Consider the following 102060-nt stretch of genomic DNA (forward strand, 5'->3'; position numbering starts at 1 on the left):
AACCCCGCCGCCAAGACCGACCCGGCCTCGCCCATCTTCGGCATGCCCATCCTCGATGTCGAGAAGGCCAAGACCGTCCTCTTCATCAAGCGCGGCATGGGCTCGGGCTATGCCGGCGTCGAGAACGAACTCTTCTTCAAGGACAACACCATGATGCTCTTCGGCGATGCCAAGAAAATGGTCGAGGAAATCATCAAGGGGTTCTGAACGAGGCCTGGCACTCCGTCGCGTCTCATATGTGCCGATCATGGGGCTGCCATTGCGAGCTCCGCCAATCCCGCGAATTGGCGGAACTCGCAATGACGGCGAATCCAGCCTAACAATACAACGGCAAGTATAAGGCTCGGGAGGAGGACGCGATGCGGCAATGGCGGCACTATTGGTGTCCCGGCACCGGTTCCCTGGTGGTCGACGTCGCCTTTGCCTGGGCGGGGATCACGCCCGAGCGCATCCTGATCGATACCGACAAGGGCGAGCAGCAGGCCCCCGATTTCCTTGCTGTCAACCCCGCCGCGCAGGTCCCGGCGGTGATTCTGCCCAGCGGCACGGTGCTGACCGAAACGGCGGCGATCCTGCTCACCATCGACGAAGCCTCCGCCGGTGCCGGCCTGCTGCCGGCCGCGGGCTCGACGGCGCGCGCCATCTCGCTGCGCTGGCTGATGTTCCTGGCGACCAACGCCTATCCGGCGGCCTTGAGGACCTATTATTCCGATCGCTTCACGGCCGATGGCAGCGAGGCGGCGAAGGCCGCGGTCGCCGAAGCGGCCAAGCGGGATTCCGACCGTATCTTCACCCTGCTCGCCAATGAGATGGTCGGGCCTTTCCTGCTCGGCGATATCGTCACCATCGTCGACGTCTATGCCGCCATGATCGCCGGCTGGCATGAACAGGCGCGGGCCTTGCCGGCTTTCCGGACCTTGTACAAGACCCTGCAGGCCCATCCGGTGATCGGGCCGGCCTGGCGCCAGCACGAAGGGCGGCCGGATTGATCCGGGCTTGATCCTTCAAAGGGCTTTGACGCGAGGAAGGCAGGCGCTACATCTTGCTGCCCCGATCAAGTCGTAAAACGCCATAGGCAACAACCAAGAAGACGGATTCTCATGACAGACCTGACCTTGCTGGGCGACATCGGCGGCACCAACAGCCGGTTTGCCCTCGTCGTTCAGGGCCGCACCGATTATCGCAGCGAGCGGCATTACGAGAACAAGCGGTTTCCGACCTTCCGGGAGGCGATCGAAGCCTATATCGCCGATGTCGGCGAACGACCCAATGCCGGGGTCGTCGCCATAGCCGGGCCGGTGGCGGGCGAGATGGTCGGGCCGACCAACCGGCAGAGCTGGCTATTCAATCCGCCGACCCTGGCGGCGGAGCTGCGCTTTGCCCGCCTCGACGTGATCAATGATTTCGAGGCCGTCGCCCATGCCTTGCCGCATCTGGCGCAGGCCGACACCACGGTGATCGGCAGCGTCTCCACCGCCGTGGCCGGTGGCAATATGGCGGTGCTCGGACCGGGAACGGGGCTGGGCGTCGGCGCCCTGGTGCGCGGCGGCTCGCGCTGGATCGCGGTGCCGTCCGAGGGCGGGCATGCCGAGATCGGCGCGCCATCCGGGAACTGGGCCAAGGCGCATGAACTCATCCGCGGCAAGATCGGCCGCGTTTCGGGCGAGCATGTATTGTCGGGCCCGGGCCTGCAGCGCATCGATACCGCGCTCGCCACCCTGGCCGGCCATCCCGCCGAGCGCAGCGCCGCCGAGATCGGCACGGCGGCTGTGGCGGGGGCCGATCCGGTGGCGGTGGAAGCCACGCATCTGTTCTTCGACTATCTCGCCCGCTTTTCCGGCGATGTTGGCCTGATGTTCGCGGCCAAGGGCGGCGTCTTCCTCTATGGCGGCGTGGTGCAGAAGCTCTCGCCGCTGATGGACGAGGCCGCCTTCCGCGCCGCCTTCGAGGCCAAGAGTCCGCTGGAGAAATTCCTGCGCGAGATCCCAATCCGCCTGATCACCCATCCCACGCCCGGCTTGATCGGCTGCGCGGCGGTGGCGGCGCATTGGTAGGGATGGCAAAGTGGGGGTGCGACAAGCCTTCTCGCCTTGCGGGTGTCGTTAACTCTCTTGAGTTGACTAGAGCGTATCTTGTTTAAGTTGGTTCATAGCCCGCTGCCTGGAAGTAGTTCGCGCATTCGGCTGGGCTGAAGAGGTGGATGATCGAGCCGACTGCCTCCCATAGGGCATCGATGGTCCTTTCGGCCTTTGCCCGTAGCAGCGCCTTGAGTTTGGAGAACGCATTTTCAATTGGGTTGAAGTCGGGGCTGTAGGGCGGCAGATAGAGCAGGCTCGCACCTGCCGTCTCGATCGCATTACGCACGCCGGCGGTCTTGTGGGCCGGCAGGTTGTCCATCACGACAACGTCGCCGGGCTCAAGGGTCAGGACCAGGACCTGCTCGACATAGGCAAGGAATACGTTGCCGTTCATGGCGCCGTCATAGACGAAGGGCGCGGTCATCCCGGTCAACCGCAGGGCGCCGGTGAAAGTGGTCGTTTTCCAATGACCGTGGGGAACGCCCGCCCGGCAACGCTCACCACGGGGCGCTCTTCCACGCAAGCGCGCCATCTTCGTCGACAGCCCCGTCTCATCGATGAACACGAGCCTTGCCGGATCGAGATCGAGTTGACCGTCGAACCAAGCCTGGCGGCGTTTCAGGATGTCGGGCCGATCCTGCTCCAGTGCATGTGCGGACTTTTTTTGAACGTCCAGCCATGGCCACGAAGCCAGGCGCTCAGGGCACTGCGGCTGATCCCGACCGATTGCTCGGTCTCCAGCCGCCGCACCATCTCGTTGAGCGTGATGTCCTTACGTTCCTCGATCAGCCCGACGATGAAGGCTTCATGCACATCGAGGCTGGAGGAGCGGCTACGGCCAGGCCGCCGAGGCGCCAACTCGCCTACCTTCGCTCGTGCTATCCAGCGGATCGCACTCGAAACGCCGACACCGAACCGCGCTGCAGCCCGACGCGCCGACATGCCTTCTGCCGAGGCCTTCAGGACCCGTGACCGTAGATCTCCGCTCAGGGCTCTTCCCATCATCAACCTCTCCCACAAGGCAGATGTTGAATCAGCTCACAAGCCACCTGTCACATCACAATCGATTCATCGATCGCAGGACATGCTCTAGAGGTGGCGCGAAGCGCCGGATGAGGCGAGCCGATACACCGGCATAGGATCATGAGACCCCTCATCCGCCTGCCGGCACCTTCTCCCGCAAGGGGAGAAGGAGATCTTTGTGAGAGACCGATCAGATCGTTGTCGTGTCAGCCTTGTCCCGTCCCGGGCTCCTCAGCACCCTGAGCAGGATGAACACCGCCATGGCGGCGTGAATACCGGCATTGTGGAGATAGAGGCCGGGATCGCCGAGCCAGTGCATCACATAATAGGCCGTGATCGGGCCGAGCACGGCGCCGATGCAATAGAGGAACAGCAAGGCGGAGGCGACGCCGACGGCATTCTCGCGGCCGGTGATGTCGTTGGTATAGGCCGAGCTTGCGTAATATTGCGTGGAGATGATGCCTCCCAGCACGAAGCCGGTGATCACGAAGGGCCAGCCGACCAGGAGCTTGCCGGACCAGTAGATGCCGATCTCGACCAGGGCGGTCAGGGCGGTGAGGCCGATCAGCACCTTGCGCCGGTCGAAGGCGTCGGAGAGCCGGCCGACCGGGAACTGGAAGGCGGCCGAGCCCAGGGTAATGGCCGAGATCAGCGTGCCGGTCTGTACCCCGTCCATGCCGAGCTTGGTGGCGTAGACAGGAGTGAGTGACCAGAAGGGGCCATTGGCGAAGCCGATCAGCGTGGCGCAGACGAAGCCGACCGGCGTGGTGCGCAGGAGCCAGAGAAGACGCATGCCGGCCCGGCGTGTGCCTTTGGGCGGTGGGCCATCCTCGATCAGCAGCAGCGGAGCGAGGCAGACGATGACCACGGCCGCAGCGATGCCGAAAATGGTGAAGGCAGCCGGATCGCCCAGCCGCATGAACTGGTTGCCGATCGCCCAGCCGCCATATTGGGTGATGGAATAGAGGCCGAGCAGGCGCCCGCGGATGCGGTTCTCCGCCTTGCCCTGCAGATAGCTTTCGACGATGGCGTAGATGCCGGCCAGGAAGAAGCCGCGCAGGAAGCCGATGACCACCCAGGCATGCGGCTCGACCAGGGTGCCGGCGACCAGGATCATCACCGCCCCGCAGATCGACGACAGGCCGAAGGCCTTGATATGGCCGAAGCGCTGCACCAGGCGCGGCGTCAGGAAGGCGCCGGCGAGCATGCCGCCGAAATAGGCCGAGCCCATCAGGCTTATGGCCAGCGCCGGGAAATGTTCGAGCTCGGCGCGCACCGGCAAAAGAGTGGTGAGAACGCCATTGCCGGCCAATACGCCGGCGACGGCAACCAGCAGGGCGGCGATGGAAGCGTAGGGGGAACGCAAGGCAGCGAACTCGTGGCAGGAGAGAGGTGGAAGCGGAGAAGAGGTGTTGGAGAAGGCAGCTCAGACGGCCGGCGCCGCGCTTTCCGGAAGGAAGGGCGGGCGCGAGAAACGGCGGATCAGCCAGGAGCGGAACAGGGCGATCTCCGGGCGATCGAGGTCGTCGGGGTGGATGGAGAGGTAGTAGCCATAGCCGTCGTCGACATGGATATCGTAGGGCCGCACCAGGCGGCCAGCCCGGATCTCGTCCTCGAACAGCACGGGATCGACCAGCGCCAGGCCTTCGCCCGATAGGGCATATTGCACAGCGAGCTGGGCGGTATCGAAGACGAGGCCGCGATCGAGCGATCCCGGCGCGACATGCGCGGCTCGGGCGAAGTTCTGCCATAGGAAGGCGGGAGGGCGGCTGTCGAGCTTGACATGCAGGAGGTCGTTGGCGGCGAGGAAGCCGGCGATGTCGGTCTTGTCGCCCCGCGCGGCGACGTCGGGATGGCACAGGATGGTCAGCTTCACCATCCAGAGCAGGTCGAGTACCTGCGGTGCTACCCGCGGCGGGGTGTAGATCACGGCGACGTCGGCTTCCCGCTCGGCAGCGCCAGGCACTGGGCGGGAATCGATGTCGAGCCTGAGATCGGGGAATTCGGCCCGGAAATGGCGCAGGATCGGCACGGCGAGGCGCTGGGCGAAGGTCGTCGGCAGCAGCACCCTGAGGGAGCGTTGCGGCTCGCCGCGTTCGCGCATGATCTCCTCCAGCGTGGTGTCGATGCGCTCGAAGGCCTTCTCGACCACGGGCAGGAGGCGCCTGCCGGCCTCGGTGAGTGCCGGCTGCGGCGGCTTGCGGTCGAACAGGGGCACGCCGAGGAAGTCTTCCAGGCCGATGACATGGCGGCTGACGGCGCTTTGGGAGACCAGCAGGCTCTGGGCCGCACCGGTGAAACTGCCTTGCCGCCCCACCGCCTCGAAGGCTCGCAAAGCATTCAGCGGCAGCCAGCGCCTGTCCATGATGTCGAGCCCTGTTGATCGTGGCGATCGGGAGAAAATCGCATCCTCTTACATCATCCGGTTCGGCTGAACTCAATGTTCTACGCGCGACCTGGACGAGGGGCATGATGACGCATGGAGGTTAGTGCCACAGGAGGAGAGGCGTCTGCGGCTCACGACGTTTCGGTTCGCGAACGGCGACACCCGCTGGTTTTGGCGCAATGCGGTTCATTGAAGGGAAAAACGCTTCGATGTGTCATAGCCGGGCTTGACCGGGCTATCTTCAAGCCCCGACCGCAAGATGCTGGATTGCCGGGTCGGGCCCGGCAATGACAAGGATCGTACAAATCCGGAAGATGTTTAAGCGAACCGTCTGGGGCCTTACCGGGGGGATTCCACCGAATCGCGACATCTGAGCACAGGGCTCTCGCTCGCCTCGAGCCGGGGACGGTGCTATAGCCCCTCTATCAGCTCTGCGTTGCTGCCTCGCGTACCCCTCCATGCCCCCCCTTACTCCCCCCGATTCACGCCCTCTGACCGGCATCGCGCTGGCCTCGGTTGGCTATTGCCTGTTCGCCATCCAGGATGCCGCCGTCAAATGGCTGGTGGCGAGCTATGAGGTGCCGCAGATCCTGTTCCTGCGCTCGGTCGTCATCCTGGTCGTGGGCATGGCGATCGCCTGGCGCCAGGGCCAGCCGCCGATCTGGCAGAGCCGCAACAAATGGGCGCTGACCTCGCGTGGCCTGCTTTTGCTGATGGCCTGGCTCAGCTTCTACAATGCCTCGCGCTATCTGGGCCTGGCCGATCTCACCACCATGTATTTCGGCGCACCGGTGATGGCGGTGGTGCTCTCCATCCTGATCCTGAAGGAAAAGGTCAATATTGCCCGGTGGCTTGCTGTGATCGCCGGTTTTTTTGGCGTGATCGTCGCGGCCGATCCCTCGGGCCGGCCTGACTTCCTGCCGGCCGCGATGGTGCTGTTCGCCGCCTTCTGCTGGGCCTGGGGCACGGTACTGATCCGCCTGATCAACCGCTCCGAGAGCACGGCCAACCAGATGATCGCCACGTCGGGCCTGTTCGTGCTGGTGTGCGGGGCGGCGCTGCCCTTCATCTGGAAGACGCCGGATGCCATGGGCTGGGGCCTGATGCTTGGCCTCGGCCTCGTCTCCGGCATCGCCCAGTACCTGCTCTATGAGGGCTATCGCTACGCACCGGCCTCGGCGCTGGCGCCGGTGGAATATACCGGCCTGGTCTGGGCCTTCATCTATGGCTATCTCCTCTGGCAGGATGTGCCCAAGCCCCATGTCTTCGCCGGCGCGACCCTGATCGTCGCCGCCAGCCTCGGCCTGGTCTGGTGGGAGGCGCGCGCGGCGCGGCTGCGGACGGCCTGAGCGGCGATGGAGCCGCAGGGAAGCTGCTATCAGCCTTTCTTCTTCTTGGCTGCACCGTGCCGCCACGCCATCGCCAGCGCCTCCTGCAATTCCGCTTCGCTGGCGGCTGAGAGAGTAAGCGTGGTCCAGCCCTGCCGACCCCAGGCATTGGCAACAGGGCGGAAGACATCCGGGGCGAGCAGGCATTTGAATTCCCGCTCTTCCGGCGTGAAGAGGAGATTGGCGCCGAGGCCGTCGGGAGCGAGGGTGGCGTAGATGCGCACGGCCCTGAAGGCGGTACGCTCGAAATGCGGCGCCTCGCTGGTACCACCCAGGGACAGGGCGATCCGTCTGAAATCGTCAGCATCGGCCATGATGGGTTTTCCCCGCTATTGTGGGGCGAGCCTATCCTTTTGCGGGCCGCGTCGACACCGCCTTGCCAAGGTTGAAGGGGCTGGCTAGGCAAGGATGATGAAGTCCATGCTCCGCCTTGTCCTCCTTCTCCTGTTTGCCGCCGCGACGGTCCCGGCTGTCGCCGCCGCGCCGCCGGCCAAGCGCCATCTTGCCTGGGTCGGCACCGGCGTGCAGAGCGAGCGTGGCGCGCCGCCCAGCCGCTGGCGCATCCATCTCGTCTTCGACGGCCATGGCAACGCCCGCATCGACTATCCCAGCCTGCATTGCGGCGGGGTGCTGATCCGGCGCAGCCAGCACGGTGCCATCGTGCGCTATCGCGAACATATCCGCTATGGCCGCGGTACCTGCATCGACGGCGGCACGGTGACGGCCTGGCGGCGCGGCAACCGGCTGTTCTGGCGCTGGAGCGGGGTGAACACCCGCTTCCCCGGCATCAGGGCGCGAGCCACGCTGGTACTGTCGCGGCACCGGGGGCGCTAGGGGCGGGGGCACGCGGCAACAGGAGCTGTTTGGTCGGTGGCGTAGCCCCTCACCTCTATCCTCTCCCCGCAAGAGCGGGGCGAGGGGACGCAAATGTTGTGTATCTCCTTGCCGCACTGCGTCTCGCTCAACGGTTGGGCGAGGTAAGTCGATTTCCGCATGAAGCCCGACGCCGATGCCCTCCTCGCCCCGCTCTTGCGGGGAGAGGATACAGGTGAGGGGCAGCGCTACCCGGCGGAATCAAGGGCCGTTTTCGGCGAAAGCCTCAGCCGACCCGCGTCTTCGCCAGCATCGTCTCGTCCAGCGCGTAGCCCATGCCGGGCGCCTCACTCAGCGTGATCATGCCCTCGCCGTCGACCGCCAGGGGCTCGGCCATCATGAAGTCGCGGCGCGGCAGGCTCCATTCCGGCGGGTCGTAGGGGAACTCGATGAAGGGCGCGTCGGCGAGCCCGGCGGTGAGGTGGCAGTTGGCGGCGACGCCCATGCCATTGGTCCAGGTATGCGGCGTGAAGGTCAGGTTGTTCTCGGCCGCCATCGCGGCGATGCGGCGCAGGCCCGTGATGCCGCCGACCAGGGCGGCATCGGGCTGCAGCACGTCCAGGCAACCGTCGCGGATCAGGTCGCGGAACTCGTAGAGCTCGCGCGTCATCTCGCCGCCGGCGATGCGGATGTCGACCATTTCGCGCAGGCGCCGCATGCCTTCCCGGTCGGAGCGGTGCAGCGGCTCCTCCATCCAGTAGACGCCAAGCCGTTCGAGTTCGCGGGCGACGGGGATTGCGTCCTTGAGCGTCCAGGGCGCATAGGCGTCCCAGGACATCCGCCAGCCCTGGTTGCAATCGACCATGAGGTCGAGCCGGTTGCCGATACGGGCCCGCACGGCCTCCAGCGCCTTGATGTCGGCCCGCCAGTCGCCGCGATGGAAGCGGATCTTCAAGGCCTTGAAGCCGTGGCCGAGATAGGCCTCGGCCGCGTCGGCGAGTTCCTCGGGCTTCCTCAGCGTGCCCGAGGAGGCATAGGCGGCCACCTTGTTGGAGAGGCCGCCGAGCAGCTTCCACACCGGCTGCCCGGTGATCTTGCCGGCGAGGTCCCACAACGCCAGGTCCAGCGGCCAGCAGCGGCCGTAATGGAATTGGATGTTGGAGAGGATGCGGTAATGGCGTTCGATCGCCATCGGATCCTGGCCGATGAAGAAGCGCTCATGGCCCTCGAAGCCGGTCATGGTGTCGCCCGAGCCGTAGCCGGTGAGGCCCTCGTCGGTGGTGACCCTGACGATGGTGGCGTCGAAGGCGGTGCGTGGCTTGGAATCCCAGCTCGCATGGAAGGGCGGGTCGAGGGGCAGGCGGTGATGGGTGATCTCGATGCCGGTGATTTTCATGTTCTTCTCCGGGTGCGCGGACGTCCCGTCCGCCTCTTCCTCAATATCGAGTGCTGCGTTTCCAAGATGCGGACGGGACGTCCGCGCACCCGGAGTTAGGAATACGCCGTCCACACGGTCTTGAAGTCCATGTACTTCTCGATGGCGTGCGGAGAACGGTCACGGCCGAAGCCCGATTGCCGGAAACCGCCGAAGGGCGTGGCGAGCGAGGAACGGTCGAAGCAGTTCACCCACACCGTGCCGGCGCGGATGCCCGAGGTGAAGCGATGCGCGGCGTTCATGTTGCCGGTCCATACCGCCGCTGCGAGGCCGTAGATGGAATCATTGGCCATGCGCAGCGCCTCGTTTTCGTCTGTGAAGGTGCTGACGACCACGACCGGGCCGAAGATTTCCTCGCGCGCCACGCGGTGCTGCGGCTCGACGCCGTCGAGGATGGTGGCCTCGACATAATAGCCGCCGGTCTCCGCCATCACCCGGCTGCCGCCATGGGCAATCGTGGCGCCTTCCCTCGTGCCGATGTCGATATAGGAGAGCACGCGCTCCATATGGCCCTTCTCGACCAGGGCACCCATCTGGGCGGCGGGATCGAGCGGATGGCCGAGGGGGATCTGCTGCGCCGCGACCTTGCCGATCTTGCGGACCAGTTCGTCCTTGATCGAGGCATGGGCGATCACGCGCGAGCCGGCATGGCAGGTCTCGCCCTGATTGTAATAGATGCCCCAGGCGATGCCGGAAGCGGCGGCGTCGAGATCGGCATCGGCGAGCACCACATGCGGGCTCTTGCCGCCGCATTCGAGCGCCACGCGCTTCATGTTGCTTTCGCCGGCATAGCGCAGCATCAGCTTGCCGACCTCGGTGGAGCCGGTGAAGGAGATCATGTCGACGTCTTGATGCAAGGCGAGGGGCTTGCCGGCCTTCTCGCCGAAACCGGGCACGACATTGAGCACGCCGTCGGGCAGGCCGGCCTGCCGGGCGAGTTCGCCGAGGCGCAGCGCCGAGAGCGGCGACTGCTCTGCCGGCTTCAGCACCACGCAATTGCCGGCCACCAGGGCCGGACCGATCTTCCAGGCGGTGATGATCAGCGGATAGTTCCAGGGCACGATGGCGCCGATCACCCCGAGCGGCTCGCGCCTGACGATGGCGAGATCGTTGGGCCCGGTTGGCGCGACCTCGTCGAAGCTCTTGTCGGCGAACTCGGCGTAATACTGGATGCAATCGGCGCAGAAGGGCACGTCGACCGCGAGTGAATTGCCGATGACCTTGCCGACATCGAGGGTTTCGAGCAAGGCGAGATGCTCGAGATCGGCCCGGACAAGCTCGGCGAAGCGCAGGAGGATGCGCTTCTTCTCGGCTGGAGGCTTCAAGCGCCAACGCCCGTCCTCGAAGGCGGTGCGGGCTGCTTTTACCGCTGCCTCGATGTCCTCGGCGCCGCAATCGGCGACCTCGGCGATCACCCGGCCATCGATCGGCGAGGTCTTGGTGAAGGTCTTGCCGGAAAGAGCGGGAACGTAGCGGCCGCCGATGAAGGCACGGCCTTCCGGCTTGAGGGCTGCGGCCTTGGCTTCCCAGTCGGAGCGAGTGAAGGGGGTGGTGAGCATGATACTTCCTGGGACCGCCGGCATCCTGCCGGCTCTTGGAAACGAAAAGCGTGGGGAAAGGGAGAGCCGGCAAGATGCCGGCGGTCCCAGGATCAGGCCTGCGTCAGCACGCGTTCGGCGAAGCGGATCAGATCGGCCTCCTCGATCGTACGGCGGTTGGAAACGCGCATCGCGGCATTCTCGGGCCGGGCCATCTGCTCGGCGAGGCGCGTGGCGGTGATGCCTGCGAATTCGTCGGCAAGCGAGACCTTGATGCCGATGGCGCGCACTAGCTTCTCGAAGGCGGCGGGCAGGTCGGCTGACGATGTCAGCCCCATCGCCCGCGCCGCGGCGGCGAAGCGCCCGTCATCGCCCTCGATGTTCCAGTCGAGGGTGGCGATCATGCCGAGCGCCACCGAGCGGCCATGCTGTACCGGGCGCAGCGAGCCCAGTGCATGGCCGATATTGTGGGCGACGGCGGTACCGCAATTATCGATGGCGATGCCGGCGAGCGCGGCGGCGCGCTGCAGCCCCTCGCGGGCGGCGAGATCGCTGCCCTTGCCGACGGCGTCAGGCAGATTGCCGACGGCGAGGCGGATGGCCTCATGCGCATAGACATTGTTGGCCGGCGTGGCGTTGCCGTTGGTGGTGGCCTCCAGCGCGTGGACGAGGGCGTCGATGCCGGTCCAGGCCGTCAGCACCGGCGGCAAGGAGAGTGTGGTTTCCGGATCGAGGATCACCTCGTCCGGCTTGAGCTCCTCGCCCCAGAGCCAGACCTTGGCCTTGTCCGAGCGGGTGAGGATGGCGGTGCGGGTGCATTCCGAGCCGGTGCCGGAGGTGGTGGGAATGACCAGCGAAACCAAGCGCTTGCGCGGGAAGGGGCGCTTGCACAATTCATAGGCCTCGGCGGATCGCCGGGCCGTGGCGGCGGTGGTCGCAACCGCCGCCACTACCTTGCCGAGGTCGAGCGCGGAGCCCCCGCCCAGTGACACCACCGCCTTCGCCTTGGTCCGCCGCGCCTGTGCGGCCGCGGCATCGGCTGAGGCGATGGTGGGATCGCCGCCGAACTCGGAGAAGACTGAGACGCCGAGCCCCGCCTTGCGCAGCGAGGCCTCGACGTCGTCGATCAGGCCGGTCGCCTTCAGGCCGGGATCGGCGACCAGCAGTACCTGCGCGCCCTTGCCGAGCCTGGCGGCTGTAAGCTCCCCGGCGAGGTCCCGGGCGCCCGGCCCTCCGGTGATGCGTGGCAGATGGGAGAGCTGGTAGCGGGACATGGGAATCTCGAGAAATTGGGGTGCCGGTCTTCAGTCCGGCATGGAACACCGAACCGACCAGGTAAGGCCGGGTCCGAAGACCCGCCCCCCGGACATGTCGGCCCACCAACTCTATCTCTGCTCCCCGCGCGCCGTGTGCGCCTTTATTCGATGGCCCGATCCAAAAAAATGATAGCGCCGTTTCGCCGTGGCGATGCGTCGGAGCGCGCGCTAGGCTGATCGGACAAAAGGATCAGCCTGCCATGCAAAGCCCGATGGAACTTTCGCTCGAAACCTCGGAGCGGCCGCGCCGCCGCGGCCGGGAGGAGCGCCAGCGTGCCGGCAGCGCTGCCCCGACTTCGCGGCCCCAGCCCCGGCGGCCGTTTCCGGCGGTCAACGCCGTCTCGGAGGACCAGCTCGAGGCCATCCATCTCGCCTCGCTGCAGATCCTGGAGGAGATCGGCCTCGACGTGCTGCATGCGGAGGCCAAGGCCATTCTCAAGACCGAAGGCGCCGAGGTCGACCCCAATTCCGACAGGGTGCGTTTTCCGCGCGGGCTGGTCGAATCGAAAATCGGCCTGGCGCCGCAGAGCTTCACGCTGCATGCGCGCAATCCGGCCCGCAATGTCGTGCTCGGCGGCGACCATCTTGCCTTCTGCTCGGTGGCGAGCGCCCCCAACGTGGCCGACCGCGAGGGCGGCCGCCGGCCCGGCAACCGCAAGGATTATCAGAACCTCATCCGGCTCGGGCACACGCTCGACAGCATCCATCTGTGGGGCGGCTATCCGGTCGAGCCGGCCGATATCCATGCCTCCGTGCGCCATCTCGATGCGCTCTGGGATATGCTGACCTTGTCGGACAAGCCCATCCATGCCTATTCGCTGGGCCGCGAGCGCAATCTCGACGCCATCGAGATGGCGCGCATCGCTCGCGGTATCGACCAGGAGACATTGGAGCGCGAGCCCTCGCTCTTCACCATCATCAACTCCTCCTCGCCGCTGCGCCTGGATACGCCGATGATGGAGGGCGTGATCCAGATGGCGCGCCGCAACCAGGTCACCGTGCTCACGCCCTTCACCCTGGCGGGTGCCATGGCCCCGGTGACGATCGCCGGTGCCGTGGCCCAGCAGAATGCCGAGGCGCTGGCCGGGCTGGTGCTGGCCCAGTCGGTGCGGCCGGGCTCACCCTTCGCCTATGGCGGCTTCACCTCCAATGTCGACATGAAGACCGGCGCGCCCGCCTTCGGCACGCCCGAGCAGATGAAGGCGGCACTGGTCGGCGGGCAGCTCGCCCGCCGCTACGGACTGCCCTATCGTTCCTCCAACACCTGCGCCGCCAACACCATCGACGTGCAGGCCGCCTATGAGAGCGTGTTCTCGCTGTGGGGCGCGGTGATGGGCGGGGTCAACCTGCTGATGCATGGCGCCGGCTGGATGGAGGGGGGCCTGCATGCGAGCTTCGAGAAGATGGTGATCGACGCCGATCTCCTCGACATGATCACGCATTTCCTGATGCCGTTCCAGGTCGATGACGACGAGCTGGCGCTGGAGGCGGTGCGCGAAGTCGGGCCAGGCGGGCATTTCTTCGGTTGCGCCCATACCCAGGCACGCTACCGCAACGCCTTCTTCGCCCCGATGATCTCGGACTGGCGCAATTACGAGACCTGGCAGGAGGCGGGATCGCCTACCGGGTACGACCGCGCCAACCGGCTCTACAAGGAGCGCCTCGCTGCCTATGAGGAACCGCCGATGGATCCGGCCATCCGCGAGGAACTGGCCGCCTTCGTGGCGAAGCGCAAGGAAGAGGGCGGCGCGCCCACGGATTTCTAATCCGGGTGCGCGGACGTCTCGTCCGCTCTGCCTGTCCCGCATACGTAACGGCTCCAAGAGCGGACGAGACGTCCGCGCACCCGGAAAGAGGACTTCCCGCCCATGAAATCCCACACCCGTGTCCTCGTCATCGGCGGTGGCGTCGTCGGTTGCTCGGTGCTCTACCATCTCGCCAAGGCCGGCTGGACGGATATCACCCTGATCGAGCGCGCGGAGCTGACGGCGGGCTCGACCTGGCACGCGGCGGGCGGCTTCCACACGCTCAACGGCGATCCCAACGTTGCCAAGCTGCAGCAATATACCGTGGAGCTCTATCGGGAGATCGAGGAACTCTCGGGCCAGTCCTGCGGCCTGCATCTCACAGGTGGCGTCATGCTGGCCGGCACCAAGGAACGCATGGACTGGCTGAAGATGGCCCATGCCAAGGGCCGGTATCTGGGCATGCATACCGAGATCATCTCGGCCGCCGAAGCCAAGAAGCTGATGCCGCTGATCGACGAAAAGCAGTTCGCCGGCGCGATGTACGATCCGCTGGAGGGGCATCTCGACCCCTATGGCACCACCCATGCCTATGCCAAGTCGGCCAAGATCCTCGGCGCCGAGATCGTGCTGCGCAACCGCGTCGTCGACATGGCCCAGCGCGAGGACGGCAGCTGGGACGTCGTCACCGAGCAGGGCTCCATCCATGCCGAGCATGTGGTGAACTGCGGCGGCCTGTGGGCACGCGAATGCGGCCGCATGGTCGGGCTGGAGCTGCCCGTGCTCGCCATGGAGCACATGTATTTCCTCACCGAGGACATGCCCGAGGTCGCCGAGATCAACGCCTCCACCGGCAAGGAGGTGATCACCGCGCTCGATTTCGAGGGCGAGATCTATATGCGCCAGGAGCGCGGCGGCATGCTGCTGGGTACCTATGAGCAGGCCTGCGTGCCCTGGTCGGAGAAGGTGACGCCCTGGGATTTCGGCCAGAATCTGCTCGACCCCGATCTCGACCGCATCGCCCCTTCGCTGGAAGTCGGCTTCCGCCATTTCCCTGCCTTCGAGAATGCCGGCATCCGCCGGGTCATCAACGGCCCCTTCACCTTCGCGCCCGACGGAAACCCGCTGGTCGGCCCGATCAGGGGCCTGCGCAATTACTGGGTTGCCTGCGGCGTCATGGCCGGCTTCTCCCAGGGCGGCGGCGTCGGCCTCGCACTGTCCAACTGGATGGTGCATGGCGATCCCGGCTTCGACGTCTGGGGCATGGATGTCGCCCGCTATGGCGACTGGACCACGCTCTCCCACACCAACGCCAAGGTGCGCGAGAACTATGCCCGGCGCTTCCGCATCCGCTTTCCCAACGAGGAACTGCCGGCGGCTCGTCCCTTCCGCACCACGCCTGTCTATGACCGGCTGGAGAGCCGCAATGCCGTGTTCGGCGACATGAACGGATTGGAGCACGCGCTCTGGTTCGCGCCGTCCAAGGCAGAGGCCAGGGACGAGTTCTCGTTCCGCCGCGCCAACGATTTCCCGCATGTCGCCGCCGAATGTGCCGCGGTGCGCGAGGGCGTCGGCCTCCTGGAGATCTCGAACTTCGCCAAATACGAGATCAGCGGCAAGGGGGCGGAAGCCTGGCTCGACACCATCCTGCCGAATCGCCTGCCGGCCAGGGGGCGCATGGTGCTCACGCCCATGCTGAACGAAAACGGCATGCTGATCGGCGACTTCACCTTGGCCCGCGAGGCGGATGACCGCTTCATGATCTTCGGCTCGGGGCTTGCCGAGCAGTATCACATGCGCTGGTTCCAGGCCCATCTGCCCGAGGCCGGCGTTACCCTGCGCGCCCATGGCCTCGACCTCGTCGGCCTCCAGGTCGCCGGTCCGAAATCGCGCGAACTCCTTGCCCGTCTCGTCGATGCCGACCTGTCGAAGGAGACCTTCCCCTTCATGGCGGTCGGCCGCTTCAATGTCGGCACCGTTCCCGCCCTGATCGGGCGCGTCACCTATACGGGCGATCTCGGCTATGAGATCTGGGTCAAGTCCGAGCACCAGCGCGCGCTGTTCGATCTGCTGATGAAGGAAGGCGCCGGCCTCGGCATCAGGCTCTTCGGCGGCCGCGCCCTCAACGCGCTGCGCCTGGAAAAGAGCTTCGGTTCCTGGTCGCGCGAATACCGGCCGATCTATACGCCCTGGGAGGCCGGGCTGGAGCGCTTCGTCTCGACCCAGAAGAGCGAATTCATCGGACGCGATGCCTTGCTGCGCGCCCGCGACGAAGGCCCCAGGCGCCGCCTCGCCACCTTCGTGGTCGATGCCCTCGATGCCGACGTCATCGGCGACGAACCGATCTGGCGGGATGGCAAGGTGGTGGGCTGGGTCACCTCGGGCGGCTATGCCCATCACGCCAAGGCCTCGGTGGCGCTCGGCTATGTCGAGGCGGCGGCCTTCGACGCCACCGCGCCCTACGAGATCGAGATCATCGGCGAGCGCCGCCCGGCCAGGATAGCGCCCGAACCGCTGTTCGATCCCAAGGGGTTGAGGATGCGGGGGTAGGCAGATCGGAGCGCGGACATCCTGTCCGCTCTTCGAAGCCACACGCGTCATCGGAGACGCGTGTGCGCTGCACTTGAAAAGGCCCAGTCTTGCGCTCGCGCGCATAAGCCGGCCGCCACCGCATTCTGTTCGATGTAGTAACGAACGGTCTCAAAATGTTTCTCGTCCCTGATCCGCCGATCAAAATATTCGGGGAACCAAAGCGTTCCCTGTCGTCCCAGGGCTCGATTGATTTGGAGTGCCGTGAAAGACTTCCAGGAGTGTACGATTGCGGACAGCGCATGTCCGTCGATCGGTGTGCTCAGGACATGCACGTGGTTTGGCATGACACTCCAGGCATGGAGGCGATATCGCACTCCGTCGAAATGGAGCAGGGCGCTCTGTACGGTAGCACCTGCATCGGGATGGACTAGAAGAGCTTCGCCATGGCCCTTGTCCAGCGCCTCTTCGTAGCGCCGTCGTCGATCGGTGGAGTTCGGAGAGCGTTCCGAGCTTTCTGACTCCTGCGTCCAACGTTGAAGCAATTCGACCGGCAGAGAATCTGCAAGACGGAAGGTGATGCTTTGCGGATTCTCGCCGGCTTCCCAATGCGGAAGATAGCCTCGGGAATGCCACTCTGCTTCGGGCTGTAAGGGGCGTTTCTTATCAGCCATGTCTGCTCGCCCCTCAGATAGACTTATTCTTCTTTCCGCGCGCGGAGCGGGTGGGAAGAAGAGCGGACAGGATGTCCGCGCTCCAAACTATTGCCGCGAATAAAGCCCCGTGAAGCGCACGTTCTGCCCGCCGCAGGCGTCGTTGTCGATCACTGCGATATAGGGGCCGAGCTGGACCATGCGCGCCGCGCAGCGCCGGGGGCCGGCATTGGCCTCCTCGTAGCCCATCTGCTGGCCGCCATAATAGCCGAAGGCGAAGTCGCGCTCGTTGGCGTCACCCTCGACCTCGAACTCGCCGGTGTTGACATAGGAGCCGGTATCGTAGGTGGCGTTGCCGCGCACGAACATGCGCCCGCCCTGGCCAGTCTTGATGGTGATGACCGAGCGCCCGTCATAGGTGCTCCAGCGCCCGTCCCAGCGCGGCTGGACCTGGACCCGCGACAGGGACGACAGGGGCAGCCAGCTCGCAATGTCGGTGCCCTTGCGGTCGACATAGTTGGCGCAGGCGAAATCGCCCTCGATCTCGTTCACCACCACCTTGTCGCCCTCGACCAGGAAGGAACGCTGCCGGCAGGACGGCGAGAGGGACGGGCAGCTTTCGCGCTGGCTGGTCGGGCCCTTGATGAAGAAGGTACGCCCGCTCTCGGCGACTTCGTAGAGGCTGATGGCGGAAAGATCGTTCTGGAAATTGAAGCCGCGGCAGACGCCGTTGGCGGCGAAGGCGGAACCGGTGGCGGCGGCGAGCAGCAATACGGCGCCCAGACTGGAACGGAACATGTCTTTTTCTCTGATCATTGCCTGAAATAAAGGCCTGTAAAGGTGACGTTCAACCCGCCGCAGGCATTGTTGTCGACCACCGCGATATAGGGGCCGAGCTGCGCCATGCGCACGGTGCAGGTGCCGTCACCGCTGCGGGCGTCCTCGATGCGACCCTGCTTCTCGCCGTCATAGGCGAAGGTGAGCGTCGATTCCCGCGCCTCGCCGAAGACGTTGAATTCGCCGGTATTGACGCTCTGGCCATTGTTGTAGGAAGCCGAGCCGTTCACCGAGATATCGCCGCCCTTGATCTCCTTGATCTCGAGGATGGCGTTGCCCTTGGCGTTGCGCCAATTGCCTTCCCAATCGGGCTGGGCATTGCTCTTGCGCAGGGCCGAGAGCGGCAGCCAGAGCGCCACGTCCGATCCCTTGCGGTTGAGATAGCTCGCGCAGGCAAAGCCGCCGGCGGTGCGGTTCACCACCACGCGGTCGCCGGCGATCAGGAAGCTGCGGGCCTGGCATTCGGGCGAGGTCGAGGGGCAATCCTCGCCGTCCGAAGAGGCGCCCTTGACGAAATAGGTCCGGCCCGGCGCGGTGACTTCGTAGAGATCGACGCCGAGCGGATCATCCTCGAGATTGAAGCCGCGACAGATGCCGGCGTCTCGGGCAAGGGCGGGCGAGGCGGCAAGTAAAACGGAAAGCAATGCAAAGGACAGCGAACGGCGAATCATCATGCAACCCTGAAACCAGTATCCTGCTAGGAAGCCGATTTTCGCTGTTTCGTCCACGCCAAGCAGACACCAGTACGCAAGCATCCCAGTCTATTTGCGCTTTCGGCTGGACGACGCAGAGTTACGGTATTTCCATCGCCCATTAAGCATCCGGCCCGAAGATCGGCGACGCCGACAGGATTGTTCCGTCCTCTTCTTGTCGACGGGGAGGCTTTCTTCTAACAAGGATCGACCAAGCTCCTCCCATCCGGACCTGCCTTTGGGCCGCCTTCGCCTCGACAAGCATTATGGCGATGCCATCCTCGACGATGGGACGGTGGTGATTTTCTATTCCGCAACCCTGCGCCTGGGCCTGTTGGCGTTGCATTATGCCAGCCTTGCCACGATCCGCCCCTGCGGCACGAGAGAGCTTCGCCAGTGGTTGCGTGCGGCGCCGATGACCCATGGGAGAGCGATCACGGCCCGATGCGGCGATATCGCCCTCGCCTGGCATTCCTGCGGGGCGGCCACGCCGGATGTGGTGCTTCATGACGAACCGGCCGGCGCCTTGCACTGGCAGGCGCGCATGCCATTGGCTGAGGTGCGCATCACCAGGGCCGGTGAAAGCGAAGCGACCGGCCTTGGCTATTTCGAAACGCTCGCCATCGACCTGTGGCCGACGCGTTGGCCGATCCGTACCCTGCATTGGGGCCGCTTCACCGGCCGCCACACCAGCCTGGTCTGGATCGTCTGGGAGCATGAACAGCCGCGGCAATGGCTGTTCCTGGACGGCGTTCCCGCTTGTCTCGATCATTTCGACCTGCCGCGCTCCTTCGCCTTTACCGGGGCGGCCAGCGGCACCCTGATCTGCGGACCGGCCCGTACGCTGATCGCCCAGCCGGTATCGCAGCGCCTGCGCCTGCTCGGCCCGCTGCGCTACGGCCTGCCGGCGATGATCCGTAATTTGAAGGAAGAAAAGCACATGGCGCCGGCCAGGATCGCCTTCTCGGACGGCTCGGAGGATGAGGGATACGTGATTTTCGAAAAGGTCGCCCTGGCATGAAGCGCATCGGCCCTGTCGCCTATGGCGCCCTGTTCTGCGTCGGCCTGCCCGTCCTCCTGCTGGTGACGGCCTGGCATCTCGACGCCCGCCTCGGCATCGCCATCGAAGCCTGGCCGCTGGCCGGCGGCACCATTGCAGGGCTGGGCCTGGTTCTGGTGGTGGCGGCCATCCTCGTATTGATGCTGCGCGGCAAGGGCCTGCCGATGAATGCCTATCCCACGCGCCGGCGCGTCGAGGACGGGCTCTATGCCTGGCTGGCCCATCCCGCCTATGTCGGTTTCACGCTCATCGTGCTCGGCCTCTCTCTCTGGGGCGGCTCGTTTGCCGGCCTGTTCATCCTGACGCCCTGGACCGGTTCGGCCGCCCTTGCACTGGTTATGGGCTATGAGGCGCGGGCGACCGATCGGCGCCTGGGTGCGCGCCGGCAGGCCCCCGCGATCGGCCTGCCGGAGAATTGGCCACTGCCGGCCGATCTCCGTCGCAGGCTCGGCGCCACGCTTGCCGTCTTCCCCGCCTGGACCGTGGTCTATTGCGTCTTTGCCGCGCTGCTGCCGGCCGCCGATGCCTTCGATACCTATCTGCCGTTCGAACGGGACCTGCCCTTCTGGCCCGGCCTGGTGGCTGCCTATAGCTTCACCTATGTCTTCGCGCTGGCCGTGCCCTTCCTCGTGCCGGATCTCGCCTCGCTGCGCCGTTTTGTCCTGGCCGGCTGGAGCGGGACGGTGATCGGCGGGCTCGTCTTTGCGCTGTTGCCGGCCGTCGCACCCCTGCGCGGCGTGCCGCCGGACAATCTCATCGGCTGGTGGCTGCAGCTGGAGCGCGGCAGCGACGGCATCACCGCGGCGTTGCCGTCCTTCCATGCCTTCTGGATCGTGGTGGCCGCCTTCTTCTGGCGTGAGCGCTTCGGTGCGGCCCTCATCTATCCGCTTGCGCTGCTGCAGCTCGCCGCCTGCCATGTGACCGGCATGCATTCTCTTGCCGATCTTCTTTGCGGCATTGTCCTGGCCTTGCTCTGCCTCAACATCGAGGCGGCCTGGCATGGCCTGTTGCGCCTGGCCGAGAGGGTGGCCAATGATTGGCGGCCGCTGCGCCTCGGCTCGATGCGCTTCTTTCCGCATGGTCTTTATATCCTGGCTGCGGGAGCCCTCGCTTTCCTCGCCACGGCGAGCCTGGCGCCGCCGCACCAGCTCGGGCCGATGGCGTCGATGCTGCTGGCGGGCCTCGCCGGTGCGGTAATCTTCGGCCAGGCCGTCGAGGCGAGCAGCAAGCTTTCGCGCCCGCTCGGCTTTTTCGGCGGCCTGATCGGAGCCAGCCTGGCGGCCGGCCTGCTGATGGTGTCAGTCGCCATCGACGGTGCGATGCTGGCCGCCTGCGCGATCGGGCTCTGCATCGCCCAGATGCTGGGGCGGCTGCGCTGCCTGGCGCAAGGTTGCTGCCATGGCGCGGCGCTGGCCGTTTCGGCACCGCCCGGCGCCGGCCTGACCTATCGCCATCCCCTGTCGCGGGTCGGCCTGATTGCGGGCATGCTCGGACGGCCGATCGAGCCGGCGCCAGTGTTCTCCATGCTCGCCAATCTTCTCGCGGCGCTGCTGCTCTGGCGCGTGCTGGTGGTGAGTGGGGATGCCTGGCTGGTCGCCGGCCTCTATTGCTGGCAGCTCGGCATCGCCCGCTTTGCCGAAGAGGGGCTGCGCGGCGAACCGCAGACGCCGGTGCGCGGTGGCCTCAACCTCTATCAATGGCTGGCGCTGGCGGTGACAGCGGTGGGATTCGTCATCGTGCTGGCGGCGCCCTTCGTCCAGGCCGCCACACCGCATTGGCCGGAGCAATCGGCTCTGTTCCTGGCCTTGCCGCTCGCCTGCCTGTGGGCCCTGGCGATGAGCGTCGACTGGCCCGACAGTACCAAGCCTCTCAGCCGGCTGACGCCGGGGCAGTGAGCGGGCGCTGATGCCCGCGATAGGACCAGACCAGCAGCAGGATCCCGGCCGTCGACATCGTCCAGTAGTCCACCGGCGCCAGCCAGAACCAGTGGATGTGCCAGGGCACGAATTCGGGGCTGAAGCGGGCGAGGCCGAAGGCCGGGTTGAGCACGAACCAGAGGAAATCCTCGGTGAGCCAGAAGATCATGATGCAGGCGATCACGCGCGCTTCCAGACGCCAGGACCAGGTCCAGGCGAACACCAGGGGAAAGTGGAAGAAGATCGCCATGAAGGGAAACACCCAGGCATGGTAGCCGGTCATCGGCCGCCCGCCCCAGACAATGTCGAGCAGCCAGTGATGCTCGATGCGCCAGGTCGGCAGGCTGGTGGCCCAGCCATGGCTGCCCTCGATCTGGATCTCGACATTGGCGAAGAAGAAGGCGAGCACGAGCACCAGGGCGACGAGTGCCACGGGCTGGGCGAGGCCGCCGCGTCGCGGCGCGGCGGGGGCGTGGTTGGGAACGCTCACGCCAGGGCCTCCAGCACGATGCGCATGGCGTCCTGTCCGGCCTGCGGGCGGCCCAAGGCGCGGGCCTGGCGGCGCATGGCTTCCAGGCGCTGCGGTTCGGCCTTCAGCAGGGCGACGTGATATTCGAGGCCGATCTCGTCGATGGCCTTCATGGCGGCGCCATTCTCCATGAGATAATCGGCATTGCGTTCCTCCTGGCCCGGAATGGGGCTGCTGAGCAGCATCGGCACGCCCATGGCCAGGCATTCGGAGGTGGAGAGGCCCCCGGGCTTGGTGATGACCAGATCTGCTGCCGCCATCAGGCGCGGCACCTCATTGGTGAAGCCGAGCGGAAAGAGCCGGCCGGGCCGGCTGGCTGCCAGGGCCTGGAGTTCCGCCAGCGCTTTCTGGTTCTTGCCGGCCAGCACCACGAGCTGGAGCTCGGGATCGGCGGCAGTGAGGCGCTTGGCCACCGGCCCGACGCCGAGCCCCGCGCCACCCCCCATCAGGAGATAGGTGCGCCTCATGGGATCGAGCCCGAAGGCGGCGGCGCAGGCGGTGCGGTCGTGCTCCTGCGCGAAGGCCGGCATGATCGGAATGCCGGTGACATGGATCTGCCCGGCCTCGATGCCATGGGCGGTGAGGCGGAAGGCGACCTCCTCATTGCCGGCGAAGAAACCGGCCATGCGCGGGATCACCCACATGCGATGGAGGTCGAAATCGGTGATCTGCACGAAGACTGGCACACTGATGCGCCCCTTGCCGATCTCGCGCATCAGGAGTTCGGCCGGCAGGAAATGCGTGCAGACGATGGCATCGGGAGCGAATTCGTCGATGGCGCTGCGCAGAGGCCGGGTCGAGAGGCGTTCGACCGCGCGCCGCAATTTCTGGGAGACGGCGTCCGGCGCTGCTTCCGAGCTCGCCTGGTAAAGCATGCCCCACAGGGCCGGATGCTTGGTGACGAGTTTGATGTAATAGTCCGTATAGATCTTGCGGAAGGTCGAGGGCACATAGTCCATCACGTCCAGATGCTGCGCCTCGGCCTCGGGCGCCAGCAGGAGCGTGGCTTCCTTCAGGGCCTCGGCGGCCCGCATATGGCCGGCCCCGGCGGAGACGCTGAGGAAGAGGATGCGATATGATCTGGCCAAGGCAGTCGGCTCCCTTCGCAAGGGCGAAGACTTGGCGAAGGCGGGGCCGATTTGTCAACTGGACCGGGACCTTACAACCCGCTTTGCCAGGTCTTGATGCCGGCGATGGGATAGACCAGCATGAGGACGTTGAGGGTGAGGTTGTCGCGGATGGCGTAGAGGGCCAGAAGCTCGAAGAAGATGGCAAGCGCCACAGTGACCCAGACGGGCAGGCGCGAGGCGATAAGGAAGCCCACCAGCATGAACAGGATATCGCTCACCGAGTTCAGGATGCTGTCGCCCTCATAACCCAGCGCGATGGTACCCTCGCGATAGCGGTTGATGATCAGCGGGCTGTTTTCCAGGATCTCCCAGCCCGCCTCGACCACCAGGGCCAGGAGGGCCCGGAAGCCGAGCGGGCGATCGCGCGCCACCAGCCAGAACAGGCCGCAGAACAGGAAGCCGTGAATGATGTGCGAAAGCGTGTACCAGTCGGCGATGTGCTGGGAATTGTCGGCCGTGTTGGGATCGCCGACCCATAGTTTTACCGTGCCGCAGGTGCAGATCGGATTGCGGCCCATGGCGTAGAGAATCAGCGCCGCAAGGGCGATCAGGCCGGCGCCGGCGAGCCAGTAGCGCAGCGCCGGGGTGGCAGTGGCGCTTCTTGCGACCGTTTCGGAGGATGGGTTCATGACGCGGCCGGTTCCATTGTGACAGGCCGTGTGTCCCATCATCGGCCGGCATTGGCAAGCCGCTGGTGGTGCTGGAGAGCTTCGGGCGCCGGAGAAAGGGGCTCGGGCCGTTGATCGCGCCTTCGGAACGAAGGCTTGCTTCAATATATAACGCATTATATAACTTGTTATATATCTAGGAGGCAGGCATGGTGGATGTCGTTCGGGAGTTTGGTTATCTCACCCTCGGCACGCGGTTGAAGCGACTCGGCGAGCGGCTGCAGGCAGATACGCAGCGCTTCCTCGAAGTGTTCGACGACAGAGTGCCGGCCAGCCAATATCCCTTCCTGGCAGCGCTCGCCCGGGAGGGGCCACTCGGCGTTGGTGAATTGGCGCAGGCAGTCGGCATCACGCAGCCGGGCGCGACGCGCAGTCTCGCCCAGCTCGAGGCGCTCGGGCTGGTCGAGGCCGGCCCGGCGCCGGACGATCAGAGGCGGCGTCTGGTCACGCTGACGGGAGAAGGCCATCGCCTCGTCGACACGACCAGGCAGCAGGCCTGGCCTTTGATCGAGGCTGCCGTCGCCGATCTGTGCGGCGACCTGACGGGGCCCTTGCTCGAACAGCTCTCCGCAATCGAGGACCGTCTTGCCGTCGCCCGGCTGGATCAACGGGCCGTCCTGCCGGAAAGGAACAAGCCATGAGCCATTGTCTCGATCGTCCGGTCTGGACGGCCCTTTCCAGTGCGCATGCGACCTTGGCGGAAGGAAACCGGCACGCCCGCCGCTATCCGGCCGCGATCGTGCCGTTTGCCGCTACCGCATCGGACGACGCCGGAAGCCTGCAGGCGTTGGCCGATCTGGTGCCGGATGGCGACAGCGTCGTGCTCGCTCAGGCCGATGCTGTCGCAATCCCTCCTGGTTGGAGCGAGCTTTCCCGCGCCGCCGCCGTCCAGATGGTCGCTGAGACGACCTTTCCGCGCGTGGAGGATATCCGTGTGCGACAGCTCACCCTGGCCGATGCCCCCGAGATGCTTGCCCTGGCGACTGCGACCAACCCAGGTCCGTTCACACTGAAGGCGTTGAGCCTCGGTGACTTCTGGGGTGTGCGCATCGACGGCAGGCTGGCGGCCATGGCCGGCCAGCGCATGCGCCAGCCCGGCCATATCGAACTCAGCGGGGTGTGCTCGCATGCCGATTTTCGCGGCCGGGGCCTGGCGCGCCTGCTCTCGCTCTTCGTCGCCGGCGAAATCTGTGCAGGAGGCGATACGCCCTATCTCCATGCCTATGCCGGCAATGCGGTCGCCATTCGCCTCTATAAGAGCATCGGCTTTGCGCTGCGCTGCCGGATGCATGTCGTCAAGCTGGGCCGGGCTGGATAGCCTCAGGGGCTTGCCATTCCGGAATGAAGCCTATGCCGGCGACCTGGCTGAAGCGGGGGATCAGCGGACGTCAAACTGGGCCACGCCGTCGGCGATGTCGTAATAGTCGGATTTCGAGGCGACGAAGATGTGCCGCCGCGTGGCGAGCCCGGTCGGCCGGTCGAGCGTGCCGGCGGTGATCGAGATGCGGTCATCGCCCAGGGCGCGCCAGAACAAATTGCCGCCGCAGGTGGCGCAGAAGCCGCGCTCGGCCCGTTCGGATGAGCGATACCAGCGCAGCGTATCCTCGGCCGTCAGTGTGAGATCGGCGGCCGCGCAGTCGGTGGTGGCGACGAAATTTCCGCTGGTCTTGGCACATTGCGAACAATGGCAGGCACTGACGGGTGTCAGCGTGCCATGGATCTCGTAGCGCACGCCACCGCACAAGCATGAGCCGGTGGCGCGCAGAGACGTCGCGGACATGGATGATTCCTTCTCGATCCTGGCGTCATTGGAACCGCCGATGCTCACTGCTTGTTGAGCAGGCGCTCCAGATAGTCCGTCTCCGCCTTCGGCCGGTTGGGATCGGCGAGGCGGCGGCGCAATTCGTTCAGCACTTCGCCGGCGCGCCTGGAAGGAGACGCCTCGGTCGAGCCGTCGGCATTGAAATCGGGGCCATCGGGCAGTTGCCGGCCGAGAGGATCCTTGCCGCCCCGGTTGTTGCCCTGTTGCGGTCCCTTGCCGTTCTTGCGGGCTTGCGCCATCTGCTCGGCAAGCCCCTTGGCCGCCTTGCGCAGGGCTTCGATGGCCCGTCCCTGCGAATTGACGGCATTTTCGCCATCCTGCTCGCCAAGCTGGTTTTCGGCGTCGCGCATGGCCTGCCCGGCTTCGCCCAGGGCACCCGGGGTCTCCGCGCCGCTATCGCGCAGATTCTTCTGCATCTTCTCCAATTGCTGGCGCAGTGCCTGCTGGCGCTCCTTCAACTGGTCGAGCGAGGGCGAAGCTTCGCCCTGACCCTGACCACCTTGATCTGGGCTGCCTTGGCCGGAGCCACCCTGTCCTTGTCCGTTCTGACCTTGCTGCCCCTGGCCGGGAGGTCCCTGTCCACCTTGACCTTGGTCGCCCAAGCCCTGGTCCCCCAGCCCCTGATCGCCCGGACCTTGGCCGTCTTGTCCCTGGCCTTCCTGCCCCTGGCCCTCTTGCCCTTGACCCTCCTGTCCCTGCCCGAAAGGCTGGTTCTGGCGATAGGTCTGATCGCGCAGGCGTTGCTGGCGCAGGATCATCTTGCCCATGTCGTTGAGCGATTGCTGCATCTGCTGCATCGTGGGATCGCCCTGGCCGACGCTGTCCTCGGGATTGGCCAGGCTGTTGAGGATGTCGTCGAGCTGCGAGAGCAGCTTCTGGGCATCGTCCTTCTTGCCGTTCTTGGCCGAATTCTCGAGCTGGTCGAGCAGCTTGTTCAGCTCCTCGGGCGTGATGTTGCGGACGGGCTTGTCGCCAGGCCTCTGATTGTTCTTGAGGGCCTGCTGCTGGCGCTTGGCATAGTCCTGCAGGAAGTCGTTGAGGGCCTGGCGCAATTCCTGGGTGAGCTTCTCGATCTCCTCCGGCGAGGCGCCGCGTTCCAGTGCTTCCTTCAGCTTTTCGCGCGCGGCCCGGAGCCGGCGCTCGGCGATGCTGCCATCGCCCTCCTCGATGGCGAGCGCGATCTGCCACAGATAGTCGGCGGCATCGCGATAGGCGTCATCGGAATTGGCGCGATCGATCCGGTCACGCACGGTGCGCAGGCCGAGATAGAGGCCGGCATCCTTGGTGAAGTCCTCCGGGGCGATCATCAGCGCTTCCAGCGCGTATTTGACCTCGCGGGCTCGGTTGGCATCGACGGCCAGGTTGAGGCGCTGCTCCACCAGGGCGCGGGCCAGCGGGTTTTGGAAGTCGCGCTGGGGCAGGGTGACATCCTGCGGATCGCTGCGGCCTTCATTGCCGGCATCGTCCCGAACCACCAGCGTCATCTTGACGGTCGCTCCCGCCAGTGGATCGGCCGAAAGATTGCGCGTCGCCGTCACCGTACCGGAACGGGCATGGCCGGCGGGCGCGGAGAGGGCGATCTTCGGCGGCTGGTAGAGGGCATGGCCGTCGGTGAGCAGCGTGCCCTGGCTTTCCACCGTGGTGGCGCCGTAGTCGTCGTCGATCTTGTAGCTGAAGATCATGCCGCCCTTGCCGTCCGGCTTCACCGGCCCTTCGAAGGCGATGGTGGGCGGCCGGTCGGGGATGACGGTGAAGGCAAAGTGCGTCTGGCTGCCATCGCCGTGGCGAATGTCGATGCCGGTGTCGGCCACCAGTTTGAGGCGCTTTTCGACGACCGTGGCGTCCTGATCCGCCGCCGTGGCGGGCACGTCCTCGGTGCCGGCCTGCGCCTCGATCTCGGCACCCTTGTCGCCGGCAAGGCGCACGACCAGGACGGAGCCCTGCGGCACCGGGATCGGCGCGCCCTGATTGGCCTGCGAGAGCACCTGGGGCGCGCGGCGCGTATAGGGCGGCGGCGTCACCCAGGCATCCATGCGCATGCCTGACAGCTCGCCATCCCGGCCCGAGAACAGGGCGGCGATGTCGTGCCGGGGGGAGGCGAGGGCATCGAGGAGGCGCGGCAGGCGTTCGGCCCCGGCATAGAAGAATCCGACGAACAGGGCCAGGATGGCGCCGATGCGCAGGCCATAGCGATCGAGCTGCGGCAGGCCCGGCGAAGGCAGGCCGAGGCGCACCCGGCGGCTTGCCTCCAAAGCGAGGCGCAGGTGCCGGCGCCACAGCGCTTCGGCGAGCGGGTCGCCGCCGCCCTGCACCAGCCGGTCCTGCCGGGCGGTGGCCGGGCGATGCGGCAGGCCGATGGCCTGGTCAATACGCTGCAGCGCGGCATCCCGGCTGGGGAAGCGCAGCCGGGCGAGCGGCCAGAGCGAGGCGAGGAGCCCGCCAAGAAGGATCAGAAAGAGAATGAGACGCGGCAGGCCGGACAGGACGGCGAACAGATCGAACCAGCTCAGGGCCACGAAGAGGCCGATAATGCCCAGCGGCACGGCCAGGCGCGGCCAGGCCCGTTCCCAGAACTGGGCCAGCCTCGCACGCAGCACGAGCGTCTCGAAGGCACGCGCGTCGCGTGCCGCTTCCTCGCTCATGCCTGCCTCAGGATCAGCCATGCCATCATCCAAACATCTCGATCGGCGGCAGGATAGGCCGCCCAGCCGGGTGATTCCAGTACCCACCCATCATAAGCCTGTGCGTGGCAAATCCATGTCCATATGCGTGTTTGGCCTGAAAGCCTGTTCAGCCGGGCACAGATGTCGCTTCGAGCGCAGCGAATCGGCAGGCTTTGCGGCGCCCGATAGGGGTGATAGGCAGGCAATTCTTCGAACGAGCGAGCAGGACCGACAAGCCCGTGAACCACGACAATGCCCGCCCCGACCGGCTCTATGAAGATCCGGACATCGCCAGCTTCTATGATGTCGAGAACGAGTGGAGCGCCGATCGCGCCTGCTGCCGGTCTTTGGCGGCGGGCTGTGCCTCCGTGCTCGATCTCGGCTGCGGCACGGGCGATCTTGCGGCGGAAGTGGCGCTCGAGCCGGATTGCACCGTCTTCGGCGTCGATCCAGCCGCTGCCATGCTCGATATCGCCCGCCGCCGCCAGGGCGGCGACAGGGTGACCTTCGTGCAGGGCGACGGCCGCACCGTGCGGTTGGGCCGCCGTTTCGAGCTCATCGTGATGACCGGCCATGCCTTCCAGGTCTTCCTCACGCCGGAGGATCGCATCGCCGCTCTGCGCACGATCGCTGCGCATCTGGAGCCCGGGGGGCGTTTCATCTTCGACAGCCGCAACCCGGCCGTGGCCGAGTGGCGGGAATGGACGCCGGAGCAATCGAGCCGGCGGATCGAGCATCCGCGTTTCGGAGCGGTCGAGGCCTGGAACGATGTTTCGCATGACCCCGCCACTGACATCGTGACCTATGGCACCCATTATCGCCTCCTTGGCGATGGGCGGGTGCTCTCGTCCCATTCGCGCATCGCCTTTGCCCCGCGGTCCGAGCTGGAACAGGCGCTGAAGGAAGTGGGCCTCGAGGTGGAAGCCTGGTATGGCGATTGGGAACGCAGGCCCTGCACGCCGACGTCGCCGGACTTCATTCCCCTGGGACGGCTGCGCAGGAGCTCGTGACATCGATGACCGCCAAAATCCTCATGATCCAGGGCACGGGCTCGGATGTCGGCAAGTCGCTGCTGGTGGCGGGGCTGTGCCGCCATTTCGCCCACCAGGGCTTGAGAGTACGCCCCTTCAAGCCGCAGAACATGTCGAACAATGCTGCGGTTACCGAGGATGGCGGCGAGATCGGCCGGGCACAGGCGCTGCAGGCCCGGGCGGCGCGGGTTGCGCTCAGCGTGCACATGAACCCGGTGCTCTTGAAGCCGCAATCGGAGATCGGGGCCCAGATCATCGTGCAGGGCCGCATGCGCGGCTCGGCTAGGGCACGAGACTACCAGGCGCTCAAGCCCGCACTGATGGCCGACGTGCTCGACAGTTTCGAGCGTCTCAGAGCCGAAGCCGATCTCGTGCTCGTCGAGGGGGCCGGCTCGGCCTCGGAGGTCAATCTGCGCGCCGGCGATATCGCCAATATGGGCTTTGCCCGTGCGGTGGACGCCCCCGTGCTGCTGGCCGGCGACATCGACCGCGGCGGCGTGATCGCGCAGATCCTCGGCACCAAGGCAGCCATCGACCCCGAGGACGCCGCCTTGATCAAGGGCTTCATCGTCAACAAGATGCGCGGCGATGCCAGCCTGTTCGCCGACGGCATGGCCTTCATCGCCGAGCGCTCGGGCTGGCCGGCTCTCGGCCTGGTGCCGCATTTTCCGCAGGCCGGGCGGCTGCCGGCGGAGGATGCGCTGGCGCTCGGCTCCTATGGTTCGCGCCGTGCCGGTGCCAAGCTCACCATCGCGGTGCCGATGATGCCGCGCATCTCCAATTTCGACGATCTCGATCCGCTGGCCCAGGAGGCCGAGGTCGATCTCGTGATGGTGAAGCCCGGCCGTCCCCTGCCGGTGGCCGATCTCGTCATCCTGCCCGGCTCGAAGGCGACCATCGCCGACCTCGCCTTCCTGCGCACCGAGGGCTGGGACATCGACATAGCGGCCCATGTCCGGCGCGGCGGCCATGTCCTCGGCCTGTGCGGCGGCTATCAGATGCTCGGCACTGTTATCGCCGATCCCGACGGCATCGAGGGGCCGCCGGGCGAGGTCGAGGGCCTCGGCCTGCTCGATGTCGTCACCCGCCTCGGCGGCGACAAGCGGCTGGTGGCGGCGAGCGGGCAGAGCTGCGCGGACGAGGAGCCCTTCTCCGGCTATGAGATGCATGTCGGCGTCACCGAGGGGCCCGCGCTCGCTCGCCCGTTGCTGCGTTTCGATGACGGCAGTCTCGATGGAGCGAGTTCGGCCGACGGCCGCATAGCCGGCTGCTATGTGCATGGCCTGTTCGGCGACGACCGCCAGCGTGCGGCCTGGCTCGCTCGTCTCGGCGGACAGGGCAGCAACCTGGCCTATGACGCCGTGGTGGAGGAGACGCTGGACACCTTTGCAGCCCATCTCGTCCGCCATCTCGACATGGCGGCGATCGGGCGGATCATCGGGCTGTAGGGCGGAGGAGCTTCCGGATGGCCGTGCACCCCGAATTCCCTCACTGATATTGCTTGTAGATCAGGTAGAAGGTCAGCAGCCCGATCACGGCCGACAGGATCACGCAGGCCATATGGTAGAGGTCGAGGGCGCGGCGGATATCGGCCGCGCCGGCATCAGCCCGGCCATTGCCCATATAGGCGTCCTCGACCAGGGTCTCGCCATAGATGCGCGGACCGGCGAGGCGCAGGTCGAGCGCGCCGGCCATGGCCGCCTCGGGCCAGCCGGCATTGGGGGAACGGTGCTTGCCGGCATCGCGCCTGACGGCGGCGAGGGCGGCCCGCCCGCGGCGATGGCTGATGAAGGCGGCGGCGCTGATGACCAGGGCCGTCAGACGGGCGGGGATGAGGTTCAGCCAGTCGTCGAGGCGCGCCGCGGCCCAGCCGAAGGCCTCGTGGCGCGGGGTGCGGTGGCCGATCATCGAATCGGCCGTGTTGATGATCTTGTAGACGGCAATACCGGGCAGGCCGAACAGGGCATACCAGAACACCGGCGCCACCACGCCGTCGGAGAAGTTCTCGGCCAGGCTCTCGATCGCGGCGCGGCAGACACCGGGCTCGTCCAGGGTTTCGGGATTGCGCCCGACGATCATCGAGACCGCCTTGCGGCCGCCGGCGAGGCCGCCGACTTCCAGCCCATGCGCGACGTCCTCGACATGATCGCCCAGGCTCTTCGAAGCGATCAGCGAAGAAGCGATCAGACCGAGCGGAATGAAGCCATAGGTGAGGGAAAGGCAGAGCCGCTCGACGACATAGCCGCCGACCCCGGCAACCAGCACGAGGACGCCGGTGGTGACGATGCCGGCGCCCCGGCGGGTGGAGGGGGCATCCTCCGCGAAATTCAGGCGCCGGTCGAGCCAGCCGATGAGGGCGCCCATCCAGGTAACGGGATGGCCGATCCGCGCATAGAGCCAGCGCGGATAACCGAAGACCATTTCGAAGGCCCAGGCAATCGCCAGACTGAGAATCCTAGAGAACACATCCATCGATACGGCAAAACCAAACTTGATCGGCACCCAGCCCGTTCCGGGCCACCATGCCTCGCCAAGACTCAGAATTCGGTTAAGGATTTCCAAATTCCGCTCGGTTTCCACCCTTCCTGGAACCGCGGACGGGGACACCCACGGTCCCGGGAAGGGCACTGCGCCATTGAGGCTCGGCCATCTTCAGCCAGCGGACCTGGATATATGCCAAGTCCGCTTGACAGGAGGGAGGCACGAACACTAAATGGCGACGCTTCCGGGCAGCCGGGGCTGTAGCTCAGTTGGGAGAGCGCTGCAATCGCACTGCAGAGGTCGTGAGTTCGAATCTCATCAGCTCCACCATCCCGCTTCGCGCTTCAGGCGAGGCAGGAATGCCTGAAATACCCGGTAAAGCCTGCCTCTTTCCCCCAGTCGCGGTTGTTTTTCATTCGCCGTGCCGCCTCACATTAAGTTTACGCAATGGCATATGCCGCTGGGCGTGATCGGGCCCTGGCGGGTGGCACGGCGTGAACGATCGCGACGGGTTGAACTCTTCGCCCACAGGCATGAAGCAGAGCCGGGGCCGGACAGGCGTTTCGCGCGGAACAAGGCGCTGGGCGCTGGAGACGCCGGTCGTCTTGCCGGCAGCCATTTCCTTTATACGTCCCTTATGCACCCCAGCCGAAATAGGACGATCTCCTGATTTGAAGGCCTGCATCGGGCGACGGTATAATGGCGCGCTGGGCTGGGCTTCGAACCGATCGAGGATGAGAATGAAGGCGTCGATTGCCGAACTCGGTGAGGCGCTGGCTTTCAATCGTTCCGGCGGCACCATCGGCGATCTTCCGCTTCACCTGATTTCATCGGAACAGATGGCGGAAGACGTCCAGGATGCTGCATTCGCTGCCCTGGACGACAATAGCGTCGGCTACTACGCGACGGCGACGATCCCGGCCACCCGGCGCATCCTGCAATGCGACGGTCCTGTATTCGGGCCGCTGCCCGGTGCAAGCATGATGTCCAGCCATAGTCCTTTCCGCCTGCCGCCGGGCGTGCTGGGGGCGGAATGGAGTCTCGGCCTGCTGCTGGGGGATTCCTATCCCGATCCGCACCGCCCGGTCACGCTCTCGCTGATCGAGGAAGCCATCATTGGTTGCGTGCCGATGATCACGATCCTCGGCCGTCGGGTAAGGGGGGCCGTGCCGCTCAACTCCTGGACGGCCACGGCCGATTTCGGCCTGCACGTAGCCTCCGCCAAGGGCAGGCCCGTGTTCGACCGCCAACTGGCCGATCTCGGAGGCCTGGAGGTCGTCGCCAGTATGAATGGGGCGGTGGTCGGCCGCAGCCGGGGCGAGCAGGTGATGCGCGAGGTCAGGCAGGCGATTGCCAGCCTTTCACTCTACCTTGCGCGTCGTGGCCGGCAGGTGCCGCCGGGCAACCTCATCGCCATCGGGGGCGGGCCGCTGATCCTGCAGGCGGTCGTCGGCCAGGCTTTCGCCGCCGATTTCGGCGACCTCGGCTCGGTCGAGATGGTGTTTGCCTGACGCCACGCTTGGGGAAGCCGGGCCCGTCAGGGATTGTGGGGCAGATATCCGGTATATTTTGTCTCGTCGCCAGGCCCGTGCGTCGCCATCCCCTGCCGCTGGAGTTCGTCGATGAGCAGGCGGCTGTGCATCGACAGGCCGGCGAGGGATTTGGCGCAAACGACCAGGTGCCGGTCGGCCCAGCCGTCGCTCAGGCGCAGCGCGACCAAATGCGGGCTGCCATAGCGCTCGACGGCAGCCTGCGGCAATACGCCGACGCCGATGCCGGCCTCGACCAGGCGGGCGACGGCATCGAAGCTGCGCAGCCTGACGCGATAGGCGATGCGCCGTCCGAGGCGCGCGGCCTGGCGGGCGAGATGGTCGGTGAGGGCGCCGCCGGCCAGGCCGACGAAGGGTTCGCCGATCAGTTCCGAAAAACCGATCTCCGGCCGGGCCGCGAGGGCGCTGCTCCTCGCCGTTACGGCCACCAGGCGATCGACGCCGAGCGCGCGGGTTTCCAGTTCCGCCAGATCGGCGGTGGCGGCGATCACGCCGAATTCGGCCGTGCCGGCGCTGACAGCCTCGACGATTTCGGCGCTGGTCCTTTCCTCGATGTCGATGTCGACGCCGGGGTGGCTAGCCAGGAAGACGCGCAAGGCCGCCGGCACCAGCTCGACCAGCCCCGCGGTGTTGGAGAGCATGCGGATCTCGCCCTTGAGGCCGGAGGAGAAGGACAGCAATTCGCCCCGCATCTGCTCGACCTGCGCGGTGATGGCGCGGGCGTGGTGCAGCAGTGCCAGCCCGGCCGCAGTCGGCTCGACGCCGCGGCGGCTGCGGTTGAACAGAGCAGTACCGAGCGCGGCCTCCATGCCGCTCACCCGGGCGCTGGCGGAGGCAAGCGCCATATGCATGCGCTCGGCCCCGCCGGAAATGCTGCCCGCCCGCACCACGGCGTCGAATAGGCGCAAATCGGTGAGATCGAAACGCATGGGCTCTTCCTTCGTTTTATCCGAAGGAAAGGATCGGATCTTCCCGATTGTCAACCGGGTTGCCGAATGTCAGGAAGCCCGTATGTCCGATCTTTTCCTGCTTGCCGGTGCCGGTCTGCTTGCTGGTGCGATGAACGCCATGGCGGGTGGCGGCTCCTTCGTGACGCTGCCGGCCCTGATTGCCGCCGGTGTGCCTTCGGTTGCGGCGAATGCTTCGAGCACGGTGGCGCTTTATCCCGGCGGCGCGGCCAGTGCCTATGTCTATCGCAGCGGCTTCGATCCGATCTGCGGCGCGCCGGCCGGTTGGATGCTCGCCGTCACGCTGGCGGGCGGCCTTGCGGGCGCACTCCTCCTGCTGTGGACGCCGACGACCATGTTCGACCAGCTGCTGCCCTGGCTGCTGCTGGTTGCCACCCTCATGCTGGCAGCCGGGCCGCGGCTCGGCGCCGCGCTGCGGGCGCGCCTGGCGGCCGGGCCCCTTGTGGTGCTGGCGATCCAGGTCCTGCTCGGTCTTTATGGCGGCTATTTCGGCGGTGCCGTGGGGCTGATGATGATCGCGGCCTGGAGCCTGCTCGATGGTGCCGATTTCAAGGCGCTGAACCCGTCACGCACGCTGATGGTGACGGCGGCCAACACCGCCGCTGTGCTCTGCTTTGCGCTGGCCGGTGCCGTGCATTGGCCGCAGACACTGATCGTGGGAGGCGGGGCGCTCGCCGGTGGCTATCTCGGCGCCCAGGCCGGCCGGCGGCTGCCATCCGGCGCCGTACGCTTTGCCACGCTGGCGATTGCGGTCGGCATGACGGTGGCCTTTTTCGTCAGGGCCTATGGGCGAGGGTGAATTTGGAAATGATCGTTTCCCTTTAAGTTCGCCCTCAAGCTTTCTCTTTCCAGCTCCGTCTTCTTTTTCTATGGTCCGACCAATGGCGCGGCGGATAATACCAGCCGCCTTCGTCTTCGGAACCGACCTTCATGACATCCAAGCCGGCGAGTAGTTCCATCCTGGCCTTCCTCGTCGCCGGCGCCTATTTCATGGAGATGCTGGACGGCACGGTGGTGGTCAGCGCCCTGCCGCAGATGGCCGATTCCTTCGGCGTGCAGCCGATCGACCTCAATATCGGCATCTCCGCCTATCTGCTCACTTTGGCCGTGCTGATCCCGGCCAGCGGCTGGGTCGCCGACAAATACGGCCCGCGCGCGGTGTTCGGCTGGGCGATCGTGATCTTCACGCTCGCTTCCATCCTGTGCGGCCTCAGCACCAGCCTGCCGGTCTTCACGGCGGCGCGCATCCTGCAGGGCGTCGGCGGCGCCTTGATGGTGCCGGTCGGCCGGCTGATCGTGCTGCGCAACACGGCCAAGCAGGATTTGATGCGGGCGATCGCCACCATCACCTGGCCCGGCCTGGCGGCCCCGGTGCTCGGCCCGCCGATCGGCGGCTTCCTCGCCACCTATGCGACCTGGCACTGGATCTTCTTCCTCAACGTGCCGCTCGGTATCGTCGGCTTCATCCTCACCATGAAGCTGATTCCCGCCGGCAAGCCGGATGGCGCCAAGCCGTTCGACTGGACTGGCTTCGTCCTGATCGGCGCCGCCTGCTTCGGCCTGATGTATGGCCTGGACCTGATCTCGCGGCAGGATGGCTCCATGGCGCTGGCGGCGATCTGGCTGGCGGCGAGCGCCATGGTCACGTTGGCGGCGGTTCTCCATGCGCGGCGCGCCGCGCATCCCTTGGTCGATCCCTGGGCCCTGCGCATCCGCAGCTTCTCCATCACCATCTGGGGCGGCTCGATATTCCGCGTCGCCATCGGCGCCGTGCCCTTCCTGGCGCCGCTGATGTTCCAGCTCGCCTTCGGGCTCGACGCCTATCAGGCCGGCCTGCTGGTGTTGTGGGTGTTCGCCGGCAATATCGTGATGAAGCCCTTCACCACGCCGGTGCTGCGGCGCTTTACCTTCCGCCAGGTGCTGCTCGGCAATGGCCTCCTCAACGCCGTGCTGATCTCTTCCTATGCGCTGCTGACGCCGGCGACGCCCTTCCCGCTGATCTGCGCCTTGCTGTTCGCCAGCGGCCTGACGCGCTCGATGCAATTCACCGCGCTCAACACCATCGCCTTCGCCGAGGTGCCGGAAGCGCGGATGAGCGGGGCGAACACTCTGTTCAACGTCGCCCAGCAGATGTCGATGGGCCTCGGTGTCGGCGTGGCCGCAGCGGCGCTAAGGCTGGCGGAGCTGTGGTTTCCGGGTACGAATGGCTCGCTGCCGCTGGTCGATTTCCAGATCGCCTTTGCGGTGATCGGACTGATCGCCTTTATCGCCATCCTCGACATGATCGGCCTCGATGCCAGGGCCGGCAACGAGCTCAGGGTCCGGCGGGCGGGTGCGAAATAGCACCCCGGTACCGGTAACGCCTTGGTGTGAAGTTCGCCGATTGACAGAGCCGCTCTCTTTGGAAAGAGTCAAAGAAAGCAAAGCGTTTCGCGACGTGCCGCAACCGGCAGGAAGCGCAGGGACGCGCCGATCGGGGGAAAGCCATGTGCCATCTGTTCGCCTCCCAGCCGCCGGAGACCTATGAGACGCATACGCGTTCGGTGCGTATCGGCGGTCATGCCACCTCGATTCGCCTCGAAGCCGTCTATTGGGACATTCTGGAGCAGCTTGCCGTCGACCAGGGCATGTCGCTCGGCCGTTTCGTCACCCGCCTGCATGACGAGGTGCTGGACCTGCACGGCGACGTCCGCAACTTCACCTCGCTCCTGCGCTGCTGCTGCCTGAAATACGTCGCCGAACTGCGGCCGGCCACCTCGCGCCGGCCTGCCGCCTTCGACCTCGTCGCCGCGGAATAGGCATTCGAGAACAAGCGCTTATTCTCGAACGAATCCAAGGCCGGCAGCCATTGCTCTCGGTTCCGCCAGCTTCCTAGCTGCCTCGGCTGAAACCCGGCCTATTTTCCGAATTCTCGACGTGTAATGCAATATTACTACCCGGTGCCTGAAGCCGGCACCTAACCTCCTGGCCATAGTCGCAAACGAAGCAGGCGGTCATGATGGGTGGGACGCAGGGAGGGATGGGCAAGGCGCTTGCCGTCGTGGCGGGAGCGTTGCTGTTCAGCATCTCCACCGCCCAGGCGGACGATGATCTCGTAGCCGCCCAGAAGCAGTTCGTCACCAGCTGTGGCACCTGCCATGTCGTCGATCCCGCGGCAGGCCCGCGCCAGGGGCCGAACCTGGCCGGTCTCGTCGGCCGCAAGGCAGGAACCTATCCGGGCTACAAATATTCGGCTGCCCTCGCCAATGCCGGCTTCACCTGGGATGCCGACAATCTCGAGAAGTGGATCACCAATGCCCAGGCCTTCCGGCCGGGTTCGACCATGCCCTATCGCCAGGCCGATCCCGCCAAACGGGCGCGGATCATCGCCTATCTCAAGTCACTCAGCGTTCAAAAATAGAGGCCAGTTGCCATGGGCATGATTCACAGCATGATCCGCGTTCTCGACGAGGAGCGTTCGGTCGATTTCTACCGGAAGGCCTTTGGGCTTGATATCGCCGGCCGCTTCGCCTTCGAGAGCTTCACCCTGATCTATCTCAGCGACGAGACCGGCTTCGAGCTGGAACTGACGGTCAACAAGGGCCGTACCGAGCCCTATCAGCTCGGGGATGGCTATGGCCACCTGGCGATCTCCGTGCCGGACCTCGAGGCTGTTCATGCAAAGGTCTCGGCCCTCGGCCTCGCGCCCGGCGATCTGAAGAGCCTCTCCTTCCCGGATGGTTCGGGGGCCGCGCGCTTCTTCTTCATCCAGGATCCGGATGGCTACAAGATCGAGGTCCTGCAGCGGGGCGGGCGCTACAAATAGCCCGCCGGCCGCCTGCGCGCGGCCGCCCGGCATGACAAGAACGGCAGACCGGGGCGCCGATGGCAGCCCCGGCGCAACAAGCAGGGAGGACAACATGAAGAAAGCCAGGCAGGCAGGTGAACTGTCCCGTCGCGGTTTTATCGTCTCGGCTGCGACCGGCGTTGCGCTGGTGGTCGCCGGCGGGGCGCTTTACTGCCCGCGGGAGGCCTGGGCGCTGGACGCTACCGCGCTGAAGCCGGAGACGCTGGAAACGCTGATCCGGATGTCACGCGACATCTATCCCCACGATCGGCTGCCCGATCGCTATTACGCCATCGCCGTCAAGGATTTCGATGCCAAGGCCGGCAAGGATGCGGCCAGCAAGGCCCTGTTCGAGGATGGCGTGACCACGCTGGACGGGCTGGCCGCGGCGGCGGGCGGCAAGCGCTATGCCGACCTCGGCTGGGAAGAGGAGAGGCTGGCGATCCTGCGCAAGGTCGAGGCCTCGCCCTTCTTCGGCGCGGTGCGCTCGGGCCTGGTGGTCAGTCTCTACAACCAGAAGGAGGTCTGGCCCCTCTTTGGCTATGAGGGCTCCTCCGCCGACAAGGGCGGCTATATCAACCGCGGCTTTTCCGACATCGAGTGGCTCTGATCCCGGCCGGTAGAGACCGATTTCCAGCCCTCATTTCCTCCGGACGGGTTTTCCGCCGGCGGCACCCATTCCCTGAGCAAAGCGCGTTTCAACCAGAACGCATTTTTTCTCTCATTCTTTGGTTCGACGCGTCCTTGCGACCTGAGACGAGACCGTCTTTGCGCAGGACGCCTTGGAGGAGACGGAACCATGGCAGCTCCTTTTGATCTGAACGACGATTCCGTCGTGGTGATCGTCGGCTCCGGCGCTGGCGGCGGCACGCTGGGCACCGAACTGGCCCTCAAGGGCGTGAAGGTCGTGATCCTCGAAGCGGGCGGCCGCTACGAGATCGAGGATTTCGTCAACGACGAGTGGGAGAGCTTCGGCCAGCTTGCCTGGAAGGACATGCGCACCACCTCCGGAAGCTGGCGCGTGCACAAGGACTTCCCCAATCTGCCGGCCTGGATCGTCAAGGCGGTCGGCGGCTCCAGCGTGCATTGGGCCGGTGCCTCGCTGCGCTTCCAGGAGCACGAGTTCAAGATCCGCTCCACCTATGGCAGCCTGCCGGGCGCCAATCTCCTGGACTGGCCGATCACCCTGGCCGAACTCGAGCCTTATTACGCCAAGGCCGAGGACAAGATGGGGGTGACGCGCACCAACAACATTCCCGGCCTGCCCGGCAACAACAACTACAAGGTGCTGGAGGCCGGCGCCAAGAAGCTCGGCTACAAGGAAGTGCATACCGGCCGCATGGCGATCAACAGCCAGCCGCGCGACGGGCGCGGCTCCTGCCAGCAGATCGGCTTCTGCTTCCAGGGCTGCAAATCCGGCGCGAAATGGTCGACCCTCTACGCCGAGATCCCCAAGGGCGAGGAGACCGGCAATCTCGAGGTCCGGCCGAACAGCCAGGCCGTCAAGATCGAGCATGATGCGAAGGGCAAGGTCACCAGCGTGGTCTATCTCGACAAGGACGGCAAGACCCAGCGCCAGAAGGCGCGTGTCGTCGCGGTTGCCGGCAATTCCATCGAGAGCCCGCGCTTGCTGCTCAACTCGGCTTCGAACCTGTTCCCGGACGGCCTCGCCAACAGCTCGGGCCAGGTCGGCCGCAACTACATGCGCCACACCACCGGCTCGGTCTACGGCATTTTCGAAAAGCCGGTGCACATGTATCGCGGTACCACCATGGCCGGCATCGTCAGGGACGAGGCGCGCCACGATCCCAAGCGTGGCTTTGCCGGCGGCTATGAGTTGGAGACGCTCTCGCTCGGGCTGCCCTTCATGGCGGCGTTTCTCGATCCCGGCGCCTGGGGGCGTTCCTTCACCTCGGCGCTCGACAGCTACGACCACATGGCCGGCATGTGGATCGTCGGCGAGGACATGCCGAGCGAGGCCAACCGCATCACCCTGCATTCCTCCGTCAAGGACAAGGCGGGCATGCCGGTCGCCAATGTGCATTTCGACGACCACGAGAACGATACTGCCATGCGCAACCATGCCTATCGGCAGGGACAGGCAATCTATGAGGCGGTCGGTGCCGTCAGGACCTTCCCGACGCCGCCCTATCCTTCAACCCACAATCTCGGCACCAACCGCATGAGTGCCAAGGCCTCCGACGGCGTGGTCAACAAGCACGGCCAGACGCACGACATCAAGAACCTGTTCGTCTCGGATGGCAGCCAGTTCACCAGCGGCGGCGCCGAGAATCCCACACTGACCATCGTGGCGCTCGCCATCCGGCAGGCCGATTTCATTGCCGCCAGCCTGAAGAAGGGCGAGTTGTAGGGACGCGGCACGGGAGGCGCAGAGTGCACCTCCCGTGCCGCGAGATCCTGCTCGTGCCAATCTACTTGGCACTGCCTTTTTCTGAGACCGCAGGCATCCCTGCCCATAGGCGCTAACTTAAGTTGAGAACGCGCCGATTTCTTACCCTCCCCTGGAGGGGGAGGGGCGGCCTGTAAGGCCGGGGTGGGGTGAAATTAAGCAGGTTTTGTCAAAATGAGCGTAATCTCCGCGAGGGAGCCACCCCACCCCGACACTGCGTGTCGACCCTCCCCCTCCAGGGGACGGTAAAGGGCCCGCACCTCATCGGCAAAGTTAGCGCCTATGAGCAGGGACGCCTGCGATTCCCGAGAAGCTACACCCAGCAACCATGATTGGCAGTTGCCGAGTTGCCGGATATCGGCTGGCAGCGCTCAGCTTGCGATCCCCATCGGATTGGGCAAGTAACCGACGAAGCCGGCGATCTTCCAGCGTCCGTCGACCCGGTTGCACAGATAGAGGGTCTGCCAGTTGATGGTATCGATGCTGCTGTCGGCTTTGGCGATGGTGCCGTCGAACTTTTTGTGGGCCACTGCCCGGTCGCCGTTGATGTCGATGTCCTGGAGCGTGGTGATGCGATAGAGCGCCTCGCGGCGGGGCTCGGCATAGGCGGTGGCCGCCGAGAGCCGGGCCTGGCTCAGCCAGCGGTCGCGGTAATCGTCGAGGCGCGGGAAGATCATGCGCCATTCGTCCGGATTGGCGGATTTGAGGCCGCTGAGGCCGAAGAAGGTCTCGGCGAGGAAATCATCCGCCACCGCCGGCCAGTCCGCCTCGAGATAGGCGTCGATGTCGCGGCGGACCAGCATCTCCCACAGGGCGTGGCGTTCGGGATCGTCGGGGAAGGGATTGGTGTCGAAGGGCATGGATTCCAGCTACAGCCTCGCACCGCTCTGCGGGTCGAAGACGTGGACATTGGCCCTGTTGACATCAAGGTAGAGCGTCTCGCCCGGCTGGGGCGACAGGCGTTCGCGAAACACCGCGCGCATCTCGGTGCCGTCGATGGTGCCGAACAGATGGGTCTCCGCGCCGGTGGGCTCGACCACGCCGACCACGAAGGGAAAGCCGGTCTGCGCATCGCCGACGATGAAATGCTCGGGGCGGATGCCGATCTCGACCGCCTGCCCGGAAGCGGCGGTGCTGTCACCCATCGGCAGCAAGAGGCCGTTCCTGGTACGCAGACGCGGCGCGCCATCGCCTTTCTCGGCCGTACCGGGAATGAAGCCCATCGAGGGCGAGCCGAGGAAGCTCGCCACGAAGCGGTTGGCCGGCCGATCATAGAGCTCGAGCGGCGTGCCGACCTGCTCGATATGGCCGGCATTCATCACCACGATGCGATCGGCCATGGTCATGGCCTCGATCTGGTCATGCGTGACGTAGACGATGGTGGTCTTCAGGTCCTGGTGCAGCGCCTTGATCTCGGTACGCATCTGCACGCGCAGCTTGGCGTCGAGATTGGAGAGCGGTTCGTCGAACAGGAAGAGCTCGGGCTGGCGCACGATGGTACGGCCCATGGCGACGCGCTGGCGCTGGCCGCCGGAGAGCTGGCGGGGATAGCGGTCGAGATAGTCGTGCAGGTTGAGCACGCTCGCCGCCTTTTTCACGCGCGGCTCGATCGACTGGGCGCTCTCGCCGCGCATGCGCGGGCCGAAGCCGATATTGGCGCGCGTGGTCATGTGCGGGAACAGGGCGTAGCTCTGGAACACCATGGAGATGTTGCGCTGCTGCGGCGACAGCTTGTTGGCGAGCTTGGAGCCGATCCACAATTCGCCGTCCGAGATCTCGTCGAGGCCTGCGATCATGCGCAGCAGCGTGGACTTGCCGCAGCCGGAGGGACCGACCAGCACCACGAATTCGCCGTCGCGGACATCGAGGTCGATGCCCTTGAGGATCACGGCCGAGCCATATCGCTTTTGCAGCGCCTTGACCTGCAGGCCCGCCATGTCACGACCTCCTTTCGATGATGTCGCGCACGAAGCGCAGATTGCCGGCGGTCAGGCCGCCATCGACCGGCAGGACCGCCCCCGTCACGCCGGCGGCGAGCGGGGAGGCCAGGAAGACGGCGGCATTGGCGACGTCTTCGGGGCGCACCATCCGGCCGAGCGGGTAGTGGGAGACGACATCTTCGAGGATCGTCGGATCCTTGGCAAGGCGATGGTCCCAGGCCGGCGTGCGCACCGAGCCGGGGCAGACGACATTGGCGCGGATGCCGTCGCGGCCAGCCTCCACCGCGATCGACTTGGCATAGGCGATCAGCCCGGCCTTGGCGGCCGAATAGGCCGGGTTGCCATAATGGCCGAGCCCGTTGACCGAGGCGACGAAGACGACCGAACCGCTGCCGCGCGCCGCCATCGCCGCCATCACGGGCCGGGTGACATGGAAGGCGCCGGTGAGGTTGATGGCAAGCTCGCTGTCCCAGACCGCGTCGTCCACGTCATCCAGCGTCTCGGCGCGGGTGAAGCCGGCATTGTTGACCAGGATGTCGGGGGTGGTGCCCTGGGCCGCCAGTTGGGCAACGGCATCGGCGCAGGCCTTGGCGTCGGTGAGATCGAAGACGAGCCGGTGCTGCAGGGGCAGGCTTTCCAGCAGGGCCGCATCCCTGTCGGCGCCCGAGACCGTGGCGCCGGCCCGCAGGAAGGCGTCGATCATCGCCCGCCCGATGCCGCCGCCGGCGCCGGTGACCAGGACGTGGCGTCCCGAAAGGCCGAAGGGATCGGGGAGGTTGGCAGGATCGGACATCGGAAGACTCGTGGGAACGGATGGTTCTTTGCGAAGGAAAGCGGGCGCCATCTATGCATGGCGCTGGCGCGAAGGCAAAGCCGCATGGCGCCTCCCGCCGGCGAAGATTGGGGGTAATGCGATGGGACTGACAAAACCGCGCCGGCCATAGGCCGGTTGGTCAAATCTGCTTGCGCGGTTTTCGATTACGGGGAACATTAGCGCCCTCTAGCGGCGAGGCGCGCGGGGGCGCGGCAACGACCGCAGCAATGACAAGGACGGGGACGTTTCATGACAATGATCGGACGGATGGCGATGCTGCTCGCAGGCGCCAGTCTCCTGGCTTGCGCTTCGGTGGCGCAGGCTGGCACGGTGCGCGTGACCATCGCCGAATATTCGAAGGACACCGGCCCTTATTTCAAGGAAGCCGCGGAGGCGTTCCAGAAAGCCAATCCCGACACCAAGATCGAGATCGAAGTGGTGCCGTGGGACAATCTCCAGCAGAAGCTGACCACCGACATCTCGGCCGGCACCAATGCCGACCTCTCGATCATCGGCACGCGCTGGCTGCTCGATTATGTCTCCCAGGGCGTGGTCGCTCCGCTCGACAGCTACATTACGCCCGAATTCAAGGGCAGCTTCATCGAGACCTTCCTGTCGCCCTCGGTGATGGACGGCAAGACCTACGGCCTGCCGATCGCCGCCTCCGCCCGCGCCATGTACTACAACAAGGACGTCTTCACCAAAGCCGGCGTGACCGAGTTCCCCAAGACCTGGGCTGATTTCCAGGCCGCCGCCGCCAAGATCAAGGCGTCCTCGCCGGACGTGGCCCCCTTCGGCCTGCAGGGCAAGGAAATCGAGACGGACGTCTATTTCTACTATGGGCTGTGGGCCAATGGCGGGGCGATCGTCAAGGACGGCAAGTCCGGCCTCGACAGCCAGGCGGCGATCGATGCGGCCAAGCTCTACAAGGGCTTCATCGATGGTGGCTTTACCGAGCCGGGCGTGACCTCCTATGCTCGCGAGGACGTGCAGAACCTGTTCAAGCAGGGCAAGGTCGCGACCGTGATCACCGCGCCTTTCCTCTCCGGCCAGATCAAGAAGGAAGCGCCCAACCTGAAATATGGCGTGGCGCCGATTCCGCTCGGGCCTGACGGCAAACCCTTCACCTATGGCGTGACCGATTCGATCGTGCTGTTCGAGAATTCCAAGGTGAAGGACGAGGCCTTCAAATTCCTCGCCTTCCTGTTCACCACCGAGCAGCGCACCGCCTTCGACAAGAACGAAGGCTTCCTGCCGGTGAATGCCAAGGAGGCCCAGGATCCCTATTTCGCCGACGATCCGGACAAGAAGGTGTTCGCTTCCCTCCTGCCCGGCGCCATCTTCGCGCCGGTGATCCCGGGCTGGGAAGACATCGCCCAGACCACCTCCAATGCGATCCAGACCATCTATCTGGGCAAGGGCGAGATCGAGCCGACGCTCAAGGAAGCGGCTGCCAAGGTCAACGGCATCCTCGCCAAGAAGTAACGGGATGACGGTGGGGCTGTAATCCTCACCCACAACCCCTCTCCATTCAGGGAGAGGGGAACTTTGCCATCATGCACTTGCCAGCAGGCACGGCGTCTCGCATGAAGGGGCGACGCGGTGCCGCTTACCCGCCCCACCGTAGCCGGAAAACCATCCGACCAGGAGACACCCACCGCATGGGGCGTGCGACACCCTATCTTCTGATCCTGCCCAGCTTCCTGATGGCGGCCTTCATCATCTTCTGGCCGCTCTATCAGATCGGCCAGATCTCGCTGCATGACGTCAACCGTTTCGGCCAGCTTCGGGAGTTTGCCGGCCTCGCCAACTTCCAGGCCCTGTTCGCCGATCCCGATTTCATCGCCGCGCTGTGGCGCACCCTGGTCTGGACGGTGGGCGTGGTGGCCGGCACGCTGATCGTCTCGGTGCCGATCGCCCTCATCCTCAACGACGATTTCTACGGGCGGAGCCTTGCCCGCGTCATCATCATGCTGCCCTGGGCGGTGTCGCTCGCCATGACGGCGGTGGTCTGGCGCTGGGCGCTCAACGGCGAGAGCGGCATGCTCAATTCCGGGCTGCGGGGCCTGGGCCTGATCAGCAGCAATATCGAATGGCTGGCGGACGCCACCACCGCCTTTCCGATGCAGATCCTGATCGGCATCCTGGTCTCGATTCCCTTCACGGTGACGATCTTCCTGGGCGGCCTCTCCTCGGTGCCCGACGATCTCTACGATGCCGGTGCGGTGGAGGGCGCGAGCCGCTGGCAGCAATTCACCCACATCACGCTGCCCCTGCTGAAGCCCTTCATCAACATCGCCTTGGTGATGAACACCATCAACGTGTTCAATTCCTTCCCGATCATCTGGGTGACCACGCAGGGCGGCCCGGCCAATTCCACCGACATCCTGGTGACCTATCTCTACAAGCTCGCCTTCCGCCTGGGTAAGTTTGGCGAGGCGGCGGCGGTGTCGATCATCATGTTCGCGCTGCTGCTGGTCTTCGCCGTCATCTATGTGCGGCTGGCCATGCGCGAGGAGGAACAGGCATGAGCAAGCTCAAGCGCTCCGTGCTCTACTGGATCCTGCTGGCGCCGCTGATCGTCCTCACGCTGTTTCCCTTCGCGGTGATGCTGGTGACGGCGCTCAAGCCGACGGAGGAGATGCTGTCTTCCTCCTGGTGGCCGAGCCGGCCGGTCTGGGGCAATTTCGTCACCATGTATACCGAGACGGCTTTCGGGCCGGCACTCGCCAATTCGCTGATCGTGTCGCTGGTCACCACCGTGCTGACGGTGCTCGTCGCCATTCCCGCCGCCTATGCGCTCAGCCGCTATCGCTTTGCCGCGCGCGGGGCATTCCGGCAGTTCCTCTTGATCTCGCAGATGCTGTCGCCGATCGTGCTGGTCTTCGGCCTGTTCCGGCTTCTGGTGGAACTCGGCAACCGCCTCGGCTTCCAGCTAATCGACAGCCTGAGCGGCGTCACCTTCATCTACATCGCCTTCAACCTCGCCTTCGCGGTGTGGATGCTGCAGAGCTATTTCTCCACCATTCCCAAGGATCTGGAGGAGGCGGCCTGGATCGAGGGCGCCAGCCCCTTCGCCACGTTGGTCAAGGTGTTCCTGCCGCTGGCGCTGCCCGCCATGGCGGTGACGGCGATCTTCACCTTCATCAATGCCTGGAACGAATATGTCATCGCCCTCACCATGCTGCGCAAGCAGGAGGCCTATACGCTGCCTTTGCAGGTGGTGAATCTGGTGGCCGGGCGCTACACGGTGGAATGGAACTATGTGATGGCCGCCGCCCTGGCGGCGACCATCCCGATCGCGATCCTGTTCACCTGGTTGCAGCGCTATTTGATGCGCGGCCTCGCCCTGGGGGCGGTGAAGTAGGACTCGTGTCATTGCGCGCGAAGCGAAGCAATGATGCAAGCCATTGGCACAACCTATCGGGATATCCATGACCAAGCAGCATTTCGGCACCTCCCATGTCCCCCTGTCCCCGGCCGTGCGGGCGGGTGACAGCATCCATGTTTCCGGCCAGGTGCCGACCCTGGCGGACGGCTCGGTGGTGCCGGGCGGCATCGAGGCGCAGACCCGCCAGGTGATGGACAACCTGGCCAAGGCCCTGGCGCTGGCCGGGGCGGGGCTGGAGGATGTGGTCAAGACCACGGTGATCCTGGCCGACGCCCGCGATTTCGGCGCCTTCAACAAGGTCTATGGCAGCTATTTCCCCGCCAACCCGCCGGCGCGCACCACACTGGAGGCGCGGCTGATGATCGACATCAAGATCGAGATCGAGGCGATCGCCTACAAGCCGCTGTGAAAGGCCAGGGGTGAGGGAGCAAGGCTGTTTGAAGCGGAAACGCTCCGATTTGTCATAGCCGGGCTTCGGCCCGGCTATCCAGAAGTCGCACGCGGAAACCGGCTGGAGAGATGGATTGCCGGGCCGAAGCCCGGCAATGACAAAGGTCGCGCAAATTCGAAGACGTTTCAGTGAACCGTATCAAGGGATGGGGAAGCGCCTCTCGACTCACCCCAAAATCCCGTTTCTCGGACTCGACAAAACCAGCTCTTTGTTTTATCGCTTATGCGAACAAACAGGGAACATTGTCATGAAGCTCGGTTACGTCGTTCATTACGTTCGCGATGTCGTGGAGACGTCGGCCTTCTACAAGCAGGCCTTCGGGCTGGAGACGCGCTTCATTGCCGAGGGGCAGTTCGCCGAGCTTGTCACCGGCGAGACGGCGTTGTGCTTTGCCGATGAGAGCTTCGTTACCGACATGGTCGGCAGCTTCCAGCCCAACCGGCCGGATGCGCCGCCGGCGGGCACCGAGATCGCGCTGGTGGTCGACGATGTCGAGATCGCCTACAAGAAGGCCCTGTTCGCGGGGGCGCAGGCGGTATCGCCGCCGGCGCAGAAGCCCTGGGGCCAGATCGTCGCTTATGTGCGCGACAACAATGGCTGCCTGGTCGAGATCTGCACCAAGGTGGCGGTCTGAGAGGCGCCGCGGCTCAGCCGCTGACGATGATCAGCGTCATGATCACCGCGGCCACGCTGATGCAGAAGACTGCGCCGAGCACGAGCTGCACCAGGGCGTTGGCCGAGACATAGGTGCCGGCGACGCCGCCCAGCACGCGGATGGCCGTCTGCTTGCCCTCGCCGGCGGCGGCGATCGGATGCCCGCAGGACGGGCAAGCCAGGGCCTGCTCGGAAACACGCTGGGTACAGGCCGGGCAGGGGATCAACGCCATGGTGTCGCCTCTTGCTGGATGATCATGATGGGAAGGGCCTCGATCATTCCGGCGGCCTGCCGATCTCGAACTCAACCCGGCGGTTGCGCTGGCGGCCTTCGGGATCGTCGGCGCCGTCGGCCTTCTGGTTGGGGGCGACGGGGCGGGTTTCGCCATAGCCCTCGATGGTCAGGCGGCCGGGGCTGATCTTGCTGCGGGCGAGATAGGCCTTCACCGAGGCCGCGCGGCGCTCGGACAGAGCGAGATTGTAGTCGTCCTCGCCCTTGGCGTCGGTATGGCCACCGATCGCCACCGGCGCCTTGGGGAAGGCTTTGAGCACTTCGGTGAGCCGCGCCAGCACCGGCCTGGCATCGGCACGGATGTCGGCCCTGTCGAAATCGAACAGCACGTCACCCGGCAGGCTGATCAGGATCCTGCCTTCGCTCTCGCGGGCGCCGAACTGCTCGAGCAGCGCCTGCGTGCGGCTGCGCAGCTTGGCCGGCACCTCTTTGAGGCGCAGCCTAGTCGTCCCGCCGGCCGGGCCCAGCCGGCTTGCCGGGGTCTGCGGCGCAAAGCGGGTGGGTGGCAGGGTATAGGGCTGCCAGCGGCTCGTGCCGATGTCGCTGGGGCGAAACCCGGTCGGCTGCCCGCCGATCGGCTCGCGGCGATGCTCGATGATGAGGGCCGAGGCCGGCAACGCCGGAAGAACCAGGGCCAGCAGCGCCATGGCGGCGCCGAGGCGCCTCATTGCGCCTTGACCGGGATCTTGAGCGTCAGGCCGGGGGCGTTGAGATCATCGCCCGCATTGCCGTCGTTGAAGACCAGTCGCACCTCGCCGGCATCGGCCGGAATACGGCCGGGAAAGACCAGTTCCCCATCCATGCTCTGGCCGTTCTGGATGATCAGATAGGGATTGTCCTCGGGCTGGCGCAGGCTGAGCTTCTGGTTGTTGCCGATCTCGAGGAAGGCGTTGACGTCGTTGAGATTGACGCGGTTGGTCTGGCGGCTGTCGAAAGAGGCGACGAGGCTGACCACCGTGGCGTCCTCGCCCACGGTGATCTTCTTGACGATCACCGTGACCCCAGCCGGAACGCTGGTCTGCACGCTGCCCTGATGCACCACGCGGGCGGCCTCCTCGGCCACAGAGGGGGCGACCGTCGCCAGCGCCAGGCCGGCGGCAACCACTGCGCGCACAAAAAACGGCTTCATTCCAACGATTCCCCGCACTCCAAGTCTCCCCCGTACCCCAATGAAAACCAAAAGCCAGCTACAAGCTTATGGATTTCAGAGCGAAACTATCACCGGGCCTGTCGACAGTTCAACTGCGCGATCATCTACAGCTATATGCTGTGGACAGAAAGGTTGAAGCTTCGGTCAGGCCAGGGCACTACGACAGCCTGGATGCGTCATTGCGGGGCCGGGCAGCTATACCTGGGGGAACAGGCGCGGAGACGTGCCGGCACGAAAGCCGGCCGGCGCGTCGCATCTCGCCGCGACGCGTGGCGGGTAAACGGCCTTCCCCATGTCGCAGGGAAGGCTGATCGGGCTTGCGCAGCCGGGCCGGCCTCAATGCCGGAAGTGGCGCGTGCCGGTGAACACCATGGCAAGGCCGGCCGCGTCGGCGGCGGCGATCACCTCGGCATCGCGCTGCGAGCCGCCGGGCTGGATCACGGCGGTGGCGCCGGCCGCGACCGCGGCTTCCAACCCGTCGGCGAAGGGGAAGAAGGCGTCGGACGCCACCACCGAGCCCTTGGTCAACGTATCCGGCAGGCCGGCCAGCTTGGCGGCATCGGCAGCCTTGGCGGCGGCGATGCGGGCCGAATCGACGCGGCTCATCTGGCCGGCGCCGATGCCGACGCTGGCGCCGTCCTTCACATAGACGATGGCATTGGACTTCACATGCTTGGCGATGCGGAAGGCGACGGCGAGGTCGGCCATTTCCCCGGGCGTGGGCGCACGCTTGGTCACCACCTTCAGGGTCATGTCGTCGACCACGGCATTGTCGCGCGACTGCACGAGCAGGCCGCCGGCCAGCGTCTTGGCGGTAAGGCCTTCGGCACGCGGATCGGGCAGGGCGCCGGTGACGAGCAGGCGCAGGTTCTTCTTGGCCGAGATGATGGCGATGGCTTCCTCGCTGGCGTCGGGGGCGACGATCACCTCGGTGAAGATCTCGACGATTTTCCGCGCGGTATCGGCATCGAGCGTGCGGTTCACCGCGATGATGCCGCCGAAGGCCGAGACGGGGTCGCAGGCAAAGGCCTTCTCATAGGCTTCCAGCAGCGTCGGCGCCTGCGCGACGCCGCAGGGATTGGCGTGCTTGACGATCACCACGGCCGCCGACTTGGCCGGGTCGAACTCGGCCACGCATTCGAAGGCGGCGTCGGTGTCGTTGAGATTGTTGTAGGAGAGCGCCTTGCCCTGGAGCTGGCGGGCGGTCGCCACGCCCGGGCGCTTTTCGGGGGTGAGGTAGAAGGCCGCGCTCTGATGCGGGTTCTCGCCATAGCGCAACGCCTCGGCCAGCGTGCCGCCGAAGGCGCGGAAGGTCGGCGTATCCTCCTCCAAGGTGGCGGCAAACCAGTTGGAGATGGCGGCATCATAGGCGCCGGTGCGGGCATAGGCCTTGGCGGCCATGCGGCGGCGGAAGGCGAGGCTGGTCGCCCCCTCGTTCTCGGCGATCTCGGCCAGCACGTCGTCATAGTCGGCGACGTCGACGATGACGGTGACGTCGTCATGGTTCTTGGCGGCGGCGCGGATCATGGCGGGGCCGCCGATGTCGATGTTCTCGATCAGGTCCTCGAAGCTGCCGCCGCGGGCGAGCGTCGCCTCGAAGGGGTAGAGATTGACGACGAGAAGGTCGATCGGGCCGATGCCGTGGGCGGCCATGGCGGCGCGATGCTCTTCATTGCCGCGGATGGCGAGCAGGCCGCCATGCACCTTGGGATGCAGCGTCTTGACGCGGCCATCCATCATCTCCGGAAAGCCGGTGAGGTCGGAGACGTCCTTGACGGCCAGGCCGGCCTCCTCCAGCGCCTTGCGCGTGCCGCCGGTCGAGACCAGCTCGACGCCATGGGCAGCGAGGCCTTTGGCGAAGTCGATCAGGCCTGATTTGTCCGAAACGGACAGCAAAGCGCGGGCGATGGGGGCAGCAGCGGTCAAGGGGGCAATCTCCGAGGCAGGGTTTGGCCGCTTGATAGCGCAAGATGACGGGAAGGGGGAGATTTTTGGAGCGAGATCTTTCCGGGTGCGCGGACGTCTCGTCCGCATCTTGGAACCGTCATGCGTGCGGAGAGGAAGAGCGGACGGGACGTCCGCGCACCCGGGAAGCCCCACATTTACAGCCCTTCCCAATAGGGATACCGTATATCCATAATTATCGGCGCGTGCTGCCGCACTGGAACGACCCGCATGATCCTGAAAAGCCAAGTCGAATGGGCGCTGCATTGCTGTGCGATCCTCGCCGGCCTGCCGGCCGGGCGCTACCTCTCGACCAAGGCGCTGGCCGAGTTCCACGGCGTGCCGAAGGAGTATCTCTCCAAGGCGCTGCAGCATTTGTCGCAGGCCGGGCTGGTCGACACCACGCTCGGCCCCTCCGGCGGCTACCGGCTGGCCCGGCCCCCGGCCGAGCTGACCTTCCTCGAGATCGTCGAGGCGGTGGAAGGGCCGGCGCGCACCTTCGTGTGCACCAATATCCGCGCCAACAACCCCTGCCGCCCCAAGGGCTATTGCGAGAGTGCGCCCTGCGCCGTGGCGCGCATCATGTGGGAGGCGGACGAGGCCTGGCGCGAGAAACTGCGCAGCGTCAAGCTCTCGGACCTGGTCGGAATCCTGTCACAGGAGATCCCGGAGCAGCTGTGGAAGGATAGCTTCGACTGGGTGTTGGCGCGGGCTGGATGAAAGCCACGGCCGGCGCGAAAGCGAGGCCACTCGTCCCATAGGCCTGGTAGAGCCGCTCGAGCACTTCATTGCGCGCCGGGGTGCGCCGTGCCGGACTGGCCACGCAGAATTGCAGCTCGGCCTCGACCGCCAGCGCGTCGACCGATTTGAGCGCCACGATCGGCGCGGGATCCCGGAGGATCTCCTCGCAGCTCCGCAACACGGCCCGGAGGGTCTCGATGCTGTCCTGCGGGCCCTGGCTCGCGGCGATCCGCACGCTCTGGCTGATCCAGTGGGTCTCGTCGGGGCGGCTGAGATTGGTCAGGCTGAGCTTGGCCAGCAGGCTGTTGGGCAGCACCACGAGGTTATGGGCGCCGGTGACCAGATTGGTGGCGCGCCAATTGGTCTCGACCACGCGCCCTTCGGTGCCGTCGCTGAGCACGATCCAGTCGCCGATGGCATGGGAGCGCCCCAAGGTCAGCGCGATGCCGGAGAAGACGTCGCCGAGCGTGTTCTGCAAGGCGAGGCCGAGAATGACGGCGACCACGCCGGAGGTCGCCACCAGCGTGCCGACGGGAGCGCCGAACACGAAGCCCAGGATCGAGAGGCCGACGCCGAGATAGGCGAGGGCCACGAACAGGTCCTGCAGGAGATGGGCCTCGCGCGGCCGGCGGTTGAGGGCGAAATAGATATGCATCAGGCCGATCACGGCCCAGGCGAGGTGGGTCCACCACAGCACCCGCGCCGATTTGGCGACGAAGGCGGCAAGGCCCGTGGTTTCGTTGGTGCCGAGCTGATGCGGCCAGATGCCGTTGCACGCGGCGAGGGCCGTCATCGCCGAAAAGAACAGGAGCTGCACGATCAGGCGCGCCCTCGGCCGCCGGCGTCCCTGGAGATGCCAGACGACGATGCCGGCAAGCCCCAAGAGGTCGATCAGCAGGAGGGGCAGGAAAGCGGGATCATCGACCATGGCTGGGGCTCCGGGGCGGCTTGGCTGCTTATTTCTGCAGCGGGAAGGTCAGTTCCTTCTGCGTGCTGTCGACCACGAACACCGCCAGCAGCTTGGCGGGGCGGGTCTTGCTGGCATTGGCGCTGACGCCGTGGCGGTCGCCCGGCATTTCGGAGAAGTTCTGGCCGGCGCGGTAGACCTTCACCGGCCCGTCATTGACCTGGCTCTTGATCGCCCCTTCCAGCACGGTGGCGTAGATGAAGGCGGAGGAGGGGTGGGTGTGGCCCTCGGAAAAGCCGCCGGGGCCGTATTCGACCAGCACGCCCTTCAGGCTCTTGCCGGGCACGTTGGGCAGCTCGTGCTCATAGACGAGCGAGACCTTGGCGGCCTTGCCGTCGGCGGCGGCCGGGGCGGTGAGCAAGGCGGAGATTGCGAGGGCGGTAAGGAGGGAGCGGATCATGGCTAGGGTTCCTGGTGGGGGGACGGGGTTAGGGCGAGATGCTGCGATTGACGGTTGCGCGCGGCGTCTGGGTCCCCCTCGCCCCGCTTGCGGGGAGAGGGTACGGGTGAGGGGCTGCGACATGCGGTGAGGGGCAGCGCAGTACAGTCCCCGTGGGCGGTGCTGCCCCTCATCCTCACCTTCTCCCCGTAAGGACGGGGAGAAGGGGCGGCCGGTGTCGTGCTCTTCTCGGCGAGGGGCCGCCGCCTCACTTTCTCGGATTGCTGGCGAACCATTCCTCGAAGCCGATGCGGCCGAGGCGGGGATTGGCGTCGCTCACCAGCGAGCCGTCATCGAGGCGGGCGCCGAAATAGCGGGCCTCGCGATCGGCAACCACCGTGCGGCTGTCGCCGGTGGCCTTGAGATAGCGGGCGACGAGGTCGCTGAGGCGCGAGCGCTCCGGGCCGGCGATCTCCACCGTGCCGTTCACCGGCGCGGCCAGCGCCACCTCGGCCATGGCGTCGGCGACGTCGTCGGAGGCGATCGGCTGCACGAAGGCGGGCGACAGATGCACGCTGCCATCCACGGCGCCGGACTGGGCGATGCTGCCGAGGAACTCCATGAACTGGGTGGAGTGCACGATGGTGAAGGGAATGCCGGAGGCCTTGATCAGCTTTTCCTGGGCGAGCTTGGCGCGGAAATAGCCGCTGTCCTGCAGGCGCTCGGTGCCGACGACCGAGAGCGCGATGTGATGCCCGACGCCGGCCGCCTTCTCGGCCGCGATCAGGTTGCGGCCGGAGGTCTCGAAGAAGTCCAGCACGGCCTTGTCCTCGAAGGAGGGCGAATTGGCAAGGTCGATCACCACCTGCGCGCCTTCGAGTGCTTCAGCGAGGCCCTCGCCGGTGAGGGTGTTGACGCCGGTGTTGGGCGAGGCGGCGATCACCTCATGGCCCCTGGCGGCGAGGCGGGTGACGGTCTTGGAGCCGATCAGCCCGGTGCCGCCGATGATGACGATTTTCATGGGAATCTCCTTTGTGATGTTTCCGGGTGCGCGGACGTCTCGTCCGCTCTTGGAAGCGTTGCACGTGCGGGAGGGGAAGAGCGGGCGGGACGCCCGCGCACCCGGAAAGCGCTCAGTAGTCCCAGAACACCGGCACCCAGCGGAAGGCCTCGCCGTCGATGGCGACGTGCCCGACGGAGGGGAAGGGTAGGTGCGTGGCCACCAGCAGGCTGTTGGTCTCGGCCAGCTCCCGCAGCAGGCCGATGCGGACACGGGCAGCCTCCTCGGGATCGTGCTCGAAGCCGTTGAACCAATCGGGATGCTCGAAGCCGACCGCGAACATGGCATCGCCCCCGAACATCAGCCTGTCGCCGCCGGAGGCGAGGCGCACCACGCTATGCCCCGGCGTATGACCGCCGGTGCGGGAGACGACCACGCCCGGCGCCACCTCATGTTCTTCCTCGAAGAGCCGCAGCTGGCTGGCATAGTCGGCCGCGAAGCGCTTGGCGGCGGCCCGCAGGGCATCCGGGAAGCCCTCCGGCATGGCGACATGCGAGAAATCGGGCGCCTCCCAGAACCTGGCCTCGGCTTCAGCCACATGGATCCTGAGGTCCGGCCGCAGCCGCTCCTTCACGCCGTCGACCAGCAGGCCGCCGACATGATCCATATGCATATGGGTGAGCACCACGTCGGTCACGGCGCCGAGGTCGATGCCGGCCGCCTCCAGCCGCTTGATCAACTGGCCGGCCCGCGGCAGGTTCAGGTCCGGGTCGAGCCCCAGCCCGGCATCGATGAGGATGGTCTGCGCGCCGCTGCGCACCACCATCACGTTCAGCGCCCAGTCGAAGGCGTCCTGCGGCAGGAACATGTCCTTCAGCCAGGCGGCCCGCACGGAGGGATCGGCGTTGTGACCCAGCATCTGGGTGGGCAGCGGCAGCACGCCGTCGCTGACCACAAGCACGTCGATCTCGCCGATCTGCACGGCATAGCGCGAGGGTACGAGCTCGTCGGGTTTGGCCCTGGCGGGCGTCAAGGTGTCGTTCAGGCTCATGCTGGCCTCCTGTTATGCGGCTCCGGCGCCGATGGGCGCGTGCCGCTGGTGGTGATTGTTTCCCGGGTGCGCGGACGTCTCGTCCGCCTCTTCCCCTCCTGCGAGCGCGGCGCTTCCAAGAGCGGACGAGACGTCCGCGCACCCGGGAAGACGCCTCAGCTCAGCTCAGCCCGGCCTTGTCGAGCCCGTAGAGCTTGTCGGCCGAGCCCGGCACTGCCTTGAAGGCGATGGAGGCGCGGTTCCATGTATTGATGATGGCGATCGCGAAGGTGAGGTCGGAAACCTCCTTCTCCGAAAGCTGGCCGCGCACGCGCTCATAGAGTTCGTCGGGGATGCCGCCTTCCGGCAGCCGGGTCACCGCCTCGGTCCAGGCCAGGGCAGCGCGCTCGCGCGGCACGAACAGATTGGATTCGCGCCAGATCGCGACATGGTAGAGCCTCAATTCGCTCTCGCCGTGGATCTTGGCCTCCTTCACATGCATGTCGAGGCAGAAGGCGCAGCCATTGAGCTGGGAGGCGCGGATGTTGACGAGATCGCGGAGCTTCTCCTCGATCACGCTGCCCTTCAGGGCCAGGCTGAGATCGGAGAGCTTCTTGAAGAGTTCCGGGGATTGCTGGGCGTAGTTCAGGCGCTGGCTCATGTCCGTTTCCTCATTTAAGGATATTAAATATCCTTATGGATATAAAATATCCGTAATAACTGGACAGTAAAGCCTTACCAGCCTAAGCTCCGGGCATAAGGCCTATGCGCAAAAGTATGGGGGCTGGGGAATGGACATTGTGGGCGCCTTGCGGACCTTCCTGCGCGTGGCGCAGACGGGCTCCTTCACCGCGGCGGCTGCCGATCTCGATCTCACCCAGCCGGCGGTGTCGCGCCAGGTCTCGGCGCTGGAGGCGCGGCTCGGGGTGCGCCTGCTCCACCGCACCACGGTGGCCCTGGCGCTGACGGCCGAGGGCGAGCAGCTAATCCCGATGGCCCTGCGTGTGATCGAGGCGGTGGAGGCGCTGGGCGAGAGCGCCGGCACCGGCGAGGCGGCCGTCACCGGCAAGGTGCGGCTCTCACTGCCTGCCCCGCTCGGCCTTGCCCTCGCCGAGCGCCTGCCGGAGCTGCTCGCCCGCCATCCCGGCCTCGGCGTCGATCTCCTCTTGCGCGAGGCGCCCTCCGACCTCATCGGCGAGGGTATCGATCTCGAAGTGCGCCTCGGCGCCGTGGAGGATTCCAGCCTGACGGGCCGGCGCATCGGCTGGACCACCGCCTTCCTGGTGGCCGCGCCCTGCTATCTCGAAAGGCGGCCCGCCCCGGCGCGACCGGAGGAGGTGCCCCGCCATGACTGCATCTGCTACGCCCGCGCCGGCGACGGGCGGCTGTGGACCTTCTCCGACGGCGCCGACGAGACGCGCCTTCGCATCGCCCCGCGGCTGACGGCCGACAGCGCCGTCGCCATCCACCGCGCCACTTTGGCCGGCGGGGGCCTCGCCATCCTCTCCCACATCCTCGCCGGCCCCGACATCGAGGCCGGCCGCCTCGTCAGCCTGATGCCGGACTTCCCGCCGGCTAGGCTGCCGATCACGCTGGTCTACCCCTCGCGGCGGAACCTGCCGCAACGGGTGAAGGCGGTGATGGAGTTTGTGGTGGAGGCGGTAAGGGCGGATGCGATGATGGGGTGAGGGGTGTCATTCAAGTCTTCGGTGCTTCGTCAGGTGCGAAGAAGGTTTTGAAGAGCGCGGTCGACATCACCGTATACTGACTCGACCGATACTTCTCAAACTCGAACGTCTCCAAACCAGCGAACCGATCACGCAAATGGTCAAACTCTATATCCACCCCAGCATCCAGAGCCTGCCTCATAGCTCCGATGAGTCCGTTGACGACCGTAGGTGTCAGGAGGCGGTCCTGGATCGTCCTGGAGGTCGTCCATCGATTGGCAGGTAGGCGAGATTTCGCGGCTGAGAAGAACAACCCGATCTGGCTCGCGCAGTAGTCGATGTAACGCTTGCGCGCTGCATCGTTCTCGAAGCTGACGAAGGTGTCTTTATCGACATCGTTCCATCGTGCGAAGAGCGGACCAGGTGCGCTAGGTCTGACAAGTGGGCGAAGCCCGTAGCTAACCACCGAAGTGGTGTGCAGGCCGCCAGAGTCGAAGAAATTCTGGGAGAACTTTCCAGAGAGAGCTCCTTGACCGTCGTTCAGCTTGTCCAGAACATCTCTGGCGATGGAATCCGCGAGGAAGGGGCGAATGAGCTGATTGATCGCCTGTGTGAGCTCTGACTTGGCATTTGATTGCGTCGAGTTGATTTCTAGGAAAAGCCCAGCCTCGAATCGGGTCTTCTCTGGATTGCTGACGTTGTCTGGATAGATGATGCCGGTGACCAAGAGGTTCTGTTGTGATCGCAAGGTACCAATGATGTTCTCGTTGGCTCCGCCCTCGTAGTAGGAAAAGACGCGATGCTGGCCGTCGATGATCCCGACCGAGTTGAATTCGCTAGGAATGGAGATGACCGCCGGTTGTGTTGTGTGGATCGTCGCTGTATTGATAGTGTTCTCGTTTGAATCGACGATTTTTGTTCCTGATGGAAGAGTGACGATGATGTTGTTTACGAACACTCGCTTCTGATCGACAAGGTACTTTCGGATGGAATCCAGTTTGTGTCGTAAGATCATTCGCTGGTACAGACCATTACGATCCCTCCATCCATCTCGACGAAGTACATAGGCCCGCGACAATAGCGCTGATGGTTGAATGTAGAAAGAAACGACTTTGTAGCCTTTCGGAAATTTGGAGTGGTGCTCAGGTAAGACTGAGCCACTGAATGAGTCTCGTGGTGAGGCATTGGCATTGAGCGCCTTGTCGGCGAAAACCTTACATTCGACGCCAAGAAAGGCCAGAATTTCGTGTTGGGCAGACCTGCGCACCGTCTTCGTTAGAAGTCTAAAGTAACGAACAATGCTGTAGTCCATAAAAAGGGCATGGTTTATTTGATTCTTTAGCTCTGTTTGAACTGTATTTAGTGAGCAATAGAGCAAGATAACCCGAATTTGGTTGTCACTATATTTCGAGCCTAGAGCCCCCGCGATATTGAGTGGCGCACTCCGTGCAAACCCGATGAATTGCGCATCATCCTTTCTGATGCGATCGTACATCAGGTACTTCTTCTTGGCGTGTTCGGAAATGTCGCTCGCCGTCGTATATTCGGCGAAGACGACAACGTTCTCCAAGATGAAGACGTCGTCGAAATCCGAAGTCACCCCGCCGTAAGTGAACTCCTTATCAGATGCTCCCTCAACGCGCTGGAAGCCCACTGCGGAAAAGACTTCTCGGATTTCTCGACGATGCCGGCGCTGCAGATTGCGCTTGGCGCGCTCCTCAGGGGTCGGTGCCTTCTTCTTGGGTTTCGCAACCTTAGCCTTCGCCATCTTCGCCTCCAGCCGAACCTAATTCGACTTCGGTTTGATCTTGCCGCCATTCTAGGGGGACCTGAGCCACCCGCTCCGTGGATCGCGGACGGCGGACAGGTTTGCCCAGCGGTCTGAGTGGTAGGTCGCCCTTGGCGTATTGGGCAATGCGCTCCTCGGCGATTGCGAGATAGGGCGGATACCGATCGATGCCGACGGCGTGCCGGCCGTGCTTCACTGCGGCGATCGCCGTTGCCCCAGTCCCTATGAAAGGATCTAGTACCGTCTCTCCCGCCTTGCTGAGTGCGAGCACGCAGCGTTCCGCGAGCTCTACTGGAAACTGACAGGGATGTTCCGTATGTTCGGGATGGTTCGCCTTGACGTTAGGAATGTCCCAGACCGGATTGTTCTGAAAGTCTTCGACAGCTGAGAATTCCCAGTAGTCCGACGGGTTCTTGCCCAAGGGATTACCACTAGGCTTGCCGGCCTTCTTCCCTTTGGACGTACTGTGGCGCTTGCCAGGGTAGAGCTGAGGGATACGAACGGGGTCGAGATTGAAGGTGTAGGTGTTAGTTCTGCTGAACCAAAGAACAGTTTCGTAGCGGCCGGAGAAACGTTTGTCGGCATTGTAGCCGAAATTGTAGCGCCAAATGATGCGATTACGCAGACGGAACCCTAAACCGCGGAAAATCTCGACAAAGGGCACGTCGAGGGGGAACAACTCTCCATCTGCTATGTAGGTGCCGACCTGCCAGCACACGGAGGCGTTCTCCGTCAGCGCGGGGAGCATGTTCTCGATGACCTGCGTCTGCCACGCTAGATATTCATCGTAAGTGCGCTCGTCCGTTCGTTCGTAGGGTTTGCCGATGTTATAGGGCGGTGACGAAATGACTAGAGCACAGCTGGCCGAGTCAAGGCCCTGGAGTCGCTCAAGGACATCTCCAGCAAAAAAACGCGCCTCGCCAATCTCCTTGGCAGAGGTGCCAATCTCTTTTTTTGAGGAGCTCATTTCTTCTGGCGGGATTTGATCGGCTCTACGGAGCATTCAGCGGTCCAGAACTTAGCGCAGCGCAATGGCGCCGAGACATTTACCGGCAGCACGTGATACGTGCTTTAAACGCCGCTCTCGCGACAAGCAAGTCACCTAAATCATATAAGCTTCCTCAAGCCCATTACTCTACCCTTTCTTCGGTAACTTAGAGACGGTCGCCGAGCAAGGCGCTAAATCTTGGGATGCAAGCTTGTCCCTGGATAACTTCGAGCCTAGAGGTAAACGCGCCTTGGCAATGGTTTAAAATGGATAGCAATGTAGGAAATTGGCGCATGGCAGGCGAATTGCGACGCCTACGTGGCAGAAGGCCTCAAATTGACAGACGACAGCTGCGGCGATGCCGTATTTCCAAGAAAAATAGTCTATCTTGAATCGCTAGGATGAAAAGGAGTCTCGTAAGGCGACTTGTGAGAAAATATTTTTCACCACGTTGTTCCCTAGAAAAGCTGATGGATCCCTCGCGGCCACTGCGCTGATCTGCAAGGTTTCCTCCTAAGCGTGCGTCAAGCCTCGAGCAGGCTGGCGCGATTAAACCTTCGCCGCCGTTGGCTGGGTCGGTGGCGGCGGCAGCAGCCTGCCGCGGGCCAGGAGATAGAGGCTGCCCACCGCCAGCAGGCCGATCACGATATTGGCGATAGCGAACAGGAACGGCGCGAGCAATTGCGCCGGCGGGCTGGTGCCTTCCGCGGCCAGGCGGATCACGGCGGTCGGCAGGGCGGCGACGCCGAAGCTGAAGCCCCAATAGCCGGGCGAGAAGGGCTGGGCCATGATCCAGGGCAGCAGGCGCAGCAGGATCAAGCCCTGCAGGATGGCATAGCCGATCAGCGCCATCGCGAAGACATCGCCATGCCCGCCGCTGACATTGAGATAGGCCACGGCGCCCACCGCCGGCGGAGCGAGCTGGATGCCGAGCGTGGGGCGCAGCCTTTCCGGCAGGGCCGGCCCGTGCAGCAGGCGGTTGATCAACACCGATTCCAGTGCCAGCCAGGAGAACACGCCGCCGCCGAAGGCCAACTGGCCCCATTCCGGCCAGCCGAGGGCGGACAGCGTCGAGGCCGATACGAAGCTGGCGGCGACGGTCGGCAGATAGAGCACGGCCGTCGCCGTGCCGATGTCCCTCTCGCCGCGCCATAGGCCACCCGAGCGGTAGACCGCGAAGGCGATGGCGCCGAGGGTGCCGATGAGCGCCAGCACGAGGCCGCCCGTGCGGGAATAGGGCAGCAGCGCCTGGGCGGTCAGCATCGTCGTCACCGGCGCGAGGCCGATGAAACAGCACTGGATCGCATCGGCGAATTCGGCGCGCGCATCGCCGGATGCAAACAGCCATTTGCCGGCGAACAGCACGATCAGCAGCGCCCAGACCAGGGCGCCGACGGCGAGGATCGCCTCGGAGATGCCGGCCGGCAGGAGCCAGAGGCGCTCAGCCGCGCGCCAGAGCAGCCCGAGCGCTAGCAGGCCGAGCGGAATGCCGAAGAAGGCGGCGGGCGGAAAGCGAAAACCGGAAGGCGTCATGGCCTGTATCCACGAGGTATTGTGCAATGATGGCGCCGGGCCTGATCGTCCCGTCGCGTCCCTTTCAGAGCCTGGGAGAACTAGGCAGTCTGGAGACGCCTGGCGCTTCCCGATCCAGGATAGGCGCAAGATCGGGCGTGTTCAAAGCGGCGCTGGCGATTCCCACTTTCGTAAAAAAAGCCCCGGCTCATTTCCGCACCGGCGTACAGTCCATCACCTTCGTGCCATTGCCGGAATTCGTGACCTTCAGGCGCTGCTTGCCGCTCGTTTCGTCTTTTTCGAGATGATATTGCAGCGTGACGGGTGCCTCGCGTTTGCCGCCGACCGTCCGGGCCGGAAAGAACTTCTCATAGGCCTTGCCGTCCTTTCGGAGCCTGGCGACATTGTCCAGCGAGACGAGCGCCAGGTAGTTCTCGAGATCCGAAGCGACGACGAGCTTGTCGCCCTTGTCGCCATAGAGCGCGACCAGTTGCTGGGTGACCTTTTTCGCGGGGAGATGGGTGCAGGAGAAGGTCATGTAGTCCTCCGGCCGCTCCTGGGCCGTGGCCGGCACGGCCGCCAGGACCGCGAGCGCAACGGGTAGAATACGCCTCATCCCCGTCACACCGGATCGGCCGGCAGGAAGGCCCAGCTCATCGTGTGCTCGCCCTCCGGCAGGGTCATCACGATCTGCACGCTACGGCGCGGCCCCTCGGGGTTGGCGAGATGCGCGGTCTCGGCCAGCGTGAACGGAACATCGGCCAGGAACAGCCATTCCTTGCCGCTCGGCAGGGTGATGACGATCTGGGTGTCGCCATTGGCGGGCCGGGCGGCGACGGCGGGGTGGAGGTGGAAGCGCAGCAGCACCGGCTCCTTGCCCTTCCAGGGCTCGGATTTGTGGTCAAGGAAGCTGTCGCGGCCCTCCAGCGCGCCGGTGATCTGGCTCAGCGTCAGCTCGCGCTGGTGGATCAGGCCGTAATCGTGGCGGTAGCCGTCATGGGAGGCGGTGATGGTGCTGGCCGCCGGCGAGTTCTCGCGCTGCACCGGCACATGCTTGGGGCCGGAGAGGATGGCCCGGCCGCCCAGGCTCGGCGCCGTTGCACCGGGCTTCCGCGTGCCGCCGGCGAAATGGCTGGAGGAAGCGTCGGCCACGATGGCGGTGGAATGGGCGCCGGTGGAACGGGCGAGGTGCCGCCAGTTCTCGCGGCCCGGCGCGGGCGCGCCGCAATTGACCACGATGCGGAAATTGTCGGCCGAGAACTCGAAGGCGAGCGTGCCGGCATGGGCTTCCTGCGAGACGTTCACCGGCGGCGGCTTGCCGGTATCGACCAGCAGCACGGCGCCATTGGCCTCCAGGCGCTGATAGCCGCCATGGGGGGCGTTCTGCACCGGCTTGCCGCGGGCATCGTCATAGGCGAGCAGCGTGGCGATCAGATGGCTCTGGGTGTAGCCCATGCCGTTGAAGGCGGCGAAGGCGCCGTCGGCATGGCGGAAGAAGCGCAGCATCGGCATCATGCGGTCGATGGCGCCGATCAGCTCGGGCGGGGCGACGGCATTGCGCGCGGCGAAGGATTGGCGCAGCGGCAGCAGGTCGAGCAGCAGCTCGATATTGGCCTGCGGGTTGCGGGAGATATGGATGCCGTCGGCCAGGATCTGGCGGTTGAGCTCGCTCACCAGCCAGCGCAGGGCCGGGCGGCGCAGGCCCGCCTTGTTGGAGAGGCACAGGCTCACCTGCATCACCGCGATGGCGCAGAGCAGGCGCGGCATGCCATCGGTGGTGGCGCGGCCGGCATGCAGGAGATAGGAGGTCTGCCAGGCGACCGAGCGCAGGAAGGCGCGGTAGAAGCCGCGATCGGCGCCGTCGAGGATCATCGGCGCCATCGAGACCCAGGCGAGCATGCGCCGCGCCGTCAGCAGCGGGTCGAGCGCCTCGGGCTGGAAGCGCAGGTTCGAGCGCACGAAATCGCCGACGAGGCGGCGCGCCACCTGCTTGCCGGCGGTGCCGTCGGCGGCCCTGAGGTGCCTCAGCCAGGTGAAGCCGAGCAGGGTCTCGCGCCAGGCCGGCGAGGGCGGGGCGATGGCGAAGGGAGAGACCTCGTTGAGCACGATCGTCTTGGCGACGAAGGTGAAGCGGCCGAGCACGAGTTCGGCGGCGCGGGTGGGGTCGGCGGCCCTCAAATCCTGCGGGGCCAGCACCAGCTTTTCAGGGTCGCCGCGGCCGAAGCGCCAGCGCATGAAGGGCAGGAGGTAAAGGCGCGTCAGCACGGCGCGGCCGGATTGCGCGGCAGCAGTGAGGGAGAGACGGAGCTTGGGGCCCAGAGTGCCTCGGCTCATTCCTGACGCGGACCTCCAGAGAAGGGAACGAAGGGACGGGCGCCCGAAGCGGGCATGCCGACGTCGGCGATAGGCTCCTTGTGGCCATTGCGTGAGCTTCGCGCAAGCCTCGGGCCGGCGATTTCAGCGACATGGCCCCAGTTTTAAACGGGGGAGGGGCGGCGGATACGCTGGCCGTCGCCCAGAAAGACGCGACAAGCCCTCTCCACGAAGTGGTCTTTGCATTTCTGAAAGAAATGCATGGGGTGGCCGAGCGAAGCGAGGTCGGGAGGGGTGTAGCGGGCAGCGCGTCTCCTCTCGGATGCTTGCGCGACCGTCGTGCCATCTTGTCATGCTTATCGCACTGCCCGCCACACCCCATCCGCCCGAACTTTGTTCGGGCACCTTCCCCAGCTTCGTGGGGAAGGCTTCCCGCGCTTTACGCGGCTACCCCTTCCGCCGCATGCGTGCGGCGAAGAAGCCGTCCATGCCCGCCATCACCGGGTCGGGATCGGGCAGGAGGCTCGGCAAAGTGCGCAGGAAGCCCTCGGGCGTGATGGCGCCCTCGATGCCGCCGATATCGTCTGATAGCACCGGCTCCAGGGCGAAATCCTTACTGCCGTCGAGGAAGCGGGCGATCTGCTCCTCGCCCTCCTCCCGCTCGAGCGAGCAGGTGCAGTAGACGAGGAGCCCGCCGGGCTTCACCAGGCTGGCCATGCGGCCGAGCATGCGGCGCTGCAGATCGGCGACCGCACCGATGTCGCGGGCGGATTTGCTCCAGGCGACGTCGGGATGGCGGCGGATGGTGCCGGTGGCGCTGCAGGGGGCGTCGAGGATGACGGCATCGAAGGGCTCGGCCTTCCAAGCCTGCAAGTCATTGGCGAGGATGTCGGCCGTCACCACATCGGCCTCGAGGTCGAGGCGCTTGAGGTTCTCGCTGAGGCGCTGCAACCGCGCCGCCGAGCGGTCGACCGCGGTGACCTTGGCGCCGGCGGCGGCGACCTGGGCGGTCTTGCCGCCGGGGGCGGCGCAGAGATCGGCGACCCGGAGCCCCGCGACATCGCCGAGCAGGCGGGCCGGCAGGGCGGCGGCGGCATCCTGCACCCACCATTGTCCGGCCTCGAAGCCCTCCAGCGCCCTGATAGTGCCGTTATGGGCCAGGCGCACCGAGCTGGTGGGCAGCAGGCGGCCGCCGAGCCGCTCGGCCCAGCCGGCGGCATCCGCCTTGACGGTGAGGTCGAGCGAGGGCTCGACGCGCTGGGCCGCCGCCATGGCGGCGGCGGTCGCGGTGCCATACTGGTCCGACCAGCGCTTGTAGAGCCAGGAGGGCGTATCCGCCTCGGGCGGGATGGCGGCGAGAAGCTCTTCCTTGCCGGCCGAGATCTTGCGCAGCACGGCATTGGCGAGGCCCGAAAAGGCCTGGGCGCGATCGTCCGCGCGGGCGAGGCGCACGGCAAGGTCCACGGCGGCACGGTCGGGCACGTCGAGGAAGAGGATCTGGGCCGCCGCCGTGATCAGGATGGCTTCGAGCGGGCCGGATTTGCGCGGCATGCCCTTGGCGAGCAGCTTTTCGAGCAGGGTGCCGATGGTGCCGTAGCGGCGCATCGAGACGCCGGCGATCATGCGGGCGAGGGCGAGATCACGCGCTTCGAGCGAGGCGTCGTCGAAGGCGTCTTCCAGCGCCTGGTCCTGGCCGAGGACGCCCGCCACGGCCTTCACCGCAAGGGCGCGGGCGGCAAGGCCGGGAACGTTGGGCCCGGCGGACGGGCGGCGGGCAGGAAAGGGGGGCTTGCTCAAGGGGCTATCAATCCGATTTGCCGCCTCAATAGAGGATTTGGCCGCGGCGCGGAACCCCTGCCGGGCCATGGCAGCCCCGCAAAACCCCCGCTTTTCGCCGCCCGGTCCGTTTCGGCCGGCTGCCTTGCCTCATCGGGCAATCCGTATCATCAAGGGCAGGCCCATGGGCATGGCGGCGGGCGAGCAGGGAGGCGCTTTTGCGCAACATCGATTTCACCTCCTGGCAGAGCCTGCTGGCGACCGTGATCGGCCTCGCGCTCTTCACGCTGATCGGTGTCGGCATTCGCCTGCTGGCGATGTTTACCATCCAGCAGCGGCGCGAACGCCTGAACCGCCAGATCAACGAGCGGGTGCGTACGCTGATCGCGGCCTATCGCACGCTCGGCGGCTCCTTCACCGGTGACCTCACCGTCGATCCGATGCATCTGCGCGAGCTGCGGCAGGCCGCCCCTCCGGCCGGCGGAGAGGCAGAAGGTGAGGTGCCGCCACTGGACCTCAGCGCCGGCAAGGTGGCGCGTTCCGACCGGGCACGCCGCATCCGCGACGCGGTCGAGGCGGCCTTGTCCGACATCATCCTGCTCGGCACCGAGGAGCATGTGCGCCTCGCCAGCCGTGCGGCGCGCGAGCTGGTCGCCGGCCATCCTGTCCACACGCAGGAGCTTGTGATCTCCCTGCGCGCCTTCATCCGCGAGGCCCTCGATCTCGCTCCGATCCCCGCCGATATCGAGCTGCCGGCCCAGGGGCCGGCCCGCCCCTCCGCCTCGGGCGGCGGCGGCAAGGGCGAGCGCGGCAAGGAAGAGGGACGCCAGGGCGGGGGCGGTAGCGGAGGCGGCGGCATAGGCGCTGGCCTGGGCGCTGGCCTGGGCGGCGGAATGGGGCTGGGTCTGGGGTCCCTCGGGCACGAGGACGACCCGTCGTCGGGCCATGGTGCCTGAAGGGCGCCGGGCGAAAAAGGGGCTTTCACCAAAACGCGCTTTGCCCTCAGGCCAAAAAGGCTCTATCGCCTGCCCATGCCCATCGAGATCTTCGTCGACGCCGATGCCTGCCCCGTCAAGGAGGAGGTGTTCCGCGTGGCCGGGCGGCATGGGCTCAAGACCCATGTCGTCGCCAACAGCTTCATGCGCCTGCCGCGCGATCCCCTGATCGACTTCGTGCTGGTACAGGCCGGTCCCGACGCCGCGGATGACTGGATTGCGGCGCGCGCGACGCCCGAGGCCGTGGTCGTCACCAACGACATCCCGCTCGCCAGCCGCTGCATCGCGGTGGGCGCCCAGGTGATCGGCGCCACCGGCAAGCCCTTCACCGAAGCCTCCATCGGCATGGCGCTCGCCACCCGCAACCTGATGGAGCATCTGCGCTCCACTGGCGAGATGACCGGCGGCCCGAGACCCTTCTCCGCCAAGGATCGCTCGGCCTTCCTGCAGGCCCTGGACACGGCGATCATGCGGCTGAAACGGAAGGGCGGATAAACCTTCTCCCCGGCGGGGAGAGCGAGGCCTGCGCCACCCTGTCGCTTGGCGATGGGCCGGCTTGCTCCTATCTAGGATGGGGCAGCCAGGAGACTTTCATGTCCGAGCATGACGAAGAGGCGAACCGGCTTTCGGCCAGGGCGAGGCGCTATGCCCGGGTTGGCGTCAATGTCGGCGGCGTGGCGGCCCGCATGGCCGGATCGCGGCTGATGGGGGGCGGCGGTTCCTCAAGCTCCAATGCGGTGGCGCTGGCCAAGGCGCTCGGCGGGCTGAAGGGGCCGCTGATGAAGGTCGGCCAGCTGCTCTCCACCATTCCCGACGCGCTGCCGCCCGATTATGCCGCCGAGCTTTCCAAGCTGCAGAGCCAGGCGCCGCCCATGGGCTGGGCCTTCGTCAAGCGGCGGATGATGGCCGAGCTCGGGCCGGACTGGGCCTCGCGCTTCGGCAGCTTCGAACATGAACCGGCGGCGGCCGCCTCGCTCGGCCAGGTGCATCGTGCCACCGCCAAGGACGGCACCGCGCTCGCCTGCAAGCTGCAATATGCCGACATGCAGTCGGCCGTCGAGGCCGATCTCGCCCAGCTCCAGGTATTGTTCGCCCTGCACCGGCGCTTCGATCCGGCCATCGACACGCGCGAGATCTACCAGGAGATTGGCGAGCGGGTGCGCGAGGAGCTCGATTATCGCCGCGAGGCCAAGCACACCGCGCTCTACCGCAACGCCTTCGCCTCGCTCGGTATCTCCGACGTGCGGGCACCGCTTGTGTGGCCCGAACTCTCCACCGGCCGCCTGCTCACCATGGACTGGCTCACGGGCGAGCGCATCCTCGCCTTCAAGGAAGCCGAGCTGCCGGTGCGCAACCGGCTGGCGGCGGCAATGTTCGCGGCCTGGTGGCAGCCTTATGCCCATATCGGCATCATCCACGGCGACCCACATCTGGGCAATTACACCGTGTTCAGCGAGGGGGGCGAGCCCTCGGGCATCAACCTGCTCGATTATGGCTGCATTCGCATCTTCCCGCCGGCTTTCGTCGGCGGCGTGGTCGAGCTCTATCGCGGCCTCCTCCAGGACGAGACAGAGCGCGTGGTCCACGCCTACGAGACCTGGGGCTTCCGCAAGCTGAGCAAGGACCTGATCGAGACGCTGAATTTGTGGGCGCGCTTCATTTTCGGCCCGCTGCTCGATGATCGGGTGCGCACCATCGCCGATGGTGTGGCGCCGTCCGAATATGGCCGCAGGGAAGCCTATGCCGTGCACCAGGCGCTCAAGCAGAAGGGGCCGGTGACGGTGCCGCGCGAATTCGTGTTCATGGATCGTGCCGCCATCGGCCTCGGCGGCGTGTTTCTGCATCTGCGCGCCGAACTGAACTTCCACCGCCTGTTCGAGGCGGCCATCGAGGATTTTTCGGTTCAGACGGTGGCGGCCCGCCAACAGGCCGCGCTTGCCGAGGTCGGCTTGTAGGCGGCGGCAAAAGGCCGGAAACGCGTCTCTCATCATTGCCGGATATCACGGCGATCCGGAACCTTGGCTGGATCGCAAGGAGATGCCCGGGACAAGCCCGGGCATGACAAGGTCAGAGCCTGATGTGGTGAAGGCTGCCGAAAATGCCTGGGATTCCCGGCTCAGGAGGCGGGGGCTTCGGTGCGGTGATGCAGCGGATGCCGCACAGCGGCGTGATGCACCCGGCGCGGCGTCATCGGGGCGGCGGGCGCTTCGGTACCCGGTGCCGTCTCCACGGCCGGATCGACGCCCTGGCCGGCATTGGCGTTCCACAAAGGCATGGCCGCTGGTGCGACAGGTGTCTTGGCCTCGTCATAACCGAAGCCGCGTTGGATCGAATAGAAGTCGGTGATGCCATCGGCCTGGGCGCAGGAGGCCGCCGCTGCCAGCCCACATGCGGCCAAAACGGAAGTGATCAAAACTCTCATCGTGTTTACCCTTTGGAATATTGCGGTGCTCTCATGTCATCGCCGTGTCAGAAGTAGAGCATAGCGTTGCCATAAGTATGGCATAAACACAGTGTTCGCGAAGTTGTGACGTTTGTTTCTGGCGTGTTGCTGAAATATTTATCAATGATTGTCAGGATTTTCCGATGCAACTTTTCATTGAGAATGAAAACTATTTGTGGTTGCGGCGGGATAAAAATTCAACGTAGTGGTGATGATGACATCTATGTGGCCGAGAACTGCCGTGGGTGCGGTGGTTGCCATCACCGACCCATCCGCCTATGACAGTCCTCCCACCTTTGATGCCCGAATGCCGCCATGACCCCGATGCAACCGGCCACCGACCTCGCCGATCTCCGCAAAGAAATCGATCGCATCGATGCTGCCATGCATGGGCTCTTGATGGAGCGCGGCGAGATCATCGACCAACTCATCGCCATCAAGCGCTCGCAGGCCTCCGGTTCAGCCTTCCGGCCTGGGCGGGAAGCCTCGATGATGCGCGACATCGTCGGGCGCCATCATGGCATCCTGCCGGTCGACATCGTCGAATCGATCTGGCGGGTGATCATCGCCACCTTTACCCATGTGCAGGCGCCCTACACGGTGCATGGCGACATCTCGCTCGGCAATGCGGCGATGCGCGATGTTGCCCGCTTCCATTTCGGCTTCGTGGTGCCCTATGAGACGCATGACGATGCCGGTGACGTCATTCACGCGCTGAGCCATTCGCGCGGCGACCTCGGCCTGGTGCCGGTGGCCGCTCCCGGCGCCTGGTGGCGGGCTCTGGAAGGGGAGACGGCGCCCAAGATCATTGCCAGGCTCCCCTTCGTCGAGCGGGCCGATCATCCGGCCGCACTGCCGACCTATGTGCTGTCCAAGCCGATCGATGAGCCGCTTTCTTCCAGCGATGTCAGGCTGGTCTCGGCCGTGCTGCCGATGGCCCTGCCCAAGCTGCCGCAGGGCTGGAGCATTCCCGCCCATGCCGGCGCGGCCCTGCTGGTCGCCCTGCATCCGGGGCAGACCATCGTTGCGCTCGCCGAGGCCCTTCCGTCTGGCACCAGCTTCGAGACTGTCGGCTCCCATGCGCCGGCTTTCGTCCTGCCTCTCAAGTAACCTTCGGAATCCCCAGACATGAACGGTCCCGTTCCCCGCAAGGGCATCCTCGACATCGATGCCTATGTGCCCGGCAAGTCGGCGGCGCCCGCTGGCGTCAAGCTTTGGAAATTGTCGTCCAACGAGACGCCGCTCGGTCCGAGCGCCCAGGCCAAGGCTGCCTATGCCGCCGCCGGCGAGAAGCTCGAACTCTATCCCGACGGCGCCTCTTCCGCTTTGCGGGCGGCGATCGCGGCGCGCTACGGCCTCGATCCCGCCCGGCTGATCTGCGGCGCCGGCTCGGACGAACTTCTCTCGCTGCTGGCCTACACCTATCTCGGTCCCGGAGACGAGGCCGTTTACAGCGAGCACGGCTTCCTGGTCTACAAGATCGCCACGCTCGCGGCCGGCGCGACGCCCGTGGTGGCGCCCGAGAAGGACTACACCGCCGATGTCGACGCCCTGCTGGCGCGGGTGACGGCGAAGACCAAGATCGTCTTCCTCGCCAATCCCAACAATCCGACCGGCACCTATCTGCCCTTCGACGAGGTCAAGCGCCTGCATGCCGGCCTGCGCTCCGATATCCTCCTGGTGCTCGATGCCGCCTATGCCGAATATGTGCGGGCGAACGACTATGAATCCGGCCTCGAACTGGTCGCGACCAGTCCCAACGTGGTGATGGCCCGTACCTTCTCGAAGATCTATGGCCTTGCCAATCTGCGCCTGGGCTGGATGGTAGGACCGCCGGCGGTGATCGATGCGGTCAACCGCATTCGTGGTCCCTTCAATGTCTCCGGCCCCGCCATGGCGGCCGGTATCGCCGCCATCCAGGATGACGCGCATGTGGCCGATGCCATCGCCCATAACGACAAATGGCTCGCCTTCCTCACCAAGGAACTCACCGGCCTCGGCCTGGGCGTGACGCCGTCCGTCGGCAATTTCCTGCTGGTGCATTTCTCCAAGGAAGCCGGCAAAGGCGCCAGGGATGCCGACGCTTTCCTGACTGAACGCGGCCTGATCCTACGGCGCGTCGATGCCTATGGCTTGCCCGATGCCCTGCGCCTGACCATCGGCTCGGAAGAAGCCAACCGCCTGGTGGTCGAAACGTTGCGCGAGTTCCTGGGAAAATAACGCGGATTTCTCCTTGTCCACACGCCCTTTCCCACCCTGGGAGAGGGGAGCCAATCCGGAGGCTTTATGTCTGATCTTTCCGCCTTTCCGATCACCAAGCGCTGGCCGGCCCAGCATCCGGATCGGGTCCAACTTTACTCGCTGCCTACGCCCAATGGCGTGAAAGTATCGATCATGCTGGAGGAGACCGGGCTCGCCTATGAGCCGCATCTCATCGACATCGGCAAGAACGAGACCTGGGGGCCCGAATTCCTGTCGCTCAATCCCAATGGCAAGATCCCGGCGATCATCGATCCCCATGGCCCGGGCGGCAAGCCGCTCGGCCTGTTCGAATCCGGCGCCATCCTGCTCTATCTCGCCGAGAAGACCGGCAAGTTCCTGCCCGCCGATGCCGCTGCCCGCTACGAGACCATCCAATGGGTGTTCTTCCAGATGGCGGCGATCGGGCCAATGTTCGGCCAGGTCGGCTTCTTCCATAAATTCGCGGGCCGCGAGATCGAGGACAAGCGCCCATTGCAACGCTATGTCGGCGAATCCAAGCGTCTGCTCGGTGTGCTCGAAACCCGCCTGGAGGGGCGCGACTGGCTGATGGGCGCCGACTACACCATCGCCGACATTGCCACGCTTGGCTGGGTGCGCAACCTCGTCGGCTTCTATGGTGCTGGCGAGCTCGTCGACTATGCGAGCTTGAAGCGCGTGCCGGCCTGGCTCGAACGCGGCCTTGCCCGCCCCGCCGTGCAGCGCGGGCTGGAGATCCCGAACAGAGGCTGATCTTCCCGGGGCAGCGGGCTTTCTGCCGGCTTTTCAATCACTGATGACACGAAAAAAAGCGACGCGGCCGTTTCCGGCCGCGTCGCTTTTCATTTCGAAAGTCCAGGTTCGAGGGCCAGTAAGGGCCGCCGTATCAGGCAGGATTTGCCTTCCTAGGCCTCATCGTGCACAGAAGGTGAAAATTTCCAAGGTTCCCATGTCTGACGCTTCCTTTCTCTTCGACCGGCTCTGCGTGATCGGAATCGGCCTGATCGGCTCCTCTATCCTGCGGGCGGCACGCGGCTACGGACTTGCCCGGACGCTGGTGGCGGCGGACCTTTCGCAAAAGGTGATCGGGCGTGTCGAAGAACTCGGCATCGCCGATGTCGCTACCACGGATTTCGGCGCCGCAGTCACGGACGCCGACTGCGTCATCCTCTGCGTGCCCTCGGGCGCCTTCGGCGTGGTGACCGAGATCATTGCCCCGCATCTCAAGCAAGGCGCCATCATCTCCGACACCGGCTCGGTCAAGGGCGCCGTGGTGGCACAGATGTCACCCTTCCTGCCGGTGGGCGTACATTTCATCCCCGCCCATCCCGTGGCCGGCACCGAGCATTCGGGACCTGATGCCGGCTTTGCCGAATTGTTCGAGAACCGCTGGTGTATCTTCACGCCGGCCGAGGGCATCGATGCCGAGGCTCTGGCGCGCTATCGCGCCTTCTGGGAGAGGCTGGGTTCCAGGGTCGAGTGCATGACGCCCGAGCACCACGATTTGGTGCTCGCCGTCACCAGCCATGTTCCGCATCTCATCGCCTACAATATCGTCGGCACCGCCGACGATCTGGAGGCGGTTACGCAGTCGGAGGTGATCAAGTTCTCCGCCGGCGGCTTCCGCGACTTCACGCGCATCGCTGCCTCCGACCCCACCATGTGGCGCGATGTCTTCCTCAACAACAAGAAGGCTGTGCTGGAAGTGCTTGGCCGATTCTCGGAGGATCTGGCATATCTGCAGCGGGCGATCCGCTGGGGGGAAGGCGACAAATTGTTCGACCTGTTCACACGCACCCGGGCGGTGCGCCGTTCGATCATCGACCAGGGGCAGGAGACCGCTGCTCCCGATTTCGGTCGTCCGCATGGCAAGCAATGAAGCCTGTCGCCGGTGAGGCCTGTCGTATGGCCGCCATCAGCCTCGTCAGGGCCGCCAAATCCTGTCGTTTGCAGGCTAGCGGCTGGCTCGGTTGCGACCTTAATTAGCAGGTGACTTCTCTCCAAGGCGGAACGGAAAGACCATGACCGAAACGGTTATTACTTCGGAAAAGCAAAAGGTCGTGCTGGGCTTCGACAAGCGCTTCGTCATGATCGGCGAACGCATCAACCCGACGGGCCGCAAGCTGCTCGCCGCGGAGATGGCGGCCGGCGACTACTCGCGTGTCGTCTCCGACGCGATCGCCCAGGTCGAGGCCGGTGCCCAGATGCTGGACGTGAATGCCGGCATCCCGCTGGCCGACGAGCCGAAGATCCTGGCCGAATGCGTCAAGCTGGTGCAGGATACCGTGCCGGTGCCGCTCTCGATCGATAGCTCCATCGTCGAGGCGCTGGAAGCCGGCCTTTCCGTCTACAAGGGCAAGCCGCTGGTCAATTCCGTCACCGGCGAGGAAGAGCGCCTCGAGCGCGTGCTGCCGCTGGTTAAGAAATACAATGCAGCCGTCGTCGCCATTTCGAACGACGAGACCGGCATCTCCGAGGATCCTGACGTGCGCTACGAGGTCGCCAAGAAGATCGTCGAGCGTGCCGCCGATTACGGCATCCCGCGCGAGGATATCGTGGTCGACCCGCTGGTGATGCCGGTGGGCGCTATCAACGATGCCGGCCGCAAGCTGATGCATCTCCTGCGCCGCCTGCAGACCGAGCTGAAGGTCAACACCACCTGCGGGGCCTCCAACTTCTCCTTCGGCCTGCCGAACCGCCGTGGCCTCAATGCGTCCTTCCTGCCGATGATGATCGGCGCCGGCATGACCTCGGCGATCATGAACCCGCTGCATCTGGAGGACATCCAGGCCATTCTCGGCGCTGACGTCGTGATGGGCCACGATCCCAACTGCATGAGCTGGATCAAGAAGTTCCGCGAGCCGCAGCCGGAGGCCGCAGAAGGCGCCGGCGCCGGCCGGCGTGAGCGCCGCCGCGCGCGCGGGTAAGGCGCAAATCCCCTCCCCGGGCCGGGTGCAAGGGATCCCCAGCCCAAGCTTCGTCCATCCGGCTTGCAGCACGGACCATGACGAATACTTAAAGGGTTGAGGCTAGACCCTCACCCCAGCCCCTCTCCCGACTCGGGAGAGGGGGGTCTCATGGCAAGGCCCCCGTCAATGACCAATCCGCTCGTCTTCTTCGCACCCTCCGGCAAGCGCGGCCGTTTTCCCGAAGGTACCTCCGTCCTCGAGGCGGCCCGCAAGCTCGGCGTCGACCTCGATTCGGTCTGCGGCGGGCGCGGCATTTGCGGGCGCTGCCAGGTCGAGGTCGGTGACGGCAAATTCCCCAAGCTCGGCATCGTCTCGGCGCCCGACCACGTCACCGAATGGAACGCAGTGGAGGAGCGCTACGTCTCCAAGCGCGGCCCGCTCGCCGAGGGCCGGCGCCTCGGCTGCCAGGCCAAATTGTGCAGCGACGTCGTCATCGACGTGCCGCCCGATAGCCAGGTGCATCGCCAGGTCGTGCGCAAGAGCGCCGCGATCCGAGACATCGCCATCGAGCCGGTGGTAGCGCTGCATTATGTCGAAGTGCGCGAGCCCGACATGCACGAGCCCTCTTCCGATTTCCGCCGCCTGCAGGAGGCGCTGGAGCAGCAATGGGGCCTCAAGGACATCACAGCCCCGTTGGAATCGCTGCGCCTGCTGCAATGGTCGCTGCGCCAGGGCCTGTGGTCGGTGACGGTAGCCATCCGGCATAAGCGCGAGATCGTCGGCATTTGGCCCGGCCTGCATGAGCAGGGCGTGGGGCTGGCCGTCGACATCGGCTCGACCACCATCGCTGCGCATCTGTGCGATCTCGCCAGCGGCGAGGTGTTGGCATCCTCGGGCGTCATGAACCCGCAGATTCGCTTCGGCGAGGACGTGATGAGCCGCGTCTCCTATGTGATGATGAATCCGGGCGGCGATGTCGAGCTGACCACGGCGGTGCGCGAAGCAATCGCCGAGCTCGCCGTGTCCGTCACCAAGGAGGTCGGCCTCAACTCCAACGATATTCTCGAGATGACCGTGGTCGCCAACCCGATCATGCATCATCTCTTCCTCGGCCTCGATCCGACCGAGCTCGGCGGTGCGCCCTTTGCGCTTACCATCGATGGCGCCTACCAGACACGAGCGGCCCATCTCAATTTGCCACTCTCGAGCGGCGCCTATGTCTATGTGCTGCCGTGCATCGCTGGTCATGTCGGCGCCGATACCGCCGGCGTCGTGCTTTCGGAAGGGCCCTATCTCAGGCCGGAAGTGTCGCTGGTGGTCGATGTCGGCACCAATGCCGAGATCGTGCTGGGCAATCGCGAACGCCTGCTCGCCTGCTCCTCGCCCACGGGCCCGGCCTTCGAGGGCGGCCAGATCTCTTCAGGCCAGCGTGCCGCCCCCGGCGCCATCGAGCGCGTGCGCATCGACCCTGTTACGCTGGAACCACGCTACAAGGTGATCGGCTCGGATCTGTGGTCGGACGAGCCGGGCTTCGACAAGGCGGTGATTCGCACCGGCGTTACCGGCATCTGCGGTTCGGGCGTCATCGAGGCGATCGCCGAGATGCTGCTGGCGGGCTTGATCACGCCGGACGGCGTGGTCGACGGTGCCATGGCGACCCGCTCGCCGCGTATCGAAGAGGATGGGCGCACCTTCAAATATCTCATCCGCGAGGGCGAGCCACGCATCGCCATCACCCAGAACGACGTGCGTGCCATCCAGCTCGGCAAGGCCGCGCTCTATGCCGGCGTGCGCCTCCTGATGGATCGCTACGGCGTTGCCGCGGTCGATCGCATCACCCTGGCCGGCGCCTTTGGCAGCCACATCGACGTCAAGCATGCCATGATCCTCGGCTTGGTGCCTGATTGCGAACTCGACAAGGTCGGCTCGGCCGGCAATGCTGCCGGCACGGGTGCCCGCATCGCTCTGCTCAATGCCTCGGCTCGCACGGAGATCGAGGATGTGGTGCGGCGCATCGAGAAGGTGGAGACCGCCATCGAGCCCTCCTTCCAGGCCCATTTCGTCGGTGCCATGGCGATCCCACACAAATCCGACCCGTTCCCCCATCTGGAGGCCGCGCTCGGCGTCACCTTCAAGCGTGGCAGCGGCGATGGAGAGGGGGGCGGGGGCCGTGAGCGTCGGCGCCGGAGGGGGTGATCACGGCGACATGCCTCATGCCGTGATATCAGCCCCTCTCTTGGAAACATCAGGCCTTCCGCGATAGGAAGGGGTGATGTTCGCACTCCAAGGATTGCCCATGCCCGCTTCCTTCACCGGCTTCGGCGAGAAGGCGCTGCCTTTCTTCAAGGCGCTCGAATTTCACATGAATCGCGACTGGTTCCAGGAGAATCGCGGCCTCTATGACAGCGACGTGCTGGCGCCCTTTTCGGCCCTGATCGAGGCTGTCAACGCAGCCTGCATCACCAAGGGGCTGCCGATGCGCGGTACGCCGAAGAGCGCGCTCTTCCGCATCCATCGGGACGTGCGCTTCGCCAAGGATAAGCGCCCCTACAAGACCCATGCCGGCGCGGTGATGACCCGCTCGGGGGCCAAGAATGACCCGGGTCTCACCTATTTCCACATCTCGCCCGAAGGCTGCTTCGCCGCCGTCGGCTTCTACGACCTCGAGCCGAAGCAGCTTGCCGCCTTCCGCCAGGCGATCACCGCCACCCCCGAGCGCTTCCGCGCCATGACAGCCAGGCTTGCAACCGCGGGGCTCGCCTTCGATCCGCAATGGAGCCTCAAGCGTCCGCCGCGCGAAGCCGCCGGCATCGAGGATGCCGATCTGGTCGCCGCCCTGAAGTTGAAGTCGATCGTGGTGAGGAGGCCTCTGCCGGACGCGCTGATCCGCACCCCCGAGCTCGTCGATGCCTGCACGGGCTTGATCGAAGACGCTTTGCCGCTGCTCGATTTTGGCTGGTCGGCTTTGGCGGTGTTGGAGCCGGAACGCGGTTGAAAGACCGGCGAGAAATGAGGTCCGGGGAGGAGCGCATTCGCTCTGGGCGCCCTGATCGGGCTCTCTTCGAGCACAAACAAGGCCGAATGACACGGAAAGGGCTTGACCTTTTCCATACGAACGGGTTTTCGTGGCGCCCAGGCTGTCCCGGTAGCTCAGCAGGATAGAGCAACGGTTTCCTAAACCGTAGGTCAGGGGTTCGAATCCCTTCCGGGACGCCAAATTTCTCTAGCAGAATCAACGCAGTAACCTTTGTGGCCGATACGCGCGAAGCGAGAGCGCCGCATATGGCAACGGTTAGCTACGGCACAAAAGATGGCACAGCCGATTCCAGGCTTGTCCTCAGGGGATGAACTGGGAGGTCGCCAAAAACGCCTGAGGGTTACCTCGGCCCGTATGCACGGCTGGGCTGCTTGTCATCAATGAGACGATCGAGTTTGGCCTCGATGCGTCGGGTGGTCTCGACGAAGGCCTGCATCGTGGTCTCTGCCTTGGCGAAACGCTCGCGGGCATCGGAGCTACTGTCCTTCAGCTTGCCGATTTCGAGCTCGAGCTTGAGGCTGCGCTCCTCCATGACGGTGACGCGGCTGTTGAGCTGGCTCGACCACCAGACGACGCCCGCCGTCTGGACCAGGAGTGTGATCACCAGAGCAACGGGAATTTTCTTGTCCACTGCCCAATGTTCCGTCTCGCTTGGCATGGTCATGACCAGCACCCCGCCGCTCTACCGCCCTCGTAATGGACCGCGAGGCGGCGGTTGCCATCGCGCGAAGTGGCCTGCACGTCCCGCAGGCTATCGGTGATGACGCCGCATGGTCTATCGACCGGAACGCTTGCACACCCGCTCAAAGCGATCCCAATCGCCACCAGTGGCATAACAGCGATTGACCTGGTCGCTCGCATCGTTGAAGCGATCTTTGGCTGCATCGTTCGCCCTTTCGATCTTGGCGGTGGCGTCAATGGCGCCCTGGTTGATGAAGTGCTGGCGGAAGTGGAGGGCACCGGCCAACGCAGCGACGATTGCTGCGATGGTCAACCAGCCGCGGACGGGGATGAGACGAAGCAAGGTGAGGGCGGTAGTGATCATGTCGCCGCCTCGCGATATTTTGCCTGCCGATAGGCGATGATGGCGAGGCCCGCGATCGCTGCGGCGCTGCCGCCAGCGACCAGCAGGGCGAAGACGATATCGACCACGCCGCCATTGCCGGTGATCGGCTGCAACGCATCCTTGGCCGCGCCGATCGTGGCACTGGCCGTGCCGATCGTGGCTGCAATGGTACCCTTGCCGACGATGGTCGAGGAGATCCTGGCGTCAGCGGGCGTGGCGGTCTCCAGGCCGACTGGCGGTGGAGGAATAGCGGTGGCGTCTCCATTGGCCATAAGGAGAGCGGCTTCCCGCACACGAGTCGTGCGGGCGTTCCAGCCCTTGCCGAAGGCCGGCCAGGTCTTGAGTCCGCGCAGGAACCGCAGGCGGGCGTCCTGCAGTTCGTCGATGAGGTCGGTCACCTCATGCCTGCGGATGGCCTCGAGCGTCTTGACGCCCAGAATGCCGTCTACCTCGACCGCGAGAAGGCGCTGGAGCGTCTTCACGGCCTGGGCCGGGCCGGAATTCACGGCATAGTCGAACAAAGCATAGTCCAGACCAGCCGGCAGTTCCCGATAGCGCAAGGGCTGCGCATACTGCCTGTCCAGGATCCGGGCCGCTTCCGCCAGCGTCAGACGCTTGACCTCCTCCGGCGTGGCCTTGCGGCCAAGCCGGCGCGCAGCACCCAGAGTGGCAGCTGTAATCCCATATTTCGTGGCGCCGCCCGGATCACGCGGATGATTCACATATCCCCCCTCCGAGCCGAAGACGAGCGTGATGGTTTGCGCGAGGGTGTCGCTCATGGTGACTGCTCCATGGGTAAGAAGAAGGCTTCCTGGAGGAAGCCTGTGGTCGGTTCATCGATTGCGATGTGGAGTTGTTGAAGGTTCGGCCTGGTGGGCAGAGACCTACAACGTGCCGCAGCGAAGCCCATCGGCGATCACGTCTGCTTGCTTTGAATGAGGAGCCACTATGGGGGTCGGTCGACCGCATGACAGATAAATAGGTTGTCGCCGCGAATGTGGTTGACGATGGAGCAGGTAAGCGTCAGCACCCACAATTAGGAACGGATATGGTATCATATTGCCACCTTCATCAGGCAAGATTCCTTGAAACTAGAAGGATCGTGCCGTGGGGACTGATTGGGCGTCATTGCAGGCTCACGTGAGAACCAAAGGGGCTGTGGGTTGCCATAGCTATTGTTCGAGAAAATGAATTCCCTTAAACGAGGGGAAGAGAGGGATGCTAGGTGAGATCGTGAACTTTGACCCCAATCGTGCCAAAGGATAGAGGATATAACTTGCGAACTGCCGTTATCCTGCAGCCTCAATATTTTCCCTGGGCGGGCGTTTTTGAGCAAATAAACTTAGCGGATGTGTATATTCATCTCGATGATGTACAGCTTCCGCAAGGTCGATCATTTTGTTCTCGTGTACAGCTTAAGACGCAACGCGGTCAGGTCTGGCTTACCGTTCCAATTATCCGTAACGGCTTACAGATAATTAAAGACACAAAGATCGACGAAAGCCAGCCATGGCGAAAGAACCATCTAATCGCTTTGCGTGAATCCTTGAAAGGCGCGCCGTTCGCTGAAGATGCGGTGGCGATTGCTGCTGATACCTTAGACCTGAAGAGTGATTATCTCTCTGATATTTGTATTTTTGGCATTGAACAGATCGTTAAATACCTCAACATAAATGTTGAATTTGGTCGAAGCTCAGAACTAATCTCACAAGGTCTCAAGGATGATAGGATTATTTCTCTGTTAAATTCTCTGAGCGCCGAGGTTTATGTTACTGGGCATGGTGCCAAGAAATACATGGATCATGAGAAAATGGATAGAGCTGGCAAAGTTGTTGAATATATGGATTATAATCTGTCGCAATATCCTCAATTACATGGTGAATTTACGCCGTATGTGACCTTCCTTGATGCTATCGCGAATTTAGGCCCGAAGGCCTCCTCAATCCTCGTATCTCAAAGCATTCCATGGCGAAAGGCTCTGGGGATAGAATAATCACTCTAGATGATAGAGAATTAGGCAGCCTATGATGTCCAGTCCGAAAGTTATTGTCGGAATTCCTGTCTTTAATGGCGAGGGGATGATCTCTGAGTGTCTGGATTGCGTAGTGAATCAGACATACCAAAATATTGAAATAAGAGTCTACGATAACGCGTCAACGGATCGTACGGCGAGCATTGTGAGGGATTATGCAAATAGGGATAATCGTATTAAATTTATAGTGCGAGATATAAATGTTGGGGCCGCAAAGAATTTTATGGACTTGCTGCATGAGGCAGATGCTCCGTATTTCATGTGGCGAGCCCATGACGATCTTAGTTCGTTAAATTTCATCGAAGAGCTGATATTAGCTTTTACTTCGAAGGTAGATGCAAAGCTTGCGGTTTCGTCTGTTAGTACTGTTCGAAAAGATCGGCCTACCCAAAAAACGATTCCAAGGCCTCCTACAGGAGGAGATTTGAGGCAAATTAAAGAGCTCTTGTTTGATTCTCATGCCAGTTGGTTTTACGGCCTCTGGGAGACAGATGCTCTAAAAAGAATATTTGATTACGTCCATCCCAGATACCCTCATCCTTGGGCATCTGATCACCTAGCAATGTATCCGGTGTTCCTTAAACGTGAAATTGTCATGGCGCCGAAAGCTTCTTTTACTCAGCGTATTGTTCTCAAAGAATCGAACAAAGTTTTAGTCCGTCCATCAGTCGCGGAGCTTTTTTATCTTAGGAAGCAATTTCGTCGGGTTTGTGAGCACTATATTGAAGAGTCTGGCTTTTTTGGCTGGAAGAGGATGGCGATTCGTTTTTTGACTTTGTTTTACGTTGGAAAGAGGGTGTATAAACTTAGAAAATTATTACTTAGGGGCGCGCGAGAGAAGTTGTTCTCTGCCTTCGAGCGCTAGAAGGTTATTTGATAACTTTCCGTGGTATCAAGGTTTGCCCGAGTAACTTAGCACCGGATATCTACCCCCGCAGATCATCGTGGGCACCAAGGACGACGGTCATTTTCAGCGCCGTATTTGGTTCAGATTCCACCGATTTCCCGGCGATACCTTAAAGGGTCATGAGATCAATAAGCCTGCTGCCGTCGGGTCTTCAGCCATTCAAAATGTTTCTTTGTAGACTGAGTGCTGGACATTTGCGATAAGCTCACTGATCTGTAACTCTATTGCATAGCGTTCCCTATAGCCATAAAAAGATGGCGGCGCCGTCAGCGCCCTTGCCGCCTGGATTTGTGCCAGAGCCAACAGCGCCACCCGCCGCAACTGTTCCTGTGATAATAGAGCCAGGTGTCGGTGCTCCTGCGCTCCCACGAGTGTATGTTATTCTGCATCGTCCAGCACCACCGCCGCCGCCGCTCCAATTGTTGCCGTTGCTGTTGTTGGCCGAGCTTCCCCCTCCGCCATAGTCATTGCCGGCCGTGCCAGGGGCGGAAGGTGGGGGGCCGGCAGGCCTAGCCGCCATGCCTCCACCGCCGGCTGGCGCACCGCCAGCTGCGCCACCTGAACCAACACCAGATGCTCCGGAGCCAGCGCCGCCAGCCGAACCGGTGTCATTGAGATCGCCCCCTGATGCGGTACCGCCTGCGCCGCCAGCGGCGCTAGTGCTGGTCGACGTAGCTCGATTACCCCCGTTTGCGATGAGAGATAGTGATCCAATCGACGAAGCAGCGCCGTTGTTGCCAAGGAAAAAGGCGGATCCTGGGGTGACGCCCACACCGGAGGCGCCGCTACCCCATAGGTCGATCGTTAGGACATTGTACTCGGGAACGGTGAAGTTGAACGTTCCGGCCCGGTAGAGCACTGAACCAGAGTGTACCAGCGACACGATGGGAGCAAGACCCGGCAACATATCAAATCCCCCTGACAATGCCGGTGTAAACGAACTTGTTCGTCCCACGGCAGACGAAGCAAACGAGGTCGGCCGCGCCAGCCGTCGTCGAGAGAACGGGAGCGCCCCCCACGCCGAAGGAGAAGTTCGCTCCCCATGAGAGCGTGCGGTTGCCCGTACTGTCCTGGGTTACCTCGATATTGAGCGGCCATCCTGGCTTGGCGTTGGCCGGGTTCGAGATGGTTCGGTTGCCAGCAATGGTGACTGTACGGTTTACGCCTCCGGCATGGTCGATGGCGATCGTCGCGCTATCGGCCAGAGCTGCCCATCCCATTGCGGAAAGTACGATATCCATCGTCGGTATGAAGGCCGCGCCGGACTGAACGTTAGCCGTCGTTGCCAGCGTGGTTGTCCCGGTGCCGCCATTGGCAACCGGCAGAGTACCGCTGACATGGGTTGTCAGGCCGACCTTACCCCATGAAGGAGCGGTACCGATGCCACCGGAGCGCAGAACATTGCCGCCTGCCACACTGGCCAATGCGGCCAGAGTGGCGGCGCTATCGGCATAAATCAAATCACCGATCGTGTAGGAGACAGGAATGCCAGGTATCCGTTTGTTTTCGAGGATATACCAATCCCAACTGGCGGCATTGACCAGAATTGCTCCGTAGGGGGCGAGTGTGTAGGCTCCACCTGAGCTGGAAATGCCATCCCTGGTGTAGAGATAATTACCGGATGCCGCTGTGATGGTGATCGCAACGTTGGTCGCATTGAAAATCGCATATTCGATCGACTTGGGAGACGCGCTGTTGTCCGGTAGATTGTAGGCAGTTCCGCCCTCAAGGCGAATAATGGAGTGCGTATCAGAGGGTGAAAATGTTGCATTTGCTGAGTAAGTTTTCAGTCTTGGTCGAGTGTTGATTTCTCCCTGCACAAAAGCCGACGTAGCAATGCTGGTATCGTTACTGCCCACCGCAGGCGTAGGAGCCGTTGGATTGCCGGTCAGAATGGGGCTGTTTTGCGGAACGATCGCACCATTGGCGTTCAAATAAACAAAGAAGTCATAGAGATATTTAGTACTGGCCGCCTGGTCATCGCCGGGTAAGTTAACACCTGCCGTGAGTGATTTGACCTTGGTGATCGTGCCCGAGAAATCTTGAGCTGCAGTCCAAGTCTGCGTAGCATTGACCTTGGCTACATTAGTCAATGGAACGCCGCTGCCCTTGATCAGCTTCCCGGTAGTGCCGTCGAAAAGTACCACTTCATTCGCAACGACTCCACCGGCGGGACCCGCGACATCACCGCCAACTGCGGAGCCAACTGCCGTGACCTTTGGATGTAGCGGGTCGGTATTGTCGATCTCGACATTCAGGCCCGCCTGTAAACCCTGCAAGGCAGTGTCTGCCTTGGCTCCCTGAACTGCCGTGGCGTATGCCGTCGACGGCTGGAACGCTGCCGAGCCGAGAGATGAAATATTCGCTTTTAGATCCAGAGCGGCTTGTGCTGCATTGCTGACCGGTTTGTTGAGATCGGACGTGTTGTCCACGTTCCCCAGACCAACGCTGGCCTTGTTCGCTTTGCTGTCGGTGTAGGTCTTCGCGCTGTTCAGTGTTGTCGCATCGGCTGCCGCCTGCGCCGCCGATACCGGCTTATTAGCGTCCGACGTGTTCTCGACATTGCCAAGGCCCACATCAGCCTTGGCGCCCGAGAAGGCCACAGCCGCCAGAGCGGAGGTATTCGCTTTCGCGTTGAGGGCAGTCTGCGTTGCCGTAGAAATCGGCTTGTTGAGGTCGCCGGTATTGTCGACGTTACCGAGGGCGACGTCACTCTTGACCAGTGTCACGGCGCCGGTCTTGCCGGCAACAGAGGTCACGATATTGACCTGGGCGCCTGGCTGGATGCCATCGAGCTTCGTCTTGTCTGCCGGAGACATCAAGCCTGCCGCCACCTGGCTGGCCAGAGCGCCCAAGTCAACGACCTGCTCCTTCAGGCGCTGGCCCCACATGGTGATACGGTCGAGTGCACGATTGATTGTATTTGCCGGCAAAGGGCCGCCGTCCTGCAGGTCGACTGATTGGGTGAGCGGCACGTTCCGGTAGATGATCAGTGTCGCGCCCGTTTCCGGCGCAGCCGTCATGGTTATATTGCCGCCGGCGGGCGAGCCGGCGCCGGTGACCGCATAATCCACGCCGAGCGTTTTGATGGCAGTCGTCCCGTCTGCCGCCCGAACCTGCACCACCAGATCCGTGTTGACGGTAAAGGGGGGAGGGAAGGCGAAAGTGGTCGTGCTGCCGTCGCCCGCATAGGAACGGCGGTTGTCATAGCTTGGAATGGTCATGTGGGGCTCCGGCAAACGGAATGCTGCCTTCGAGGCGGGGCTTTGGGGGCGGAGGTGGAGTTGGGGAGCGCAAGAAGGGGAATACCTCTCGGCGAGAGGCGAAACCGGCGGGCCGATCCCCGGCACCGCTCCGTGCGGCCGACATTTGCGAAGCTCGGGCACGCCTAGGGTGGGATCAGGCGAGGTTCGCTGGTGCCCTGAGTGCGCAAGGCCGTGTTGCCATTGTCATGTGCAGAGTCGTGAAACTCTGCCTTCCGATCGTTCGGGCAACGGCAGCCATCTATGGGGATGACGAGGCCGTCTTCGTTGGCACGGTTAAGCTGTTTTTCCTAGCCGCCCCAGCCCGCCGAACAGGCTCCCGGTCGCATTGAGATAGCCGCCGGTCTGGGCATTCCGGCCGGCGATGTTGGCGAGCCTGGCCTGGTAGTTCAGATTGTTGGCCTGATTCCTGGCGTTCCAGCGAATGGCGGCGACGTCGAGCGCGCCCTCGCTGGCAGTGGAGCCGATGACGTCGGAAGGCGAGCCGTCGAGGTTGACGCCGGAGCCGCCCGTGAGTGCGGTTTGCGTGCCGATGGTGTTATCCACCTGGTCCTGCTTGCGGCCGGCCTGGTACTCGCCGGTCATCGTCTCGATCTGGGCCTGGCGGCGATAGGCCTCGGCCTGGGCGTCCGACTGGGCCTTGGCGGCGTTGCCTTGCTGGATGGCGCCGATAGCCGACAGGCCGGTGCCGGCGATCGAGGCCGCCGTGCCGAGGCCGATGCCGGATATGGCGGAGCCGGCGGCGGAGGCCGCGGAAGCCAGTCCGGCTCCAATGGCTGCGAAAAGCGGTGGGCACATGATCAGGGCTCCGGGTCGGTGTTGAGGGTGATGGAACGGATCGTCGCCGGCAGCGGGCCGTCGGCGGTCAGCACGAGTTCGCCCTTGTCGCCCCAACTCGTTTGTGGCCGGGCGTCGTAGAAGCCGGTAACAAGTGGGGCGGCGGTGCCGAGATCATCGCTGGTATGGCGCGGTACGATCTCTTCGGCTGTGGCCTCGTCCTGGCCGACGCGTAGGGAGCCAGTGGCTAGGAAGTCGATCCTGGCGGAGATGATCTTCTTGCGCCGTCCCAGGCCTGACCCGTCGCCGGCCGAAGCGGGCGAGGGCATTAAGCGTACACGTGAGGTGTAAGGCAGGCCAACGGTGATCGTCTCGGCCGGTCGCCCCGAGGCGAGCGAGACGGTGCCGTCCGTAACGATCTGATCGGCCTCGCGCGCGCCATCCGCCAGGATCCCAACGCGCCGGCCCTCGAGGTGGCTGAGGCCGGTAACACCAGTGGCGGGGGCCCCGCCATATTGCAGGGCGCAGTCGAGATACCAGGCCTTGTCGGGCCCTGCGGTCGCCGCCTCGAAGGGCGCGGCCATACGCTCGATAGAGCGCCGGCTCACACCGCCGATCATGCGTCGAACGATCAGCCACACTTCGTTCCTGCACTGGCCCGGCATCGTGGCGCAGCTCTCGACGAATCCCTCGCCGCCCATGAGATGGCGATGCATGCCCGCTATGGACTGGTCCTTTTCATAGGTCAGTCCGATCAGATCGCCCCTGCCGTTGGGCAGCCAAATCACGCTGTCGGGCTCTTGGGCGTAGGTAACTTCCACGATGCCGGAGGCGAAGAGATGATCCGAGAGTACCGAGATATCGGGTGTCGCATAGCCCACTCCGGTCTCACCCTGGACAAACTCCCGTAGCGCCTTGCCGAAGCTGGAAACGAAGATAGTCGAGTTCCCGACCTTGGCTGGCCTGATCGCCTGCGAGGCATGGGTCGAAGCCAGGGACTGACGGAAGTTGTTGGCCGAGAAGGGCAGGTTGGGGCTGTCGCGACCCATGGTGCGGGCGGCACCGGCGGTACCGATCAGGAGGTCCGGGCCCTCGGCAATCCACTGGATTTCGTTGACGTCGGTAAGGGTGAAGGAAATCGCGTCATCGTCCTTCACCGGAACAGAGACGGAGAAATCCAGTTCGCGCCCATAGCCGCCGGTTCTGGTGGCCCAGATGCCGGAGGGTTGTGCATCAGTGCGAGCATAGACCTTGCGTTGCTCGAAGGTTGCGATATGGGCTGGCCAGCCGGGAGTTGCTCCCCAAGCGCCGAGGCGCCACTGCAAAGTTCCTTGAGCAAGCGGCAACGGTGCGTCGTCGAGCTTGGCCTGTACGACAGTTGATGAAGTAACGGCGGTGATGACGAAGGAACGATAGACTGCATTCGATCCGAGCAGAGCGATGATGCGCCCTTCATCATCAGCAGAGAATCCGGTGCTGCCATTGATGCCTGTGGTCGATGAGGCCGTAATGGTGACGACTGGGGCCGTTGCCGGATCTTCAGTGAATGTCAGTTCACCAATGGTGACAAAGCCACCGCCATTGTTTGACGTGACATTGATGCGATAGCCGGTATAGGCAGTGGTGTTAGTGAACCTGAAATATCGGGCCTCGCCAGCAGACCAGTTGCTTTGCGCATACTGGCTATCGAGCACTGTCCAATTAGCGCCGTCATTCGATCCCTCGAACGTCCATGACTTTGGAGCTCGATCGGTGACAGGCGTTCCAGTTACAAGGCCTGATGTGGCCTGCACTGCGTACCCTACGACAATGTGAGGGGTCGGAAACGTGTAGGAGATCCAGCCGTCACCACCAGCGGCGCTGTGCCATGCCGTGCCAGCGTCACGATCGAATACATTCCATGGCGCGCCCAAGGCTGTGCCACTTGCAGCAGCTATGCCACTCGGTGCCGTATTGCTGGTCATCTTCGGGATTGGATTGCCGGTGCCGTTGGGTGTCAATGTGGTGGACGTGTCGTTGACTGGCAGGAATGGGCCGAACCGGAAATTGACCGTCTCAATCGTCCAGCTTGTGTCGCTCTGACGCTTCACTCGCCTTGGCTGGTATCCCTTGTGCGTGATGTCGAGCACGTCGTTGGTCTGGTCGAAATCGAGCTGGAACAGGTCCGCGTCGGCATAGGGATGCGCCACCTCCACGCTGCCGACCCGCCCGCCCAGCGTGTAGACCCTGATAACGCCGGCGTTGAACACCAGCATATAGGCCTGGCTCGCCGAGAAGATGAAGGGAATGAAGCGGGCGGGGCGCGAGGAATCCTTCACCTCCTGCACGAATTGCGTGCCGGGGCGGCGGGTGAGGCCGCCCTGGCGCATCACCATGAAGTTCTGGCATTCCTTCAGCCCGGTCTTGAAATGCTCGAGATCGGCGCGGCTGTGCAGTTTGGGGGAAAGCTCGCCGCGCGAGAACACCGGCTTGAGTTCATAAGCGCCCATCAGGAACGAGCCTCGATCCAGAAATCGTCTTCGGGGTCATCCGGCGTGCCTTCCAGGGCGTCGATCGCCTGCGCCTCGGACAGGGCTGCCTGCGTCTTCTGCCCGAGAGACTCGGCATAGGAGGCCTTGCCGGTGATGAAATGCGCCGCCTTCTGGGCCAGGGCCAAGGCGAGCACGTCGGTGAATTGCTGGTCGAACAAGCCGGTATTCTCGATGCGCCTGACATAGCGCACGGGGCGCGGGGCCGGTTCGTCGGCGAGGACCTGGCTGCCCTCGACCTTGTGGGGAATGGTCTTGGCGTTCTCGCTGCCATCAGCCGTCAGCGGCATCACCCGCAGGCAGTCGACCGGCAGGTCATAGGCATGGGCCCAGCCGAAGGCGGGCGGCGTTGCCGCGGCCGGTAGCGCGGTGCGTGCCATGGCGAAATTCCAGGGGTGGCGGCGCATCAGGCTCCAGGCCATCGGCCAGAAATTGCGCCGGAACCAGCGTGCCACGGCCGAATTGTCGTCGATGGAGGCCAGCGGCGCCTCGTCGAGATAATCGAGCGCGAGATTGCAGATCTCGGTGATCGAGAGATTGACGGACATGAGGGCCTCCAGGCCACGAAAATTGCTGCCGCGAAAATCGGTCTTGTCGGGGCGGCGCGTCGATGAAGCATCGCGCGCCGCCCGGTCTGGTTTGAAGGACTGGGCTTACCTGAAGGCGTTGGCCTGCTTGTATTCGGCGAGCCGGCGGCTCACGACCTCGATCGGCGTCACCTCGTCGATCGCGGCGCCGGCATCGTCGACGAGCTTGGCCTTGATCGCCTCCGCCCGGATTTCGGCATCGACTTCCTCGGCCTCCTTCTGGGCCTCGCGCTCATTGGCCTTGTCCGGGATGAGCTCGAGATGCTCGTCCTCCTCACGCACCTTGCCGACGAGCTCGACTTCCTCATCCGCCTCGACGATGCGGCCGTCGACATAGGCCTTGGCCTTGACGAGATAGCGCGCCATTTCAGAAGCCCCCCACATTCAGGCCGGAGGGGTAGTTGACGATCGCCTCGCGGTCGGCGACGAGGCCCGCCGTCACCGTACCGGCGGCGAAGGTGCCGGCCACCGTGTACTGCACGCCGAGATAGCGCTGGCGCTGGGCATCGAGCGAGAACGCCGGCACCTGCACGCGCAGCCATTCCGAGCCGGCGGTGAGGCTGGCGGCCGGGATCGCCGGCGTCTGCACGATGACGTTGGGCGACGACAGGTCCGCATTGGCCGAGGTGACATAGGCGAACTGCACGGAGGTGCCGCCGGTGAGCGCGGCGTTGACGCGAACAACCAGTTCCAGGCTGTCGCCGGGGCCGGGATCGCGGGCCTGGGTGAGGTCGATGGTGTTGGTCGAGACGGCGCTGGCGGTGATCGCCTGCTTGTCCGACATGAGAAGTTGCTGGTCCAGAATCATGGACATGGCTCCGATGATGGGGAAAGGGGCGTCATCCCGGACGCGCTGCGGCGCGAAGTGCCGCTGCGCAGATCCGGGACCGCAAGCCGACGCGGTCCCGTGTCTGCGACGCATCACTGCGTGCTGCATCGCGCACGGGATGACCAAGGGTCGGGGGGAGGGGCCTCAGACCACGCGGGCCTCGGTGTTGAGGAGCTGGTCGGTCAGCCGCACCGGGATGCCGCGGAACGAGAGGAAGGGCTGGCCCTGGGCGTCCGTCACCGTCTGGAAGGCGAGGGTCGATTTTTCCATGGCCTGGATGTCGCCCCAGGTCTTCACCGCCCGGTTCACATAGAAGGCGGGCTTGCCCATCTTGAGCGAGGGGATCTTGTTGATCGCTCGCACCATCAGCCGGTAGAGGTTGGGCGGCGTCGCCGACTGCAGGCCGCTGGCCGCGGTGGTGGTGTCGATATTGGCGATGCGCACGGCATAGCGCCAGTCGCGCACGGTCAGCCCGCACTTCCACTGATACTTGGTCTGGTAGGCCTGGTAGCGCCCGCCATTGGGGTCGAGGATCGGCGCCGAGGTGGTGACGTCCTGGTGGGTGAGCCCGGCCGTGGTGCCCTTGGGATAGATGCCGTGCAGGGTGTTCGGCCCCCACACCACCAGCCAGATCGAGGTGTTGGAGGCGCCGGTGCCGCCGGCATCGATGACGTTGACGCCATTGCCGGCGGTGAGGCTGGAATAGCGCGGCGACAGGCCGGTGATGCGGTCGGGGTTGACGCCCACCGATTCATAGAACAGCGCCTGGGCGAATTGCTGGTTCATCGCCTCGATGAAGGCGGTGTCCTCGGTCAGGCGGAAGGCGGCGGTGTTGCCGTTGAGATCGGCGAGGTCCTTGTCGATCACCGAATAGGTTTCCAGCATGCCGCAGACATCGGTGATCTGGGCCGTGGTGCTCTTGGCCGGCGGCACGCCGTAATTGAGGCGCCGCCAGGTCGCCTGCGGCAGGCCGGTGCGGATGGTGGTCTTGTGGCCGGTGGGCAGATTGCCCTCGATCCAGGGAATGTCCTGCAGGGGTTCGTTGAGCTGGGAGAGGAGTTCGGCCACCACGGCGGGCTTGCCGTTGGGGTCGAGCCGCTTGGTGACATCAACCAGCGTGGGATAGGAATTGCCGATCACGGCCATGGTTTGCTTCCTTTGAGAAAAGGTCTCACCGCCGGAACGGATCGACCGGATAGAGGGTCTCGGCTGCCGAGCGCGACCCGCCCGCCACACCGCCGGTTGCGAACTGGTCTTCCGCGTAGAGCGCCTTGCCAGCCCTCGCCATGGCCTGGGCCAGGGCAGGGGAAAGCACGTAGCCATCGGGGGAGATCAGGCCGCTCGACTTCAATTCGCCCATCAGTGCCTCGCCGCCGTTCTGGCGGATGAAGCGGTCGGCGAACTCGACGTTCTGGCGGAAGGCCGCGCTGTCCGTGTCGCCCCAGGCCCTGACCAGCGCCGATTGCGCGGCCTCGCCCCGCTGCACGATGGCCTGCACATAGGCGGACTGCTGTCCGGCCTGGTGCTGCACGAAGCGATCGTGGAGGGATTGGGCCTGCCTCGGCGTGAGGCCGGCTTCATGCGCCCAGCCCCGATAGGCGCTGGCGCTCTGGCCGTCATAGGCGAAGCCTTCGGGCAGGCCCTGGGGCAGGCGGAATTCGTAGCCTTCCGCCGTCTCAGGCCGGCCGAGCCTGGCATAGAAGGCCTGCCAGTCCTCGGGCTTGGCGTCGGCTGCCGGCGGTGTGAGGGCCTTGGCCTTGAACTCGTTGTACTCGGCCTGGATGCGGTCGGCGTGGCGCGCCGACTCGACCAGCGGATCAAGCGCCCTGTAGCCTTTGCTTTCGACCCATTGCCGGCTTTCCGCATTCTGCAGGCCCGCAAGGAAGTCCGTCGCGCCGCCGGCCGGCGACCCGTTGTTGGCCGGAGGAACGGTGGCGCCGTCCGGGGTTCCCGCCATGGCGGCCCCAGGGTTTGCCTGGTCAGTCATCAGATGATGCCTTGGTTGGAACTGGCGATGGCTTCTGCGCGCGCTGCCTGCGACAGCGCGGCCTTCTCCTCGTCAGTCAGGTTGAGAAAACGAAAAAGCCGCCCGAAGGCGGCTCGCTTGCCATCCGAAAACGCGCGGTCGTCGGGTGGGATGCCTTCCCCGTTCACCTGGTAGAAACCGGTGTAGTCGGCGAGGTCGGCGAGGACGATCTGCACGTCCTCGTTCCTGATATCGAAGACGGCGTGATAGGCCAGCGCAAGCTTGAGCGTGGCCTCGTCGCCACGAGCGCGCCGGAACAGCCTGGCGAGCGCCAGCCAGTTGATCGCAAGGGCGGCGCGCGCTGGGCCGCCGGAGGGATTGGGCATGCGGGGCTTCCGATGTGGGCAACAAAAAACCCCGCCGAAGCGGGGCGGGGGGCGCGTTGAAGACGGCCACGGGATCGCTCCCGGTTGCGGTCGTTCAGGCGGGATGGACGGAGGACCTGAACGGCGTGCCGCCGACGGCCATGCCACGCTCGACACGATGATGGTATCGATCTCGCGCCGGGCCTATTAGTTTAGGCGATCGGCCGCCTTGCCGGGGATTTTTCGCGCTTTGGGCGTTGGAGGAAGATCGCAACCAGGCCAAGGGTATGAGCCCCCGGCGCTATCCGGCAGCCCCAAACGCAAAGCGCCCGGCCTTGTGAGGCGGGCACGATTTCTTATGCTCCTAATATGCCATAAGGGCCGAATTCCGTCAATCCCGTAGTCGGCAAAATTCTGAAATTTTTGTCGCCGATCCCGACCGCTTTTGGCCAAGGAAAAAGTGATGCCGAATCGTGCTGACGACGCCTGCCGACATACCGGTTGGCGGCGCCCCATTCACGTCCGCTTGCGGCGCAGCAGCTGCCTTTTTCGCAGGGGCTCTGGGGAGGGAGCGACCGGCAGAGATTGCCGACGCGCTGTCCATGAGCCATATAGCAATAGCCCTGTATCACCACGTCCGGGACCGCCCAATGCTCCGTCTTCTGGTCGCGTCAGTATTTGCCTCGATCATTCTTTCATGGGCCCCGCCGGCAAGCAGCTCGGCAGCCGGGAAGGCTCCCGCGTTGCACGCTGTGCTGCGGCTGATCTGCGCCGGATCGGATATCGCTGGGAACGCTTGCAGGGATGCGCGCGGATATCCCAAGACCGTGGATGGCCAGCCCGTGTTCGAGGGGCAGGCCTGCAATGTTGAGATCCTTGCGCTCTATCCCATTCGCGCCGAGGGCAAGGCTTTCGCGATCGCGCCCTATCGTTCGGGCTGCTCGGGGCATCCCGATTTCGAGGGCGGCTCCCTGCTTGTCACCCTCGACGCGATGGGTAAGCCCGCCAAGGCAAGCTACTGGCCAGGCAAGCGTGCCGGTGATTCCTGGGAATTTTCCCATGCGAAGCATTGCATCGCGGTCGAACGCGATCCCAGGAACGACAGGCTCTATTGTCTTTCATACTATCGCAGCACCGGCGAGGCCGAGACCTGGCTGGTGCGTTTCGCGGTCAGGAAAGGAAGGCTGGTTTCAGACAACCCGGCTTTCGCAGCCGGAAGCGTCGCGACCAAGGCCGGTTATGTCGACAGGGGCATCAACATGCTCCAATGCGACAAGGCGAGCGGGCAGCCGACCTATTTCGAACTATCGAAACTGGCTCAGGGCCCGCGTCGGCGCAGCCTGAGGCTTGAAGTTTCCTACGCCGATAGCGCTGTCGTGCGTGAGGCCTGCCGCCCGGATCAGATCTGGCCGATGAAGGACAGGGAGGGCAAGCCACTGGTTGGTTTTACGATGGTCTCGGCTGCGAATATCAGGCGCGAAAGCATGATTTTCGATACCGAGGCGGACCTTCTGATGCGGGCGCGCGATAGTCGGTAGTTGGGGTGAAAGTTCCTCAATGCCAGCCTGTGCCGGCTGGGCAAACGTTGAACGGAATGGGCCGTCTTGAATGTCAGAATTCCAGCGTATGTTCTTGATATGTTCTGATAAATCGGCTAATTACGGAACGTTTTCGCTTTATGCTGGCCGAAGGGGCGCAGCCAGCCGGCAAAACAGATCTTTCAAATGCCAGTATGAGGAGCGTGAAATCACGATGAGTCGGGGGCTGAAACATGTCTTGTTGAGCACCTTTATTCTGTGGGTCTCATTCGCCCAAACAGGAGGATGGGCGCAATCGTCGTCCGCAACAACAAAGGTTCAAGCGGCGGCCGAAAAATATCCAACCGCACAGGAGATATTGGCGACCGTATGTGAGCCCAATGAACTGGAAATCGGGAAATGTCGATCAAGTGATGTAATTGCTCCTGCATGTGCCATCGTGGTGCTCGACCAAGTTCATAAGGTAATGCAGAAGGGATTGCCTTATTTTCTGGTGATGGCCGGTGCAGCAGAATCTCGATGCATGAATAAGAATACCGATGGCGCGCTTGCGGTCTACCGCAATAACAAAGGCGATTTAGTCTCAACGGGCTTTATCGAGAATATCGATTTAGATGATGGTTCTTGTATTAAGGCGTCTATAAATCCTGATTTCGACGAAGTGGTATTTTGTCTTTCCTTTAGCCTGGGGCAAGGATTAAGCGAAAAAGTTCTTACTAGAATTCAGATTGCGCCGGATGAATTCATCGATCAAAGAGACATTGATAGAGACAGCCTGGTTCATGCATCCGACTATAGTGGAGAAGCAGGATTGTATGAGATCGACTGCGACTCCAATGTTCCTAAAACATATTTCGAGCTCGATAACTTGCGAATTGGATCTATGCTGAATACCCTAGAAATGGACGCTAAATATGCGACTCTGTCCCAAATCAAGGAACGTTGTTCACAGGATAGCGGCAAATTGATTGATGCTTTTGGTGAGAAAACCCGGTATACTGCGATGCGTCCATCGGACGCAAAGAGCGCTGTATATGTCTATGATTACAAAGCTGGGACATTTTTTCAAAAGAAATATTAGGATATAATTATAAACTGTTCATATTTTTTAGAAATATCATGATTATTGTGGGGTTGTTGTTGGTAAAAATAAAAGCTCATTCGGAAATCTCGATTCGTAAATTTCAAGAAACTCTTTTGAGGTCATGTTCATCCAGTTCTGATTTTTTTTCTTATAAGATTCCGGCACGTTTCCAGTGAAATTTTCCTTTTTTATGGTATTGATAGCCTTGTCATTTGGGTGATTTATCAAGGCAGCGACGCCACCTGATCCCTGTTGATGCGCAGCATACAGCTCCGCAATCGTGGGCTCTCTACCTATTTTGGGTAGCAGTCGGTTTCGATTGATAATAGCATAGCGTGCTGCGCCATCGGCGGCTTCCTGCGGATCGTCCGGGTTTTGTAGACCGACTTCGCTGGCGGTGCTGGGGCTGAATTGAAATATTCCTTTCATTGAGCCATGCCGAGCTGTTGCGTCAATAAAATCTCCTTTTATATAGGGGTATTTCGACTCTATAATAGCTGATGCTGCGAGGTATGATGGATTAATTCCATATTTATTGTTGGTATTATCGAATATAGGCTGATATTGTCCCGGAGATAAGAGAAATGAAAAAGTCCCCTTGGGACCTTTCCTCAAGTCAATGGGATCTGCGACGGCGGGGTCCATCCCGCTTAGATTTGCATTTTTGTCAAAACTCTTTGGTAGTGTTTTGTTTTTGGCTCTTGGCATCCTAAATGGGTTTACTTCTTGTGTTGAGAATTTTAGTGGCGGGACGGCAGGTGCCAAATTTGTTGCATAATCAAGAAGTTTTACTGCTTCTTGAGAAGGTGTTTGGGGTATCAACCCGAGTTTTGAAGCAGCCTTTCTGAGCGCTTCTTGAATGGATGGATCCTGACTGAGTGGGTGCTTTTCGGCATTTTGTATTATTTCCTTGAATACCGTTAACTCCTCGCTGGTCATAGGTCTTCCAGATTCTAACGAGGTGGCGCCAGCGGCGCGGTGCTGTTTGAGAATCTCTTCGACTTTGCCAATAAATGCGCGGTCGTCGTCATCACTCCAGGTGGGATGCATGGTAGGTTTCTGACTTGCGTCGCCCATTTGTGTCTGGCTGATCTGTGCGACATGGATCGGCACCGATTCTCCTGGCCCTCGCATAAACATCCCCGGCACCCAGCCATCGTCTCCCAGGCTGGCGAGGTCTCGGTCAGTCTGGGCAATGACGGCGAGGCGGTCGCCGCCATTGGTGCGCATGGCGTCCTCGATCATGCGGGTGCGGACGGTTGCGGCGCGGTTGCTCCGTTCGTCGCCGGTAAGGCTGGAGCCGAGGGCCTGGGCGGCGGCAGGACCGAGATCGATGGTGGGACCGGACAGGGAGCGCATCGGGGCCGGGCCGGCGGCGGTGTTGGCGGCGGCGACCGGGCTGGCGAAGGAGGTATCATCAGCGCCGCCCGTCGCCCTGCCGTTGGCGTCGGGGCGGCCGAGCGCGCCCGTGGCGAAGCGCTCGGCTAGGGCCGCATCACCTTTGGCATAGGCGATGGCGGCATATTCCAGCATCGGCGGCAGGCCTGCCGACACCATCTGGCCGAAGATCGCCTGCTGCGCTCCGGGATCGGCGCTGGCGACGAGCGCTGCGCGTAGCGGGGCCAACCGCTGCGCCATCGGCTTGCTGGTATCGCCGAAGGCGGCGAGGGCCTGGTCGACCATGGCCTTGGGCATGAGGCGGCGCTCTTCCACCGGCATGCCGAGCCTGTCCATGGCGGCATTAGTGGCTGCAAGCGCCGCCTTCAGCCGCTCGGGTGAGGTGCCCGCCTCGGTCCAGAGCCGGTCGATTTGGGGATGCAGGCTGCGGATATAGCCATTGGGATCCTTGCGGCGGAACGCCTGGTTGAGGGCGATGGCCTCGCTGCCCCGCTCATGGAGCTGGCGCTCCGTCTCGAAGGCGGGGTGCATTCCAGGTCTCTGGCCTTTCGGGGCGCGGGCGGCGAGCCAGGCGGTCTGCTCGGCCGGCGTCATCGCCCGGATGGCGGTGATGTCGGCGCCCAGGCCCAGCGTGCGCTCGAAGCCGCGATAGCGGCGCGCGCCGTCCTGCGGGCCATAGCTGGCGCTGAACTCGGCGGCGGTTGGCAGGCGGCCGTCATAGCGGCCGATGGTGGTCAAGGCCCGCGTGGCGTCCTGGACGCGCGGTTCGAGATCGCCTTGGGCCACGGCCTGGCCCTGGCTGCGCTGGGCCCGGGCAAAGCTCACGAGTCCGCTGCGATCGTCTGCTGACAGGGACGCGACGACCGGATCGGGTGCCCTCTCCTCGACCTCGCCGGGCTGGTAGTCGCCCGCCGCCAGCCGCCGCGCCTGGTTGCGCCTGTTGTCCCAGCCATGCGAGGCGGCGGCGCCGCCCTGCGATCCGGCCGGACGCTCATAATCGGTGACGAACACGCCGGCTGCCTCGTCGGGCGTCCGAGCCGCCAGGAGCTTGGCCTTCACGCCCGCATGATCGGTGTTCAATTCGTGGTCGACGAAAGCGAGCTGCACGCCGAAATCGCGCCAGTCCTTGCCCCGGGCAGCCGCGAAGGCCTGCAGATTCCTGGCGCGGTCGCCGTTCCACTGGGCGATGCCGACGCTGTCGGAGCCGTCCGAACCATCACCCGGGTTCCGGCTCGAGGGCGCCAGGCCCGCGCTCTCATGCACGAGATTGCCGACGATGCCGGCCGCCTGCTCCCGGCTGTAGCCGCGCCCGATGAAATAGGACATCGCGGCGGATTCACGGTCGGCCTGGGCCGGGCCGATCACGCCCTTGGGAATCGTGGTCTTGGCGCCCCAGACGAGCGCGCTCATCCTGTCGGGATCGCTGCCGGCCGTTCCCTTCGCCCATTCGATCGAGGAGCCGGCGGCAATGTCCCGCTTCAGCCGCGCTTTGTCGGCGGCGGGGATCGAGGTGGCGCCGTCACCCTATTCTTGTTGTATCAATCCGAGGGTGCAGTCCATTCTCTGGGGGAGGCAGTCCACGACAGTTTACTCAATTGTGAATCTTCTGTCTCGACGTTTGGGTTCGTACATACCGCTGCCTGTGGCTTAGACGCCACCATGTCGACTAGCTTTCGGAGAATTGGTAAACTGTCCCGGTAATACCCGGTAATACGCCGTCGATCCTGGCGTTGAGTGCGGCGAGTGCCGGTCCACGTTGCGACGGATCGCGCCGGATGACTACGAGGGAGGTCTGGTAGGCGGCGGTGATCGCATTGGTTTCGAGCGTGCCAGGATTCCGGTGACACGAAATACAATTACCACTACGACGTCACATGCTGGTAATTGCAGTTCGTGTCACGCGTAATGTTACGTCGCCGTGTGGGTCATCTTTTAGGGAATTGACAAATTATTGTGGTAATTTTTTGTAATTCTAAGGAGCTATATTTCATGAAAACTGAATAGGCCAGGCGTTGTGTTCATTTGATCCGGCTTAATAATACACATACCAGGAGGAAGCGGGGCGCGCTGGACTTTCCAGCCAATGATCAGGCTATGCCCCTTATCGTTCGTAATCCGAAGCCCTCTCTCATTTCGGCGCGCTCCACGTCGGCCGGCTTCATGAGCTTGGATAGTTTCGATCTTGATCACGTTTGTCCCCAGAAAGCTCGCAAAATAAGCCTCAGAATAAATCGTATCGTCTGCTCTTGTGATCGTAAAAGGTTCGTCAATGCGCAAATCCTGCGCGATTGTCTCCATGGAAGGTGATTCTAGAAGGTGAGCAACAACGAGCGAGCGGTGGTCGCTCCCTTGGCTTGCAAATGCGAGGGTACCAAAATCTTCCAAATATATATATATTCTAGATGAATCGAACGAAAACCTGTAGTGATTTTCTAGTTTGTTTTCACTAGAGTGTCTCTCTAGAATAAAATTATGTTCAACTGCTAGAATTTCATCGATCCGTTTTCCGATAATTAGCTTAAGATTGATACTCTTGTCCGAAAGGAATGAATATGTTTTATTGCCGTTCATTGACGTTTTTCCTTGCGATGTTTATCAAGTTAAGTAAGAGATTCTCGCTTGATTTTTCTAAGGTACTCGATTCTTCAATGCCCATTGGATCGTTGATGAAAACCCTTCCATCGCGTCGTATCATGAATTGCAGGTCTTCAACGTTGATTTTTGCAGATTCCAATCCTTTTCGAATAAATTCGAGATCCTTGATGCTATCTGCATTTAGGAACTTGGCTGCTGTTGGATTTTTTATTTTCCCCGTCCAATCTACAATGTCCTTTGAAGATTCTCCATCAATGTAATCGAGAGTTATTGCAGGGCTTCCTTGCACATGAGTTATGCCGTAATTCTTCACTACAGGAAATCCAAGCTTATCTAGTTTGTTTAAGCTATCAATCTCATTCTTAATTGCCTGATAGGCTTCGGAATAATCGAGACGATCATCCGTTACCCCTACTACTTTGGTCTTATCTGCCTTTAAGGGATAAAGCACCTTTTCAGCCCCACTACCGATCGGCGGCGCGAGATCATAGGAGCTCAATTGGGAGGGAGGGACAAAGTCCGGATTTGAGGGGGCCTGATCATCGTCGGCATTTTGGCCTGGTGTCCCAGAGTGGGCAGGAATGCCTTCCCCGGGCGATGTTTCGCCGGAATCCGGCGGTTTATCCTGGCCGCTTGCGGTGAGGGGCGAAGTCCGTTCTTGCCCGGGTTGCTGGGCAGGGCGCGTGTCTGGCGTTTGGGGGACATCCGGCTCACCTGGTGTCCCAAGTGGCGCCATGCCGGGTCGCGGGGTATCGGGCAATCCCGGCGTGCCGAGCGGCACCGCCCCAGGTTTCGGGTCGGTGGCCGGAGCGGGCTCGGTCTCCGGCTCCGGCGCGCCATACCAGGGACCGGGCGGGTCGCCTTCATCGTGAACGAACCATCCGGAGAGCCAACTAGGTTCGCGTGCGGACTTCCGCACCGCGACGACGGCTGCCTCGCTGTTGGTGTCGAGCCCGCGTGCAAAGGAGAAGTCATAGCCCCCATCGGAGTAGTACTGGCGATAGACGCCGTTTTCCTGATCGGTCCAGAGATCTCTTCTTGCGTTGAGGAGTGCCGTATTGAAAGTTCCGAACTCGATTCTTCGAATCTGTGAATCCCGCTGGACATCGTCGCGTTGCGGCAAAGCGCCGATCTGTTGCCGAATGAAGTCTGAGACAGCCGGCGTCACCCGGGTTCCGCCATCGGGAAAGAGCCAGTAGGTCACCGGCACGGGCGAGTGGGGATAGGTTTCCGAAGGGTCCTGTGGGGTATTGAAACCATTGGAAGCTGCCAGCTCCGGATCGTAGGAACCACGCCCGAGGCCCGACCGCAGAGCCCTGCCGATTTGCGAAGGCAGACCCATGGGCTGCGGGGCAGGCGGCTTGTCCGGAATGGCCGGGCCAGGCTTGGAAGAAGGCGTCTCCGGCGCATTATTACTCCCCGGCCTGCCTGTTTCCGGCCCCGGCCCCTCGATGACCGTCTTGCCAGTATTGTCGACCGTGGCCCCCGGCGAGGAAGGCATCGCGGGATCGGTGTTGACATTGGTTGGCTTGCCCGGCCCCTCCGGGATCTCGAAGGGGGGTTTGGCAGGCGTGTTCGGGACCGGTCCCGTTATGCGAGCGCCACCATTATCCTGGCCCGTGCCGAGGCCCGGCGGTACGTCGGTGGTGACGGCGCTGTTGCCGAGTTGGGCATAGAGCGTTGGGCCGGGCTGACGGATGTCTTGGCTGGCGACGGTGTGGGCGTGAAGGGGGTCGCCGCCATTGCTGATGACATTGTTCCGGAACAACCGATCGTAGAGCATGGCGGTAAGGGGATCGAGCCCGGTCTTGCCGGTGGCCTGCAGCCTCGCCAGTTCACCGGTCATGGCGGGGCCGAGATCGATGGCGGTGTCGGTGCGAACAGGCTGCCAGGCGGGACGGGCGACATCCGCTCCGCCGCGCAAGGCGAGAGGGCTCACCGGCGCGGCAGATACGGCCGAGCCGGTCGTCGGGCTGGGCCTTGCCCCTGCCACCGGCTGCGCAGCAGGGGCACCGAGGGCAGCGGCGAGCAGGCGGCTGGCGCTGTCGTTCTCTCCTCGGCCATAGGCGGCGAGCGCCGGCGCCAGGAGCCGCGGCAAGCCGGCGCGCGTGAGCTGCTCGAACAAGATGGCCTGCTGGGCAGGATCGCCGGGTGCGGTGACGAGGGTGCGGATGGGTGCGATGCGCTCGGAGAGCGGCTTGGCGCCGTCGCCGAAGCTGGCAAGCGCCCGGCTTACCATCGCCTTGGGCAAGACCGTGCGACCTTCCACCGGCATGCCGAGCCTGTCCATGGCGGCATTGGTGGCTGCAAGCGCGGCCTTCAGCCGCTCGGGTGAGGTGCCCGCCTCGCTCCAGAGCCGGTCGATTTCGGGATGCAGGCTGTGGATATAGCCGTTGGGATCCTTGCGGCGGAACGCCTGGTTGAGGGCGATGGCCTCGCTGCCCCGCTCATGGAGTTGGCGCTCCGTCTCGAAGGCGGGACCCTGGCCTTTCGGGGCGCGGACGGCGAGCCAGGCGGTCTGCTCGGCCGGCGTCATCGCCCGGATGGCGGTGATGTCGGCGCCCAGGCCCAGCGTGCGCTCGAAGCTGCGATAGCGGCGCGCGCCGTCCTCCGGGCCATAGCTGGCGCTGAACTCGGCGGCGGTTGGTAGCCGGCCGTCATAGCGGCCGATGGTGGTCAAGGCTCGCGTGGCATCCTGGATGCGCGGTTCGAGATCGCCTTGGGCCACGGCCTGGCCCTGGCTGCGCTGGGCCCGGGCAAAGCTCACGAGTCCGCTGCGATCGTCTGCTGACAGGGACGCGACGACCGGATCGGGTGCCCTCTCCTCGACCTCGCCGGGCTGGTAGTCGCCCGCCGCCAGCCGCCGCGCCTGGTTGCGCCTGTTGTCCCAGCCATGCGAGGCGGCGGCGCCGCCCTGCGATCCGGCCGGACGCTCATAATCGGTGACGAACACGCCGGCTGCCTCGTCGGGCTTCCGAGTTGCCAGGAGCTTGGCCTTCACGCCCGCATGATCGGTGTTCAATTCGTGGTCGACGAAAGCGAGCTGCACGGAAAAATCGCGCCAGTCCTTGCCCCGGGCAGCCGCGAAGGCCTGCAGATTCCTGGCGCGGTCGCCGTTCCACTGGGCGATGCCGACGCTGTCGGAGCCATCCGAACCATCACCCGGGTTCCGGCTCGAGGGCGCCAGGCCCGCGCTCTCATGCACGAGATTGCCGACGATGCCGGCCGCCTGCTCCCGGCTGTAGCCGCGCCCGATGAAATAGGACATCGCGGCGGATTCACGGTCGGCTTGGGCCGGACCGCTCGCGCCCTTGGGAATCGTGGTCTTGGCGCCCCAGACGAGCGCGCTCATCCTGTCGGGATCGCTGCCGGCCGTTCCCTTCGCCCATTCGATCGAGGAGCCGGCGGCAATGTCCCGCTTCAGCCGCGCCCTGTCGGCGGTGGGGATCGAGGTGGCGCCGTCGATCCTGGCGTTGAGCGCGGCGAGTGCCGGATCGCGCTGGGACGGATCGCGCCGGATGGCGGCGAGGGAGGTCTGGTAGGCGGCTGTGATCGCATTGGTTTCGAAGGTGCCGCGCTGCCCATATTCGAACTGGCTGGCCTGGTTCAAGAGGCCGTCATTGAAGCTGAGGAGATCGGTGGCGACACGCTGGCGATTGCCGGCCGAGATGGAGCCGAGAAAGGTGGTGTCGGCCTTGGCGCTGGTCTTGGCGAAGCCGGCGGTAAAGCCGGTCGCTTCCGCCGGCATCGTCTTGGCGGCCTCGGCAAGCGCGGCCTGCCGCTGCTGCTTGTAGAGGCCGAGCTTGTTGTCGTCGTCGAAGGCGGCTTCATGCCGGAGCCTCTTTTGGTAGTGCTCGAGGCCGGCGGCCGCCTCGCTCAGGCCGCCGCCGAGGGCCTGCAGGCCCTGGCCGATCGCCTCGGCGCCGGTGCGGATCTGGGGCGTGGCGCCGGGAGTTAAGCCGATTTCGGCGCGATAGTCGGGAAAACGGGGCATGGCGGATCCATCGGGGCAAAAGAAAAGCCCCGCCTGGAGGGGCGGGGCTGGGGTGTGGGGGAGATTTTCCTGGGATCGCCGGCTTCCAGCCGGCTCTTGCTTGTCCGCGAGCGCGGCGCTTCCAAGGGCAGGCTGGAAGCCTGCGATCCCTGTGTAGTTAGACTGTGTCAGGATGGGTGCGGGCGAGAGACCGTGTGCACCCAGGCCCCTTGAGGCCGTTTTCC

The 102060-nt window shown here is 64.1% G+C and carries 93 protein-coding genes and 2 tRNA genes; 44 read left to right on the top strand and 51 right to left on the bottom strand.

Annotated features, from left to right (window positions below):
- The 3 genes from ABXS05_RS29915 to ABXS05_RS29925 all read left to right on the top strand — a co-directional run.
- A partial coding sequence (locus ABXS05_RS29915) for an NAD(P)(+) transhydrogenase (Re/Si-specific) subunit beta (RefSeq protein ID WP_367626407.1) occupies positions 1–207 on the top strand: 207 nt, incomplete at its 5' end.
- Between the two features lie 152 nt (positions 208–359).
- Positions 360–989, top strand: a complete 630-nt coding sequence (locus ABXS05_RS29920; RefSeq protein WP_311932708.1) for a glutathione S-transferase family protein — start codon at positions 360–362, stop codon at positions 987–989.
- A gap of 111 nt (positions 990–1100) precedes the next feature.
- Positions 1101–2054 (top strand): glucokinase, encoded by a 954-nt coding sequence (locus ABXS05_RS29925; RefSeq protein WP_367626408.1) that lies wholly within the window; start codon positions 1101–1103, stop codon positions 2052–2054.
- Between the two features lie 82 nt (positions 2055–2136).
- Here the strand turns inward: ABXS05_RS29925 and ABXS05_RS29930 are convergent.
- From ABXS05_RS29930 to ABXS05_RS29940, 3 genes are all read right to left on the bottom strand, one after another.
- Positions 2137–3080 (bottom strand): IS630 family transposase gene (locus ABXS05_RS29930; RefSeq protein ID WP_437178710.1). Its coding sequence is split into 2 segments (ribosomal slippage): positions 2137–2747 and positions 2747–3080, totalling 945 coding nucleotides; the frame shifts between segments, so codons are not numbered across the junction.
- A gap of 211 nt (positions 3081–3291) precedes the next feature.
- On the bottom strand, positions 3292–4467 hold the full coding sequence (locus ABXS05_RS29935) for an MFS transporter (protein ID WP_311932710.1): 1176 nt from the start codon (positions 4465–4467) through the stop codon (positions 3292–3294).
- A gap of 60 nt (positions 4468–4527) precedes the next feature.
- On the bottom strand, positions 4528–5466 hold the full coding sequence (locus ABXS05_RS29940) for a LysR substrate-binding domain-containing protein (RefSeq protein ID WP_367626409.1): 939 nt from the start codon (positions 5464–5466) through the stop codon (positions 4528–4530).
- A gap of 479 nt (positions 5467–5945) precedes the next feature.
- Between ABXS05_RS29940 and ABXS05_RS29945 the strand changes: the two genes are divergently transcribed.
- Entirely contained in the window at positions 5946–6836 is an 891-nt protein-coding gene (locus tag ABXS05_RS29945) for a DMT family transporter (protein ID WP_367626410.1), read from the top strand.
- A 29-nt stretch (positions 6837–6865) separates the two neighbouring features.
- Here ABXS05_RS29945 and ABXS05_RS29950 read toward each other — a convergent pair whose 3' ends face one another.
- Positions 6866–7189 carry an MmcQ/YjbR family DNA-binding protein gene (locus ABXS05_RS29950; RefSeq protein ID WP_367626411.1) on the bottom strand — a complete coding sequence of 108 codons (324 nt, stop codon included), beginning with the start codon at positions 7187–7189 and terminating at the stop codon, positions 6866–6868.
- 106 nt (positions 7190–7295) lie between these two features.
- Between ABXS05_RS29950 and ABXS05_RS29955 the strand changes: the two genes are divergently transcribed.
- Positions 7296–7709 carry a hypothetical protein gene (locus tag ABXS05_RS29955; protein ID WP_367626412.1) on the top strand — a complete coding sequence of 138 codons (414 nt, stop codon included), beginning with the start codon at positions 7296–7298 and terminating at the stop codon, positions 7707–7709.
- 265 nt (positions 7710–7974) lie between these two features.
- Here the strand turns inward: ABXS05_RS29955 and ABXS05_RS29960 are convergent, their stop codons facing one another.
- The 3 genes from ABXS05_RS29960 to ABXS05_RS29970 all read right to left on the bottom strand — a co-directional run bounded on the left by ABXS05_RS29960 (position 7975) and on the right by ABXS05_RS29970 (position 11935).
- Positions 7975–9084: a mandelate racemase/muconate lactonizing enzyme family protein gene (locus ABXS05_RS29960; protein ID WP_367626413.1), complete on the bottom strand. Its 1110-nt coding sequence runs from the start codon at positions 9082–9084 to the stop codon at positions 7975–7977.
- A gap of 95 nt (positions 9085–9179) precedes the next feature.
- Positions 9180–10682: an aldehyde dehydrogenase gene (locus ABXS05_RS29965; RefSeq protein ID WP_367626414.1), complete on the bottom strand. Its 1503-nt coding sequence runs from the start codon at positions 10680–10682 to the stop codon at positions 9180–9182.
- 92 nt (positions 10683–10774) lie between these two features.
- Positions 10775–11935: an iron-containing alcohol dehydrogenase gene (locus tag ABXS05_RS29970; protein ID WP_367626415.1), complete on the bottom strand. Its 1161-nt coding sequence runs from the start codon at positions 11933–11935 to the stop codon at positions 10775–10777.
- Between the two features lie 242 nt (positions 11936–12177).
- On the opposite strand from ABXS05_RS29970, the gene ABXS05_RS29975 reads away from it, so the two are divergent.
- Positions 12178–13743, top strand: a complete 1566-nt coding sequence (locus tag ABXS05_RS29975; RefSeq protein WP_367626416.1) for a trimethylamine methyltransferase family protein — start codon at positions 12178–12180, stop codon at positions 13741–13743.
- 102 nt (positions 13744–13845) lie between these two features.
- Positions 13846–16272: a GcvT family protein gene (locus ABXS05_RS29980; RefSeq protein ID WP_311932721.1), complete on the top strand. Its 2427-nt coding sequence runs from the start codon at positions 13846–13848 to the stop codon at positions 16270–16272.
- Between the two features lie 47 nt (positions 16273–16319).
- Here the strand turns inward: ABXS05_RS29980 and ABXS05_RS29985 are convergent, their stop codons facing one another.
- The 3 genes from ABXS05_RS29985 to ABXS05_RS29995 all read right to left on the bottom strand — a co-directional run bounded on the left by ABXS05_RS29985 (position 16320) and on the right by ABXS05_RS29995 (position 18415).
- Positions 16320–16925, bottom strand: a complete 606-nt coding sequence (locus tag ABXS05_RS29985) for a transposase (RefSeq protein WP_311932723.1) — start codon at positions 16923–16925, stop codon at positions 16320–16322.
- An 87-nt stretch (positions 16926–17012) separates the two neighbouring features.
- Entirely contained in the window at positions 17013–17702 is a 690-nt protein-coding gene (locus ABXS05_RS29990) for a hypothetical protein (protein WP_311932724.1), read from the bottom strand.
- A gap of 14 nt (positions 17703–17716) precedes the next feature.
- A complete protein-coding gene (locus ABXS05_RS29995; protein WP_367626417.1) occupies positions 17717–18415 on the bottom strand; it encodes a hypothetical protein in 699 nt (232 codons plus the stop codon).
- A 256-nt stretch (positions 18416–18671) separates the two neighbouring features.
- Here ABXS05_RS29995 and ABXS05_RS30000 point away from each other — a divergent pair, with 256 nt between their 5' ends.
- Both ABXS05_RS30000 and ABXS05_RS30005 read left to right on the top strand, forming a co-directional pair.
- On the top strand, positions 18672–19454 hold the full coding sequence (locus ABXS05_RS30000; RefSeq protein ID WP_367626418.1) for a hypothetical protein: 783 nt from the start codon (positions 18672–18674) through the stop codon (positions 19452–19454).
- Positions 19451–21388, top strand: a complete 1938-nt coding sequence (locus tag ABXS05_RS30005; protein WP_367626419.1) for a prolipoprotein diacylglyceryl transferase family protein — start codon at positions 19451–19453, stop codon at positions 21386–21388. The genes ABXS05_RS30000 and ABXS05_RS30005 overlap by 4 nt, the downstream gene beginning before the upstream one ends.
- On the opposite strand, the gene ABXS05_RS30010 is transcribed toward ABXS05_RS30005, so the two are convergent.
- The 3 genes from ABXS05_RS30010 to ABXS05_RS30020 form a co-directional block, all read right to left on the bottom strand.
- Complete coding sequence (locus tag ABXS05_RS30010) at positions 21363–21899, bottom strand: hypothetical protein (protein ID WP_367626420.1); 537 nt, start codon at positions 21897–21899, stop codon at positions 21363–21365. The two genes, ABXS05_RS30005 and ABXS05_RS30010, sit on opposite strands and share 26 nt — an antisense overlap.
- Positions 21896–23026, bottom strand: coding sequence for an MGDG synthase family glycosyltransferase (locus ABXS05_RS30015; RefSeq protein ID WP_367626421.1), 1131 nt, complete (start codon positions 23024–23026; stop codon positions 21896–21898). The genes ABXS05_RS30010 and ABXS05_RS30015 overlap by 4 nt, the downstream gene beginning before the upstream one ends.
- A gap of 71 nt (positions 23027–23097) precedes the next feature.
- Positions 23098–23697 (bottom strand): DUF2585 domain-containing protein, encoded by a 600-nt coding sequence (locus ABXS05_RS30020; protein ID WP_367626422.1) that lies wholly within the window; start codon positions 23695–23697, stop codon positions 23098–23100.
- Between the two features lie 188 nt (positions 23698–23885).
- On the opposite strand from ABXS05_RS30020, the gene ABXS05_RS30025 reads away from it, so the two are divergent.
- Together ABXS05_RS30025 and ABXS05_RS30030 are read left to right on the top strand one after the other, a co-directional pair.
- Positions 23886–24377: a MarR family winged helix-turn-helix transcriptional regulator gene (locus tag ABXS05_RS30025; RefSeq protein ID WP_311932733.1), complete on the top strand. Its 492-nt coding sequence runs from the start codon at positions 23886–23888 to the stop codon at positions 24375–24377.
- Entirely contained in the window at positions 24374–25054 is a 681-nt protein-coding gene (locus ABXS05_RS30030; protein WP_367626423.1) for a GNAT family N-acetyltransferase, read from the top strand. The genes ABXS05_RS30025 and ABXS05_RS30030 overlap by 4 nt, the downstream gene beginning before the upstream one ends.
- 60 nt (positions 25055–25114) lie before the next feature.
- Here ABXS05_RS30030 and ABXS05_RS30035 read toward each other — a convergent pair whose 3' ends face one another.
- Both ABXS05_RS30035 and ABXS05_RS30040 read right to left on the bottom strand, forming a co-directional pair.
- Positions 25115–25516, bottom strand: a complete 402-nt coding sequence (locus ABXS05_RS30035; protein ID WP_311932736.1) for a GFA family protein — start codon at positions 25514–25516, stop codon at positions 25115–25117.
- Between the two features lie 44 nt (positions 25517–25560).
- On the bottom strand, positions 25561–28221 hold the full coding sequence (locus ABXS05_RS30040; RefSeq protein ID WP_367626424.1) for a TIGR02302 family protein: 2661 nt from the start codon (positions 28219–28221) through the stop codon (positions 25561–25563).
- A gap of 239 nt (positions 28222–28460) precedes the next feature.
- On the opposite strand from ABXS05_RS30040, the gene ABXS05_RS30045 reads away from it, so the two are divergent.
- Complete coding sequence (locus ABXS05_RS30045; protein WP_367626425.1) at positions 28461–29231, top strand: class I SAM-dependent methyltransferase; 771 nt, start codon at positions 28461–28463, stop codon at positions 29229–29231.
- A gap of 5 nt (positions 29232–29236) precedes the next feature.
- On the top strand, positions 29237–30700 hold the full coding sequence (locus ABXS05_RS30050) for a cobyric acid synthase (protein WP_367626426.1): 1464 nt from the start codon (positions 29237–29239) through the stop codon (positions 30698–30700).
- A gap of 40 nt (positions 30701–30740) precedes the next feature.
- Here the strand turns inward: ABXS05_RS30050 and cbiB are convergent, their stop codons facing one another.
- Positions 30741–31724: an adenosylcobinamide-phosphate synthase CbiB gene (gene cbiB, locus ABXS05_RS30055; protein WP_311932789.1), complete on the bottom strand. Its 984-nt coding sequence runs from the start codon at positions 31722–31724 to the stop codon at positions 30741–30743.
- 263 nt (positions 31725–31987) lie between these two features.
- Here cbiB and ABXS05_RS30060 point away from each other — a divergent pair.
- Both ABXS05_RS30060 and ABXS05_RS30065 read left to right on the top strand, forming a co-directional pair.
- Positions 31988–32063: transfer RNA gene (locus tag ABXS05_RS30060), tRNA-Ala, on the top strand.
- A 410-nt stretch (positions 32064–32473) separates the two neighbouring features.
- Complete coding sequence (locus ABXS05_RS30065; RefSeq protein WP_367626427.1) at positions 32474–33244, top strand: hypothetical protein; 771 nt, start codon at positions 32474–32476, stop codon at positions 33242–33244.
- Positions 33245–33270: 26 nt separating this feature from the next.
- Here the strand turns inward: ABXS05_RS30065 and ABXS05_RS30070 are convergent, their stop codons facing one another.
- Positions 33271–34212 carry a LysR family transcriptional regulator gene (locus ABXS05_RS30070; protein WP_367626428.1) on the bottom strand — a complete coding sequence of 314 codons (942 nt, stop codon included), beginning with the start codon at positions 34210–34212 and terminating at the stop codon, positions 33271–33273.
- An 82-nt stretch (positions 34213–34294) separates the two neighbouring features.
- Between ABXS05_RS30070 and ABXS05_RS30075 the strand changes: the two genes are divergently transcribed.
- The 7 genes from ABXS05_RS30075 to ABXS05_RS30105 all read left to right on the top strand — a co-directional run bounded on the left by ABXS05_RS30075 (position 34295) and on the right by ABXS05_RS30105 (position 40448).
- A complete protein-coding gene (locus ABXS05_RS30075; RefSeq protein WP_367626429.1) occupies positions 34295–35050 on the top strand; it encodes a sulfite exporter TauE/SafE family protein in 756 nt (251 codons plus the stop codon).
- A gap of 131 nt (positions 35051–35181) precedes the next feature.
- Complete coding sequence (locus ABXS05_RS30080) at positions 35182–36594, top strand: MFS transporter (RefSeq protein ID WP_311932745.1); 1413 nt, start codon at positions 35182–35184, stop codon at positions 36592–36594.
- Positions 36595–36737: 143 nt separating this feature from the next.
- Positions 36738–37049 carry a ribbon-helix-helix domain-containing protein gene (locus tag ABXS05_RS30085; protein WP_311932746.1) on the top strand — a complete coding sequence of 104 codons (312 nt, stop codon included), beginning with the start codon at positions 36738–36740 and terminating at the stop codon, positions 37047–37049.
- Between the two features lie 197 nt (positions 37050–37246).
- A complete protein-coding gene (locus ABXS05_RS30090; protein WP_367626430.1) occupies positions 37247–37651 on the top strand; it encodes a c-type cytochrome in 405 nt (134 codons plus the stop codon).
- Positions 37652–37681: 30 nt separating this feature from the next.
- Positions 37682–38056, top strand: a complete 375-nt coding sequence (locus ABXS05_RS30095; protein WP_367626431.1) for a VOC family protein — start codon at positions 37682–37684, stop codon at positions 38054–38056.
- A gap of 94 nt (positions 38057–38150) precedes the next feature.
- Positions 38151–38687 carry a twin-arginine translocation signal domain-containing protein gene (locus ABXS05_RS30100; protein WP_149252503.1) on the top strand — a complete coding sequence of 179 codons (537 nt, stop codon included), beginning with the start codon at positions 38151–38153 and terminating at the stop codon, positions 38685–38687.
- A 189-nt stretch (positions 38688–38876) separates the two neighbouring features.
- Positions 38877–40448 (top strand): GMC family oxidoreductase, encoded by a 1572-nt coding sequence (locus ABXS05_RS30105; protein WP_367626432.1) that lies wholly within the window; start codon positions 38877–38879, stop codon positions 40446–40448.
- Between the two features lie 410 nt (positions 40449–40858).
- Here the strand turns inward: ABXS05_RS30105 and ABXS05_RS30110 are convergent, their stop codons facing one another.
- From ABXS05_RS30110 to ABXS05_RS30120, 3 genes are read right to left on the bottom strand one after another with little or no spacing between them, the layout of a single operon-like run.
- Complete coding sequence (locus ABXS05_RS30110) at positions 40859–41347, bottom strand: hypothetical protein (RefSeq protein ID WP_367626433.1); 489 nt, start codon at positions 41345–41347, stop codon at positions 40859–40861.
- A 9-nt stretch (positions 41348–41356) separates the two neighbouring features.
- Positions 41357–42424, bottom strand: coding sequence for an ABC transporter ATP-binding protein (locus tag ABXS05_RS30115; RefSeq protein ID WP_311932753.1), 1068 nt, complete (start codon positions 42422–42424; stop codon positions 41357–41359).
- 1 nt (position 42425) lies between these two features.
- Positions 42426–43220, bottom strand: coding sequence for an SDR family oxidoreductase (locus tag ABXS05_RS30120; protein ID WP_367626434.1), 795 nt, complete (start codon positions 43218–43220; stop codon positions 42426–42428).
- 270 nt (positions 43221–43490) lie between these two features.
- On the opposite strand from ABXS05_RS30120, the gene ABXS05_RS30125 reads away from it, so the two are divergent.
- The 5 genes from ABXS05_RS30125 to ABXS05_RS30145 all read left to right on the top strand — a co-directional run bounded on the left by ABXS05_RS30125 (position 43491) and on the right by ABXS05_RS30145 (position 47717).
- Positions 43491–44726 (top strand): ABC transporter substrate-binding protein, encoded by a 1236-nt coding sequence (locus ABXS05_RS30125; RefSeq protein WP_367626435.1) that lies wholly within the window; start codon positions 43491–43493, stop codon positions 44724–44726.
- Positions 44727–44902: 176 nt separating this feature from the next.
- On the top strand, positions 44903–45772 hold the full coding sequence (locus ABXS05_RS30130) for a carbohydrate ABC transporter permease (protein WP_367626436.1): 870 nt from the start codon (positions 44903–44905) through the stop codon (positions 45770–45772).
- Positions 45769–46608: a carbohydrate ABC transporter permease gene (locus ABXS05_RS30135; protein WP_311932756.1), complete on the top strand. Its 840-nt coding sequence runs from the start codon at positions 45769–45771 to the stop codon at positions 46606–46608. The genes ABXS05_RS30130 and ABXS05_RS30135 overlap by 4 nt, the downstream gene beginning before the upstream one ends.
- Before the next feature lie 67 nt (positions 46609–46675).
- The gene (locus ABXS05_RS30140; protein WP_149252494.1) at positions 46676–47041 is read left to right on the top strand and encodes a RidA family protein; all 366 of its coding nucleotides are present in this window, start codon (positions 46676–46678) and stop codon (positions 47039–47041) included.
- Between the two features lie 289 nt (positions 47042–47330).
- Positions 47331–47717, top strand: coding sequence for a VOC family protein (locus ABXS05_RS30145; RefSeq protein ID WP_311932758.1), 387 nt, complete (start codon positions 47331–47333; stop codon positions 47715–47717).
- 13 nt (positions 47718–47730) lie between these two features.
- Here the strand turns inward: ABXS05_RS30145 and ABXS05_RS30150 are convergent, their stop codons facing one another.
- From ABXS05_RS30150 to purH, 4 genes are all read right to left on the bottom strand, one after another.
- Positions 47731–47970 (bottom strand): hypothetical protein, encoded by a 240-nt coding sequence (locus tag ABXS05_RS30150; protein WP_068289628.1) that lies wholly within the window; start codon positions 47968–47970, stop codon positions 47731–47733.
- Positions 47971–48013: 43 nt separating this feature from the next.
- Entirely contained in the window at positions 48014–48697 is a 684-nt protein-coding gene (locus ABXS05_RS30155) for an OmpA family protein (protein WP_367626437.1), read from the bottom strand.
- Positions 48694–49158: a hypothetical protein gene (locus ABXS05_RS30160; protein ID WP_367626438.1), complete on the bottom strand. Its 465-nt coding sequence runs from the start codon at positions 49156–49158 to the stop codon at positions 48694–48696. The genes ABXS05_RS30155 and ABXS05_RS30160 overlap by 4 nt, the downstream gene beginning before the upstream one ends.
- 357 nt (positions 49159–49515) lie before the next feature.
- Positions 49516–51105: a bifunctional phosphoribosylaminoimidazolecarboxamide formyltransferase/IMP cyclohydrolase gene (gene purH / locus ABXS05_RS30165; RefSeq protein ID WP_367626439.1), complete on the bottom strand. Its 1590-nt coding sequence runs from the start codon at positions 51103–51105 to the stop codon at positions 49516–49518.
- A gap of 249 nt (positions 51106–51354) precedes the next feature.
- On the opposite strand from purH, the gene ABXS05_RS30170 reads away from it, so the two are divergent.
- Positions 51355–51843, top strand: a complete 489-nt coding sequence (locus tag ABXS05_RS30170) for an RrF2 family transcriptional regulator (protein ID WP_367626440.1) — start codon at positions 51355–51357, stop codon at positions 51841–51843.
- Here the strand turns inward: ABXS05_RS30170 and ABXS05_RS30175 are convergent.
- The 5 genes from ABXS05_RS30175 to ABXS05_RS30195 form a co-directional block, all read right to left on the bottom strand.
- The gene (locus tag ABXS05_RS30175; protein ID WP_367626441.1) at positions 51749–52792 is read right to left on the bottom strand and encodes a mechanosensitive ion channel family protein; all 1044 of its coding nucleotides are present in this window, start codon (positions 52790–52792) and stop codon (positions 51749–51751) included. The two genes, ABXS05_RS30170 and ABXS05_RS30175, sit on opposite strands and share 95 nt — an antisense overlap.
- A gap of 28 nt (positions 52793–52820) precedes the next feature.
- Positions 52821–53231 (bottom strand): cupin domain-containing protein, encoded by a 411-nt coding sequence (locus ABXS05_RS30180; RefSeq protein ID WP_367626442.1) that lies wholly within the window; start codon positions 53229–53231, stop codon positions 52821–52823.
- Positions 53232–53478: 247 nt separating this feature from the next.
- Positions 53479–54231, bottom strand: a complete 753-nt coding sequence (locus ABXS05_RS30185; protein ID WP_367626443.1) for an SDR family oxidoreductase — start codon at positions 54229–54231, stop codon at positions 53479–53481.
- A gap of 112 nt (positions 54232–54343) precedes the next feature.
- On the bottom strand, positions 54344–55261 hold the full coding sequence (locus tag ABXS05_RS30190) for an MBL fold metallo-hydrolase (protein WP_367626444.1): 918 nt from the start codon (positions 55259–55261) through the stop codon (positions 54344–54346).
- 160 nt (positions 55262–55421) lie between these two features.
- A complete protein-coding gene (locus ABXS05_RS30195) occupies positions 55422–55901 on the bottom strand; it encodes a carboxymuconolactone decarboxylase family protein (protein ID WP_367626445.1) in 480 nt (159 codons plus the stop codon).
- 130 nt (positions 55902–56031) lie between these two features.
- Between ABXS05_RS30195 and ABXS05_RS30200 the strand changes: the two genes are divergently transcribed.
- A complete protein-coding gene (locus ABXS05_RS30200; protein WP_367626446.1) occupies positions 56032–56928 on the top strand; it encodes a LysR family transcriptional regulator in 897 nt (298 codons plus the stop codon).
- 10 nt (positions 56929–56938) lie between these two features.
- Here the strand turns inward: ABXS05_RS30200 and ABXS05_RS30205 are convergent, their stop codons facing one another.
- The 6 genes from ABXS05_RS30205 to ABXS05_RS30230 all read right to left on the bottom strand — a co-directional run bounded on the left by ABXS05_RS30205 (position 56939) and on the right by ABXS05_RS30230 (position 65306).
- The gene (locus ABXS05_RS30205; RefSeq protein ID WP_367626447.1) at positions 56939–58675 is read right to left on the bottom strand and encodes a ParB N-terminal domain-containing protein; all 1737 of its coding nucleotides are present in this window, start codon (positions 58673–58675) and stop codon (positions 56939–56941) included.
- Positions 58662–59699, bottom strand: a complete 1038-nt coding sequence (locus ABXS05_RS30210) for a DNA-methyltransferase (protein ID WP_367626448.1) — start codon at positions 59697–59699, stop codon at positions 58662–58664. The genes ABXS05_RS30205 and ABXS05_RS30210 overlap by 14 nt, the downstream gene beginning before the upstream one ends.
- A 534-nt stretch (positions 59700–60233) precedes the next feature.
- Positions 60234–61217, bottom strand: a complete 984-nt coding sequence (gene tehA / locus ABXS05_RS30215; RefSeq protein ID WP_367626449.1) for a dicarboxylate transporter/tellurite-resistance protein TehA — start codon at positions 61215–61217, stop codon at positions 60234–60236.
- Positions 61218–61404: 187 nt separating this feature from the next.
- Positions 61405–61812 carry a hypothetical protein gene (locus ABXS05_RS30220; protein WP_367626450.1) on the bottom strand — a complete coding sequence of 136 codons (408 nt, stop codon included), beginning with the start codon at positions 61810–61812 and terminating at the stop codon, positions 61405–61407.
- A gap of 5 nt (positions 61813–61817) precedes the next feature.
- On the bottom strand, positions 61818–63530 hold the full coding sequence (locus ABXS05_RS30225) for a heparinase II/III family protein (RefSeq protein WP_367626451.1): 1713 nt from the start codon (positions 63528–63530) through the stop codon (positions 61818–61820).
- A 426-nt stretch (positions 63531–63956) separates the two neighbouring features.
- Positions 63957–65306, bottom strand: a complete 1350-nt coding sequence (locus ABXS05_RS30230) for an RsmB/NOP family class I SAM-dependent RNA methyltransferase (protein ID WP_367626452.1) — start codon at positions 65304–65306, stop codon at positions 63957–63959.
- Positions 65307–65503: 197 nt separating this feature from the next.
- Between ABXS05_RS30230 and ABXS05_RS30235 the strand changes: the two genes are divergently transcribed.
- The 3 genes from ABXS05_RS30235 to ABXS05_RS30245 all read left to right on the top strand — a co-directional run bounded on the left by ABXS05_RS30235 (position 65504) and on the right by ABXS05_RS30245 (position 68235).
- On the top strand, positions 65504–66241 hold the full coding sequence (locus ABXS05_RS30235; RefSeq protein ID WP_367626453.1) for a hypothetical protein: 738 nt from the start codon (positions 65504–65506) through the stop codon (positions 66239–66241).
- A 75-nt stretch (positions 66242–66316) separates the two neighbouring features.
- Positions 66317–66775 (top strand): YaiI/YqxD family protein, encoded by a 459-nt coding sequence (locus ABXS05_RS30240; protein ID WP_367626454.1) that lies wholly within the window; start codon positions 66317–66319, stop codon positions 66773–66775.
- A gap of 98 nt (positions 66776–66873) precedes the next feature.
- Positions 66874–68235, top strand: coding sequence for an ABC1 kinase family protein (locus ABXS05_RS30245; RefSeq protein WP_367626455.1), 1362 nt, complete (start codon positions 66874–66876; stop codon positions 68233–68235).
- A gap of 161 nt (positions 68236–68396) precedes the next feature.
- Here the strand turns inward: ABXS05_RS30245 and ABXS05_RS30250 are convergent, their stop codons facing one another.
- On the bottom strand, positions 68397–68702 hold the full coding sequence (locus tag ABXS05_RS30250) for a hypothetical protein (protein ID WP_311932785.1): 306 nt from the start codon (positions 68700–68702) through the stop codon (positions 68397–68399).
- Between the two features lie 336 nt (positions 68703–69038).
- On the opposite strand from ABXS05_RS30250, the gene ABXS05_RS30255 reads away from it, so the two are divergent.
- The 8 genes from ABXS05_RS30255 to ABXS05_RS30290 all read left to right on the top strand — a co-directional run bounded on the left by ABXS05_RS30255 (position 69039) and on the right by ABXS05_RS30290 (position 77086).
- A complete protein-coding gene (locus ABXS05_RS30255; protein ID WP_311932786.1) occupies positions 69039–69833 on the top strand; it encodes a chorismate mutase in 795 nt (264 codons plus the stop codon).
- Positions 69834–69851: 18 nt separating this feature from the next.
- Positions 69852–70943: a histidinol-phosphate transaminase gene (gene hisC / locus ABXS05_RS30260; RefSeq protein WP_311932787.1), complete on the top strand. Its 1092-nt coding sequence runs from the start codon at positions 69852–69854 to the stop codon at positions 70941–70943.
- 66 nt (positions 70944–71009) lie between these two features.
- Positions 71010–71714 carry a glutathione S-transferase N-terminal domain-containing protein gene (locus ABXS05_RS30265; RefSeq protein WP_311932788.1) on the top strand — a complete coding sequence of 235 codons (705 nt, stop codon included), beginning with the start codon at positions 71010–71012 and terminating at the stop codon, positions 71712–71714.
- Positions 71715–71910: 196 nt separating this feature from the next.
- Positions 71911–72840: a prephenate/arogenate dehydrogenase family protein gene (locus ABXS05_RS30270; RefSeq protein WP_311944040.1), complete on the top strand. Its 930-nt coding sequence runs from the start codon at positions 71911–71913 to the stop codon at positions 72838–72840.
- A 142-nt stretch (positions 72841–72982) separates the two neighbouring features.
- Positions 72983–73888 carry a methyltetrahydrofolate cobalamin methyltransferase gene (locus ABXS05_RS30275; RefSeq protein WP_068299579.1) on the top strand — a complete coding sequence of 302 codons (906 nt, stop codon included), beginning with the start codon at positions 72983–72985 and terminating at the stop codon, positions 73886–73888.
- A 168-nt stretch (positions 73889–74056) separates the two neighbouring features.
- Complete coding sequence (locus ABXS05_RS30280; protein ID WP_367626456.1) at positions 74057–76066, top strand: ASKHA domain-containing protein; 2010 nt, start codon at positions 74057–74059, stop codon at positions 76064–76066.
- A gap of 76 nt (positions 76067–76142) precedes the next feature.
- Entirely contained in the window at positions 76143–76865 is a 723-nt protein-coding gene (locus ABXS05_RS30285) for a TIGR02453 family protein (RefSeq protein ID WP_367626457.1), read from the top strand.
- Positions 76866–77009: 144 nt separating this feature from the next.
- Positions 77010–77086: transfer RNA gene (locus ABXS05_RS30290), tRNA-Arg, on the top strand.
- A gap of 161 nt (positions 77087–77247) precedes the next feature.
- On the opposite strand, the gene ABXS05_RS30295 is transcribed toward ABXS05_RS30290, so the two are convergent.
- From ABXS05_RS30295 to ABXS05_RS30305, 3 genes are all read right to left on the bottom strand, one after another.
- On the bottom strand, positions 77248–77571 hold the full coding sequence (locus ABXS05_RS30295; RefSeq protein WP_367626458.1) for a hypothetical protein: 324 nt from the start codon (positions 77569–77571) through the stop codon (positions 77248–77250).
- Positions 77572–77682: 111 nt separating this feature from the next.
- Positions 77683–77952: a hypothetical protein gene (locus ABXS05_RS30300; protein WP_367626459.1), complete on the bottom strand. Its 270-nt coding sequence runs from the start codon at positions 77950–77952 to the stop codon at positions 77683–77685.
- The gene (locus ABXS05_RS30305; protein WP_367626460.1) at positions 77949–78752 is read right to left on the bottom strand and encodes a glycoside hydrolase family 108 protein; all 804 of its coding nucleotides are present in this window, start codon (positions 78750–78752) and stop codon (positions 77949–77951) included. The genes ABXS05_RS30300 and ABXS05_RS30305 overlap by 4 nt, the downstream gene beginning before the upstream one ends.
- Positions 78753–79249: 497 nt before the next feature.
- On the opposite strand from ABXS05_RS30305, the gene ABXS05_RS30310 reads away from it, so the two are divergent.
- On the top strand, positions 79250–79966 hold the full coding sequence (locus ABXS05_RS30310) for a WbqC family protein (protein WP_367626461.1): 717 nt from the start codon (positions 79250–79252) through the stop codon (positions 79964–79966).
- A 34-nt stretch (positions 79967–80000) separates the two neighbouring features.
- Positions 80001–80870 (top strand): glycosyltransferase family 2 protein, encoded by an 870-nt coding sequence (locus ABXS05_RS30315; protein ID WP_367626462.1) that lies wholly within the window; start codon positions 80001–80003, stop codon positions 80868–80870.
- 950 nt (positions 80871–81820) lie between these two features.
- Here ABXS05_RS30315 and ABXS05_RS30320 read toward each other — a convergent pair.
- The 9 genes from ABXS05_RS30320 to ABXS05_RS30360 form a co-directional block, all read right to left on the bottom strand.
- The gene (locus tag ABXS05_RS30320; RefSeq protein ID WP_367626463.1) at positions 81821–84136 is read right to left on the bottom strand and encodes a hypothetical protein; all 2316 of its coding nucleotides are present in this window, start codon (positions 84134–84136) and stop codon (positions 81821–81823) included.
- Between the two features lie 315 nt (positions 84137–84451).
- Positions 84452–84973: a hypothetical protein gene (locus ABXS05_RS30325; protein ID WP_367626464.1), complete on the bottom strand. Its 522-nt coding sequence runs from the start codon at positions 84971–84973 to the stop codon at positions 84452–84454.
- Positions 84974–84975: 2 nt separating this feature from the next.
- On the bottom strand, positions 84976–87441 hold the full coding sequence (locus ABXS05_RS30330; protein WP_367626465.1) for a discoidin domain-containing protein: 2466 nt from the start codon (positions 87439–87441) through the stop codon (positions 84976–84978).
- On the bottom strand, positions 87441–88028 hold the full coding sequence (locus tag ABXS05_RS30335; protein WP_367626466.1) for a phage connector family protein: 588 nt from the start codon (positions 88026–88028) through the stop codon (positions 87441–87443). The genes ABXS05_RS30330 and ABXS05_RS30335 overlap by 1 nt, the downstream gene beginning before the upstream one ends.
- A gap of 105 nt (positions 88029–88133) precedes the next feature.
- Complete coding sequence (locus tag ABXS05_RS30340) at positions 88134–88433, bottom strand: hypothetical protein (protein WP_311944060.1); 300 nt, start codon at positions 88431–88433, stop codon at positions 88134–88136.
- A 1-nt stretch (position 88434) separates the two neighbouring features.
- A complete protein-coding gene (locus tag ABXS05_RS30345) occupies positions 88435–88881 on the bottom strand; it encodes a Bbp16 family capsid cement protein (RefSeq protein WP_311944061.1) in 447 nt (148 codons plus the stop codon).
- 159 nt (positions 88882–89040) lie between these two features.
- Positions 89041–90042, bottom strand: coding sequence for a major capsid protein (locus tag ABXS05_RS30350; protein WP_367626467.1), 1002 nt, complete (start codon positions 90040–90042; stop codon positions 89041–89043).
- A gap of 25 nt (positions 90043–90067) precedes the next feature.
- Entirely contained in the window at positions 90068–90883 is an 816-nt protein-coding gene (locus tag ABXS05_RS30355; protein WP_367626468.1) for a hypothetical protein, read from the bottom strand.
- Positions 90883–91248, bottom strand: coding sequence for a Bbp19 family protein (locus ABXS05_RS30360; protein ID WP_367626469.1), 366 nt, complete (start codon positions 91246–91248; stop codon positions 90883–90885). Before ABXS05_RS30360 ends, ABXS05_RS30355 begins: the two co-directional genes overlap by 1 nt.
- An 806-nt stretch (positions 91249–92054) precedes the next feature.
- Here ABXS05_RS30360 and ABXS05_RS30365 point away from each other — a divergent pair.
- Positions 92055–92765 (top strand): hypothetical protein, encoded by a 711-nt coding sequence (locus ABXS05_RS30365; RefSeq protein WP_367626470.1) that lies wholly within the window; start codon positions 92055–92057, stop codon positions 92763–92765.
- 70 nt (positions 92766–92835) lie between these two features.
- On the top strand, positions 92836–93846 hold the full coding sequence (locus tag ABXS05_RS30370; protein ID WP_367626471.1) for a hypothetical protein: 1011 nt from the start codon (positions 92836–92838) through the stop codon (positions 93844–93846).
- A gap of 42 nt (positions 93847–93888) precedes the next feature.
- Here ABXS05_RS30370 and ABXS05_RS30375 read toward each other — a convergent pair whose 3' ends face one another.
- The 3 genes from ABXS05_RS30375 to ABXS05_RS30385 all read right to left on the bottom strand — a co-directional run bounded on the left by ABXS05_RS30375 (position 93889) and on the right by ABXS05_RS30385 (position 101836).
- Entirely contained in the window at positions 93889–96657 is a 2769-nt protein-coding gene (locus ABXS05_RS30375; RefSeq protein WP_367626472.1) for a phage tail tip lysozyme, read from the bottom strand.
- A gap of 570 nt (positions 96658–97227) precedes the next feature.
- Entirely contained in the window at positions 97228–97818 is a 591-nt protein-coding gene (locus tag ABXS05_RS30380; protein ID WP_367626473.1) for a hypothetical protein, read from the bottom strand.
- Complete coding sequence (locus ABXS05_RS30385) at positions 97805–101836, bottom strand: phage tail tip lysozyme (RefSeq protein ID WP_367626474.1); 4032 nt, start codon at positions 101834–101836, stop codon at positions 97805–97807. Before ABXS05_RS30385 ends, ABXS05_RS30380 begins: the two co-directional genes overlap by 14 nt.
- Between the last annotated feature and the right edge of the window lie 224 nt (positions 101837–102060).

It is taken from the genome of Labrys neptuniae (assembly GCF_040797145.1).
Lineage (GTDB): Bacteria > Pseudomonadota > Alphaproteobacteria > Rhizobiales > Labraceae > Labrys > Labrys neptuniae.

What these genes read in the sequence shown, in the direction of transcription:
- ABXS05_RS29920 (WP_311932708.1), top strand. Translation starts at nt 360, where the DNA reads ATGCGGCAATGGCGGCACTATTGGTGTCCCGGCACCGGTTCCCTGGTG.
- ABXS05_RS29925 (WP_367626408.1), top strand. Translation starts at nt 1,101, where the DNA reads ATGACAGACCTGACCTTGCTGGGCGACATCGGCGGCACCAACAGCCGG.
- ABXS05_RS29940 (WP_367626409.1), bottom strand. Translation starts at nt 5,466, where the DNA reads ATGGACAGGCGCTGGCTGCCGCTGAATGCTTTGCGAGCCTTCGAGGCG.
- ABXS05_RS29945 (WP_367626410.1), top strand. Translation starts at nt 5,946, where the DNA reads ATGCCCCCCCTTACTCCCCCCGATTCACGCCCTCTGACCGGCATCGCG.
- ABXS05_RS29950 (WP_367626411.1), bottom strand. Translation starts at nt 7,189, where the DNA reads ATGGCCGATGCTGACGATTTCAGACGGATCGCCCTGTCCCTGGGTGGT.
- ABXS05_RS29955 (WP_367626412.1), top strand. Translation starts at nt 7,296, where the DNA reads ATGCTCCGCCTTGTCCTCCTTCTCCTGTTTGCCGCCGCGACGGTCCCG.
- ABXS05_RS29960 (WP_367626413.1), bottom strand. Translation starts at nt 9,084, where the DNA reads ATGAAAATCACCGGCATCGAGATCACCCATCACCGCCTGCCCCTCGAC.
- ABXS05_RS29965 (WP_367626414.1), bottom strand. Translation starts at nt 10,682, where the DNA reads ATGCTCACCACCCCCTTCACTCGCTCCGACTGGGAAGCCAAGGCCGCA.
- ABXS05_RS29970 (WP_367626415.1), bottom strand. Translation starts at nt 11,935, where the DNA reads ATGTCCCGCTACCAGCTCTCCCATCTGCCACGCATCACCGGAGGGCCG.
- ABXS05_RS29975 (WP_367626416.1), top strand. Translation starts at nt 12,178, where the DNA reads ATGCAAAGCCCGATGGAACTTTCGCTCGAAACCTCGGAGCGGCCGCGC.
- ABXS05_RS29980 (WP_311932721.1), top strand. Translation starts at nt 13,846, where the DNA reads ATGAAATCCCACACCCGTGTCCTCGTCATCGGCGGTGGCGTCGTCGGT.
- ABXS05_RS29985 (WP_311932723.1), bottom strand. Translation starts at nt 16,925, where the DNA reads ATGGCTGATAAGAAACGCCCCTTACAGCCCGAAGCAGAGTGGCATTCC.
- ABXS05_RS29990 (WP_311932724.1), bottom strand. Translation starts at nt 17,702, where the DNA reads ATGTTCCGTTCCAGTCTGGGCGCCGTATTGCTGCTCGCCGCCGCCACC.
- ABXS05_RS29995 (WP_367626417.1), bottom strand. Translation starts at nt 18,415, where the DNA reads ATGATGATTCGCCGTTCGCTGTCCTTTGCATTGCTTTCCGTTTTACTT.
- ABXS05_RS30005 (WP_367626419.1), top strand. Translation starts at nt 19,451, where the DNA reads ATGAAGCGCATCGGCCCTGTCGCCTATGGCGCCCTGTTCTGCGTCGGC.
- ABXS05_RS30020 (WP_367626422.1), bottom strand. Translation starts at nt 23,697, where the DNA reads ATGAACCCATCCTCCGAAACGGTCGCAAGAAGCGCCACTGCCACCCCG.
- ABXS05_RS30025 (WP_311932733.1), top strand. Translation starts at nt 23,886, where the DNA reads ATGGTGGATGTCGTTCGGGAGTTTGGTTATCTCACCCTCGGCACGCGG.
- ABXS05_RS30030 (WP_367626423.1), top strand. Translation starts at nt 24,374, where the DNA reads ATGAGCCATTGTCTCGATCGTCCGGTCTGGACGGCCCTTTCCAGTGCG.
- ABXS05_RS30035 (WP_311932736.1), bottom strand. Translation starts at nt 25,516, where the DNA reads ATGTCCGCGACGTCTCTGCGCGCCACCGGCTCATGCTTGTGCGGTGGC.
- ABXS05_RS30040 (WP_367626424.1), bottom strand. Translation starts at nt 28,221, where the DNA reads ATGGCTGATCCTGAGGCAGGCATGAGCGAGGAAGCGGCACGCGACGCG.
- ABXS05_RS30050 (WP_367626426.1), top strand. Translation starts at nt 29,237, where the DNA reads ATGACCGCCAAAATCCTCATGATCCAGGGCACGGGCTCGGATGTCGGC.
- cbiB (WP_311932789.1), bottom strand. Translation starts at nt 31,724, where the DNA reads ATGGATGTGTTCTCTAGGATTCTCAGTCTGGCGATTGCCTGGGCCTTC.
- ABXS05_RS30065 (WP_367626427.1), top strand. Translation starts at nt 32,474, where the DNA reads ATGAAGGCGTCGATTGCCGAACTCGGTGAGGCGCTGGCTTTCAATCGT.
- ABXS05_RS30070 (WP_367626428.1), bottom strand. Translation starts at nt 34,212, where the DNA reads ATGCGTTTCGATCTCACCGATTTGCGCCTATTCGACGCCGTGGTGCGG.
- ABXS05_RS30075 (WP_367626429.1), top strand. Translation starts at nt 34,295, where the DNA reads ATGTCCGATCTTTTCCTGCTTGCCGGTGCCGGTCTGCTTGCTGGTGCG.
- ABXS05_RS30080 (WP_311932745.1), top strand. Translation starts at nt 35,182, where the DNA reads ATGACATCCAAGCCGGCGAGTAGTTCCATCCTGGCCTTCCTCGTCGCC.
- ABXS05_RS30085 (WP_311932746.1), top strand. Translation starts at nt 36,738, where the DNA reads ATGTGCCATCTGTTCGCCTCCCAGCCGCCGGAGACCTATGAGACGCAT.
- ABXS05_RS30090 (WP_367626430.1), top strand. Translation starts at nt 37,247, where the DNA reads ATGATGGGTGGGACGCAGGGAGGGATGGGCAAGGCGCTTGCCGTCGTG.
- ABXS05_RS30095 (WP_367626431.1), top strand. Translation starts at nt 37,682, where the DNA reads ATGATCCGCGTTCTCGACGAGGAGCGTTCGGTCGATTTCTACCGGAAG.
- ABXS05_RS30100 (WP_149252503.1), top strand. Translation starts at nt 38,151, where the DNA reads ATGAAGAAAGCCAGGCAGGCAGGTGAACTGTCCCGTCGCGGTTTTATC.
- ABXS05_RS30105 (WP_367626432.1), top strand. Translation starts at nt 38,877, where the DNA reads ATGGCAGCTCCTTTTGATCTGAACGACGATTCCGTCGTGGTGATCGTC.
- ABXS05_RS30110 (WP_367626433.1), bottom strand. Translation starts at nt 41,347, where the DNA reads ATGCCCTTCGACACCAATCCCTTCCCCGACGATCCCGAACGCCACGCC.
- ABXS05_RS30115 (WP_311932753.1), bottom strand. Translation starts at nt 42,424, where the DNA reads ATGGCGGGCCTGCAGGTCAAGGCGCTGCAAAAGCGATATGGCTCGGCC.
- ABXS05_RS30120 (WP_367626434.1), bottom strand. Translation starts at nt 43,220, where the DNA reads ATGTCCGATCCTGCCAACCTCCCCGATCCCTTCGGCCTTTCGGGACGC.
- ABXS05_RS30125 (WP_367626435.1), top strand. Translation starts at nt 43,491, where the DNA reads ATGACAATGATCGGACGGATGGCGATGCTGCTCGCAGGCGCCAGTCTC.
- ABXS05_RS30130 (WP_367626436.1), top strand. Translation starts at nt 44,903, where the DNA reads ATGGGGCGTGCGACACCCTATCTTCTGATCCTGCCCAGCTTCCTGATG.
- ABXS05_RS30135 (WP_311932756.1), top strand. Translation starts at nt 45,769, where the DNA reads ATGAGCAAGCTCAAGCGCTCCGTGCTCTACTGGATCCTGCTGGCGCCG.
- ABXS05_RS30140 (WP_149252494.1), top strand. Translation starts at nt 46,676, where the DNA reads ATGACCAAGCAGCATTTCGGCACCTCCCATGTCCCCCTGTCCCCGGCC.
- ABXS05_RS30145 (WP_311932758.1), top strand. Translation starts at nt 47,331, where the DNA reads ATGAAGCTCGGTTACGTCGTTCATTACGTTCGCGATGTCGTGGAGACG.
- ABXS05_RS30150 (WP_068289628.1), bottom strand. Translation starts at nt 47,970, where the DNA reads ATGGCGTTGATCCCCTGCCCGGCCTGTACCCAGCGTGTTTCCGAGCAG.
- ABXS05_RS30155 (WP_367626437.1), bottom strand. Translation starts at nt 48,697, where the DNA reads ATGAGGCGCCTCGGCGCCGCCATGGCGCTGCTGGCCCTGGTTCTTCCG.
- ABXS05_RS30160 (WP_367626438.1), bottom strand. Translation starts at nt 49,158, where the DNA reads ATGAAGCCGTTTTTTGTGCGCGCAGTGGTTGCCGCCGGCCTGGCGCTG.
- ABXS05_RS30170 (WP_367626440.1), top strand. Translation starts at nt 51,355, where the DNA reads ATGATCCTGAAAAGCCAAGTCGAATGGGCGCTGCATTGCTGTGCGATC.
- ABXS05_RS30175 (WP_367626441.1), bottom strand. Translation starts at nt 52,792, where the DNA reads ATGGTCGATGATCCCGCTTTCCTGCCCCTCCTGCTGATCGACCTCTTG.
- ABXS05_RS30180 (WP_367626442.1), bottom strand. Translation starts at nt 53,231, where the DNA reads ATGATCCGCTCCCTCCTTACCGCCCTCGCAATCTCCGCCTTGCTCACC.
- ABXS05_RS30185 (WP_367626443.1), bottom strand. Translation starts at nt 54,231, where the DNA reads ATGAAAATCGTCATCATCGGCGGCACCGGGCTGATCGGCTCCAAGACC.
- ABXS05_RS30190 (WP_367626444.1), bottom strand. Translation starts at nt 55,261, where the DNA reads ATGAGCCTGAACGACACCTTGACGCCCGCCAGGGCCAAACCCGACGAG.
- ABXS05_RS30195 (WP_367626445.1), bottom strand. Translation starts at nt 55,901, where the DNA reads ATGAGCCAGCGCCTGAACTACGCCCAGCAATCCCCGGAACTCTTCAAG.
- ABXS05_RS30200 (WP_367626446.1), top strand. Translation starts at nt 56,032, where the DNA reads ATGGACATTGTGGGCGCCTTGCGGACCTTCCTGCGCGTGGCGCAGACG.
- ABXS05_RS30205 (WP_367626447.1), bottom strand. Translation starts at nt 58,675, where the DNA reads ATGGCGAAGGCTAAGGTTGCGAAACCCAAGAAGAAGGCACCGACCCCT.
- ABXS05_RS30210 (WP_367626448.1), bottom strand. Translation starts at nt 59,699, where the DNA reads ATGCTCCGTAGAGCCGATCAAATCCCGCCAGAAGAAATGAGCTCCTCA.
- tehA (WP_367626449.1), bottom strand. Translation starts at nt 61,217, where the DNA reads ATGACGCCTTCCGGTTTTCGCTTTCCGCCCGCCGCCTTCTTCGGCATT.
- ABXS05_RS30220 (WP_367626450.1), bottom strand. Translation starts at nt 61,812, where the DNA reads ATGAGGCGTATTCTACCCGTTGCGCTCGCGGTCCTGGCGGCCGTGCCG.
- ABXS05_RS30225 (WP_367626451.1), bottom strand. Translation starts at nt 63,530, where the DNA reads ATGAGCCGAGGCACTCTGGGCCCCAAGCTCCGTCTCTCCCTCACTGCT.
- ABXS05_RS30240 (WP_367626454.1), top strand. Translation starts at nt 66,317, where the DNA reads ATGCCCATCGAGATCTTCGTCGACGCCGATGCCTGCCCCGTCAAGGAG.
- ABXS05_RS30245 (WP_367626455.1), top strand. Translation starts at nt 66,874, where the DNA reads ATGTCCGAGCATGACGAAGAGGCGAACCGGCTTTCGGCCAGGGCGAGG.
- ABXS05_RS30250 (WP_311932785.1), bottom strand. Translation starts at nt 68,702, where the DNA reads ATGAGAGTTTTGATCACTTCCGTTTTGGCCGCATGTGGGCTGGCAGCG.
- ABXS05_RS30255 (WP_311932786.1), top strand. Translation starts at nt 69,039, where the DNA reads ATGACCCCGATGCAACCGGCCACCGACCTCGCCGATCTCCGCAAAGAA.
- hisC (WP_311932787.1), top strand. Translation starts at nt 69,852, where the DNA reads ATGAACGGTCCCGTTCCCCGCAAGGGCATCCTCGACATCGATGCCTAT.
- ABXS05_RS30265 (WP_311932788.1), top strand. Translation starts at nt 71,010, where the DNA reads ATGTCTGATCTTTCCGCCTTTCCGATCACCAAGCGCTGGCCGGCCCAG.
- ABXS05_RS30270 (WP_311944040.1), top strand. Translation starts at nt 71,911, where the DNA reads ATGTCTGACGCTTCCTTTCTCTTCGACCGGCTCTGCGTGATCGGAATC.
- ABXS05_RS30275 (WP_068299579.1), top strand. Translation starts at nt 72,983, where the DNA reads ATGACCGAAACGGTTATTACTTCGGAAAAGCAAAAGGTCGTGCTGGGC.
- ABXS05_RS30280 (WP_367626456.1), top strand. Translation starts at nt 74,057, where the DNA reads ATGACCAATCCGCTCGTCTTCTTCGCACCCTCCGGCAAGCGCGGCCGT.
- ABXS05_RS30285 (WP_367626457.1), top strand. Translation starts at nt 76,143, where the DNA reads ATGTTCGCACTCCAAGGATTGCCCATGCCCGCTTCCTTCACCGGCTTC.
- ABXS05_RS30295 (WP_367626458.1), bottom strand. Translation starts at nt 77,571, where the DNA reads ATGACCATGCCAAGCGAGACGGAACATTGGGCAGTGGACAAGAAAATT.
- ABXS05_RS30300 (WP_367626459.1), bottom strand. Translation starts at nt 77,952, where the DNA reads ATGATCACTACCGCCCTCACCTTGCTTCGTCTCATCCCCGTCCGCGGC.
- ABXS05_RS30305 (WP_367626460.1), bottom strand. Translation starts at nt 78,752, where the DNA reads ATGAGCGACACCCTCGCGCAAACCATCACGCTCGTCTTCGGCTCGGAG.
- ABXS05_RS30315 (WP_367626462.1), top strand. Translation starts at nt 80,001, where the DNA reads ATGTCCAGTCCGAAAGTTATTGTCGGAATTCCTGTCTTTAATGGCGAG.
- ABXS05_RS30320 (WP_367626463.1), bottom strand. Translation starts at nt 84,136, where the DNA reads ATGACCATTCCAAGCTATGACAACCGCCGTTCCTATGCGGGCGACGGC.
- ABXS05_RS30325 (WP_367626464.1), bottom strand. Translation starts at nt 84,973, where the DNA reads ATGTGCCCACCGCTTTTCGCAGCCATTGGAGCCGGACTGGCTTCCGCG.
- ABXS05_RS30330 (WP_367626465.1), bottom strand. Translation starts at nt 87,441, where the DNA reads ATGGGCGCTTATGAACTCAAGCCGGTGTTCTCGCGCGGCGAGCTTTCC.
- ABXS05_RS30335 (WP_367626466.1), bottom strand. Translation starts at nt 88,028, where the DNA reads ATGTCCGTCAATCTCTCGATCACCGAGATCTGCAATCTCGCGCTCGAT.
- ABXS05_RS30340 (WP_311944060.1), bottom strand. Translation starts at nt 88,433, where the DNA reads ATGGCGCGCTATCTCGTCAAGGCCAAGGCCTATGTCGACGGCCGCATC.
- ABXS05_RS30345 (WP_311944061.1), bottom strand. Translation starts at nt 88,881, where the DNA reads ATGTCCATGATTCTGGACCAGCAACTTCTCATGTCGGACAAGCAGGCG.
- ABXS05_RS30350 (WP_367626467.1), bottom strand. Translation starts at nt 90,042, where the DNA reads ATGGCCGTGATCGGCAATTCCTATCCCACGCTGGTTGATGTCACCAAG.
- ABXS05_RS30355 (WP_367626468.1), bottom strand. Translation starts at nt 90,883, where the DNA reads ATGACTGACCAGGCAAACCCTGGGGCCGCCATGGCGGGAACCCCGGAC.
- ABXS05_RS30360 (WP_367626469.1), bottom strand. Translation starts at nt 91,248, where the DNA reads ATGCCCAATCCCTCCGGCGGCCCAGCGCGCGCCGCCCTTGCGATCAAC.
- ABXS05_RS30370 (WP_367626471.1), top strand. Translation starts at nt 92,836, where the DNA reads ATGTCAGAATTCCAGCGTATGTTCTTGATATGTTCTGATAAATCGGCT.
- ABXS05_RS30375 (WP_367626472.1), bottom strand. Translation starts at nt 96,657, where the DNA reads ATGAGCGCGCTCGTCTGGGGCGCCAAGACCACGATTCCCAAGGGCGTG.
- ABXS05_RS30380 (WP_367626473.1), bottom strand. Translation starts at nt 97,818, where the DNA reads ATGAACGGCAATAAAACATATTCATTCCTTTCGGACAAGAGTATCAAT.
- ABXS05_RS30385 (WP_367626474.1), bottom strand. Translation starts at nt 101,836, where the DNA reads ATGCCCCGTTTTCCCGACTATCGCGCCGAAATCGGCTTAACTCCCGGC.